The 112466-nt window shown below is 68.5% G+C and carries 100 protein-coding genes and 2 pseudogenes (2 of these 102 only partly in view); 53 read left to right on the forward strand and 49 right to left on the reverse strand.

Translation table 11 applies throughout. The features are described 5' to 3' along the window. From LXE91_RS27970 to LXE91_RS27980, 3 genes are all read left to right on the forward strand, one after another. Positions 1-58, forward strand: the 3' portion of a protein-coding gene (locus LXE91_RS27970) for a helix-turn-helix domain-containing protein (protein WP_039354339.1). It extends 164 nt beyond the left edge of the window; the window shows 58 of its 222 coding nt (coding positions 165-222); its start codon lies beyond the left edge, outside the window; it ends in the stop codon at positions 56-58. 138 nt (positions 59-196) lie between these two features. After that, complete coding sequence (locus tag LXE91_RS27975; protein ID WP_031398343.1) at positions 197-1129, forward strand: family 2A encapsulin nanocompartment shell protein; 933 nt, start codon at positions 197-199, stop codon at positions 1127-1129. After that, entirely contained in the window at positions 1104-3104 is a 2001-nt protein-coding gene (locus LXE91_RS27980; RefSeq protein WP_039354342.1) for a family 2A encapsulin nanocompartment cargo protein cysteine desulfurase, read from the forward strand. Before LXE91_RS27975 ends, LXE91_RS27980 begins: the two co-directional genes overlap by 26 nt. Before the next feature lie 56 nt (positions 3105-3160). On the opposite strand, the gene LXE91_RS27985 is transcribed toward LXE91_RS27980, so the two are convergent. The 7 genes from LXE91_RS27985 to LXE91_RS28015 form a co-directional block, all read right to left on the reverse strand. Then, positions 3161-4054, reverse strand: coding sequence for an amino acid kinase family protein (locus LXE91_RS27985; protein WP_039354344.1), 894 nt, complete (start codon positions 4052-4054; stop codon positions 3161-3163). A gap of 59 nt (positions 4055-4113) precedes the next feature. Next, the gene (locus LXE91_RS27990) at positions 4114-4635 is read right to left on the reverse strand and encodes a PTS sugar transporter subunit IIA (protein ID WP_052760170.1); all 522 of its coding nucleotides are present in this window, start codon (positions 4633-4635) and stop codon (positions 4114-4116) included. A 132-nt stretch (positions 4636-4767) separates the two neighbouring features. Beyond that, positions 4768-4986, reverse strand: a complete 219-nt coding sequence (locus tag LXE91_RS27995; protein WP_220497336.1) for a hypothetical protein — start codon at positions 4984-4986, stop codon at positions 4768-4770. A gap of 58 nt (positions 4987-5044) precedes the next feature. After that, complete coding sequence (locus LXE91_RS28000) at positions 5045-5416, reverse strand: DUF6697 family protein (RefSeq protein ID WP_039354345.1); 372 nt, start codon at positions 5414-5416, stop codon at positions 5045-5047. A 532-nt stretch (positions 5417-5948) separates the two neighbouring features. Continuing rightward, positions 5949-7589, reverse strand: a complete 1641-nt coding sequence (groL, locus tag LXE91_RS28005; RefSeq protein ID WP_039354347.1) for a chaperonin GroEL — start codon at positions 7587-7589, stop codon at positions 5949-5951. Positions 7590-7601: 12 nt separating this feature from the next. Beyond that, on the reverse strand, positions 7602-7892 hold the full coding sequence (locus LXE91_RS28010) for a co-chaperone GroES (protein ID WP_011694564.1): 291 nt from the start codon (positions 7890-7892) through the stop codon (positions 7602-7604). A gap of 143 nt (positions 7893-8035) precedes the next feature. After that, complete coding sequence (locus LXE91_RS28015; RefSeq protein ID WP_039354690.1) at positions 8036-9319, reverse strand: lipase family protein; 1284 nt, start codon at positions 9317-9319, stop codon at positions 8036-8038. 388 nt (positions 9320-9707) lie between these two features. Between LXE91_RS28015 and LXE91_RS28020 the strand changes: the two genes are divergently transcribed. Then, complete coding sequence (locus LXE91_RS28020; protein ID WP_039354350.1) at positions 9708-10388, forward strand: class II aldolase/adducin family protein; 681 nt, start codon at positions 9708-9710, stop codon at positions 10386-10388. Positions 10389-10508: 120 nt separating this feature from the next. After that, on the forward strand, positions 10509-11627 hold the full coding sequence (locus LXE91_RS28025) for a sigma-54 interaction domain-containing protein (protein ID WP_039354352.1): 1119 nt from the start codon (positions 10509-10511) through the stop codon (positions 11625-11627). Here LXE91_RS28025 and LXE91_RS28030 read toward each other — a convergent pair. Genes LXE91_RS28030 through LXE91_RS28045 form a run of 4 tightly spaced genes read right to left on the reverse strand, consistent with a single transcriptional unit; the run spans position 11618 to position 15452 of the window. Further along, positions 11618-12406: an ABC transporter permease gene (locus tag LXE91_RS28030; protein WP_039354354.1), complete on the reverse strand. Its 789-nt coding sequence runs from the start codon at positions 12404-12406 to the stop codon at positions 11618-11620. The genes LXE91_RS28025 and LXE91_RS28030 overlap by 10 nt on opposite strands. Positions 12407-12422: 16 nt before the next feature. Beyond that, positions 12423-13238 (reverse strand): ABC transporter permease, encoded by an 816-nt coding sequence (locus LXE91_RS28035; protein ID WP_039354356.1) that lies wholly within the window; start codon positions 13236-13238, stop codon positions 12423-12425. Beyond that, positions 13238-14344, reverse strand: coding sequence for a PhnD/SsuA/transferrin family substrate-binding protein (locus LXE91_RS28040; RefSeq protein ID WP_046196700.1), 1107 nt, complete (start codon positions 14342-14344; stop codon positions 13238-13240). Before LXE91_RS28040 ends, LXE91_RS28035 begins: the two co-directional genes overlap by 1 nt. A gap of 31 nt (positions 14345-14375) precedes the next feature. Continuing rightward, a complete protein-coding gene (locus tag LXE91_RS28045; RefSeq protein WP_039354357.1) occupies positions 14376-15452 on the reverse strand; it encodes an ABC transporter substrate-binding protein in 1077 nt (358 codons plus the stop codon). Between the two features lie 455 nt (positions 15453-15907). Here LXE91_RS28045 and LXE91_RS28050 point away from each other — a divergent pair, with 455 nt between their 5' ends. The 8 genes from LXE91_RS28050 to LXE91_RS28085 all read left to right on the forward strand — a co-directional run bounded on the left by LXE91_RS28050 (position 15908) and on the right by LXE91_RS28085 (position 25046). Further along, positions 15908-17080, forward strand: a complete 1173-nt coding sequence (locus LXE91_RS28050; protein ID WP_039354359.1) for an LLM class flavin-dependent oxidoreductase — start codon at positions 15908-15910, stop codon at positions 17078-17080. Positions 17081-17130: 50 nt separating this feature from the next. Next, on the forward strand, positions 17131-18177 hold the full coding sequence (locus tag LXE91_RS28055) for an ABC transporter substrate-binding protein (protein ID WP_039354360.1): 1047 nt from the start codon (positions 17131-17133) through the stop codon (positions 18175-18177). 562 nt (positions 18178-18739) lie between these two features. Beyond that, entirely contained in the window at positions 18740-19027 is a 288-nt protein-coding gene (locus LXE91_RS28060; RefSeq protein WP_083264193.1) for an energy transducer TonB, read from the forward strand. A gap of 41 nt (positions 19028-19068) precedes the next feature. After that, positions 19069-19785, forward strand: coding sequence for a MotA/TolQ/ExbB proton channel family protein (locus LXE91_RS28065; RefSeq protein ID WP_039354409.1), 717 nt, complete (start codon positions 19069-19071; stop codon positions 19783-19785). Further along, positions 19785-20195, forward strand: coding sequence for an ExbD/TolR family protein (locus LXE91_RS28070; protein ID WP_009694203.1), 411 nt, complete (start codon positions 19785-19787; stop codon positions 20193-20195). The genes LXE91_RS28065 and LXE91_RS28070 overlap by 1 nt, the downstream gene beginning before the upstream one ends. A gap of 34 nt (positions 20196-20229) precedes the next feature. After that, positions 20230-21306, forward strand: coding sequence for an ABC transporter substrate-binding protein (locus tag LXE91_RS28075; RefSeq protein WP_052760171.1), 1077 nt, complete (start codon positions 20230-20232; stop codon positions 21304-21306). Next, positions 21303-22520 carry an MFS transporter gene (locus LXE91_RS28080; protein WP_039354412.1) on the forward strand — a complete coding sequence of 406 codons (1218 nt, stop codon included), beginning with the start codon at positions 21303-21305 and terminating at the stop codon, positions 22518-22520. The genes LXE91_RS28075 and LXE91_RS28080 overlap by 4 nt, the downstream gene beginning before the upstream one ends. 213 nt (positions 22521-22733) lie before the next feature. Next, a complete protein-coding gene (locus LXE91_RS28085) occupies positions 22734-25046 on the forward strand; it encodes a TonB-dependent receptor (protein WP_039354414.1) in 2313 nt (770 codons plus the stop codon). 54 nt (positions 25047-25100) lie between these two features. Here the strand turns inward: LXE91_RS28085 and LXE91_RS28090 are convergent, their stop codons facing one another. Beyond that, positions 25101-26060, reverse strand: coding sequence for a LysR substrate-binding domain-containing protein (locus LXE91_RS28090; protein ID WP_039354416.1), 960 nt, complete (start codon positions 26058-26060; stop codon positions 25101-25103). A 183-nt stretch (positions 26061-26243) separates the two neighbouring features. Between LXE91_RS28090 and LXE91_RS28095 the strand changes: the two genes are divergently transcribed. The 3 genes from LXE91_RS28095 to LXE91_RS28105 are packed head-to-tail and all read left to right on the forward strand — an operon-like array spanning position 26244 to position 29446. Beyond that, positions 26244-27365: a M20 aminoacylase family protein gene (locus LXE91_RS28095; protein WP_095145854.1), complete on the forward strand. Its 1122-nt coding sequence runs from the start codon at positions 26244-26246 to the stop codon at positions 27363-27365. A 50-nt stretch (positions 27366-27415) separates the two neighbouring features. After that, a complete protein-coding gene (locus tag LXE91_RS28100; protein WP_039354420.1) occupies positions 27416-28204 on the forward strand; it encodes an ABC transporter substrate-binding protein in 789 nt (262 codons plus the stop codon). 51 nt (positions 28205-28255) lie between these two features. Beyond that, the gene (locus LXE91_RS28105; RefSeq protein WP_039354423.1) at positions 28256-29446 is read left to right on the forward strand and encodes a porin; all 1191 of its coding nucleotides are present in this window, start codon (positions 28256-28258) and stop codon (positions 29444-29446) included. 53 nt (positions 29447-29499) lie between these two features. Here the strand turns inward: LXE91_RS28105 and LXE91_RS28110 are convergent, their stop codons facing one another. Beyond that, the gene (locus LXE91_RS28110) at positions 29500-30519 is read right to left on the reverse strand and encodes a zinc-dependent alcohol dehydrogenase family protein (RefSeq protein ID WP_039354425.1); all 1020 of its coding nucleotides are present in this window, start codon (positions 30517-30519) and stop codon (positions 29500-29502) included. Between the two features lie 126 nt (positions 30520-30645). Between LXE91_RS28110 and LXE91_RS28115 the strand changes: the two genes are divergently transcribed. Beyond that, positions 30646-31557 carry a LysR family transcriptional regulator gene (locus LXE91_RS28115; RefSeq protein ID WP_039354427.1) on the forward strand — a complete coding sequence of 304 codons (912 nt, stop codon included), beginning with the start codon at positions 30646-30648 and terminating at the stop codon, positions 31555-31557. Between the two features lie 45 nt (positions 31558-31602). Here LXE91_RS28115 and csgH read toward each other — a convergent pair whose 3' ends face one another. The 6 genes from csgH to LXE91_RS28145 all read right to left on the reverse strand — a co-directional run bounded on the left by csgH (position 31603) and on the right by LXE91_RS28145 (position 36089). Further along, positions 31603-31923: a curli-like amyloid fiber formation chaperone CsgH gene (csgH, locus tag LXE91_RS28120; protein WP_039354428.1), complete on the reverse strand. Its 321-nt coding sequence runs from the start codon at positions 31921-31923 to the stop codon at positions 31603-31605. Between the two features lie 71 nt (positions 31924-31994). Beyond that, positions 31995-33374: a beta strand repeat-containing protein gene (locus LXE91_RS28125; RefSeq protein WP_039354430.1), complete on the reverse strand. Its 1380-nt coding sequence runs from the start codon at positions 33372-33374 to the stop codon at positions 31995-31997. 132 nt (positions 33375-33506) lie between these two features. Then, the gene (locus LXE91_RS28130; RefSeq protein WP_039354432.1) at positions 33507-34049 is read right to left on the reverse strand and encodes a hypothetical protein; all 543 of its coding nucleotides are present in this window, start codon (positions 34047-34049) and stop codon (positions 33507-33509) included. Positions 34050-34078: 29 nt separating this feature from the next. Further along, complete coding sequence (locus LXE91_RS28135) at positions 34079-35017, reverse strand: CsgG/HfaB family protein (protein WP_052760172.1); 939 nt, start codon at positions 35015-35017, stop codon at positions 34079-34081. 23 nt (positions 35018-35040) lie between these two features. Then, a complete protein-coding gene (locus tag LXE91_RS28140; protein WP_223274286.1) occupies positions 35041-35463 on the reverse strand; it encodes a curli assembly protein CsgF in 423 nt (140 codons plus the stop codon). A gap of 47 nt (positions 35464-35510) precedes the next feature. Then, complete coding sequence (locus tag LXE91_RS28145) at positions 35511-36089, reverse strand: CsgE family curli-type amyloid fiber assembly protein (protein WP_052760173.1); 579 nt, start codon at positions 36087-36089, stop codon at positions 35511-35513. A 485-nt stretch (positions 36090-36574) separates the two neighbouring features. Here LXE91_RS28145 and LXE91_RS28150 point away from each other — a divergent pair, with 485 nt between their 5' ends. The 7 genes from LXE91_RS28150 to LXE91_RS28180 all read left to right on the forward strand — a co-directional run bounded on the left by LXE91_RS28150 (position 36575) and on the right by LXE91_RS28180 (position 44617). Then, on the forward strand, positions 36575-37294 hold the full coding sequence (locus LXE91_RS28150; protein WP_039354436.1) for an SDR family oxidoreductase: 720 nt from the start codon (positions 36575-36577) through the stop codon (positions 37292-37294). 213 nt (positions 37295-37507) lie between these two features. Next, on the forward strand, positions 37508-39466 hold the full coding sequence (locus LXE91_RS28155) for an arylsulfatase (protein WP_039354437.1): 1959 nt from the start codon (positions 37508-37510) through the stop codon (positions 39464-39466). 16 nt (positions 39467-39482) lie between these two features. After that, positions 39483-40532 carry a formylglycine-generating enzyme family protein gene (locus LXE91_RS28160; RefSeq protein WP_039354440.1) on the forward strand — a complete coding sequence of 350 codons (1050 nt, stop codon included), beginning with the start codon at positions 39483-39485 and terminating at the stop codon, positions 40530-40532. Beyond that, the gene (locus LXE91_RS28165; RefSeq protein WP_039354442.1) at positions 40529-41347 is read left to right on the forward strand and encodes a MetQ/NlpA family lipoprotein; all 819 of its coding nucleotides are present in this window, start codon (positions 40529-40531) and stop codon (positions 41345-41347) included. Before LXE91_RS28160 ends, LXE91_RS28165 begins: the two co-directional genes overlap by 4 nt. Further along, positions 41341-42327: a YkgJ family cysteine cluster protein gene (locus LXE91_RS28170; protein ID WP_039354444.1), complete on the forward strand. Its 987-nt coding sequence runs from the start codon at positions 41341-41343 to the stop codon at positions 42325-42327. The genes LXE91_RS28165 and LXE91_RS28170 overlap by 7 nt, the downstream gene beginning before the upstream one ends. Positions 42328-42392: 65 nt before the next feature. Then, the gene (locus LXE91_RS28175; RefSeq protein WP_039354446.1) at positions 42393-42719 is read left to right on the forward strand and encodes an antibiotic biosynthesis monooxygenase family protein; all 327 of its coding nucleotides are present in this window, start codon (positions 42393-42395) and stop codon (positions 42717-42719) included. A 197-nt stretch (positions 42720-42916) separates the two neighbouring features. Further along, on the forward strand, positions 42917-44617 hold the full coding sequence (locus LXE91_RS28180) for a hypothetical protein (protein WP_039354448.1): 1701 nt from the start codon (positions 42917-42919) through the stop codon (positions 44615-44617). 180 nt (positions 44618-44797) lie between these two features. Here LXE91_RS28180 and LXE91_RS28185 read toward each other — a convergent pair whose 3' ends face one another. Beyond that, positions 44798-45730 (reverse strand): LysR family transcriptional regulator, encoded by a 933-nt coding sequence (locus LXE91_RS28185; protein ID WP_039354450.1) that lies wholly within the window; start codon positions 45728-45730, stop codon positions 44798-44800. Between the two features lie 205 nt (positions 45731-45935). Between LXE91_RS28185 and LXE91_RS28190 the strand changes: the two genes are divergently transcribed. The 4 genes from LXE91_RS28190 (at position 45936) to pdeR (ending at position 54451) form a co-directional block, all read left to right on the forward strand. Continuing rightward, complete coding sequence (locus LXE91_RS28190) at positions 45936-46709, forward strand: putative hydro-lyase (protein ID WP_039354452.1); 774 nt, start codon at positions 45936-45938, stop codon at positions 46707-46709. Positions 46710-46839: 130 nt separating this feature from the next. After that, complete coding sequence (locus LXE91_RS28195) at positions 46840-48138, forward strand: MFS transporter (RefSeq protein ID WP_039354454.1); 1299 nt, start codon at positions 46840-46842, stop codon at positions 48136-48138. Positions 48139-48258: 120 nt separating this feature from the next. Further along, positions 48259-51903: a hydantoinase B/oxoprolinase family protein gene (locus LXE91_RS28200; RefSeq protein ID WP_039354704.1), complete on the forward strand. Its 3645-nt coding sequence runs from the start codon at positions 48259-48261 to the stop codon at positions 51901-51903. 544 nt (positions 51904-52447) lie between these two features. Further along, a complete protein-coding gene (gene pdeR, locus LXE91_RS28205; RefSeq protein WP_039354456.1) occupies positions 52448-54451 on the forward strand; it encodes a cyclic di-GMP phosphodiesterase in 2004 nt (667 codons plus the stop codon). 48 nt (positions 54452-54499) lie between these two features. Here pdeR and LXE91_RS28210 read toward each other — a convergent pair whose 3' ends face one another. Continuing rightward, positions 54500-55363 (reverse strand): crotonase/enoyl-CoA hydratase family protein, encoded by an 864-nt coding sequence (locus LXE91_RS28210; protein ID WP_039354460.1) that lies wholly within the window; start codon positions 55361-55363, stop codon positions 54500-54502. Between the two features lie 478 nt (positions 55364-55841). Here LXE91_RS28210 and LXE91_RS28215 point away from each other — a divergent pair, with 478 nt between their 5' ends. Next, entirely contained in the window at positions 55842-57812 is a 1971-nt protein-coding gene (locus LXE91_RS28215) for an APC family permease (RefSeq protein WP_039354462.1), read from the forward strand. Between the two features lie 117 nt (positions 57813-57929). Here the strand turns inward: LXE91_RS28215 and LXE91_RS28220 are convergent, their stop codons facing one another. Beyond that, on the reverse strand, positions 57930-58088 hold the full coding sequence (locus LXE91_RS28220) for a hypothetical protein (protein ID WP_157644934.1): 159 nt from the start codon (positions 58086-58088) through the stop codon (positions 57930-57932). Between the two features lie 201 nt (positions 58089-58289). On the opposite strand from LXE91_RS28220, the gene LXE91_RS28225 reads away from it, so the two are divergent. Both LXE91_RS28225 and LXE91_RS28230 read left to right on the forward strand, forming a co-directional pair. Beyond that, a complete protein-coding gene (locus LXE91_RS28225; protein WP_321199981.1) occupies positions 58290-60206 on the forward strand; it encodes a DUF3857 domain-containing protein in 1917 nt (638 codons plus the stop codon). 56 nt (positions 60207-60262) lie between these two features. Further along, positions 60263-60430, forward strand: coding sequence for a hypothetical protein (locus LXE91_RS28230; RefSeq protein ID WP_172625573.1), 168 nt, complete (start codon positions 60263-60265; stop codon positions 60428-60430). 91 nt (positions 60431-60521) lie between these two features. On the opposite strand, the gene LXE91_RS28235 is transcribed toward LXE91_RS28230, so the two are convergent. After that, positions 60522-61571 carry an AraC family transcriptional regulator gene (locus LXE91_RS28235; protein ID WP_039354465.1) on the reverse strand — a complete coding sequence of 350 codons (1050 nt, stop codon included), beginning with the start codon at positions 61569-61571 and terminating at the stop codon, positions 60522-60524. Between the two features lie 70 nt (positions 61572-61641). On the opposite strand from LXE91_RS28235, the gene LXE91_RS28240 reads away from it, so the two are divergent. Further along, entirely contained in the window at positions 61642-62853 is a 1212-nt protein-coding gene (locus LXE91_RS28240) for an MFS transporter (RefSeq protein ID WP_039354466.1), read from the forward strand. Between the two features lie 31 nt (positions 62854-62884). On the opposite strand, the gene LXE91_RS28245 is transcribed toward LXE91_RS28240, so the two are convergent. The 4 genes from LXE91_RS28245 to LXE91_RS28260 all read right to left on the reverse strand — a co-directional run bounded on the left by LXE91_RS28245 (position 62885) and on the right by LXE91_RS28260 (position 66274). Then, complete coding sequence (locus tag LXE91_RS28245; RefSeq protein WP_039354467.1) at positions 62885-63730, reverse strand: helix-turn-helix domain-containing protein; 846 nt, start codon at positions 63728-63730, stop codon at positions 62885-62887. A gap of 48 nt (positions 63731-63778) precedes the next feature. Then, the gene (locus tag LXE91_RS28250) at positions 63779-64336 is read right to left on the reverse strand and encodes a carboxymuconolactone decarboxylase family protein (protein ID WP_039354468.1); all 558 of its coding nucleotides are present in this window, start codon (positions 64334-64336) and stop codon (positions 63779-63781) included. Positions 64337-64469: 133 nt separating this feature from the next. Next, positions 64470-65231 (reverse strand): isocitrate lyase/PEP mutase family protein, encoded by a 762-nt coding sequence (locus LXE91_RS28255; RefSeq protein ID WP_039354470.1) that lies wholly within the window; start codon positions 65229-65231, stop codon positions 64470-64472. Then, on the reverse strand, positions 65228-66274 hold the full coding sequence (locus LXE91_RS28260) for a saccharopine dehydrogenase family protein (RefSeq protein WP_039354472.1): 1047 nt from the start codon (positions 66272-66274) through the stop codon (positions 65228-65230). Before LXE91_RS28260 ends, LXE91_RS28255 begins: the two co-directional genes overlap by 4 nt. Positions 66275-66392: 118 nt before the next feature. Between LXE91_RS28260 and LXE91_RS28265 the strand changes: the two genes are divergently transcribed. Next, on the forward strand, positions 66393-66986 hold the full coding sequence (locus tag LXE91_RS28265) for a TetR/AcrR family transcriptional regulator (protein WP_039354474.1): 594 nt from the start codon (positions 66393-66395) through the stop codon (positions 66984-66986). A gap of 36 nt (positions 66987-67022) precedes the next feature. Here LXE91_RS28265 and LXE91_RS28270 read toward each other — a convergent pair whose 3' ends face one another. Further along, entirely contained in the window at positions 67023-67490 is a 468-nt protein-coding gene (locus LXE91_RS28270) for a MarR family winged helix-turn-helix transcriptional regulator (protein WP_039354476.1), read from the reverse strand. Between the two features lie 81 nt (positions 67491-67571). Between LXE91_RS28270 and LXE91_RS28275 the strand changes: the two genes are divergently transcribed. Next, complete coding sequence (locus LXE91_RS28275; protein WP_039354478.1) at positions 67572-67940, forward strand: hypothetical protein; 369 nt, start codon at positions 67572-67574, stop codon at positions 67938-67940. A gap of 88 nt (positions 67941-68028) precedes the next feature. Next, positions 68029-68646, forward strand: coding sequence for a glutathione S-transferase family protein (locus LXE91_RS28280; protein ID WP_039354480.1), 618 nt, complete (start codon positions 68029-68031; stop codon positions 68644-68646). Between the two features lie 128 nt (positions 68647-68774). Here LXE91_RS28280 and LXE91_RS28285 read toward each other — a convergent pair whose 3' ends face one another. The 4 genes from LXE91_RS28285 to LXE91_RS28300 form a co-directional block, all read right to left on the reverse strand. Then, positions 68775-69497, reverse strand: coding sequence for an HAD family hydrolase (locus LXE91_RS28285; RefSeq protein WP_039354482.1), 723 nt, complete (start codon positions 69495-69497; stop codon positions 68775-68777). 22 nt (positions 69498-69519) lie between these two features. Further along, positions 69520-70491 carry an ornithine cyclodeaminase family protein gene (locus LXE91_RS28290; RefSeq protein WP_039354484.1) on the reverse strand — a complete coding sequence of 324 codons (972 nt, stop codon included), beginning with the start codon at positions 70489-70491 and terminating at the stop codon, positions 69520-69522. Between the two features lie 109 nt (positions 70492-70600). Further along, complete coding sequence (locus LXE91_RS28295; protein ID WP_039354486.1) at positions 70601-71731, reverse strand: DSD1 family PLP-dependent enzyme; 1131 nt, start codon at positions 71729-71731, stop codon at positions 70601-70603. Positions 71732-71860: 129 nt separating this feature from the next. Then, on the reverse strand, positions 71861-72787 hold the full coding sequence (locus LXE91_RS28300; protein WP_217490280.1) for a LysR family transcriptional regulator: 927 nt from the start codon (positions 72785-72787) through the stop codon (positions 71861-71863). A gap of 656 nt (positions 72788-73443) precedes the next feature. Here LXE91_RS28300 and LXE91_RS28305 point away from each other — a divergent pair. The 3 genes and pseudogenes from LXE91_RS28305 to LXE91_RS28315 all read left to right on the forward strand — a co-directional run bounded on the left by LXE91_RS28305 (position 73444) and on the right by LXE91_RS28315 (position 78626). Beyond that, positions 73444-74037: a DUF2760 domain-containing protein gene (locus LXE91_RS28305; RefSeq protein ID WP_039354492.1), complete on the forward strand. Its 594-nt coding sequence runs from the start codon at positions 73444-73446 to the stop codon at positions 74035-74037. Then, positions 74034-75875 (forward strand): Hsp70 family protein, encoded by a 1842-nt coding sequence (locus LXE91_RS28310; protein WP_039354494.1) that lies wholly within the window; start codon positions 74034-74036, stop codon positions 75873-75875. Before LXE91_RS28305 ends, LXE91_RS28310 begins: the two co-directional genes overlap by 4 nt. A 5-nt stretch (positions 75876-75880) precedes the next feature. Continuing rightward, positions 75881-78626, forward strand: a pseudogene (locus LXE91_RS28315) (Hsp70 family protein). A gap of 89 nt (positions 78627-78715) precedes the next feature. On the opposite strand, the gene ctlX reads toward LXE91_RS28315, so the two are convergent. Together ctlX and LXE91_RS28325 are read right to left on the reverse strand one after the other, a co-directional pair. Next, the gene (ctlX, locus tag LXE91_RS28320; protein ID WP_039354498.1) at positions 78716-79720 is read right to left on the reverse strand and encodes a citrulline utilization hydrolase CtlX; all 1005 of its coding nucleotides are present in this window, start codon (positions 79718-79720) and stop codon (positions 78716-78718) included. 60 nt (positions 79721-79780) lie between these two features. Then, entirely contained in the window at positions 79781-80860 is a 1080-nt protein-coding gene (locus tag LXE91_RS28325) for an ornithine cyclodeaminase (RefSeq protein ID WP_039354501.1), read from the reverse strand. A 346-nt stretch (positions 80861-81206) separates the two neighbouring features. Here LXE91_RS28325 and LXE91_RS28330 point away from each other — a divergent pair, with 346 nt between their 5' ends. Together LXE91_RS28330 and LXE91_RS28335 are read left to right on the forward strand one after the other, a co-directional pair. After that, entirely contained in the window at positions 81207-81638 is a 432-nt protein-coding gene (locus LXE91_RS28330) for an Lrp/AsnC family transcriptional regulator (protein WP_039354504.1), read from the forward strand. A gap of 403 nt (positions 81639-82041) precedes the next feature. After that, the gene (locus LXE91_RS28335) at positions 82042-82743 is read left to right on the forward strand and encodes a methyltransferase family protein (protein WP_039354507.1); all 702 of its coding nucleotides are present in this window, start codon (positions 82042-82044) and stop codon (positions 82741-82743) included. Between the two features lie 107 nt (positions 82744-82850). Here LXE91_RS28335 and LXE91_RS28340 read toward each other — a convergent pair whose 3' ends face one another. The 4 genes from LXE91_RS28340 to LXE91_RS28355 are packed head-to-tail and all read right to left on the reverse strand — an operon-like array spanning position 82851 to position 86466. Beyond that, positions 82851-83444 (reverse strand): peroxidase-related enzyme, encoded by a 594-nt coding sequence (locus LXE91_RS28340; protein WP_039354510.1) that lies wholly within the window; start codon positions 83442-83444, stop codon positions 82851-82853. Beyond that, positions 83441-83971, reverse strand: coding sequence for a CMD domain-containing protein (locus tag LXE91_RS28345; protein ID WP_039354513.1), 531 nt, complete (start codon positions 83969-83971; stop codon positions 83441-83443). The genes LXE91_RS28340 and LXE91_RS28345 overlap by 4 nt, the downstream gene beginning before the upstream one ends. Positions 83972-84016: 45 nt before the next feature. Beyond that, positions 84017-85453, reverse strand: a complete 1437-nt coding sequence (locus LXE91_RS28350; protein WP_039354515.1) for a flavin-containing monooxygenase — start codon at positions 85451-85453, stop codon at positions 84017-84019. Continuing rightward, positions 85450-86466 (reverse strand): LysR family transcriptional regulator, encoded by a 1017-nt coding sequence (locus LXE91_RS28355; protein WP_039354708.1) that lies wholly within the window; start codon positions 86464-86466, stop codon positions 85450-85452. Before LXE91_RS28355 ends, LXE91_RS28350 begins: the two co-directional genes overlap by 4 nt. 354 nt (positions 86467-86820) lie before the next feature. Here LXE91_RS28355 and LXE91_RS28360 point away from each other — a divergent pair, with 354 nt between their 5' ends. The 4 genes and pseudogenes from LXE91_RS28360 (at position 86821) to LXE91_RS28375 (ending at position 91495) form a co-directional block, all read left to right on the forward strand. Further along, positions 86821-88014 carry an ABC transporter substrate-binding protein gene (locus tag LXE91_RS28360; RefSeq protein ID WP_039354517.1) on the forward strand — a complete coding sequence of 398 codons (1194 nt, stop codon included), beginning with the start codon at positions 86821-86823 and terminating at the stop codon, positions 88012-88014. 40 nt (positions 88015-88054) lie between these two features. Beyond that, on the forward strand, positions 88055-89866 hold the full coding sequence (locus LXE91_RS28365) for an ABC transporter permease (protein WP_039354520.1): 1812 nt from the start codon (positions 88055-88057) through the stop codon (positions 89864-89866). 11 nt (positions 89867-89877) lie between these two features. Continuing rightward, the gene (locus LXE91_RS28370) at positions 89878-90735 is read left to right on the forward strand and encodes an ABC transporter ATP-binding protein (RefSeq protein ID WP_039354523.1); all 858 of its coding nucleotides are present in this window, start codon (positions 89878-89880) and stop codon (positions 90733-90735) included. Beyond that, positions 90732-91495 (forward strand): annotated as a pseudogene (locus LXE91_RS28375) (ABC transporter ATP-binding protein). Before LXE91_RS28370 ends, LXE91_RS28375 begins: the two are co-directional and overlap by 4 nt. Positions 91496-91507: 12 nt before the next feature. On the opposite strand, the gene LXE91_RS28380 reads toward LXE91_RS28375, so the two are convergent. After that, the gene (locus LXE91_RS28380; protein ID WP_223274285.1) at positions 91508-92218 is read right to left on the reverse strand and encodes a DinB family protein; all 711 of its coding nucleotides are present in this window, start codon (positions 92216-92218) and stop codon (positions 91508-91510) included. Between the two features lie 22 nt (positions 92219-92240). On the opposite strand from LXE91_RS28380, the gene LXE91_RS28385 reads away from it, so the two are divergent. Together LXE91_RS28385 and LXE91_RS28390 are read left to right on the forward strand one after the other, a co-directional pair. Next, positions 92241-92774, forward strand: a complete 534-nt coding sequence (locus LXE91_RS28385; RefSeq protein ID WP_321199978.1) for a TetR/AcrR family transcriptional regulator — start codon at positions 92241-92243, stop codon at positions 92772-92774. Positions 92775-92852: 78 nt separating this feature from the next. Beyond that, positions 92853-93299: a hypothetical protein gene (locus LXE91_RS28390; protein ID WP_039354535.1), complete on the forward strand. Its 447-nt coding sequence runs from the start codon at positions 92853-92855 to the stop codon at positions 93297-93299. A 53-nt stretch (positions 93300-93352) separates the two neighbouring features. Here the strand turns inward: LXE91_RS28390 and LXE91_RS28395 are convergent, their stop codons facing one another. Continuing rightward, positions 93353-94762 (reverse strand): sensor histidine kinase, encoded by a 1410-nt coding sequence (locus LXE91_RS28395; protein WP_039354538.1) that lies wholly within the window; start codon positions 94760-94762, stop codon positions 93353-93355. Continuing rightward, positions 94749-95414: a response regulator transcription factor gene (locus tag LXE91_RS28400; protein WP_034188331.1), complete on the reverse strand. Its 666-nt coding sequence runs from the start codon at positions 95412-95414 to the stop codon at positions 94749-94751. Before LXE91_RS28400 ends, LXE91_RS28395 begins: the two co-directional genes overlap by 14 nt. A gap of 238 nt (positions 95415-95652) precedes the next feature. Between LXE91_RS28400 and LXE91_RS28405 the strand changes: the two genes are divergently transcribed. Together LXE91_RS28405 and LXE91_RS28410 are read left to right on the forward strand one after the other, a co-directional pair. After that, a complete protein-coding gene (locus LXE91_RS28405; RefSeq protein WP_039354543.1) occupies positions 95653-96669 on the forward strand; it encodes an ABC transporter substrate-binding protein in 1017 nt (338 codons plus the stop codon). Positions 96670-96779: 110 nt separating this feature from the next. Continuing rightward, positions 96780-98090: an MFS transporter gene (locus LXE91_RS28410; protein ID WP_039354546.1), complete on the forward strand. Its 1311-nt coding sequence runs from the start codon at positions 96780-96782 to the stop codon at positions 98088-98090. Between the two features lie 12 nt (positions 98091-98102). On the opposite strand, the gene LXE91_RS28415 is transcribed toward LXE91_RS28410, so the two are convergent. Next, positions 98103-98918 (reverse strand): hypothetical protein, encoded by an 816-nt coding sequence (locus LXE91_RS28415; RefSeq protein ID WP_135370726.1) that lies wholly within the window; start codon positions 98916-98918, stop codon positions 98103-98105. Here LXE91_RS28415 and LXE91_RS28420 point away from each other — a divergent pair. After that, positions 98917-99201 (forward strand): hypothetical protein, encoded by a 285-nt coding sequence (locus LXE91_RS28420; protein WP_076841389.1) that lies wholly within the window; start codon positions 98917-98919, stop codon positions 99199-99201. The two genes, LXE91_RS28415 and LXE91_RS28420, sit on opposite strands and share 2 nt — an antisense overlap. 86 nt (positions 99202-99287) lie before the next feature. Here the strand turns inward: LXE91_RS28420 and LXE91_RS28425 are convergent, their stop codons facing one another. Beyond that, a complete protein-coding gene (locus tag LXE91_RS28425) occupies positions 99288-101090 on the reverse strand; it encodes a sensor histidine kinase (RefSeq protein ID WP_039354553.1) in 1803 nt (600 codons plus the stop codon). Next, entirely contained in the window at positions 101087-101731 is a 645-nt protein-coding gene (locus tag LXE91_RS28430) for a response regulator (RefSeq protein ID WP_039354556.1), read from the reverse strand. The genes LXE91_RS28425 and LXE91_RS28430 overlap by 4 nt, the downstream gene beginning before the upstream one ends. 323 nt (positions 101732-102054) lie before the next feature. On the opposite strand from LXE91_RS28430, the gene LXE91_RS28435 reads away from it, so the two are divergent. Together LXE91_RS28435 and LXE91_RS28440 are read left to right on the forward strand one after the other, a co-directional pair. After that, positions 102055-102507 carry a hypothetical protein gene (locus LXE91_RS28435; protein ID WP_039354559.1) on the forward strand — a complete coding sequence of 151 codons (453 nt, stop codon included), beginning with the start codon at positions 102055-102057 and terminating at the stop codon, positions 102505-102507. A gap of 102 nt (positions 102508-102609) precedes the next feature. Further along, positions 102610-104628: a VTT domain-containing protein gene (locus LXE91_RS28440; RefSeq protein ID WP_039354562.1), complete on the forward strand. Its 2019-nt coding sequence runs from the start codon at positions 102610-102612 to the stop codon at positions 104626-104628. Positions 104629-104644: 16 nt separating this feature from the next. Here LXE91_RS28440 and LXE91_RS28445 read toward each other — a convergent pair whose 3' ends face one another. The 4 genes from LXE91_RS28445 to LXE91_RS28460 all read right to left on the reverse strand — a co-directional run bounded on the left by LXE91_RS28445 (position 104645) and on the right by LXE91_RS28460 (position 109823). Then, the gene (locus LXE91_RS28445; protein ID WP_039354565.1) at positions 104645-104974 is read right to left on the reverse strand and encodes a helix-turn-helix domain-containing transcriptional regulator; all 330 of its coding nucleotides are present in this window, start codon (positions 104972-104974) and stop codon (positions 104645-104647) included. Continuing rightward, positions 104971-105303, reverse strand: coding sequence for a type II toxin-antitoxin system RelE/ParE family toxin (locus tag LXE91_RS28450; protein ID WP_039354568.1), 333 nt, complete (start codon positions 105301-105303; stop codon positions 104971-104973). Before LXE91_RS28450 ends, LXE91_RS28445 begins: the two co-directional genes overlap by 4 nt. Positions 105304-105670: 367 nt before the next feature. Further along, entirely contained in the window at positions 105671-108121 is a 2451-nt protein-coding gene (locus LXE91_RS28455) for a flavin-containing monooxygenase (protein ID WP_039354571.1), read from the reverse strand. Then, positions 108108-109823, reverse strand: a complete 1716-nt coding sequence (locus LXE91_RS28460; RefSeq protein ID WP_039354575.1) for a GMC family oxidoreductase — start codon at positions 109821-109823, stop codon at positions 108108-108110. Before LXE91_RS28460 ends, LXE91_RS28455 begins: the two co-directional genes overlap by 14 nt. 327 nt (positions 109824-110150) lie before the next feature. Between LXE91_RS28460 and LXE91_RS28465 the strand changes: the two genes are divergently transcribed. Together LXE91_RS28465 and LXE91_RS28470 are read left to right on the forward strand one after the other, a co-directional pair. Further along, complete coding sequence (locus tag LXE91_RS28465) at positions 110151-111182, forward strand: AraC family transcriptional regulator (protein WP_039354578.1); 1032 nt, start codon at positions 110151-110153, stop codon at positions 111180-111182. Positions 111183-111237: 55 nt separating this feature from the next. Beyond that, entirely contained in the window at positions 111238-111747 is a 510-nt protein-coding gene (locus LXE91_RS28470; RefSeq protein WP_039354581.1) for a GNAT family N-acetyltransferase, read from the forward strand. 16 nt (positions 111748-111763) lie between these two features. Here LXE91_RS28470 and LXE91_RS28475 read toward each other — a convergent pair whose 3' ends face one another. After that, positions 111764-112466: the 3' portion of a M29 family metallopeptidase gene (locus LXE91_RS28475; RefSeq protein ID WP_039354583.1), read on the reverse strand. 251 nt of this gene lie beyond the right edge of the window; the window shows 703 of its 954 coding nt (coding positions 252-954); its start codon lies off the right edge, out of view — the gene reads right to left on this strand; the stop codon is at positions 111764-111766.

Genomic DNA, 112466 nt, shown 5'->3' on the forward strand with positions numbered 1-112466 from the left:
CGCCCGCGCATTCGACGTGTCGATCTCGACGCTGCTGCCGGGTGCGTACGTCACCTGACGCCTCCTCTTTTCGTTTCCCTTTCGGTTGCACGCGACCTGACGGCTATAGCATGTTGAGCCGGCAGGTGCGTGCTTCCGATAATCACTGAGCGTCATAAGCAATCCCGTTTTTCATCTAAAGAACCCGGAGCCACACATGTCGACCGTTGCAAGCGGCACGGCTGCGCTGAGCGATCACGCCGCCCGCCAACTAGCGAACGCTACCAAGACCGTCCCCCAGCTTTCCACGATCACGCCGCGCTGGCTGACCCACCTGCTGCAATGGGTGCCGGTCGAGGCCGGCATCTACCGGCTGAACCAGGTGAAGAACCCGGAAGCCGTGCGCGCCGCGTGCACACAGCTCGAGGACGAAAGCGTGCTGCCGCAGACCTTCGTGCCGTACGAGGAACAGCCGCGCGAGTATTTCCTGAACGCGGTGAGCACGGTGCTCGACGTGCATACGCGGATCTCCGATCTTTACAGCAGCCCGCACGACCAGATCAAGGAACAGCTGCGCCTGACGATCGAGACGATCAAGGAGTTGCAGGAAAGCCAGCTGATCAACAACCCCGACTACGGGCTGCTGGCCAACGTGACCGACGAGCAGCGGATCTTCCCGCTGACGGGCGCGCCGACGCCGGACGATCTCGACGAGCTGCTGACCAAGGTGTGGAAGGAACCCGCGTTCTTCCTCACGCACCCGCTCGCGATCGCCGCGTTCGGCCGCGAATGCACGCGGCGCGGCGTGCCGCCGCCGACGGTAAGCCTGTTCGGCTCGCAGTTCATCACGTGGCGCGGCATTCCGCTGATCCCGTCGGACAAGGTGCCGGTGGCGGACGGCAAGACCAAGATCCTGCTGCTGCGCGTCGGCGACAAGCGCCAGGGTGTGGTCGGCCTGTATCAGCCGGGCGTCGCGGGCGAACAGGGCCCGGGCCTGTCGGTGCGCTTCATGGGGATCAACAACCAGGCGATCGCGTCGTACCTGATCTCGTTGTATTGCTCGCTCGCGGTCCATTCGCCGGATGCGCTGGCTGTCCTCGATGACGTCGAAATCGCCAAGTACCATGACTATCCCGACACCTACCGTTAATCCCGGCCTGGCCGGCGGCGACGCGCATGCGTTGCCGCACGCGCCGCTGCCGGCCGGCTTGCCCGACCCGGCGACGCTTGCGCGGCTCGCGTCCGAGTTCTTCGCGACGCCGCCGGGGCAAGCCACCGCGCCCGATCTGTCGGCGGGCAGCGGGGCGGTCGGCGGCGTGCCGTCGGCGTTGCCGGCTGCCGCGCCGATCCTTGCGTCGGTCAGCAACCCGGTACCGGGCGGCTCGCCGCTCGCGGGGCCGGGCGGCGCGGGCACCGGCGTGCCGGGTCTCGCGCTCCCGCAAGGAAAGGTGCCCGGTGCGAATCTCGCGCCGTCCGCGCCGACGCACGTGCTGTCGCTCGGCAACCGCGCACCCGCGCTCGCGCCGCATGCGGCCGCGCAGAACGGGCTGCCCGACAACGTCGTGTCGATCGCGCCGGCGCTGGAGCCGCGCGTCGGCGGCGCGGCGCTCGGCGTGCCGCCCGTGAATGCGCCGGCACCGGAAGGCGCGGCGAAGGCGTCGCCGTACTACTTCACCGACGGCTCGCTGCAAGGCTGGCAGGGGACGCCGCAGGACATCGTCGTGCCGTCGAATGGCCTCGCGTCGCCGGAAGCGTTCGGGTTGCCGGGCGACGACGCGCTGCGCGCGCTGCTCGCCGTGCAGCGCGACGTGCCGGTGTCGCGTGCGTCGGGCGCCGACGTGCCGCGCTACTTCATCGACGACACGCACGCAGCCGAGCCGCAAGGCCAGCTGTATCGCGGTGCACACCCGCCGTTCGACGTGAACGCGATCCGCCGCGATTTCCCGATCCTGCAGGAGCGCGTGAACGGCAAGCAGCTCGTGTGGTTCGACAATGCAGCGACGACGCACAAGCCGCAGGCCGTGATCGATCGGCTCGCGTATTTCTACGCACACGAGAACTCGAACATTCACCGCGCGGCCCATGCGCTGGCCGGCCGCGCGACGGATGCGTACGAGCATGCGCGGGAAACGGTGCAGCGCTTCATCGGCGCATCGTCGCCCGACGAAATCGTGTTCGTGCGCGGCACGACCGAGGCGATCAATTTGATCGCGAAGTCGTGGGGCGTGCAGAACGTCGGCGAAGGCGACGAGATCATCGTATCGAATCTCGAGCACCACGCGAACATCGTGCCGTGGCAGCAGCTTGCCGCGCTCAAGGGCGCGAAGCTGCGCGTGATTCCGGTCGACGATTCGGGGCAGGTGCTGCTCGACGAATACCGGAAGCTGCTCAACGACCGCACGAAGATCGTGTCCGTCACGCAGGTGTCGAACGCGCTCGGCACGGTCGTGCCGGTGAAGGAGATCGTCGAGCTCGCGCATCGTGCCGGTGCGAAGGCGCTCGTCGACGGCGCGCAGTCGATCTCGCACATGCGTGTGGACGTGCAGGCCCTCGACGCGGATTTCTTCGTGTTCTCCGGGCACAAGATCTACGGGCCGACCGGGATCGGCGTCGTGTACGGCAAGCGCGCGATCCTCGACGACATGCCGCCGTGGCAGGGTGGCGGCAACATGATCGCGGACGTGACGTTCGAGCGCACGGTGTTCCAGCCGCCGCCGAACCGGTTCGAGGCCGGCACCGGCAACATCGCGGATGCGGTGGGGCTCGGCGCCGCGCTCGACTACGTGAACCGGGTCGGCATCGAGAACATCGCGCGCTACGAGCACGACCTGCTCGCGTATGCGACGAGCGTGCTCGCGCCGGTGCCGGGCGTGCGGCTCGTCGGCACGGCCCGCGACAAGGCGAGCGTGCTGTCGTTCGTGCTGAAGGGCTATGAGACCGAGGAAGTCGGGCAGGCGCTGAACGAAGAGGGCATCGCGGTGCGCTCGGGGCATCACTGCGCGCAGCCGATCCTGCGTCGCTTCGGGCTCGAGGCCACGGTGCGGCCGTCGCTCGCGTTCTACAACACGTGCGACGAAGTCGATGCGCTGGTGCGTGTCGTGCGGCGGCTTGCCGCGCGGCGCTGACGCCATTCGCTTGCGGCGGCCCGGGTGGGTCGCCGCAAGTGCTTACACTACAAAATTCAGAACCGCACGACCTGCTTCTGCTCGACGCTGAAGCCGTCGCGCAGCACACTCGCCGAATCCGCGAAGTAGCGGCGGGTTTCCGCCAGCAGGTCGGTGTTGCCGCGCCGACAGAACACGACCCCCGATCCTTCCTCCGTCAGCAGTTCGTCGATCAGCGATTCGGGTTGCCCGATATCGGCGAGATGAACGTTCTGCACGCCGTGTGCGAGCGCATCGAGCGCTTCCCGCACGCAAGGCGCTGCGGTTGCGGCCGGATGCTCGGCAAGCCATTGCTCGAGTTCCGTGATGCCATAGAGCCCGGCGAGCTCGCCGAGTTCGCGCAGCAGCGCGCTGTCGACCATCATCACCAGCGTGACGGCGCCGGCGCGCTGCGCGAAGAGGCTGCCGAGCCGTTCCGCACGCAGCAGGTGATCACGGCCTGCGTCGTCCGGGGCGATCGGCATCACGACGGGCACCAGCCCGTTCTCGAGAAGCGCGTTCAGCGCCGTGCCGTCGAAGCGGGCGACCGCGCGCGTGTCGGAGCGGTCGGAATCGGTGCTCGCCACCAGCAGGCCGCCGTCGTGGCCGTCGATGCCGATCGCCTTGGCGCCGTGACTGCCGATCAGGCGCACCAGTTCATGATTGATGCCCGCCATCGCCGCGTGAACGGCGTGGACCGATTGCGTGCCGGATGCGGCCGGTATGCCCTGCACGACGATCGGGCGAACGCCGGTGAGTGCGAGCAGCGCGACATCCTGCGCGAATGCGTGGCGGGTGCGTGCGTCGCTCGCGGCGCCGCCTTCGACGATGACGACGGTCTGCCCGTGCAGGGCCTGCATGAACGGCAGCGAGCGCGCGAGGCCGGCTACGCGGCGCGACGTCAGGGTGGGACTTTCAGGGTCTGGGAACATGGGAGTCCGAGTGGATGAATGGAGTGCGTGTTGCCGCACGACGCGGCATCAAGACGGCATCAATACGTGCGTTGCATCAGCTGGTGAATCTCGTCGGGCGTCAGCGCGTCGCGCGACGCCTGCCGGAACGGGCGTTCGCTGAAACAGCGCGCCGCGTCGGCGAGCAGTTCGAGGTGCGCGCGGTTGTCTTCCCGCGGCAGGGCCAGCACGATGAATTCGCGCACGGGCTTGCGATCCGGTGCATTGAAGGGGAACGGATACTGCGCGCGAACGAACAGCGCGATGGCCGAGCGGAGGCCGGCGACACGCGCATGCGGAATCGCGACGCCCTGGCCGAGGCCGGTCGAGCCGAGTTGCTCGCGCTTCGTCAGTTCGGTCCTGATCCGTTCCGCGGATACGCCGCTGCTGCGCTCGATATGTCGCGCGACGAGGTCGAACAACTGGATCGCGCTTTCGACCGGTACGTCGAGCAGGATGTTGTCCGGCGGGCAGGCGTCGGCCAGCCGGGTCGCGAGCGGTGCGCCGCCGCGTCGGTAGGGAAGGTCGGGTTGGCCGCCGGCGGCGGCCTGCTGCGTTTGCATGCGGATCTCTCCGTGTCGGGATGACAGGGAAATCCTAGACAAAACCGCGTAAAGACGGTGTTAGATACGCGCGGGCCCGGCATCAAAATTGTGTATCGATCGCCGATGGAACCGGGCCCGGCACCTTCCGCTTCAGGTACCCGACAGCACGAACGGCAGCGTCGTCAGCAGAAACACCGAAATGCCGACCACCGGCGCGCCGAACGCGATCGCCGTGAACGCAACCGCGGCACTCGTCAGCACGAGCGTTCTCGACACCCGTCGGTGCCGGTCGTGTGCAGCCGCCCTGTCAGTGCGGATTGCATCGGTCCGCGCACCGATCACGTGTTTCCAGAACGTCAGGCCAAGCATGATTGCTCCTGTATGAAAGTTGACCGGGGCTGGGCGCGCGAGGCGCCCGTCAAGCGGGTCAGCAGCGCTTGAGCTTGAGCACGCGCGAGATCTGCCCGGGCGTGAAGCTGCTGTTGCGCACATAAGGCGCGCAGTCGAGCGGTGCGGTGAGCGATTCGCTGACGACGTACTGGCCGACGAAGCGGTACGCGTCGGTTGCCATGCGGATGAACACCGGAATCGCGTCGCGTTGTGCGGCGAGCGTCCTCCCGGCTGCTCTTGCGGACGCGCTGCCGTCGCAGAGGATCACGTCGGGTGCGTGCGGGTTGAGGTCCGTGCGCAGGCAGGCGGCCACGACCTTGCCGTTCTTCGTCGGCAGGAACGCCTGTTTGCTGCCGCCGCACGCGGTGTGGATGAATTCGCGGGTGTACTGCTTGTCGATCTCGAACATGTTCGTGCTCCGGTATCGGAAACTTCCGTCGGCTAAATCAGGTATGCAAAGTAATGAGGCTGGATCGGCATGCGTGATGCGAGGCATTCCAGCCGAACGTTGCCGGGGCGGCGGATCGATGGCGTGTCGTGATACGGGAAATTCCGCGCGAACAAGCTGACCTGCGCGATGCGCGGCTAACGCATCGACGTCGTGTTCAAGCGTGCACGGGAAAGACTACGGCGCGCACCGTCCGCCTGCTGGCAGGACGGTGGCTCGGGAAAAGAGAGACGCAGGCGTCCTGCCTGTCAGGCAGAAAAGCAACTCGGAGGGCGAGGACTTCGGATGCGCATGTGCGTACTCGGTGATGGATCGATTGCGAACACATTCTAGTGAACGCATGCGCGGGCGCAAGTAAAAAGGTCGTAAAGGTGGCGTGGCCCGTGCGGACCGGCGCACAAAATAAAAAACGCGTGACGACTGTCGTCGCCACGCGCAATGGGAGTCTGCAAGCTGGCGCGCATGCCGGCGAACCGGCATGCGCGTCGGGTCATCAGAAATCGAACCCCGGCCCACCCGCACCCGGGCCGCCCGGCGCCGCCGCCGGCGCCGCATCCTTCGGCGCTTCGAACACGGTCGCATCGGTGGTCAGCAGCAGCCCCGCGACCGACGCCGCGTTCTGCAGCGCCGTGCGCGTGACCTTGGTCGGATCGAGCACGCCCGATTCGACGAGGTCGCCGTATTCGCCGGTCTGCGCGTTGTACCCGAAGTTGCCCGAGCCCTCGGCCACCTTCGCGACGACGACGCTCGCTTCCTCGCCCGCGTTCGTGACGATCTGGCGCAGCGGTTCCTCGAGCGCGCGCAGCACGATCTTGATGCCCGCGTTCTGATCGGCGTTCACGCCCTGCAACTCGCGGATCGCCTGCCGCACGCGGATCAGCGCGACGCCGCCGCCCGGCACGATGCCTTCCTCGACGGCCGCGCGCGTGGCGTGCAGCGCGTCGTCGACGCGGTCCTTCTTTTCCTTCACTTCGATTTCGGTGGCCCCGCCGACCTTGATCACCGCGACACCGCCCGCGAGTTTCGCGACGCGTTCCTGCAGCTTTTCACGGTCGTAGTCCGACGTCGCTTCGTCGATCTGCACGCGGATCTGCTTCACGCGTGCTTCGATGTTCTTCGCATCGCCCGCGCCGTCGATCACGGTCGTGTTTTCCTTGCCGACCTCGATGCGCTTGGCCTGGCCGAGTTCGGCGAGCGTCGCCTTCTCGAGCGTCAGGCCCGTTTCCTCGGCGATCACCTGCCCGCCGGTGAGGATCGCGATGTCCTCGAGCAGCGCCTTGCGGCGGTCGCCGAAGCCCGGCGCCTTCACGGCGACCGTCTTCAGGATCCCGCGGATGTTGTTCACGACCAGCGTCGCGAGCGCTTCGCCTTCGACATCTTCCGCGATGATCAGCAGCGGCCGGCCCGACTTCGCGACCTGTTCGAGCACCGGCAGCAGGTCGCGGATGTTCGAGATCTTCTTGTCGTGCAGCAGGATGTACGGGCTTTCGATCTCGGCGATCTGCTTGTCGGGATTGTTGATGAAGTACGGCGACAGGTAGCCGCGATCGAACTGCAGCCCTTCGACCACATCGAGCTCGTCCGCGAGCGACTTGCCGTCCTCGACGGTGATCACGCCTTCCTTGCCGACGCGGTCGATCGCTTCCGCGATGCGCTGGCCGATCGATTCCTCGCCGTTCGCGGAGATCGTCGCGACCTGTGCGATTTCCTTGCTCGTGGTGGTCGGGCGGCTGATCTTCTTCAGCTCGTCGACGGCCGCCGCGACGGCCTTGTCGATGCCGCGCTTCAGGTCGAGCGGGTTGAGCCCGGCCGCGACGTATTTCTGGCCTTCACGAACGATCGCCTGTGCGAGCACGGTGGCCGTCGTGGTGCCGTCGCCGGCCGCATCGCTGGTGCGGGATGCAACTTCCTTCACGAGCTGCGCGCCGATGTTCTGCAGCTTGTCCGCGAGTTCGATTTCCTTCGCGACCGACACGCCGTCCTTCGTGACGACGGGCGCGCCGAAGCTGCGTTCGAGCACGACGTTGCGGCCCTTCGGCCCGAGCGTGACCTTCACCGCGTTCGCGAGAATGTTCACGCCTTCCGTCAGCTTGGCCCGTGCGACGTCGCTGAAAATGATTTCCTTCGCTGCCATGATTTCGCTCCGTTATTGATTGACGACCGCGACGATGTCTTCCTCGCGCAGCACGAGAAACTCGTTGCCGTCCACCTTGACGGCTTGCCCCGCGTATTTGCCGAACAGCACGCGTTCGCCGACCTGCAGGTCGGGCACGATGCGCTGGCCGTCCGTATCCTTGCGGCCGGGGCCGACGGCGATCACTTCACCCTGGTCGGGCTTTTCCGCCGCGCTGTCGGGGATCACGATGCCCGATGCGGTGGTGGTTTCCTGGTCGAGTCGTTTCACGATCACGCGGTCGTGCAAGGGGCGTAGGCTCATTGGTTCGTCCTGTGCTGATCTGTTGAAATTGGCTGGCACTCTTTAACAGAGAGTGCTGACGAGTATAAAAATGCGCGGCGGCGCAATCCAATAACGGATTCCGAAATGCATTCGCGCCGTCGTGCAAAAGCGCGTCGCTCCCGCTATTGCGACACGGCCTGCTGGGCGGCGGGCGTGCAGACCGGGCGGATCGTCTCGCCGGCGAGCACGCGCTTCACGAACGGGATCGAATCGGCGAGCGACGCATTCACGGTGCCGTTGTGTTCGCGGCCCGCATACAGGTGCGCCTCGACCGTCGTGCCGGCCGCGCATGCGTCCTTCGCGAGCGCGAGTTCGAGCGGCGCGAGCCCGTCGTCGGCCCCCGCACCGATGAAGACGGGCGTGGCGATCTTCAGCGTCGGGTACTTGAGGTACGCGTCCCACCATGCCTTCAGCCGCGCGTCGCCGCCGGGCTTCACGGTGTTCGCGTGCGTGAGGTGCGCGAGCGCCGCGTCGTCCTCGAGCGATGCAAGGCAACTGATGCGCGACTGTTCGAGGATCGGCAATGCCTGCTCGGTCAGCACTTCGTCCGCACGCAGCGACGGGTCGAACTGCTGCGCGGAGAGCACCGAGTAGAACTGGTACGCGAGCGTCGGATCGACGCGCTCGGGATCGCGCCGGTACGCGCTCTCGAACTTCGGCAGCGACGCGAGCGTGGCGGGCGACGCGTTGTAGATCGTCCCGGTGGCAACGGTCGCGCGGATCGCGAGTTCGGGCGCATAGGCGGGCGCGTAGCCGGCCGCCGCGAACACGGCCGAGCCGCCTTGCGACTGGCCGACGAGCACGACCTCGTTCGCGAGGCCCGGCACGCCGCCGAGCACCGCGCGCACGCTGTCGAGCAGCGTGTAGCTGTTCGAGCGGTTGTTGAGCTGCGGATTCGGGCCGGGCGTGCCGAGCCCCTGGTAGTCGGTCGCGACGACCGCGAACCCTTGCTGCAGCCACGCGTTCAGGTAACGCACGTCGCGATACGAGCGGCCGAACCACGACGGCGCGCAGATGTCGGCCATCCCGAACGTGCCGTGCGCCCATGCGACGATCGGCCAGCCGCCCGCGGGCGGCGTGCCGCGCGGCACGAACAGCGCACCCGACACGGCGATCGGCGTGCGCCCGGCGACGCCGTCGGTCGATGCATAGAGGATGCGCAGCTGGCGCCCGGCGCTCGCGAGCCCGAGCGTTGCCGGAAGCGGCTCGGTGCGCAGTAGCACGCCGGGCGTCGCCGGAATGTCGCGGTCCCACGTGTAGAACGCGGACACGCGGCCGTCGCCCTGAAGCGGATCGGGGGCGGGGACGCGGCCCGGTGAAGCCGCATGCGAGAGGAGCGACGAGACGGCGAGCGCCGAAGCGAGCAGCGTGCGCGCGGCATGGCCGCGCAGGGGGAGAAGCGTCATGGTCGGATGGATGTCGGTGAAGTCGGATCGGACGTGCCGGGCGGTGCGCGGCGCGGGCCGATCACGACGCAAGTTTCGAACCAGCGCGCGCGTTGCAGCGGCGGCGCACGATGCGACGGGCCATCGCGTGGCGTGTCGGGCCGTCCGCGCATGGACCGGCTGCGTGCCGCGCAGCAATCCGGGCCGGCAGGCTGTTGCTCCCGCAACAGAGGCGCGTACGTGGATCGCAAGGCGCGCGTCGTGCAAGGCGCACGCGCCCCGTCGCGCGGGGCTTTGGCGCACGCATGGCCGGCTGGCACGATTGCTGCTGATCCGGTAGCCGTGCGTCGCGGCGTTCCGACATCGCGATGCGAGCCCATCCGTTCACCCGATCAAGGAAACCGTCCTCATGCCAGTCACCTCGACCATCGACAGCGGCGAACTCGTGGCATTCGTCGAGCGCGCCACGCGCGAATTCACGCAGGCCGAACGCGTGCTGAAGGACACGCGCACGCTGTCCGCGACCAACACGTTCCAGGCGTTCCAGCGCGTGCCGGGCACGGAACTTGTCGTCGCACTGTCGGCGCCGAGCCCGTGGGCCGCGTCGCAGGAGATCCAGCCCGTCGTCGTGACGTTCGACGGCGACGTGCTGCACGGCGACGCGCGCGCGGGCGGCAACGGGCCGCGCTATGCGGACGTGTTCCGTGAGGCGCCGGAAGTCGGCGTCGTGATCCACGTGCACGGCCCGTACCTCGGCGCCTGGGCGAGCGCGCATCGCCCGCTGCCGATCCGCTATGCGCCGGCCGCACGCTACACGCGCGCCCGCGAGATTCCGGTGTATGTCGATCGCCGCCCCGGCGAGCCGCGCTTCATCGTCGACACGATCCGCCGCGACCCCGAGGTGCCGGCGATCATCGAGGCGAACGGCGGCGCGACGTTCTGGGGCAAATCGATCCTCGACGTGTCGAAGTACATCCTGATCCTCGAGGAAGCCGCGTATTTCCAGGCGCTCGCGGAACCGCTCGGCGGCTCGCTCGAATTCGGGCCGGGCGCGCTCGAGCAGCAATGGAAGATGACCGGCCTCGCGTGATGCCGCGCGGCGGCCGGCGCATTCCGGCCGCCGTCATACCGATAGCTCGATGAATTGGTTCGTGGCCGGCGCGCGCCTTGCTATCGTCGAACCTTCCCCGTTCAATACGCCGGTCGTGCCATGGCCATCTTCAGCTTGCCGGACCCGACTTCGCATGCGATCACGATTCGTGCGAAGGCGCTGACGTTCGACGATCCCAAATCGCGGGTGCTGCTCGAGCGCATCCAGCTCGTCGCGCCAAGCGATGCGACCGTGCTCGTCACCGGCGAGAGCGGCACCGGCAAGGAGCTGATCGCGCGCCTCGTGCATTCCTTGAGCGAGCGTCGTGACGGCCCGTTCGTCGCGGTCAACTGCGGCGCATTCTCCGAGACGCTGATCGAGAGCGAGCTGTTCGGCCATGAACGCGGCGCATTTACCGGCGCGATCAACAGCCAGCCCGGCTGGTTCGAATCCGCGAATCGCGGCACGCTGTTTCTCGACGAGGTGGGCGACCTGCCGCTGTCCGCGCAGGTGAAGCTGTTGCGTGTGCTGCAGGAGCGCGAAGTGACGCCGGTCGGCTCGCGCAAGACCGTGAAGATCGACGTGCGGCTCGTCGCGGCGACCAACGTGAATCTCGAAGCCGCGGTGCGCGCGGGCAATTTCCGCGAGGATCTGTACTACCGGCTCAACGTCGTGAAGCTGAGCCTGCTGCCGCTGCGCGAGCGGCCCGGCGACATCGCGCCGCTGATCGAACACTTCATCGACACCTACGCGAAGCGGCTGCGCGTGGCTGCGCCGACGCTGACGGACGCCGCGCGCGCCAGGCTGCATGCGCATGCGTGGCCCGGCAACATCCGCGAACTCGAGAACGTGATCCACCACGCGGTGCTGATCTGCGCGGGCGGCGCGATCGATGTGAGCGACCTGCAGTTTTCCGCGCTGTCGCTTGCGCCCGATGCCGGCGACCCGCGCGCCGCTGCGGCGGCGCCGCCGCGCCGTGCGCGCGACGTGGCCGAGGCGACCGATGCGCTGCGCCACGCGGTGATCGAGCTGCTGGATCTCGGCACGCCGTCGCTGTGGCAGCACATCGAGGACACCGTCTACCGCAGCGTGTTCGACTACAGCGAGCACAACCAGCTGCGCATGTCGCGCCTGCTCGACCAGTCGCGCAACATCGTGCGTGCGCGGCTCGCGCAGCTCGGCATCCTGAAGCCGCGCGACGCGGGCGACGCCGACGCGCGGCTGCGCCGTCAGGCGTGATCGCGCCAGCGCAGCGCGCGCTGCGCGACACGCTCGCATAGCGCACTCATCCCGACGGCGAGCGCCGTCACGCCCAGCACGCAGACCAGCAGCACGTCGGCGCGTGCGCCCGCCTGCGCGTTCTGCATCAGGCTGCCGACCCCCGCGCCCGCGTTGAACAGCAGCTCGCTGCTGGTCGCGGTGATCCATGCGAACGGCACGGCCTGCAGCACGCCCGCGAACAGGTCAGGCAGCGCGCCCGGAATCAGCACGTCGCGCCACAGGCCGGCGCGCGTCAGGCGATACGACTGCGCGAGTTCGACATAGCGCGGATCGACGCGGCGCAGCCCGTCGAAGCTGGCGGTCGTCATCGGGTAGAACGCGGCGAGCGCGATGATGAACACCTTAGCGAATTCGCCGGTGCCGGCCCACAGGCTCAGCAGCGGAATCAGTCCGAGCACCGGCACGTAGCGCAGCGCCTGGAACGCCGGCTCGCCGAGCTTGCGCGCAAGCGTCGAGCGCGCCATCGCCGCGCCGAACACGAGCCCGACCGCGACACCGGCCACGAGGCCGAGCGTCGTGCGGCGCAGGCTCGCGCCGAGATCGGTTGCGAGTTCGCCGCTGCGTGCGAGTTCGACGAGCGCGGCGCCAACCTGCTGCAACGGTACGAATGCGTATTGATGCGCCGCGTCGCCTGACGAAGCGTATTGCCATGCGGCGACCAGCAGGGCCGGCACGACGAGGCCGCGCGCACGGCGGCGCAGCGCCGCGAACGTGAAGGGGGGCTTGGCGAGGATCATTCGGAAACCTGTTCGTTCAGCGCGCGGGCGTCTGCCAGCGCAATGCGTAGCGTTGCACGAGCGCGATCGACCGGTCGATCGCGAAGCCGATCAGCCCGATCACCGCGACGTCGATGAGCACGACGTCGAGGCGCAGCATCTGCCGCGCCAGTTCCATCATCTGGCCGATCCCGCTGTCGGCGCTGAGCAGTTCGACCGCGACGAGCGCGAGCCACGCGCGCGCGAGTGCGATCCGCACGCCGGTGAGCAGCGGCGGCAACGCGGCGGGCAGCAGCACGTCGCACAGCAGCGCGAAGCGGCCGAGCCCGTAGTGCCGCGCCATCTCGACGAGATCGCGCGGCGCGTCGTGCACGCCCGTGTACGCGGCCAGCGCGACCGGAAAGAACACGGCCTTGCCGACGACGACCAGCTTCAGCGGCTCGTCGACGCCGATCAACAGGATCAGCAGCGGAATCAGCGTGAGCGTCGGCACCTGCCGCAGCAGGTCGAACGTCGGCCGCAGGTAATCGGCGAACAGCCGGCTGCGCGCAAGCAGGATGCCGAATGCCGCACCGCCGGTCGCACCGATCACGAAGCCGAGCGCGAGGCGATGCAGCGTGATCAGCAGGTTGTCGCGCAATTCGCCCGTGTCGAGCAGCGTGCGCAGCGTTGCCGCGAGCCGATCCGGCGGCACGACGAGCTGAGGCGGGAACCAGCGCTGCGCGCTCGCAAGCCACCACAGCGCGACGAACGCGACGGGCGTGGCCCACCACAGCGCGATGCCGCCGAGCCGTGCGGGTCCGGGCAGGCGCAGCGCGCGTGTGCCGTTCGACGCGAGGGCATGCATTGGCATCAGCGGCTCGCGACGTGCGCCGCGTCCGCGCGCCAGTAGCCGTCGAGCCCGAGCTGCTTGAGCGCGGTCGACACGAACGTCGGCGCGAGCAGCGCGTTCACGTCGACCGGCGCGGACGTCAGGCCGGCCTGGCGGCTGTACGCGATGACGTCGCGGTAGTGGCCGGTCAGCGCGGGCGTGAAGAGCGGCGTCCATTGCTCCTTCCACGGTGTCGCCTCATCCGCGTATTCGCGGCGCACGACGCTTTCCGGCTGGCCGGACGCGCTCGGGATCTTCACGTACGCGTCGCGGTTCTGCGGCTGCGAGATCCAGTGCGCGGCGCGCACGTAGGCCGTCGCGACGAGCTGCGTGATGTCGGGGTAGCGCCGCACGAAATCGTCGGACGCCCACAGTTCCGCGCGCATCTTCCAGTCGTCGGGCGCGGTCTTGGTCGACCAGATGATCTTGCCGACGTTCTTGTCGACGAGCGAATACGCGTCGGACAGCGTGAAGAAGCCGTCGACGCGGCCGGCCGCGACGGCCGCCGCGCCGGCCTGCGGGTCGAGGTTGTAGATCCTGAAGTCGGACAGCTTCAGCCCGTTCTCGGCGAGCAGCTTGCTGAACGTGACTTCCCACGGCCGGCCGCGATTGAGCGCGATGCGCTTGCCCTTCAGATCGACGATCGACTTCGCAGTCGAGCCGGCCGGCACGACGAGATACGTGTTGCTGCCGACACCGCCCGGCACGATCAGGCGCGTATGCGTGCCCGATGCGTTGACGACGACCGACGGCAGGTCGCCGTAGCCGGCGAAATCGATGCTGCCGTTCGTGAACGCTTCGTTCACGAGCGTGCCGACCGCCGCGGTCGACACCGGCACCCATTGCAGCGTCACGTGTCGCGCGGCGAGCGCCTTCTCGAGCGACTTGTCGGCGTCGATCAACGCGGAGGCGCCCGCGTATTGCGTCTTGCCGCCGCTCGAATAGGCGACGACGGCGATCCGCACGACCTTGGGCGCGTCTTCAGCGTGAGCGGCGGGTGCTGTGAGCGACGCGACGGCCAACGGCAGCGCGGCGAGCAGCGCGCGCAGCGGGCGGCGCAGCGACGTGAGGGAGAGTATGGGTTTCATGATGGTTCCGAACAGTGAACGGAAAAGGGGCTCACGCACGTTTCTGCAGTGACGGCCGCAGCACGTCGGCGAGCGGCCGAGGATCGATCCAGTCGGCGACGTCGAAGTCGGCTTCCAGAAAGCCGTGGTCGTGCAGGAACGTCTTGAAGTCGTCGAGCGCGGCGATCGATTCGTCGTCGAGGTTGACGCCGAGATGCCGGTGCAGCTGGTTGCCGTACGCGGCGCGGACCCAGTCGATCGACGACGCGGTTTCGCCGGCCACGTAGTGCGCGGTTTCGTCGGGATGCGTGCCGGCCCATTCGCCGGCGGCGACCACGAGTTTCAGGAAGCCGGCGACGATGTCGGGATGGTTCGCGAGCACGTCCGCGTTGACGGTCAGCGGGCGCGGCGTGCCGTTGTTGTTGCGGATCGCGCGCTCCGGATGAAAGCCGATGTCGATCACCACGTGCGCGCCGATCAGTTGCGCGATCTCGAGGCCGGTCGACCCCTTCACGTAGATCGCGTCGACCTCGCCGCGCAGCAGCGCGCCGGCTTCGGCCGCGTACAGCGCGCGGCTCGAAAAGCCTTGCGGCGACGCGAACAGGTTCGCCGCGCGCGCCGGTCCGACGGCCTGAAGCGTGCGTGCGCGCACGTCGACGAGTTCGACGTCGCGCGTGGTCAGCCCGTCGAGGCTCAACGCGTTGACGAAGCCGCGCAGCGCCGACGCGCGAAAGATGTCGATGCGGTCGTCGGGGCGGCTCGGAATCGCGATGCGGCGCCCGCGCAATGCCTTCACCGAGCGGATGCCCGATTCGGGCCGCGCGAGGATCAACTGCGATTCGTCGACCCACGACAGCCCGATCACACGCGTATTCGCGCCGTTCGAGCGCGCCCACATCGCGGGGATGCTGCCGCCCTGGCGGAACGACTGCGCGAGCGTGTGATCGCTGATCGACGACACGTCGTGCCGCGTGTCGCCGCGCGGCGAGCGGATCGCGACGCCATCGGCCGACGTTTCGCCGTTGAGCCAGCCGAGATGCACGGCGATGCCGAGCGGCGTCGGCACGGGCGAGCGGGCGTACCAGAACGTCTGTTGCTTGTCCGATGACGAATCGGGCCTGTCTGTCATGGGTGAGATTCCCTCTCTGCGTAAGCATGGTTGAAGCCCGGTCGCGCACGGTGTCGGTGTCGCACGCGCGGGCCGGTCAACGTTGCAAGTTCCGGGCCAGTGAACGGAAACGGCGCGGCCGCACGCGGCGCGGGCATCGCGCGGGAGAGGTGGTGCGCGCGCCGACGCATGGCCTGTTGCGCCAGCAACAGTCGCGACGGCCGCTGTTGCGCGCGCAGCAGCGGTGCGGCCGGTGCAGCACGGCGGTACGGGCGTGTCGCCGCGGCATGGGCGAGCGCGGGCGGATGCGATCCGATTGCCGCTGATGGCCGGTGTGCAAGGCACCGGGCAGGTTCGCCGGCAGCCACGCACGCGCCGAGGCGAGCGCGTTGGCACACCGCGTGCTTTACAGCGCAGCACACGCGCGGCACGCCGATGCCGCACGCAATCCGAATGGCCCGACCAGGAGAACTCCGATGGCTGTTGAATTTTTGTGGCGCCTGCCGATGCACGGTGACGGCAGGCGCGCACACGACCTGCATACGCGCGGCGAATGGAACCGCCAGCGCGCATCGCGCGTCGCGCCGAAAGTCGATGACGACGATTTCGGCTACATCGACTATCTGTCGCAGGTCGCGCGCGCGGCCGATATCGCCGGCTTCCACGGCGCGCTGATTCCGATCTTTCGTTTTACCGAGGAACCGTGGGTCGTGGCGGCCGCACTGGCGCGCGAGACGCGCCGGTTGCGGCTGCTGATCGCGCTGCAGCCGCATTTCGTGCATCCGGTCTATGCGGCGCAGATGGCCGCGAGCCTGCAGCGGATCAGCCGCGGGCGTGTCGAGTGGAACGTCGTCACGGGCGGCGGCGGCCCCGACCAGCGTGCCTACGGCGACTTCATCGACCACGACAGCCGCTATGCGCGCACCGACGAATTCCTCGATGTCGTGAAGGGCGTCGCGGCCGGCGCGCCGTACACGTTCGACGGCCGCTTCTACCGCGTCGAAGCCGGCGGCCTGCTGCCGCCGCTGAGCGGCCAGAAGCCGCCGCGCATCTACCTGGCCGGCGCGAGCGACGCCGCGCTCGCGGTCGCCGCGAAGCACGGCGACGTGCACCTGAGCTGGGGCGAGCCGCTCGCGAAACAGAAGGAGGTGATCGATGCGGCGCGGCGCGCGCTCGATCGCCAGAACGCGGAGCGCGACCTGCGCTTCGGCATGCGCATCGACATCCTGGCGCGCGAGACCGAGGAGCAGGCGTGGGCCGAGTTGCGGCAGATGTTCGCGACGGTGAGCGACGCGACGCGCAACGGCTTCGGCGGGCGCGGCGAATCGTCGGAGTCGGTCGGCGCGAAACGCCAGTTCGCGCTGCACCAGGGCAACACGCAGCACTTCGACGACCTGATCGTCGGCCCGAACCTGTGGGCGGGGATGTCGCAGATTCGCGGCGGCCCCGGCTGCGTGATCGTCGGCAGCCACGAGCAGGTGGCCGAGCGGCTCGCGGAGTACGTCGACATCGGCGTGTCGACGTTCATTCTCGCCAGCAATCCGCATCTCGAGGAGGCGTACCGCGTGGGCGAGGAAGTGCTGCCGCTCGTCGACGGCGCGCTGAACGCGCGCGGCACGCAGGCCGCGCTGCGCGTGGCCGGCGCATGAGCGCGACGGCTTTCCCGCGGCACCCAACGACATCGACAAGGACATTCACCATGACGACACTCGCTGCGCAGGCCACGGCCTGCGACGCACTCTGGTACACGCGCTGCCCGGTGCCGACCGCGCTCGGCATCGCCGTGCACCGCGGCTGGTTCGACGAGGAGTTCGGGCCGGACGGCATCACGCTGAATTCGCTGCAGGAGACGGCGGACGCCGGCAAGCGCGAATCGCATTTCGATCACAGCCTGCCGCACTCGTTCCGGCAGGGCGGCAACATCCCCGCGCTGTGGGCACGGGCACGCGGCGCCGATACGCGCGTGATCGGCCTGTCGTGGACCAACGAATTCCAGGCGATCGTCACGCTGCCCGATCGCGGCATCCGCTCGGTGCGCGATCTGCGCGGCCGGCGGCTCGGGTTGCCGCGCCATCCGATCAGCATCGACTTCTGGCGGGCGGCCGCACTGAAAGGCTTCCTGAGCGCGCTCGAACTCGAAGGGCTCGGGCACGGCGACGCCGAGTGGGTCGACCTGCCCGACGAACGCGAACGTCGCACGGGGCCCGCATCGTTTACGCGCGGCCCGCACGAGTACGGGATCGAGATCGCGGCGCTCGTGCGCGGCGAGGTGGACGCGGTGTTCGTGAAAGGCGTCGAGGGGCTTGAAACCGTGCATCTGATCGACGCGCAGGTCGTCATCGATCTCGGCGCGCACCCCGATCCGCTCGTGCGGATCGGCAACGGCACGCCGCGCACGTTGACCGTCGACCGTGCGCTGATCGACGCGCGCCCCGATCTCGTGAGCCGCTTCCTGTCGGTGGTGGTGGGGGCGGGCGACTGGGCCGCGCGCCATCCGGCGGAGACGGTCGCCTATATCGGCCGCGAGACGCGCGCATCCGACGAATGGGTGCGCTATGCGTACGGCGCGGACGTGCACCGCCATCTGGAGACGGGGCTCGCGCAGACGTCGATCGACGGGCTGGTCGCGTTCAAGGACTTCCTCGTCGAATGGGGTTTTCTCGAACAGGATTTCGATGCGCGTGCGTGGATCGATCCGGCGCCGTTCACGCGCATCGACCGGCAACGCCATGCGTGGGTCGCGTAGCGCGCCGCGGCGCGTCATTGCAAGGAGTCGAGCATGACAGGTCTGACGATCGAATACGGCGTGCCGCCCGCACGTCGGCACGCGGCGCGTGCTGCGCCGCGTGCGGGTGCGAACGCGGTGGCGGCCGGGCGGCGGCCGTGACGCGTCCGCCGTCAGCGGCACCTTCGGCACGGCCGAACGAGACGAAGGCGAAGCCGGGCGCGTGGCGCGTCACGGGGGCGATTGCGCTCGCGGTCGCGGCGTTGCATGCGGGCGTCGCGCTGCTGGCCGCGCGCGCGCCTGCCGCGCCGCCCGTGCAGCCGCCGCGGCCGCTGCCGATGACGGTCGAGCTGACGCGGCCGCCCGAACCGTTGCCGCAGGCCGCGCATCCGCCACCACCGGCGGTGCCGCCGAAGCCGCTGAAGCAGGCGCCGACTCCGCCGAAGCCGCATGCGGCCGTCGCGCATCCGGCGCCGGTGCCGGTGCCGGCCGCCGCGCCGCAGGCCACCCGCGAGGCGGCCCCGCACCGGCGGCGCCCGCCGTCGCCACGCCGGCTCCCGCGCCGGCCGCGCCTGCCGCACCCGTGCGCGAAACCGCCCCGATCGGCGACGCGGCCTACCTGCGCAACCCGGCGCCCGACTATCCGGCGTTCGCGCAGGACCAGGGCTGGGAAGGGCGCGTCGTGCTGCGCGTGCACGTGCTCGCGAACGGCTCGCCCGATTCCGTCGAGGTCCGCACGAGCAGCGGCCGCCGCATGCTCGACACCGCGGCGGTGGCCGCCGTGAAGCGCTGGACGTTCGTGCCCGCGAAGCGCGGCGACGAAGCGGTCGACGGCTGGGTCAACGTGCCGATCGATTTCAAGCTGGGCTGACCCGCCGGGCGGCCCGCCACATTTTCAAAGGAACTCACATCATGAACGGTATCCCGACCACCTTCATCGTCCAGGGCGCGCTCTGGCTGCTCGTCGTCTTCTCCGTCGTCACGTGGACGCTGATCGTCGTGAAGGCGATCCAGAGCCTGCGGGCGAGTGCGCGCAACCGGCGTTACGTCAGCGCGTTCTGGGCGGCGAACAGCTTCCACGAGGCCGCCGCGCTCGACGGCGCGAACAGCCCGGTGGGCGAACTCGCCACGACGGGCTTCGACGCGCTGCGGCGCGCCGACGAGAGCAGCGCGCACGATCTCGAACACAGCTGGAGCCGCCACGACCTGCTCGAACGCCATCTGCGCCAGCAGATCCACAATGCGCGCCGGCGTGAGGAGGCGGGGCTGGCGGTGCTCGCGTCGATCGGCAGCACCGCGCCGTTCGTCGGCCTGTTCGGCACCGTGTTCGGCATCATCCATGCGCTGACCGCGATCACGCACAGCGCGTCGGCGAGCATCGACGTCGTGGCCGGGCCGATCGGCGAGGCGCTCGTCGCGACCGGGATCGGCATCGCGGTCGCCGTGCCGGCCGTGCTCGCGTACAACTTCTTCGTGCGTCGCGTGAAGGCCGCGTCGGCCGATCTCGATGCGTTCGCCACCGATTTCGTCACGCTCGCGCAGAAGGCCGGCTTCCGCGTGCCGGCCGCCGCCGCCGCGCCCGCGCCGGCACGCCGTGCCGACGACACCCGCCAGGAGGCGTTCGCATAATGGCCTTCTCCTCTTCCTCCGACAACGACGACGTGCTCAGCGAAATCAACATCACGCCGCTCGTCGACGTGATGCTCGTGCTGCTCGTCGCCTTCATCGTCACGGCGCCGCTGCTCAACAACGCGGTGCACGTGAATCTGCCGAACACCGTCGCCACGGCGCCGGCCGATCGCAAGCCGAACGTCACCGTGAGCGTCGACGACAAGGGCGTCGTGTATCTCGACAAGCGCGCGGTCGCACTGGCCGCCGTGCCGGCCGAGCTGGCCGCGCTGAAGGCCGGCCGGCCCGACGTCGCGCTCGACCTGCAGGCCGACGAGCACGTGCCGTACGGCACCGTCGCGAAGCTGATGGCCGCGATCGAGCATGCGGGCATCACGCGGCTGTCGGTGCTCACCGCGCCGCGCGGCTGACGCGCGGTTCACGACTCCCTCTACGAACGCATCCATGAGCATCACGGCTTCCTCCAACGTCCAGTCGATCTGGTACACGCGCTGTCCGGTGCCGACGCCGCTCGGCATCGCCGCGCATCTCGGCTGGCTCGACAGCGAATTCGCCGGCGACGGCATCACCGTGCGCGCGCTGCAGGAGACCCAGCACGCGGCGCTGCATCACGCGCACGTCGATCACTCGCTCGACAACGCATTCCGGCAGGGCGGCAGCATTCCCGCGCTGTGGGCGCGCGCGGCCGGCGCCGATACGCGCGTGGTCGCGCTGACCTGGGTCGACGAGGCGCAGGCGATCGTCGCGCTGCCGGAAAGCGGCCTGACGCGGCCGAAGGACCTGCGCGGGCGCCGCATCGGCCTGCCGCGCCGCGACGGCGAGCGTATCGACATCTTTCGTGCGGCGGCGCTGCGCGGCTTCGTCAGCGCGCTGTCGCTCGACGGGCTCGGCCCCGCCGACGTCGAATGGATCGACGTGCCCGCGTCGAACCTGCGCGCATCGGTGTCGACTCCGGCGACGCGCGACGCGGCATTCAGCCATCCCGCGAGCCTGTCGAGCCGCCGGCTCTATGCGGCCGAAGCGGCCGCGCTCGTGCGCGGCGACGTCGACGCGATCTACGTGAAGGGGTCGCTCGGGCTCGAAACCGCGCACCTGATCGGCGCGCAGCCGGTCGTCGACATCGGCTTTCATCCCGATCCGCAGATCCGTATCAACAACGGCTCGCCGCGGCCGCTGACCGTCAATGCGTCGACGCTCGAACGCCATCCCGACATCGTCAGCCGCTTCCTCGCGCGCGTGACCGACGTCGAAGGCTGGGCGCGCGATCACGAGCAGGAAGTGCTCGGCTATCTCGGCCGCGAGACGGGATCGGGCCATGACTGGCTGAGGCTCGCGTACGGCGCGGACGTGCACCGGCGGCTGCGCACGGATCTCGACGAAGCGTCGATCGCCGCGCTCGACGATTTCAAGCGCTTCCTCGTCGAGTGGCGATTCCTGCCGGCCGACTTCGACGTGCGTGCGTGGATCGACCGGCGCGCACTCGACGGCATCGCGACGCTGTCTCGCGGCGCCGCGCGGTGAGCGCGCCGGCACGCGTCGCCGACGCATGGCGGCGCGAGCGCTTCACCCGCGGCTTCATGCTGCTGGCGCTCGCGAGCGGCACGACGATCAGCATGGCGCAGCTCGCGACGACGCTGTACGCGCTCGCGCTCGGCGTCGACAGCGCGCGGCTCGGCATCATCGCGGCGATGGAGCCGCTCGGCATCGCGTTGATGACGCTGCCGGCCGGGCTGCTCGTCGCGCGCTACGGCGCGCGGCGCGTGTACTTCGTCGCGAGCATGGGGCCGATGCTGCTCAATCTCGTCGTGCCGTTTGCCGGCGCCTGGCCGCTGATCGCGCTCACGCAAGTGTTGATCGGGCTGTGCATCCCGTTCCGGATCGTGTCGATCAACGGCGTGTTCCTCGCGCGTCTCGCGCAGATCGGCCTCGCGCGCGCCGGCTGGTACCGTGCGGCGATGTCGGTCGGCACCGGCATGGTCGGGCCGTGGCTCGCGAGCGGGCTGATCGGCGCGCATGGCGCGGTCGCGACGTTCTGCGCGGCATCGGCGAGCTTCGCGGGCATGGCGCTGTTCAGCCGGACGCTGCTCGGCGACGCGCAGCCTCCGGCACCTCGTACACAACCGGAAACCGGCGGCCTGCGCGCATTGCTGGCGCTCGCGTGGAGTCACGACGTGCGCGAGCAGCTCGTGCTGGAAGCCGTGAACAGCGCGACACGTTCGCTCGCCGGCGCGTATACGGTGGTGCTGGCGATTCAGTCGCTCGGGCTGTCGCAAACCAAAGCCGTCGCGCTGCTGACGCTGCAGGGCGTCGTCGCGGTGGTCGCGCTGTTCGGGCTCGGGCATGTCGCGCAGCGGATGACCGCGCGCCGTTGCCAGGCGCTCAGTCTTGCCGGTGGCGTGGCCGGCTTGCTCGCGCTGGGTCTTGCGCGTGACGTATGGATCGTCGGCGCGGGACTCGCCGCGCTGTGCGCCGGGTCGTCGCTGCTGCATCTCGTCAACATGCAGCGCCTCGGCCGCCACCCGGCCGACAAGAGCCAGGTGTCGAGCCTCTACAACCTCGCGTCGATGACGGGCGCGTTCTGCGGCCCGCTGGCCGGCAGCGCGCTCGTGCCGGTCGTCGGGTTGCCGCGCGTGTTTTTGTGCTGGTTGCCGGTCGTCGTGCTGGTTGCGTTCGCGCTGCGCGTCTCGACGGCGCGGCGCGAGGCATCGCAGTCCGCGACTGCGAAGCTGTCCTGACGACCGTCGACCCGGGTGTTGCGGAATCCGCGCGGTGTTGCGTGACAAGCAGTTTGCTTCCCGTCACAGATGCGCATGCAGCAACACCGGCACCGCGCGCATGCCGGAAGCCCCGTGCGACGGGCTTCTCGATGCTGGCATCCGAATTGCAATAGGTAACCCGTGCGTCGCGCACGCACGTGCGTTCAACCGATCAAACAGGATGACTCATCGATGTTCAGGAAAAAACTAATCGTCACCGCGCTGGGGGGACTGCTGACGGGCGGCACCGTATCGTTGCCCGCATGGGCGGAAGATGGCGCGGTGACGGCGGCGCCGGACGCGAAGCCGGCGCAACCGGGCGCGGACGATGCAGCCGCGGCCGCACCGAAGGCAGCCCGCGTGAACCAAGGCAAGGCCGTACGCGAAACGAATCTCGGCACGGTGACGGTGACCGCGCGCCGGCGCAAGGAGAGCATCCAGGACGTGCCGGTCGCGGTGAGCGCGCTGAGCGGCGACACGATCAGGAACAACGAGTTGCGCGTGGTGAACGACGTCACGAAGTATGTGCCGAACTTCACCGGCCAGTCGACCGAAGGCCGCGAGCGGCCGCGCTGGTTCCTGCGCGGCGTCGGCAGCAACGATCCGTCGGACCTGTCGCTGAGCCCGATCGGCGTGTACTTCGACGACGTCTACATCAACAGCGTGTTCGGGCAGGGCTTCCCGCTGTTCGACCTCGACCGCATCGAAGTGCTGCGCGGCCCGCAGGGCACGCTGTGGGGCAAGAATACCGTCGGCGGCGCGCTCAGCATCACGTCGCAGAAGCCGATTTTCGACGTGAGCGGCTACGGCAAGATCGGGCTTGGCCAGTACAACAGCCGGCTCGCGGAAGCCGCGATCGGCGGGCCGATCGGCAAGAACGACGTGCTGGCCGCGCGCGTGTCGGTGTATCACGAGAACGCCGACAGTTTCTACACGAACACCGTGCAGCAAGGGCGCTTCGGCGGCTTCCACGACAATGCGGTGCGCTTTCAGGTGCTGGCCGTGCCGACTTCGGACACCGACTTCCTGTTCAACATCCACGGCCGCAACTACACGGGCGGCGGCAACGCGTGGCACGCGCAGGGCGCGGGGCCGGGCGGCGCGAACCAGTTCGGCTTCGTCGGGTCGAGCGATCCGTACACGGTGTCGCTCAATGCGCCGTCGAGCGATCACATCTCGACGTGGGGCACGTCGCTCACCGCGCACTGGCGCATCAACCCGGCGGTGACGCTGACGTCGATCACCGCGTTCGAAGGGCTGCACCGCTGGTACCAGGACGACGAGGACTATTCCGCGTTCGACGCCGCGCGTTCGCACGATCGCCTGTCGAGCCGCCAGTTCTCGCAGGAATTCCGCCTCGAATCGCCGCAGAACGACCGGTTCAGCTGGCTCGTCGGCACGCACCTGTTCACCGAGCAACTGGCCGAACAGGGCGCCGGCGGCGGCCTGCCGGGCTCGCCGTCGCCCGCGTTCTACCACCTGACCGACCTCACGCAGCACACGCAGAGCGCGGCGATTTTCGGCAGCGTGAAGTACCGGTTCACCGACCGCTTCAACGTGACGGGCGGGCTGCGTTACACGATCGAGCGCAAGAACATCAACCTGACCGGGCTGCAGGGCACCGGCAACGTGACGTTCAGCAATCCGGGCAGCTGGTGGGATCCGTCGTCGGTGTCGTCGCCGCTCGCGGTCAGCGCGCGACAGAACCAGACGAACACGTGGCGCGCGCCGACCTGGGACCTCACGCCCGAATATGCGCTCAGCAACAACGTGCGCGCGTATTTCCGCTATGCGCGCGGCTTCCGCTCGGGCGGCTACAACGGCAACGCGTATACGCAGAGCACGGTGTCGACCGTATCGCCGGAGTACCTGACCGACTACGAAGCCGGCATCAAGAGCGAGTGGTTCGACAAGCGGCTGATCGTCAACGCGAGCGTGTTCCACTACGACTATCGCGACATCCAGGTGTTCGCGCTGGCGCCGAACCCGTTCGGCGGCCCGCCGGTGTCGACGCTGTCGAACGCGGGGCAGGGGCGCGCGGACGGCTTCGAGCTGGAGCTGAAGGCGCAGCCGGTCAACAGCCTCTACCTGTTCGCGAACCTCGGGATGCTGAACACGCGCTACACGGAGTTCCGCTATGTGCCGACCGCCGTCGGCAATTCGTTCGCGCGCTCGCCGCATACGACGATCAATGCGGGCTTCGACTATCGCGTGCCGGTGTCGTTCGGCACGCTGACGGCCGGCGGCGACGTGAACTACCGCAGCCGCGAGTACTTCAGCGCGACGCGGCAGACGATGCCGCAGCTCTGGCAGGGCGGCTACACGGTGCTGAACGCGCACGTGTCCTACACGACACCGGACCAGAAGTACATCGTGACGGGCTACGTGACGAACCTGACCAACAAGGTCTACAAGAAGCTCGAGCTGCTGCCGTCGTATGGCGCGTATCCGGTGCTGTATGGCGATCCGCGCACGGTCGGGATCACGCTGACCGCGAAGATCTGACGGGCGGCACGAGACGTGTGCGGCGGCGCGGCAAAGGGCCGCGCTCGCCGTGCGTCAGATCAGCAGCGACAGCGTCCTGAACAGCGCGAGATCCGCCTTGCGTGCCGATCGCGCATGCCGGCGGATCACGTGCAGCAGGCAGTCGATGAAGCAGCGCGCCGCGTCGCCGAGCGTGCTGCTGCGCCGCGTGACGATCCCGAGGTCGCGCGGCTCGAAGGTCTCTTGCAACTTCAATGCGCGCATCCGTTCGCCGAACGACGGCACGGCCGCGAGGATCGTCGGACACCACGTGCACATGTCGGCCTGCTCGAGCATCGTCTGCAGCATCGCCACCGACTGCGCACGCACGATGCGCCGTTCGTCGATGTGGGCGCCGTGACGCGTGAACAGGTAATCGACGAGCGCAGCTTGCCCGTCGGCCGCGAAATTCAATACCCAGTCGTGGTCGACCAGGTCGTGGATCGACCGCGCGTGCTCGAGCGGGTGGCCGGCGCGCACCATCACCGCTGTCTCGTAGCGCAGCATCGGCTCGAACGCGAATTCCTGCGTGCCGCCCGGTTGCACGTGCCCGAGCGCGAAATCCATGCTGCCGTCGCGCAACAGCGGCTGCGCGACGGCCATCAGCGCTTCGTAGAGTTCGAGGCGCACCTCGGGCATTTGTGCGCGAAAACGCAGCACCGCTTCCGCGAGGAAGGTCATCGTCAGCCACGGTGTGACGCCGATGCTCAGCCGGCCCTCGACGCGGCCGCGCATGCGCTCGAGATCGCTCTGCGCGTGCTCGAGCTGCTTCAGCACGAGCTTCGCGTGCGTGAGCAGCGTCTTGCCGTATTCGGTGAAGCCAATTCCCTCCGGCGCGCGGACCAGCAGCGGCAGGCGTTCGCTCGCCTCCAGCTCGCGCAGCGCGCGCGTGACGGCCGCCTGCGACAGCCCGAGCGTGCGCGCCGCACCGCGGATGCTCCCGGCCTCCGCGCTCGCGACGAGCGCCTGCAGCTGATGCAGCTTGATCGTGCTCATGGTGCGATACCCGACAACGAAAGGTTGTCATCATAACGAAACCGCGGCTGTTCGCCGGGATTTTCGCTGCCTACGATGCGGCCACGATCGGTCATTCGGGCGATCGATAACCGGAACGCATCGAGGAGAATCGGGGTGGACCACAAACACATCCAGCCGGAAATGGCGGCCATCGAGGCGGAAATGATCGCGCTGCGCCGCCGGCTGCACGCACATCCGGAGCTTGGCTTCGAGGAGCACGCGACGAGCGACCTCGTGGCCGGCTTCCTGACAACGTGGGGTTATCGGGTGACGCTCGGGCTCGGCGGCACGGGCGTGGTCGGCACCTTGACGCGCGGCCCCGGAAAGCGGCTCGGGCTGCGAGCGGACATGGATGCGCTGCCGATCCGCGAGACGACCGGGCTGCCGCACGCGAGCCGGTGCGATGGCGTGATGCATGCGTGCGGCCACGACGGTCACACGGCGATGCTGCTCGCGGCGGCGCGCTGCCTGGCCGAGCGCGAACGCTTCACGGGCACACTGAACCTGATTTTCCAGCCGGCCGAGGAAGGGCTCGGCGGCGCGAAGCGGATGATCGACGACGGGCTGTTCGCGCAGTTTCCGTGCGATGCGGTGTTCGCGATGCACAACGTGCCGGGGCTGCCGGCCGGCGTGCTCGGTTTCTGCGACGGCCCGGCGATGGCCTCGGCCGACGAGGTGCGCGTGCGCGTGACCGGGCGCGGCGGGCATGGCGCGGCGCCGCATACGACGATCGATCCGGTGGTCGTGTGCGCGTCGATCGTGATGGCGCTGCAGACCGTCGTGTCGCGCAACGTGAACCCGCAGGAGCTGGCGATCGTGACGGCCGGTTCGATCCATGCGGGCACCGCGTCGAACGTGATTCCGTCGCACGCGGATCTGGCGCTCAGCGTGCGTGCGCTTTCGCCGGACGTGCGGGCGCTGCTCGAACGGCGAATTCGCGAGATCGTGCACGGGCAGGCCGCGAGCTATGGTGCGACCGCGGAGATCGACTACCGGCACGAGTACCCGGTGCTCGTCAATCACGCAGCGGAGACCGCGTTCGCACGCGACGTCGCCCGCGAATGGGGCGGCGATGGCGCGCTGATCCCGCATCTGCGTCCGATCGCGGCCAGCGAGGACTTCGCGTTCATGCTGAACGCGTGCCCCGGCAGCTACCTGTCGATCGGCAACGGCGACGGCGCCGCCGGATGCGGGCTGCACCACCCCGGCTACGACTTCAACGACGCGTGCCTCGCCACCGGCGCGAGCTACTGGATTGCACTGGCGGAGCGCTACCTCGCGTGATGGGCCCGCACGATTTTGACTGACGATTCACACAAGGAGGGAGACTGGCAATGAAGCAGTGGAAACGGATGGCGGCGCTCGCGGTGGCGCTGGCGGCAGGGGCGGCGCATGCGGGCGACTGGGCCGGCAAGGAGATCCGCCTCGCGGTCGATCCGACTTACCCGCCGCTCGAATACAAGCTGCCCGACGGCACGCTGGCGGGTTTCGGGATCGACATCACGAACGCGTTGTGCGCGGAGCTGCATGCGCGCTGCGTGTGGGTCGAGTCGAGCTTCGACGGGATGATTCCGGGGCTGCTCGCGCGCAAGTTCGACGTGATTGCGTCGTCGATGACGATCACGCCGAAGCGGCAGCAGCAGATCGCATTCACGAACCGGATCTCGAATGCGCCGGCGCGCCTCGTCGCGCGCAAGGGCTCGCCGCTGCTGCCGACGGCCGACGCGCTGAAGGGCAAGCGCGTGGGCGTCGAGCAGGGTTCCGCGCAGGCTGACTATGCGATCGCGAACTGGCAGCGGGCCGGCGTGCAGATCGTGTCGTACCCGAACCAGGATCAGGTGTATGCCGATCTCGTGACGGGCCGGCTCGATGCGGCGTTCCAGGCGTCGATCGCGGCGAGCGACGGGTTCCTGAAGAAACCGCAGGGCAAGGATTTCGCGTTCGTCGGTGCGGCAATCGACGACGTGAAGTATTTCGGGCAGGGCGACGGGCTCGGGCTGCGCAAGCAGGACAACGACCTGCGTGACGCCTTCAACCGCGCGCTTGCGGCGATCCTCGCGAACGGCACGTACCAGCGCATCAACAACAAGTATTTCGACTTCGACATCTACGGCGCGAAGTAAGCGGCGACGCCCGGAAGGCGGCATTCACGACACGATAAATAAGGAAAACGAATGAACTGGAGATTGGCTTTCGTCGCGGCCCCGGCGCTGTGTGCAGCGCCCGCGTTCGCGTTCGCGCAAGGCAGCGTCACGTTGTACGGCCTCGTCGATGCCGGCATCGACTACACGAACAACGTCGGCGGCCACGGTGCGTGGCAGATGGCAAGCGGCTTCGCGCAAGGCAGCCGCTGGGGGCTGAAGGGCACCGAGGACCTGGGCGGCGGCTACAGCGCGCTGTTCCAGCTCGAGAGCGGCTTCAACGTGAACAGCGGCACGCTCGCGCAGGGCAGCCGCATGTTCGGGCGGCACGCGTACGTCGGGCTCGGCAGCGCGCGGTTCGGCACGCTGACGCTCGGCCGGCAATACGATGCGGTGGTCGACTATCTCGCGCCGACGACCGCGAACGGCAGCTGGGGCGTCTATCCGTTCTCGCATCCGCTCGACAACGACAACACCGGCAACACGTTTCGCGTGAACAACACGGTGAAGTACGCGAGCCCGGATTTCGCCGGCTTCTCGTTCGGCGGCACGTACAGTTTCAGCAACGACACGGGCTTTGCGAACAACCGGCAGTGGAGCGTCGGCGCGCAGTACGAGCAGGGCGGCTTGCTGATCGGCGCGGCCTTCCTGAATGCGGACAACCCGGGCGCGACGTCGGGCGGCGCGATCGCGGGCTCGGGGCCGGTCGGTGCCGATGCGAACTTTGCGTCGGCGCGGCTGCGGATCTTCGGTGCGGGCATCAACTATACGGCGGGGCCCGCGACGGTCGGGCTCGCGTACACGAACAGCAACGTCACGCGGCCGACCGCGAACGTCGGCTACCTGTTCGGCGACGAAACGATCCAGCCGGTGACCGGCCCGCTCGCGGGGGGCGCGGTGTCGTCGATCAGGTACCAGAACGTCGAGGTGAACGGCAAATACCAGCTCACGCCGGCGCTGTTCGTCGGTGCGCAGTACGTGTACACGACGGTGCGCTACGACGCGACGACGGGCAGCGCGAAGCCGAAGATCCATTCGCTCGGGCTGATGGCCGATTACAGCCTGTCGAAGCGCACGGACGTGTACCTGATGGGCGCGTACCAGCGGATCGCGGGCGATGCGACGGGCTCGTCGCTCGACCAGGCTTACATTCCCGGCGCGGCGGACCTGTCGTCGACCTCGAAGCAGCTGATGGTTCACGCGGGGATCCGTCACAAGTTCTGAGTGCGCGATGACGGAAGAGGCGGCGGGCCGAGCGACCCGCCGCCTCGACGCGCTTACTGCGCGACGCGGATCACGACCTTGCCGAAGTGTTGACCCGACTGCAGGTACGCAAACGCCTGCGGTGCTTCGTCGAAGCCGAACACGCGATCGACCACCGGCCTGATCTGCTTCGCGTCGACGAGCCGCACGACATCGTCGAGCATCGCGCGGCTGCCGACCATGATCCCGTGCAGCTGCCGGATTCCGCCGATCAGCGACAGCAGCCCGAGTTCGGGGCCGGCGAAGCTGCTGAGGCCGCCGATCACCGACACGATGCCGCCCATCTTCGTCGCGGCGACCGAGCGCGGCAGCGTATCCTTGCCGCCCACTTCCACGACCAGGTCCGCCCCCGCGCCGCCGGTGAGCCGCAGCACCTCGTCTTGCCATTCGGGCGTCGCGCGATAGTTGATGGTTGCGTCCGCACCGAGCGCGCGGGCGCGCTCGAGCTTCGCATCGCTCGATGACGTGACGATGGTCCGCAGCCCCGCCGCATGCGCGAGCTGCAGCGCGATGATCGACACGCCGCCGGTGCCGAGCAGCACGACGGTCGCGCCGGGCTCGAGGCCACCGTCGGCGAACAGCGCGTTCCACGCGGTGGTGCCCGCGCACGACAGCGTCGCCGCCTCGTCGTAGTTCAGATGCGCGGGAATCGCGACCAGCGCGGCTTCATCGGAGACGAAATGCTCGGCCAGCACGCCGTCGAATTGCGCGCCGGGCGACCCCGAGACCTTCTGCGGCGTGGGCGGCCCGTCGATCCAGTGCGGAAAGTACGTGTTGATCACGCGATCGCCCGGCTTGAAGCGCGTGACGTCGCGGCCGGTTTCGATGACTTCGCCGGCGCCGTCGGCCACCGGGATCAACGCATCCGTGCCGATGCCGAGATAGTCGCCGCGCGCGAACATCAGGTCGCGGTAGTTCAGGCCGGCCGAGTGGATTTTCACGACGACGTCGGTCGGCCCGACCGCGCGGCGTGTCGCGTCGATGCGCTGAAGCCCGGCCACGCCGTCGCCCGGTTTCACTTGCCATGCGTTCATGTCGACTCCTTTTCGAGATAGAGCGGACTATCATAGTGTTGCGCACGGGGACGCATTGGCGAGAATTCGGCCGATGACTGTCGCCTGTGTGGACACAACCCTGTGACCCAACCGGAGTGGAATGGCATGGACGAGCGGCTGAGAGGCGTGGCCGAATTTGTCGACGTGGTGGAGTCGGGCAGCTTCGCGGCGGCGGCGCTGCGGCTCGGCGTCACGCGCTCGGCCGTCGCGAAGGTCGTCGCGCGGCTGGAACGCCGCCTCGGCGCGCGGCTCCTGCAGCGCACGACCCGCCAGCTCGGCCTGACAGATGAGGGGCTCGTCTACTACGAGCAATGCCGGCGGCTGCTGGCCGAACTCGGCGAGACGGAGGCCGCGCTCGACGCGGGGCAGCGCGAGCCGGCAGGGCGGCTGCGCGTCAGCGTGCCCGTGCTGTTCGGGCGGCAATGCGTGGCGCCCGTCATGCGGCGCCTCGTCGAGCGCCATCCGCGGCTCGAGATCGACGTGTCGTTCAGCGACCGCGTGGCCGACCTGGTCAACGACGGCTTCGACATCGCGGTGCGTATCGGCGAGCTGGCCGATACGAGTGCGCTGGTCGGCCGCAAGCTCGGCGTGCAACGCATGGGCATCTGTGCGTCGCCCGCGTATCTCGACCGTCATGGCCGGCCGGCGGGGCTCGACGCACTCGCGTCGCACGTCGGCATCGCGTATTCGCGCGGCGGGCAACCGACGCCGTGGCGGGTCGTCGGCGCGGACGGCGCGGTGCACGACCATCGCCCGGCCGGCCGCCTGCGGCTCGACGACCTGCAGGCGATCGCCGATGCGGCCGCCGCCGGCGCGGGCCTCGCGTGGCTGCCGTGCTGGCTGATGGCGCCTTACCTGCGCGACGGCCGCCTCGCGCTCGTGATGGACAGCAACAGTGTGTCGGGCGCCGAAGTGTTCGCGGTGCGGCCGGCCTCGCGCCAGGTGCCGTCGAAGGTGCGTGTCGTCATCGATGCGCTCGTCGACGAGATACCGCGCATGCTGGCATCGGACGATTGACGCGGGGGCGATGTGGCGATCGCGCCGGGCCCGCGCCGCACCGGCTCAATTGGCGGCCCGATGCGGATTGCAGTCCACCGAATATTCCGCGTGCTCGCCATTGACGCGCAGTACCAGCGTCGCCTGGCAGATGTCGCTCGAATCGACGCTCAGCCGCAGCGTCGCGAGCGGCCGATCCTCGCCGCCGGCGAGTCGCGATTCGCCGGAGCGTGTCAGCGAGGCCGAGCCGGCGCCGCCGGTCTTGGTGATGCGCAGGCTGTACGACACGTCGACCGGCGCGGCCGCCCGCACGTGCGGCACGATGTTCACGCCGCCGGCACTGGCGGCGATGTCGAAATAGGCGTTGAGATCGTGAATGCCAACCATGATCGTCCCCTGTCGAATGAAAAAAAGGCCGAACGGGCAACCGTCCGGCCTTTTCGTTACACCGGCGGTGCTCAGTGCTGCTTGATCGATGCGGTGTTGTTGTAGCCGATCTGGTTGATGCTCGCGTAGTTCGCGTTGCCTTGCTGGACCAGCGTGGCGTTGTTGCTGTAGCCGATCTGCGTCACGAAGCCCTGGTTGCCCGTGCCGGACACCTGCGATGCGTTGATGATGTTGAAGCCGCCGACTTGCGTGAGGCTCAGCGCGTCATCCGCACCCGTCTGCGATGCATTGGCGTAGTTGCCGATGTCACCCGACTGGCTCACCGTGGCCGACGAGCCCGACGTTGCCGATTGCGTCACGATCGCCTGGTTGTCCGCCGAAGCCTGCGTAATGGACGCCGTCGAACCCGCCGAGTTGCTTTGCGAGATCGACGCCGTGTTGAACGCGGCGGATTGCGAGATCGACGCGTTGTTGCCGTAGCCGAACTGCTGCGAGATCGACGCGTTGTTCAGGACGGCCGTCTGGCTGATCGTCGCGTTGTCGCCGAACTCGAACGCCTGGGTGACCGATGCGTTGTTGCCGTCCGCCGTCTGCGTGATCGACGTCGTGTTGCCGGCCGCGACGAACTGGTGCACCGTCGCGTTGTTGCCGATCACTCCGCCCGATTGCGAAATCGTCGTCGTGTTGGCGCCGCCGAACGACGAATTCACGGTGGCGGTTTCGGTGCCGCTCTGGGTCGTCGTGACCTGGTCGCCGCCTTCGAAGAGCTGCGTCACGCTGGCGTTGGTCACGCCGCCCGTTTGCGTGATCGACGTCGTGTTGGCCGTGGCCGACGTCGTCTGGACGGTCGCGGTACCGTTGTTGCCGGTCTGCGTGATGCCGATGGTGTTGCCGTTCGAATCCGCTTGCGTGACCGTTGCGTTGTTGAACGATGCGCTCTGGCTCGCCGTGCCCTGGTTGATCGTCACGACGTTCCCGCCGCCGCCTTGCTGCGAGATCGACGCGCTGTCGATGGCGCTGTACTGGTTGATGGTGTTGACGTCGTTTTTCGCACCGAGCCCCGTGTTGGCCGAGATCGTCTGCGTGATGCTCGCCGAGAAGTCGCCGCCGCCGAACTGGTTCACGTAGTTCTGCTCGTTCGACGTGCCCGTCTGCGTCACGTTCACGCTCGAATACGGCTGCGCCCACCCGGAGTATTGCTGGATCACGGTCGTATCGCCGCTGCCGCTCTGGGTCGTCACGTTGGCGACGAACCCGTAGCGGGGATCGTTGCCGGACGCCGATTGGGTAATCGCCACCGAATCCCCGCTCGTCGCGGTCTGTTCGACGGTTGCTGCGTTGAAGCCGCCGTATTGCTGGACGTTCACCGTGTTGTTCGACGAATCGGCCTGTGCGGCAGCCGATGCGAGCATCAGCACTGCGATTGCGATTGCAGACTTGGTCACCTTCATTTCTTGCTCCTGATTCGAAAGAAAATTCGCCGGAAAAGTCGATCTTTTGCCGGCACCCCCGCCAATTGAGGACGCTCTCACGTCCCACACGTCACACCACTTGAAGCCAAGCACTTGCACACTGCATAACCGTTACCGCGTCAGCACCGTGGCGTGCGCACCGTTGCCGCTCTGGATCACCTGGATGCCGGTGTTCGATCCGCCCTGCACGATGTTCACCGCGTTGTTGCTGCCGTTCTGCGTGACGCGCGCCGACAGCGACGTGCCGACCTGCGTCGACTCGACCGAGTTGCCGACGCCGTTCTGTTGCACCTGCAACGTGTTGCCGTTGCCGCGCTGCGTCGCATTCAACGTATTGCCGACGCCGACCTGCGACGCCGCGATCCAGTTCTGCGCACCGGTCTGCCGCGCGACGATCGCGTTGCCGTCGCCGGCCTGCCAGACCAGCGCACCGTTGTGGCCCGCCTGGTCGAGCGACGTGGCATTGCCGATACCGGCCTGCCGGACCGCGACGATGTTGCCGCTGTAGTCGAACGCCGGTTCGGGCGGGCCGAGATCGTTGAGCGGCACGGGTGCTGCCGCCGCAGCCTGCATCGTTGCCGCTGCCCACACGGTTGCGAGCACCCGCCGCGCCGCGCGGGCGCGCCCGTTCCGGTCACGCTGTCGATTCATCATGTTTTCTCCGCTGGCCGGCCTGCTGCCGGTTAATGAGTGGACGCGCCCTGGCGATCGATCTTCTGCGGGTCGTACGCGGTGTTCGCGTCCTCCATGTCCTGCGCGTATTTCCGGTCTTCCTGCAGATACCGCTGCATCGTCGGGTCGTACCAGTCCTGGTCGTTCTTCAGCGCCCAGGTCTGGTTCGCGACCCCCTGGACGATCAGGTGCGTGAGCGCCGATTCGATCGCTTCGTTCACGCAGATCTGCGCGGGTTCGTTGCGCGTCAGCCCGGCTTCCGCCTGCAGCAGGTCCTTGAAGCCGACGAAGCGATAGATGCCCGTGTCGACCTGATAGGAGTAGACGGTCTTGGTCGTCGACACGCTGTTGAGCACCTGGCCCGTGCGGATGTCGATCGCGCGCAGGTTGACGGTGACCTGGTCGATCCGGTATTGCGTCGACCCGCTGATCCCGAGGTAAGCGACGCCGGCCCCGCCGGTCCGGACGTTCGTGTCGTAGCCGACGATGCCGCCCTCGAGCACGATGTTCGCGGGCATCAGCGGCGCCATCGCATCGTTCTGCGCCTTCTTCGCATCCGCGCCGTCGGTGGCGCGCATGATCTTGCGTTCGGTCAGCAGGTCCTGCAGGTTCTCGCGTTCCACCGGCGTGAACCAGCCGGAGTCGCGCATCGCCTTGACGAGGAACGACGCGCCGCCCTGCGTGACCTGCGACGAGAACGAGCTGTCCGGCGATGCCTTGTACTGCCCCGTCAGGTCGCGAAAGCCGTACACGGCCGCGACGATCTTGCCCTTCGGCGGCGGCAGGTGCGTGAGGTCGCGCGTGGTGCGCGTCGGCGGCGTCAGCGTCGCGTTGCTCAATGCCGGCATCGGCCGCGTGACGCAGCCGGCCAGCGACAGCAGCAACACCGCGCCCATGGCGACCCGTGTCATCCCCGTGTTGAAGCGTGTGCGTTCAGCATTGTTTTTCATGATTCGCTCAGTCGTTTTTTGATTTATTGGCCGTTGCTGACGATGAACGTCGAGGTCGCACCCGTCGTCTTGTCGGTGGTCGTCACCTGCAGGTTGCCGTTGCCGGCCGCACTCACGACGATCGTGAAATTGCCCGTGCTGATCGTCCCCGGCTTGAGCTCGCCGTTGGTACCGACGATCGAGTTCGTCACCGAGCCGGCAACGCGCGACAGGATCGCCTGCTGCAGCTGCGCATTGAACTGGTCGAGCGACGACGTGGACGTCGGCGACGAAAAGGCCGACAGCGACGGATCGGTGTGCTTGTTCTGCGCGTTGGCCTCGTTGAGCAGGTTGGGGCCGTTTGCCGGGTTGCCGCCGAAGTTCGGGTTGTTCGGCTGATAAACCAGCGTCGACGACCACGCATAAGGCGACACCGCGGTCATCGCGACCAGGGCGATCAAGCTCAATCTGATTCGATTCATTTTCTCCCACCCCTGTTTTTTTGATTAATCGACTAAATCTCGTCTTTGGCCAGATCCGAATCGGGAAACAGCAAATTCGACAGATCGTCCTGAATGACGGTTTGAAAGGAGATACCGGCGGCGCTTTCGGCCACGGCTTTGACGTTTGCCCGCGCAATCGGCAGGAAGGTCTGGAATACGCGCTTTTGCTGGAACTCGACCCAGATCAGGCTGCCGTAACGCCCGGACGGGCGTTCGTGAATGGCGACCATGTAGCGCTCGCTCAGCGGGATTTCCGACCACGTTTGCGAGAAGTAGGTATAGAAATCGCGGCCGGCGAGCGTCACGGCATCGGTCGTGACCGTGCCGCCCAGCTGGTCTTCCGGAAGGGCATGGCGGGCGTCGGCCCGGGCACCGGCCGGCGCGGCGCCGGTGGCCGGCCTCGCCGCGGCCGGGCCCGCGCCGGGCGCGGGCTTCGGTGCTTCGAGCACGCGTTCGGCGTTCAGCAGCGTCGAGGGCGGCGCAATCGGACCGCCGTTCGCCGCAGCGGAAGGCGGCGCGTCGACGGTATCCTGGGCCTGCGCGCGTGCCGTCGCGAATAGCGACAGGCACGTCACGGCCGCCCAGGCCAATCGCCTGCTTGCGCTCGAAACCATTTCCCCGACCCCCGGATCAACTTTTACGAAATATGGCGCCGCCCGTTTTTCGGGTTATTCGTTCCTGGTCGAACGCGGCACATGGTGGGGGGAGTGAGCAAGAGGCATGCCTGCCGTTGTTTTAAACGGTTTACTTTTTTAAGTCGTAATTCGTCTAATTTTTCGGATGCATATTTCCGTCACGTAAAACGTTTGCGAGTTGGATATTCATTAACAGTCTTTCTTTTATAAATAGAGCATTACAATTTAATCAGACGATATTTTCGGAAAATCGTGATTTGGAAATTCCTGGCGATGCTGATGCGGAGAAAACGTAACGTGTTGCTACGGGTTCGCTCGTAACGACACGACGTAACGTCCCGTTACGCACGTAGAATCGTCCGACGAAAGCGCGGGTTCCGGGCTTGTGCGCCGGCAACCTCTCTCCACGCTACTCACGTGAACGGACTTCGGGAGCACACATGTCATCTCGCACCTATCTCGTCACCGGCGCATCGCGCGGCATCGGCCTCGCGATCAGCACGTTGCTCGCACGGCGCGGCCATCGCGTCATCGGCCTTGCGCGTCACGCGCAGGGCATCGACTTCCCCGGCGAGTTGCGCGCATGCGATCTCGCCGACCTCGAACAGACGGCGGCCGTTCTTGCACGCATCAGCGAGCAGCACGATGTCGACGGCATCGTGAACAACGCGGGCATCGTGTTGCCGCAACCGCTCGGGCAGATCGATTTCCAGTCGCTGCAGACCGTGTTCGATCTCAACGTGCGGGCCGCTGTCCAGGTGACGCAACACTTTGCGGAGGCGATGAAGGCACGCGGCCACGGGCGCATCGTCAACATCTGCAGCCGCGCGATTTTCGGCAGCCTCGATCGCACCGCGTATTCCGCCGCGAAGAGCGCGCTCGTCGGCTGCACGCACACGTGGGCGCTCGAACTCGCCGAACATGGCGTGACCGTCAACGCGGTGGCGCCGGGTCCGATCGAGACGGAACTGTTCCGGCAGACGCGGCCCGTCGGCAGCGAAGCCGAACGCAAGGTGCTCGCGACGATTCCCGCACGCCGGCTCGGCACGCCCGACGACGTGGCCGCGGCGATTGCATTCTTCCTGTCGGACGAGGCCGGCTTCGTCACCGGGCAGGTGCTGGCCGTGGACGGCGGCGGCAGTCTCGGCGGGCGTAGTTGACGCCAACGCCGACGCATCGGGCGCCATGGGCGCGGCGCCCGGCGGCGGCGCGTTTCGGCGCGCATCGCGGGCGCGCACATGTGTGCGCGCTGATGCCCGGTATTCTGCTTGCGCGCATATTCCGCCACCCCGTTAGCATGTGACGAATCGGACTTTGGGTGCCGCGCACGCGACGCTAAGATCGCCGATCCCGTAGATCGAGCGTTCAGAACAATGAAAAAGTCAGCGTCGCCGTTACATGCCTTTCGTTTCCGTGTCGTCTGCGCCGCGATTGCCGGCGCGATGTCGCTCGCATCGTGCGGCGGCGTCGACAGCGATACGCCGTCGCCGCCGACGAACACCACGCCGCCGCTGGCCGCGAAACGCCCGAACATCCTGTACATCATGGCCGACGATCTCGGCTATTCCGACATCCATGCATTCGGCGGCGAGATCAACACGCCGAACCTCGACGCGCTCGTCGCGTCGGGCCGCATCCTGTCGAACCATCACACGGGCACCGTCTGTGCGATCACGCGCGCGATGCTGGTGTCCGGCACCGACCACCATCTCGTCGGCGAAGGCACGATGGGCGTACCGACTGACGAGCGGCGCGGGCTGCCCGGCTACGAGGGCTACCTGAACGACCGTGCATTGTCGTTCGCACAACTATTGAAGGACGCCGGCTACCACACGTACATCGCGGGCAAGTGGCACATCGGCTCGGGGATCGTCGGCAGCGCGACGGGCAGCGGGCAGACGCCCGACCAGTGGGGCTTCGAGCGCAGCTACGTACTGCTCGGCGGCGCGGCGACGAACCACTTCGCGCACGAGCCGGCCGGCTCGTCGAACTACACGGAAGACGGCCGCTACGTGCAGCCTGGCCAGCCCGGGCAGCCGGGCGGCACGGGCGGCAGCCCGGCCGTGTTCTATTCGACCGATTTCTATACGCAGAAGCTGATCTCGTACATCGATGCGAACAAGCAGGACGGCAAGCCGTTCTTCGCGTACGCGGCCTACACGTCGCCGCACTGGCCGCTGCAGGTGCCCGATCCGTGGCTGCACAAGTACGCGGGCGTGTACGACGCCGGCTACGACGCGATCCGCAACGCGCGGATCGCGCGGCAGAAGGCGCTCGGCCTGATCCCCGCCGATTTCAAGCCGTTCGACGGCTTGCCTGAAACCACGGCCGCGTCGCCCGCGACCGCGAACAACGGCGCGGCCGGCGCGAAATACATCAGCGCGGTGCACACGGCCGCGGACGGCTACAGCGACTACGGCCCCGGCAAGGTCGACAAGCTGTGGTCGAGCCTGTCGCCGGCCGAGCGCAAGGCTCAGGCGCGCTACATGGAGATCTATGCGGGGATGGTCGAGAACCTCGACTACAACATCGGCCTGCTGATCCAGCACCTGAAGGACATCGGCGAATACGACAACACGTTCATCATGTTCCAGTCGGACAACGGCGCGGAAGGCTGGCCGATCGATTCAGGCGCCGACCCGACGGCGACCGATACCGCGAACGGGCAGGACCCGATCTATTCGACGCTCGGCACCGACAACGGCAAGCAGAACGCGCAGCGCCTGCAGTACGGGTTGCGCTGGGCCGAAGTGAGCGCGTCGCCGTTCCGGCTCACGAAGGGCTATTCGGCCGAAGGCGGCGTATCGACGCCGACGATCGTGCGCTTGCCGGGCCAGACGCAGCAGCTGCCGACGCTGCGCGCCTTCACGCACGTGACCGACAACACGGCGACGTTCCTCGCGGTCGCGGGCGTCACGCCGCCGTCGCAGCCGGCGCCGCCGCTCGTCAACACGCTGACGGGCGTCGACCAGAACAAGGGCAAGGTGATTTACAACAACCGCTACGTGTATCCGGTCACGGGCCAGTCGCTGCTGCCGGTGCTGACGGGCACGGCGACGGGCGAGGTGCATACCGCGCCGTTCGGCGACGAAGCGTACGGCCGCGCGTACCTGCGCAGCGCCGACGGCCGCTGGAAGGCGTTGTGGACCGAGCCGCCGCTCGGGCCGCTCGACGGCCACTGGCAGCTGTACGACCTCGCGGCGGATCGCGGCGAGACGACCGACGTGTCCGCGCAGAACCCGTCGGTGATCAGCACGCTCGTCGACCAGTGGAAGACCTACATGAGCAACGTCGGCGGTGTCGAGCCGCTGCGTCCGCGCGGCTACTACTGAACCCGGGAGCGACACGATGCGGGTCCGGTTCTGGACGATCGGCGCGGCGCTGGCCGCCACGCTGTTCGCCGCCGCGTTCGCGGCCGGCTATGCGAACCCCGTCGCACCGGCGGGCGGCGCGTTCGACGACGCGAATCGCGGCCGCGCGCTCGCGCCGCTCGGCTCGGAGCAACAGTGCGCGCGCTATTCGGGGCTGCCGGCCGGATGGCGCGACGACCCGAAGGCCGGGATGGTGCACCTGCGCGGCGGCGCGTTCGTGTTCGGCAGCACGCGCGGCTACGCGGACGAACGCCCGGCCGGCGACGGCCGCACGCGTGTCGGCGGGTTCTGGATCGACCAGACCGACGTGACGATCGCGCAGTTCGCCGCGTTCGTGCAGGCGACCGGCTACGTGACCGAGGCCGAGCAGCAGGATGGGGCGGCCGTGTTTCATGTGCCGACGCGCGACGAGATGAACGCGCGCGACCTGGCATGGTGGTCGTGGGTGAAGGGCGCCTCGTGGCGTCATCCGCGCGGGCCGGGCAGCCATGTCGACGGGCTCGGCAACCTGCCCGTCACGCTCGTCACGCAGCGCGATGCGCTCGCGTATGCGCGCTGGCTCGGCCGCGACTTGCCGACCGAAGCCGAGTGGGAATACGCGGGCAAGGCCGGCCGCGACGACGCATCGCTCGACGCGGCGCCGCGCGATGCGCGGGGCAAGCCGGCCGCGAACTACTGGCAGGGCGTGTTCCCGGTGCTCGACACGGCCGAGGACGGCCATGCGGGGCTCGCGCCGGTCGGCTGCTATGCGGCGAACGGGTTCCGGCTCTACGACATGATCGGCAATGCATGGGAATGGACCAAGGACGCGTACACGGGCCCGCACCAGTCGCATACGAACGGCGACACGGCGGCCGTCGCGCCGCCGACGCGCCGGCACGATACGCCGATGGTCATCAAGGGCGGCTCGTTCCTGTGCTCGCGAGACTACTGCGTGCGCTATCGCGCGTCGTCGCGCGAACAGCAGGAAGCCGATCTCGGCGCGTCGCACATCGGGTTTCGCACGATTCTGAGGGATGCGTCATGAAGCGCGTCGTGGTTTGCGTGGGCGCGTGGCTGATGGCGGCGTGCGCGGTCGTTCATTCGGGTTTGACCGTGGCCGCCGAATCGACCGCACCGGCCGCACCGGCGGTGCGTGTCGGCGTGACGCGCGGCGTGCATGCGCAGATCCTGGACGAAGTGAAGCGGGTCGCCGCATCGCGAGGATTCGGCATCGACGTCGTCGAATTCGACGATGCATCGCGCATCGACGCGGCGCTGGCCGACGGCCGCATCGACGCTGCCAGCTTCGAGGATGCACATCAGCTTGCCGCGACGCGCGCGCAGAAACGCTACGCGCTGACCGAAGTCGCGCCGACCGTCACGCTGCCGATGGCGCTCTACTCGCGCAAACTGAAGAACCTGAACGAACTGCAGCCCGGTGCGACGGTCGCGATTCCCGCCGATCCGCGCGGGATGGCACGCGCGCTCGTGCTGCTGCAGAACGACACGCTGGTGACGCTGCGCGAGCGGGCCGGCCTGCATGCAACGCTGCGCGACGTGACCGGCAACCGGCTCGGGCTGAAGCTCGTCGCGCTGCGGCGCGATCGTCTTCATGCCGCGCTCGACACGGCCGCGTTCGTCGCGATCGACAGCGACGATGCCGCGCGCGTCGGGCTGCAACCCGCACGCGACAGCATCAGCATCGAGGATGCGCGCTCGCCGTATGCGAACGTGCTGACGGTGCGCGATGCCGATCGCACGAAGCCGTGGGTCGCGCAACTCGTCGCCGCGTATCACTCGGACGATGTCGCGCGCTTCATCCTCACGCGCTACCAGGATTCGGTGCGGCGGCCGTGGTAGATACCTGGCTGCTCGCGTGCAACGCTTGCGGACGCTGCTGCAACAGCGCACCGACGCTGTCGTTGCGCGAACTGTTCCGGCATCGGCATCGCTTCGTCGGTGCGCTGACGATCGGCCGCGTGCCGAAGCGGCGAACGGGTGAGCGCTGGCGCGCGGGCGGCCGCGAGTACGCGCTCGACGCGGAAGACGTCGCGGCTTCCGATGCGCTGTCGGCGCGGTTGTTTCATCGCACCGGCGGTGCGGGGAGCGAATGGATCGCGCTGACGCTGCAGGGCTACGACTATCCGTCGCTCGGCCGTTGCGCGGCGCTGGCCGACGACGGGCGCTGCAGCGTGCATGCGGACAAGCCGTCGATCTGCAGCGCAGTGCCGCTCGATCCGATGCTGCCCGACCGCTTGCAGTCGCGCGTGCTGGCCGCGCGGCGCGACGATGCGGGATGGCTCGGCGCGAACTGCATCGTCGAAGCAGGGGCACCACACGCTGCCGTCGAGTCCTCATTTCCCATTCCGCTGGTGGCGGCCGGGCAGGTCGCGGACCGCGCGGCGCTCGACGCACATCGCGATGCGCTGGTATTCGAGCGCGCGGTGTGGCGGGATGCCGTGTTCGCCTCGTTGACCGATGGCGGGCAGGACGTGCGCCACGCACTGTCGCGGCTTGCGCCCGCCGGCTACCTGACCGTGTCGATCGTGCCGGTGCTGCTGGCCGTCGCACAGGTGTCCGCGTATTGCCGTACAAGCTGCATCGAGTTCATCGACGCGCAACTCGCGTTGATCGGTATGAACATTGAAACGGCACTCACGCGCCGGCATGCCGACGACCGGCCCGCGACACGCGAGTTGCGCGGTTTCGCGCAGGCGCTCGAACGGGCACGGCACGCACTGGCGGCGATGCCGGCGCCCGCGGCCGGCATTCGTGAGGACGCAGCGCGCATCGACGCGTGGCTCGCCGACCGGCCCGACGTCGATACGCTCGCCGCGTGACGACGGCGGCCTGCCGTACCTGCCTTACAATCGGCGCTCTCTCAATCGCTTTCGATGGAGCGGGCATGTACGCGTCGACCTTCATTTTCCGGGCCGGGCAATACGACGACGAATTCCACCGGCTCGACCGGCAGATCGCCGACATGGCGCGCGCAACGCCCGGCTACCTGGGCGAGGAGACGTGGGAGAACGCCGAATCGGGGCTGATCCAGAACGTCTATTACTGGGAATCGGAGGCGGCGCTGCAGCAACTGATGCAGCACCCGGCGCATCTCGAGGCAAAGACGAAACAGGCGCGCTGGCTGGACGGCTATCGGGTCGTGATTTCGAAAGTGTTGCGCGAGTATGGCGACGGCAAGCTCACGCAGCCGCATGCGGGCCAATCCGCCTGAATGGCTGTCTGATCCATTTCTTTCGCATTACGGATCAATAACAAGGCGCTGCACCGGGAAACCCGCATGCGTACGCGGGTTTCCGCGACATCGCGTGCAATCAATTCTTCATCAAGCATGGCTAAGGTGGCTGGGCTTCACGTCGTCAGTCCGTCCACCAACAACGTCCTCACTCGATGTCGTACGGAGCCTTGTCCATGCCGAATTTCGCCTTGTCCGCGAAGCGCCGCCGCGCGCTGCGCGATCGTGCCGTTCCCGTCTTCGCACTCACGCTGATCGCCGCGAGCATCGGCGCACACGCTGCCCCGCATGACAACGACGGTGACAGCCGTTTTGCGCCGGGTTTCGTGCCGGGTTTCCTGGTCCTCAGCCGCAGCGTGTACGACAACGTGTCGGGCAACGTCCAGCCCGGCGCGATCCTGCCGCCGAACTGCGCGAAGACCACCGGCGGTTGCGGCGCGGCATCCGGCGCGCCGAACGACGGCACCTATCCGTACGTGTGGAACAACGACCGCTACGACGGCAGCTTCGGCATCACGTCGCGCATCTTCCTCGACCAGATCACGCCGGCCGGCGGTGTCGTCAGCACGCTCGAAGTGCCGAACAGCCTGCAGAAGGGCTTCGCGCACGACCAGATGGTGACGAGCTTCAGCTCGAAGTCGGAGCTCGGCCTGCACCTGTCGCTCGACGGCAGCTACCTGACGTTCATGGGCTACGTCGCGCCGGTTAACGCGATCGACGTGTCGAACTCGAACACGCCGCTCGCGGTCGATACGACGAACCCGGACGGGCAGAACGTCTATCGCGCGATCGCGCGCGTCGATCGCCACGGGCACTTCCGCTTCACCGAGACGAATGCGTACAGCGGCAACAACGGCCGCGCGGCGATCCTGAACGATCGCGACGGCCGCGAGATCTACTACACGTCGGGCAACGCCGGCAACGGCGCGAACCCACAGCCGGACAACGTGATTCTCGGCGCGGGCGCGCAGCTCATCGACGGTGCGAAGCATCATGAAGCGCAGCAGGATCCGGGCGTGCCGACGCCGCTCGCGAGCTTCTCGGTCACGGAACTCGGCGCGAAGGCCGACAAGATCGGCAAGGACGACAACTTCCGCGGCATCGCGGTGCACGACAACGTCGTGTACTACACGAAGGGCAGCGGCGGCAACGGCGTGAACACCGTGTACTTCGTCGATACGACCGGCACCGCGTGCCCGTCGGGCGTCGGCGTGCCGTCGCCGAAGGCCGTGCTGCCGACGGCGCCGCTCGCGTACAACGCGGCCACGCTGCAGACGGCCGGCCTGCCGAGCAACATGTGCGTGCTGGCCGGCTTCCCGAGCACGCCGAACAAGACCGCGACGACGCTCTCCTATCCGTTCGGGATCTGGTTCGCCGACGCGAACACGCTGTATGTCGCGGACGAAGGCGACGGTTACACGGGCGGTGCGGACCTGTACACGCATGCTGCCGCGCAGAAGACGGCGGGGCTGCAGAAGTGGGTTTACGACGCGGGTGCGAAGCAGTGGAAGCTCGCGTACACGCTGCAGAACGGGTTGAACCTCGGCCAGCCGTATTCGGTCGCCGGTTATCCGGCGGGCAACAATTCGGCGACGGGCCTGCCGTGGGCACCGGCGACGGCCGGCCTGCGCAACCTGACGGGCCGCGTCGAGCGCGACGGCACGGTGACGATCTGGGCGATTACGTCGACCGTCAGCGGCAACGGCGACGTCGGTGCGGATCCGAACCGGCTGGTTGCGGTGCGTGACGTGTTGAAGAACACGAGCGCGACGACGGCGGCGCATGAGCAATTCACGGTGCTGCGGACTGCGAAGTTTGCGGAAGTGCTGCGGGGGATCGAGTTCGCGCCGGGGACGGATACGGGGCGGTGGCACTAAAGAAGATGAGCGCCCGGCTGGCTGATGCCGGGTGACACAGGCACGGCCACGCGTTTCCGTGGCCGTGCCTTTCAACGTGGTGGTGACACGCACGCGTCGCCGGCGATGGTGGGCGATGTACGCGGCGATGTCGAATGCGTGCCGGATGCCAGGCCTCGCCCCCCGCCGGCCCACACCGCATCACAGCGCCTCAACCAGCAACCGCTTGCTCTTCTCGCAATACTCGTGACAAGCCGCCCGCGCCGCGATCGATGCGCCGTGCACGAACCGCGGCGCATCGGCCCGCCGCGACATCGACACGACGATCGACGGCGGCGACGGCTGCAGCGGCAACTCCACGACTTCACCGCTTTCGATCAACGCATCGACGAACAGCACCGGAATCGCCGCCACGCCAAACCCGTCGCGCACGAGCTGCACGATCACCGAGATCGACGGCGACCCGGTGATGCGCGTGTCCGACAGCGGCACGCCGTGCGCATGCGCGAGCGTGCGGACGATGTCCTCCAGCGCACGATGCGGCGCCGTACCGCGCCCGTAGGTGAGAATCGGCTGCCGCAGCACCTGCCTGGCGAGCCCTGCGCGCGTGTTCGGCAACAGCCCCGCGCGCGCGATCCAGCGCACCGGGTAGTTCGCGAGCGCATCGCACACGACCGACGCTTCGTCGCTGCCTTCCACGCGGATGATCAGGTCGAGTTCGCCGGCCATCAGCCGGCGCTGCAGCACGACGCTGACGTCGACGGTCAGGTCGATCTCGAGCTGCGGATAGTCGGCCGCCAGCCGCCGCATATAGTGCGGCAGCCAGCTGTGCACGACGGTCTCGATCACGCCGAGCCGCAGCTTGCCGCGCAGCGCGCTCTCGCCGGATGCCGCGGCTTGCAGCTCCTGGGTCGCCTCGACCACGGCCTTCGCATAGCCGAGCAGGTATTCGCCGTTCGGCGTGAGCCGGAATTCGCGGCCGTCGCGGTCGACGAGTACCGTCTGCAGTTCGTCCTCGAGCGCCTTCAGGCGCTGCGAGATCGCGGCCGGCGTCGCATGCAGCGCGGCGGCCGTCGTGCGGAAATTGCGCAGCTTCGCGAGCGTGACGAAGGTTTCGAGAAAACGCGTGTTCATGGCGGTCGGACGGAGGGTGAGCGCGCACTTTGCCGGTGAGGAAAAGTGAACGGAGCCGGGGAAAACCCCGAGATCCGTTAAGAAATTCTATACACGAAGCGCAGAAAAACTCGTTGGCGACAAAATTTTTTCTTTTCTATTCTTCGCCGTATCCGATGACACGGCACCGTCATCCCGACGACATACCGATCTGCGACACGACCTCATGACGCCTTCCGAATTCCGCCAGTCCGTGCGCCACGGCGCGTTCCGCGGCCCGACCGCCGGCCACTGCGGCCCGTACGCGCAAGCGAACCTCGCGATCCTGCCCGAGGCGGTCGCGCACGATTTCCTGCGCTTCTGCCAGGCGAACCCGAAAGCCTGCCCGCTGCTGGGCGTCGGCGAACCGGGCGCGTTCCGGGTCGATGCGCTCGGCGAGGATCTCGACATCCGCACCGACGTGCCGAGCTACAACGTGTACCGCGACGGCCGCCTGACCGAAAGCGTCGAGTCGCTCGAAGCGCTGTGGCGCGACGATTTCGTCGTATTCGCGATCGGCTGCTCGTTCTCGTTCGAGGACATGCTGGCCCGCGAAGGAATCGGCCTGCGCCACGTCGAGGAGGGGCGCAACGTGCCGATGTACCGCACGTCGATTCCGAATCGCCGTGCGGGGATCTTCGGCGGCCAGCTCGTCGTGTCGATGCGGCCGATGCGCGGCGCCGACGCGATCCGCGCGGTGCAGATCACGAGCCGGTTTCCGGGCGTGCACGGCGCGCCGATCCATCTCGGCGATCCGCGCGAGCTGGGCATCGCCGACCTGAACGCCCCCGAATTCGGCGACGCGGTGACGATCCGCGACGGCGAGCTGCCGGTGTTCTGGGCGTGCGGCGTGACGCCGCAAACCGCGCTGATGGACGCGAAGCTGCCGATCGCGATCGCGCACACGCCCGGCCACATGCTGATGACCGACATCACGAACGCGTCGCTGGCCGTGTTCTGACGCGCGGCGACGACACGCACGACACACACGCACGACACACACGCACGACACACACGCACGACACACACGCACGACACCCCCCCGCACGCACGATCGCCATTTGACGGCGCACAACGACAGGAGCACCACCATGGAAAGCAAGACCCTCGCGGCGAACACCGCGGAGCCCGCGAGCCCCGAGAGCGGCGGCCTGTTCTCGTGGTACGGGGACGCGCAGCCGCGCGAGCGCCGCGCGTTCTGGAGCTGCAAGGTCGGCTACATGCTCGACGGGATGGACACGCAGATGCTGTCGTTCGTGATCCCGACGCTCGTCGCGACCTGGGGCATTTCGCTCGCGGATGCGGGCTTCATCGGCACGATCACGCTGCTCGCGTCGGCGGCCGGCGGCTGGATCGCCGGCATCCTGTCCGACCGGATCGGCCGCGTGCGCACGCTGCAGCTCACCGTGCTGTGGTTTGCCGTGTTCACCGCGCTGTGCGGGCTCGCGCAGAACTACCACCAGCTGCTCGCGGCGCGCGCGCTGATGGGCTTCGGCTTCGGCGGCGAATGGACGGCCGGTGCGGTGCTGATCGGCGAGGTGATCCGTGCGCGCGACCGCGGCAAGGCGGTCGGCCTCGTGCAGTCGGGCTGGGCGATCGGCTGGGGGCTCTGCGCGCTGCTGTATGCGCTGCTGTTCTCGGTGCTGCCGGCCGATGAGGCGTGGCGCGCGCTGTTCCTCGTCGGCCTCGCGCCCGCGCTGCTGGTCGTCGCGATTCGCCGCTACGTGAAGGAGCCGGACGTCTACGAGAAGGAGAAGGCCGCGCAGGCGAAAGTGGCCGATGCGCCGCGCCTCACCGAGATCTTCGCGCCGAAGCTGATCACGACGACGCTGCGCGCGGCGCTGCTGACGACGGGCGCGCAGGGCGGCTACTACGCGATCACGACGTGGCTGCCGACCTTCCTGAAGACCGAGCGGCACCTCACGGTGATGGGCACCGGCGGCTATCTCGCGATGATCATCTTCGGCTCGTGGGTCGGCTACCTGACGAGCGCGTACCTGACTGACCGCCTGGGCCGCAAGCCGAACTTCATCCTGTTCGCGGTCGGCTCGATGGTGATCGCGTTCGCGTACACGTCGCTGCACCTGACCAACGCGTCGATGCTGTGGCTCGGCTTCCCGCTCGGTTTCTTCGCGTCGGGCATCTTCTCGGGGATGGGCGCGTTCCTCACCGAGCTGTTCCCGACCCGTGTGCGCGGCTCCGGCCAGGGCTTCTGCTACAACGTGGGCCGCGCGATCGGTGCGCTGTTCCCGTTCCTGATCGGCGCGCTGTCCAAACAATACGGGCTCGGCACGAGCATCGGCATCTTCGCGGTCGCCGCGTACGGCGTGGTGATCGTCGCCGCGCTGACGCTGCCCGAGACCCGCGGCCGCGAACTCGACGCCGCGTAAGCGGCAAGGGCGGCCGGCCCTTCGTTTTCATTCCCCTTGATCGACTCCGTGACACGGCGCGCGCCGCGCGCCGTGCGGCGGCGCTCGTCCCTCGATTCCACGACGCATCGACCCGACATCATGACTGACCGACACCTTTCCCCCGTTCCCTCCGACGCCGCGCGCTGGCAATTCTGGATCGACCGCGGCGGCACGTTCACCGACATCGTCGCGCGCCGGCCCGACGGCACGCTCGTCACGCACAAGCTGCTGTCGGAGAACCCGGAGCAATACCGCGACGCGGCCGTGGCCGGCATCCGCCACCTGCTCGGCCTCGCGGCCGGCGAGCCGATCACGCCCGAGCGCGTCGACATGGTGAAGATGGGCACGACGGTCGCGACCAACGCGCTGCTCGAACGCAAGGGCGAACGCACCGCGCTCGCGACGACGCGCGGCTTTCGCGACGTGCTGCGCATCGCGTACCAGAACCGGCCGCGCCTGTTCGACCTCGACATCGTGCTGCCCGATGCGCTGTACGAGACCGTCGTCGAGATCGACGAGCGCGTCGGCGCGCACGGCGAGGTGGTCGTGCCGCTCGACGTTCAGGGTGCCGAAGCGTCGTTGCGCCGCGTGTTCGACTCGGGCGTGCGTGCGCTCGCGATCGTGCTGATCCACGGCTATCGCTACACCGCACACGAACGCATGCTGGCCGAACTCGCGCGCCGGATCGGCTTCACGCAGGTGTCGGTGTCGCACGAGGTGTCGCCGCTGATGAAGATGGTGTCGCGTGGCGATACGACCGTGGTCGATGCGTACCTGTCGCCGATCCTGCGCCGCTATGTCGAGCAGGTCGCGCACGAGATGCCCGGCGTGAACCTGCAGTTCATGCAGAGCAGCGGCGGGCTGACGCGCGCCGATGCGTTCCAGGGCAAGGACGCGATCCTGTCGGGCCCGGCCGGCGGCATCGTCGGGATGGTGCGCGCCGCGCAGGCGGCCGGCTTCGAGCGCGTGATCGGCTTCGACATGGGCGGCACGTCGACCGACGTGTCGCACTACCACGGCGAGTTCGAGCGCGTGTTCGAGACGCAGGTGGCCGGCGTGCGGATGCGTGCGCCGATGATGAGCATCCATACGGTGGCCGCGGGCGGCGGCTCGGTGCTCGGCTTCGACGGCGCGCGGCTGCGCGTCGGGCCCGAGTCGGCCGGCGCGAACCCGGGGCCGGCCGCCTACCGGCGTGGCGGCCCGCTGACGGTGACCGACTGCAACGTGATGCTCGGCAAGATCCAGCCCGATCATTTCCCGCGCGTGTTCGGCCCGCACGCGGACGAACCGCTCGACCGCGACGGCGTGGTCGCGAAGTTCGCGGCGCTCGCCGACGAGATCCACGCGGCCACCGGGCGGCGCGAGACGCCCGAGGCGCTCGCCGAAGGCTTCCTGGAAATCGCGATCGGCAGCATGGCGAACGCGATCAAGAAGATTTCCGTGCAGCGCGGCCACGACGTGTCGCGCTACGTGCTGACGACGTTCGGCGGCGCGGGCGGCCAGCACGCGTGCGGCGTGGCCGATGCGCTCGGCATGACGCAGGTGTTCGCGCATCCGCTGGCGGGCGTGCTGTCGGCATACGGGATGGGCCTCGCCGACCAGACCGCGATGCGCGAGCGCGCGGTCGAGGCCGTGTTGTCCGACGATTCATTGCCGGTGCTGAATGCCGCGCTCGACCGGCTGGCCGACGAGGCCGCCGGCGCGCTGCTCGAACAGGGCGTGCCGCCGGAGCGGATCGCGACCGAGCGGCGCGTGCACCTGCGCTACCAGGGCACCGATTCGACGCTCGACGTGCCGGCCGGCAGCGTCGAGGCGATGCAGCAGGCGTTCGAAGCCGCCTACCGGCAGCGCTACGCGTTCCTGATGCCGGGCACGCCGCTCGTCGCCGAACTCGCGTCGGTCGAGGCGATCGGCCGCTCCGACGCGCCGGTGGAGATTGCACCGCTCGCGCCGCGCAACGAGGGCGACGAGGCCGCGCTGCGCGCCCATTCCGCGGTGCGCTTCTACTCCGGCGGCCGATGGCACGACGCGGCGCTCTACGTGCGCGACACGCTGCTGGCCGGCGACGCGATCGACGGCCCGGCGATCGTCGCGGAGCAGAACGGCACGACCGTCGTCGAGCCCGGCTGGCGTGCGCAGATGACCGCGCAGGGCAACCTCGTGCTGACGCGCACCACGCCGCTGCCGACGCGCCGCTCGCTCGGCACGGACGCCGACCCGGTGCGGCTCGAGATCTTCAACAACCTGTTCATGTCGATCGCCGAGCAGATGGGGCTGCGGCTGCAGAACACCGCGTACTCGGTGAACATCAAGGAGCGGCTCGACTTCTCGTGTGCGATCTTCGACGGCGACGGCAACCTGATCGCGAACGCGCCGCACATGCCCGTGCACCTCGGCTCGATGGGCGAGAGCATCCGCACGGTGATCGAGCGCAACCGCGGCCGCATGCGCGACGGCGACGTGTTCATGCTGAACGACCCGTATCACGGCGGCACGCACCTGCCGGACGTGACGGTCATCACGCCGGTGTTCGCGGACGGTTCGGACGCGCCGCTGTTCTACGTCGGCTCGCGCGGCCACCACGCGGACATCGGCGGCACGACGCCGGGCTCGATGCCGCCCGATTCGACCCACATCGACGAGGAGGGCGTGCTGATCGACAACTGGCAGCTCGTGTCGGCCGGCACGCTGCGCGATGCGCAAACCCGCGCGCTGCTCGCGTCGGGCCGCTACCCGGCGCGCAACGTCGAGCAGAACATGGCCGACCTGCGCGCGCAGGTCGCCGCGAACCAGAAGGGCGTCGACGAGCTGCGCCGGATGGTCGCGCAGTTCGGCCGCGACGTCGTGCTCGCGTTCATGGGGCACGTGCAGGACAACGCGGAAGAAGCCGTGCGGCGCGTGATCGGCGCGCTGCAGGACGGCGCGTACCGCTATCCGCTCGACAACGGCGCGGAGATCCGCGTCGCGATTCGCGTCGACCGCGCGGCGCGGCGCGCGGAAATCGATTTCACGGGCACGTCCGCGCAGCTCGACAACAACTTCAACGCGCCGAAGGCCGTCTGCATGGCCGCCGTGCTGTACGTGTTCCGCACGCTGGTCGGCGACGACATCCCGCTGAACGCCGGCTGCCTGAAGCCGCTCACGGTGATCGTGCCCGCGCGCTCGATGCTGAACCCCGAGTATCCGGCGGCGGTCGTGTCGGGCAACGTCGAGACGTCGTCGGCCATCACCAATGCGCTGTACGGCGCGCTCGGCTGCGTCGCGTCGAGCCAGGGAACGATGAATAACTTCACATTCGGCAACGATCAGTACCAGTACTACGAGACGATCGCGGGCGGCAGCGGTGCCGGCGACGGTTTCGCCGGCGTCGGCGCGGTGCAGACGCACATGACGAACTCGCGGCTCACCGATCCGGAGGTGCTCGAATGGCGCTACCCGGTGCGGCTCGATTCGCACCGGATCCGCGCCGGGTCGGGCGGCGGCGGGCGCTGGCGCGGCGGCGACGGTGCGGTGCGGCGGATCCGCTTCCTGGCGCCGATGACCGCGTCGATCCTGTCTAACAACCGGATTCATGCGCCGTTCGGTGCGGCGGGCGGCGAGGCCGGCGCGCTCGGCCGCAACACGATCGAGCGCGCGGACGGCACGGTCGAGGCGCTCGACCATATCGGCCGCGCGCAGATGGCGCCGGGCGATGTCTTCGTCGTCGAAACGCCGGGCGGCGGCGGATACGGCGCGGCGGGCTGAGCCGTGCCGCCGGTGCGCGAACGACATTGCAACGGACTGTGGAATAAATCCGCGCATTAACGCACAAAAGGAATCAAAATCGACGAAAAATCGGGTCGCCGAACGGCGATCCGACCCTGTCGACGCGGTCGCGTCACCGCACGCTCGCTGACCGCTGGAACCAGCCGCAAACGCCCGCCTGGCGGGGCGCTCAGCCCATTCGCCGAACCCGTTGCGCAGCGCCGCAACTCCGATTGATCCGGCTGCCCATCATGAAAAGTCCGGCTTGCCAATCGAGTCCCAATTCCTTGACACTCTGCTCTAAATGTGAGTGCCAATCCTGATCGTCATTTGATAAGATTGGTCTCATCATTCGTTAGGCAGCACCTGCGCGCATGACGCGCGAACGCCGGGTCGCATTAGCGGGAAACAAGTACGGGACGAGGCCCATCATCACGGCAATCACGGCCGCCTTTCCGGGCGCGCATCACGCGCGGCCCGGCAGGGCGGTCGGCCGGCTCGCCTCCGTCTACACTGTGCGTTTTTTCTGGATCGGGGCGTCTCCATGGATGACGAAAACGATAGCGCGGTGCTCGAGGCGCACGTCGGTACGCGCAGCCCCTGCTGGCGTCTCGGCAGCGACAGCAATGCACTCGAACTGGCGGCCGTTCGCGGCCTGACCAACGTCGCCGTCGCGCTGACGGGCGAACAGGCCGAGCGCATCCGCGCGCTGACCGGTGTCACGTCGCACCTCGTGCTCGACATCACGCTGTTCGGCGAGCCGGTTCGCCTCCATCTCGTCGGCCGCAAGGTCGACACGACCAACTGGGCCGGCACGGCGTCCGCCTATTCCGATGCCGAATCCGTCGCGTGCGATCTCGCGCACGGGCTCGCGTTCGCCGAGCAGGTCGTGTCCGAAGTGAATTCGCTCGTCGTGATCCTCGATCGCAACGGGATGGTGCAGCGCTTCAACCGCCTGTGCGAGGAAGTGACGGGCAAGCGCGAGGTCGACGTGATCGGCCGCAGCGCGTTCGAGCTGTTCATGAGCCCGGAGCAGGGCGCGCAGTCGCGCAGCAACATCACGGGCTTTTTCGCGAGCAACCATTCGTTCGCGGTCGAGCGCTACATCAACACGGTCAACGGGCCGCGCCTGTTCCAGTTCCGCAACAAGTTCGTGCAGAGCGGCAGCGGCGTCGACGAGCAGTTCCTGATCTGCTCGGGCATCGACATCACCGAGGAGCGCAGCGCGCAGCAGCGGCTCATCGAACTCGCGAACACCGACGTGCTGACCGGCCTGCCGAACCGCCACGCGATCAGCGAGCGCATCCACGCGGCGATCGCCGCCGAGACCGCCGCGACGCGCGGGCAGGTCGGCATCCTGTTCCTCGATCTCGACAACTTCAAGCGCGTCAACGATCACTACGGGCACATCACCGGCGACCGGCTGCTGCAGGACGTGTCGGCGATCATCAGCGGCTGCCTGCCGTCCGGCGCGACGCTCGCGCGGCTCGGCGGCGACGAATTCCTCGTGCTGTTCGAGCACGGCACGCGGCCGCTGCTCGAAGCGACCGCGCAGATCATTCTCGAACGGCTGCGCACGCCGATCCATCTCGGGCTGATGGAGGTCTACACGAGCTGCTCGATCGGCATCGCGATGCATCCGCAGCACGGCGACTCGCTCGAGACGCTGATCCGCAGCGCGGATACCGCGATGTACGTCGCGAAGGAAGAGGGCAAGCATACGTACCGCGTGTTCTCGTTGGAGATGAACCAGAAGGTCGCGAAGTACATGTGGCTCGACACGAACCTGCGCAAGGCGCTCGAAGACGAGCAGTTCGTGCTGCACTACCAGCCGGTCGTCGATATCGCGACCGGCGACGTGCACGGCGTCGAGGCGCTGATCCGCTGGCAGTCGCCCGATCGCGGGCTCGTCGCGCCGGTCGAGTTCATCCGGTTCGCGGAGGAGTCGGGCCTGATCGCGCCGCTCGGGCGCTGGGTGATGCGTACCGCGGCCGCGCAGGCCGCTGCGTGGAAGGCGAAGGGGCTCGGCATCCGGATCGCGGTGAACGTGTCCGCGCGGCAATTGCAGGACATGAACATCGTGCACCAGATGGCGTCGATCCTCGACGCCGCGGGGCTCAAGCCCGGCCTGCTCGACATCGAGCTGACCGAGAGCTGCTTCATCGAGGACGAGGATGCGGCCAACGGGCTGATGCGGCAGTTCCGCCAGCTCGGCGCGCAGATCCATCTCGACGATTTCGGCACCGGCTATTCGTCGCTGTCGCAGTTGTCGCGCCTGCCGCTCGATGCGATCAAGCTCGACCGCAGCTTCATCACGGGCATCGACCGCAATCCGCGCTCGCAGGCGCTGGTGCGCTCGGTCGTGTCGCTCGCGAAGGCGCTGAATTTCGCGGTGGTCGCCGAAGGCGTCGAAACGCGTGCGGAAGCCGAATTCCTCAAGCAGCTCGACGTCGATCACGCGCAGGGCTACTACTACGCGCGCCCGATGCCGGCCCAGGCATTCGAGGCATGGCTCGCGGAGACGAGAAAGCTCAGGCTGATCGCCTGAGCTTCGTTCACGAACGGGCGCCGCCGGCGAGCGGCGGCGCCCGTCGCATTACACCGTGCGCAGCTTCGACACGCGCCGGTTCTGCAGCATCACGAGGCGTTCCATGTACGCGAGATCCTTCGGCTCGATCGTGAACGCCGCATGCACCCACGCTTCCGTGATGTCCATCAGCTCGGAGCGCGTCAGCTGGAACACCCGCTCGCGCGCACGCAGCATCGCACGCACGCCGTTCAGCTTCGGCTTCGTCACGTCGATGAAGGTGCGTGTCGCGAGATACGCGTCACCCGCGTCGAACGTCTGGTCGACCAGCCCGCGATCCTCGTACCACTCGGAGGCGTGCGCTTCGCCCGTCGAGATCAGTTGCTCCGCAACGCCCCGATCGGCCTTGCGCGCGACGAGCGAATAGCCGCCCATGCCCGGGAACAGGTTGAACGCGATCTCGGGAAACCCGAGCTTCACGCCCTTCTGCGCGAGCACGTAGTGATGCGCGAGCGCGGCCTCGAAACCACCGCCGAGCGCGCTGCCCTCGACCATCGCGATCGAGATCGCCCCGGTGCCGAAGCCCGTGTAGATCTCGTACACGCCGTCGATGCACGAGCGCGCATAGGCCATCAGCAGGTCACGCTTGCCGCTGCGGATCGCGTCGACGAAAAAGCTCAGGTCGCCGCCGACGTTGAACAGCTCGGGGACGAGCGAGCCCGTCACCCAGAAGTCGAACGGCAGGCCCGAATCGCGTGCGACGCGCGCGAGATGGATGATGTCGGTAACGAGTTGCTGGTTGAAGCACGGCCGCGGCTCCGATCGCAGCATCATCCACATGACATTACGTCCCTCTTCATAAAAGGCAGTCAGTTGCGTGAGTTCGCCGGCTTCATAAAACGGGCGGCACGCGGGATGGGATTGGAGTTGCATGGTATGTCCTCGTGAGATGTGGTTTTCGAAGACCGTCGCGCCCGGTGCCGAGCGGGAGGCGAGTGTCCCGCAAGGCGCCGGGCGCGAGGCACCGCCATTGTTGCGCGCGCACAAAAGTCGAATTGCGAGGAACCACGCACGACCGGGACGCGGGTGGCGGCCGCATCGGTGCGCGCGGGAAAGGTGGCGGCGCGCGGGGCGGGGCCGGTATCGGGAGAAGGTGGGCGGCGCGTCGGACGGGGCCGCCACGCGTGTGACGGCGGCCGGAAAGGTAGCCGGGCAGGTTCGCCGTGTTGCGCGAATGCGTGTAAACGGCCGATCCGGCGCGTGGCCGCCGGCGGCGTCCGCTTACATGCTGAAAGCGCTGCCGGGCCGCCGTGCGGCCCCTATGGAAGATGCGGACTGGCGCTGCGCCCGTGCGTCGATTAGCTTTAAAGGATCACGCAGCGCGTGCCATCGGGCGCGCCGGGAGGGGACCATGACCACGTTCCAGAAAGTGTGGCAGTTGCTCGTCGGAAAGCCGCTCGACCCGCTCGATCCGCGCACGCGGCATGCGATCGCCGTGACGCCGCTGCTCGCCTGGGTCGGGCTCGGCGCCGACGGGCTGTCGTCGTCGTGCTACGGCCCGGAAGAAGCGTTTCTCGCGCTCGGCCAGCACCATGCGCTCGCGCTGTTCCTCGCACTCGCGACGGCGGCGACCGTGTTCATCATCGCGCTCGGCTACAACCAGGTGATCGAGCTGTTCCCGACGGGCGGCGGCGGGTACCGCGTCGCGACGTCTCTGCTCGGCTCGAAGCCGGGGCTGGTATCCGGCGCCGCGCTGCTGGTCGACTACGTGCTGACCGTCGCGACGTCGCTCGCGAGCGGCGTCGACGCGTTCTTCAGCCTGCTGCCGGTGAGCGCGCAGGCGTTCAAGCTCACGACCGAGATCGTGCTGATCCTGCTGATGACGGGGCTCAATTTCCGCGGGATGCGCGAATCGATCATGGTGCTGCTGCCGATCTTCATCGGCTTCGTGGTCCTGCACTTCGCGCTGATCGTGTATGGCGTCGCCGTGCACGGCAGCAGCCTCGCGATGGTGGTGCCCGACGCCGTGCACGAAGCGCACGGCATGTCGCAGTCGCTCGGCCTGTTCGTGCTGCTCGCGCTGCTGATGCGCGCGTTCTCGCTCGGCGGCGGCACCTACACGGGCCTCGAGGCCGTGTCGAACAACGTGAACATGCTCGCCGACCCGCGCGTGCCGAACGGCAAGGTGACGATGTGGTACATGTCGACGTCGCTCGCGTTCACGGCCGGCGGCATCATCCTGCTGTACATGCTGTGGCATGCGCGGCCCGTCGAAGGCCAGACGCTCAACGCGGTGGTGTTCGGCAGCGTGATCGATCATCTCGGGCTCGGCTCGGCATTCGCGCGCCACGCATTGCTCGCGGCCGTGCTCGCGTTCGAGGCCGGGCTGCTGATGGTCGGCGCGCAGACGGGCTTCCTCGACGGCCCGGCCGTGCTGTCGAACATGGCGTCCGATTCATGGGTGCCGCGCCATTTCCGCGACCTGTCGGGGCGCCTCGTGCGGCAGAACGGCATCATCGTCGTCGGGCTGTCGAGCCTGCTGATCCTCCTGTGGACGCACGGCAGCGTCGACGTGCTCGTCGTGCTGTACAGCATCAACGTGTTCCTCACGTTCAGCCTGTCGCTGCTCGGGCTGTGCACGTACTGGTGGCGTCATCGCAGCCAGCAGGGCTGGGCCAAGCACTTCTTCCTGTCGGCGCTCGGGCTGAGCGTGACGGCGACCGTGCTCGTCATCACGCTGATCGAGAAGTTCACGGCGGGCGGCTGGCTCACGGTGCTCGTGACGAGCGCGGTGATCGCGCTGTGCTTCATGATCAACCGGCACTACGCCTATACGCGTGCGCAGCTCGCGAAGGAAGACGCGCTGTTCTCGGGGAAGGCCCCCGAAGTCGACGAGGCGAGCGCGCCGGGCAAGCCCGACCCGTCGCAGCCGACGGCCGTGCTGCTGGTCGGCAAGCATCGCGGCGCGAGCATGCACGCGCTGCTGTGGGTCAACCGGCTGTTTCCCGGGCACTTTCGCAACGTGATCTTCCTCGCGGTCGGCGAAGTCGACGCGAAGGCGTACGACGGTCACGAGCATCTCGAACGGCTGCGCCACGCGATCACCGAATCGCTCGACTACTATGTCGCGCACTGCCGCCGCAACGGCATCGCGGCCGATTACCGGATCGCGTTCGGCACGAATCCCGTCGTCGAATTCATGAACCTTGCTTCGTCGACGCTCGACGAATACCCGAACGCCGTGTGCTTCGCGAGCAAGCTGATCTTCCGGCGCGTGAATTTCCTCACGGCCTGGCTGCACAACCAGACGCCCGTCGAGCTGCAGGCGCGGCTGCACGTCGAGGGCAAGCAGATGGTGCTGCTGCCGATGAACGTCGGCTAGCGGCGGGCGAAACGGCTCACCCGGCTGATGAAAACGATCGCGGCAAGCGCACGGGCGACTGCAAATGACGCGCTGACACGGGCGAGCCCATCGTGCCGGCGACCGTCGGCCGGGCCGTCACGGATGGTCGCGCTTGCGCGCGCGATGCGGCCGCCGCACGTGCGCGTGGCGATACGTTGCCCGCAGCCGCTCGCGCCGCCGCCGCGCGTAGAAGAACAGCCCCAGCAGCGCAGCGAACGCCAGCAGCATGACGAGTTGCACGATTCCGTTTGCCATATCGCCTCCGGCCGCATGGGCGGCCGCTGCGTCGCACGCCAGCCGTCGCCCGTGAAGACGTTTTCATTGTAGAAGCCGCCGCGCAGACCGTCGCTTGACGCTCGCGCACGGGGCGCACAAACTGGCCGGCACGCGTGCGTGCCGCGCCGGTCCGGGTTGCGCGGCCGCGTTTTCAAGCATGGCGCGACGAGGTGCGATGTGGTGCCCTTTTATCCCCGAGTGTTCGGCTGGACGCTTGCCGGCGCGCTCGCGCTCGGCCTGCCGGACGCGCATGCCGCACCGCCCGGCGCATCGCAGCGCGCGGACATTCCCGTCGACACGGGCGGCGGCGCGCCCGTCACGATCGTCAGCGACGTCCACGAATTCGTGATCCAGCACGACGGCTCGCTCGACGAGCACGACGATTCGACGCTGCGCGCGAACGACGCGAACGGCATCGATGCCATCGCGCAGCGCTATGTGTGGTTCGACAGGAATCTCGAGAAGGTGGAACTGGTCGCGGCCGAGACGATCGACCGCGACGGGGTCGCGCATCCGGTCGGCGCGGACGGTATCCGCGACGTGCAGGAACCGCGCTCGGCCGGCGCGCCGACGTTCCAGGACGGGCTGCTGCGCACGGTCGTGTTTCCCGGCGTCGAAGCCGGATCGAGCACGCGCGTGGCGTTCCGCAAGACCCGCACGAAGCCGGTCAACCGCGGCTACTTCGGCTATACCGTGGAGCCGTCGCGGGAGCCGGTCGACAGCCAGCGGCTGATCTTCGACGTGCCGGCCGACATGCCGCTGTACGCGGATGCGCGCGGCTACGTCGCGCTGCCGCCGGTCACTGCGAACGGCCGCACGCGCTACGAATTCGACTACCGGCACGGCCCGTACGACCGCATCGAAAGCGGCGCGGTCGGCTACGCGACCTACGGCGACCGGCTCGTCGTGTCGACGCTGCCCGACTACGCGGCGTTCGCCGCGCGCTATCGCAACGCGGCCGTCGATCCGGGCGCCGACGATCCGGCCGTGGCACAGCTGGCGCGCACGCTCACCGCGGGCGCCGCCGATCCGCGCGACAAGGCGCGCATCCTGTACGACTGGGTGCAGGCGAACATCCGCTACGTCGGGCTGTTTCTCGGCGAAACGGCCGCCGCGCCGCATCGCGTGACGGACATCCTGCGCAACCGCTACGGCGACTGCAAGGATCATGTCGCGCTGTTCGGCGCGCTGCTCGCGGCGGTCGGCATCCGCAGCGAGCCGGTGCTGCTCAATCTCGGGTCCGTCTACGCGCTGCCGTCGGTGCCCGGCTACGGCGGCGGCGCGATCAACCACGCGATCACGTGGCTGCCCGATCTCGCGCGTTATGCGGACACGACGACGGCCGGCATCGCATTCGGCTATCTGCCGCCGATCGTGATGGACCGTCCCGCGCTGCTGGTCGACACCGGCGTGCTGTCGCGCACGCCGGCCACGCAGCCGCGCGGCCGCCTTGCGCGGGTCGAGATCGATGCGGCCGGGGCGGGCGCGACGCGTTTTCATGCGTACGTCGAGGACGACGGCTGGACGGCCGAGCTCGAGCGCAACCTGTTTCGCCGCGCGACGCCCGACTCCGTCGCCCAGCTCGCGAACAACCGGCTGCGGCAAAGCGGCCTGCGCGGCCGCGCGCAACTGTCGACCAGCGACCGGCGCGTGACCGACGGACCGTTCGACGTGACGATGTCGGGCACGCTCGATCATTTCGTGTGGCCTGACGGCACGACCGCGGTGCCCGCGCTGTCGAGCCTCACGGGCGGCATCGCGACGCAGGTCGAGAACTGGCTCGCCGAGCCCGCGCGCACGCAGCCGTGGGGCTGCATCGGCGGCACGTTCGACGAGACCGGCCAGATCGCGCTGCCGGCGGACGTCGCGGTGACCGACCTGCCGGCCGATACGACCGTGCACGACCGCTTCGTCGACTTCACGTCGCATTACGTATTCGACGCGGCCGCGCGCGTCGTGCAGGTCACGCGGCGAATGACCGCGGATTTCGGCCGTCAGGTGTGTTCGGCGGACGAATTCACGGCGCTGCGCGCGTCGCTCGAACGCATCGAACGCGACACGCAGGCGCAGATCGTCGTGCGGGCGAAAGGGCGTTGAACGGGCAGGGAACGTGAGCGCATCGAGGCGATCGCTCGACGCGCAGGAGGGACATCATGACGGAACGGGATCACGAGATCGCCGATCTCTCGAAGGAATTGCTGGGCCGGATCGTGCAAGGCACCGTGACGAGCGGCGTGGTCGTCGATGCTGAGCAGTGCGCGGCGCTTGCCGTGCAGTGCGCGACGGCGCTGGTCGACAGGCTGGACGCGCGCAGCGACTGAGCGCTGCCGTCACGCGTGACGGCAATCGGGGCGACGCGTGGCGGCCGCGGCCGGCATCACGCATGAAGCGTGACGCGCGCCACGTCACGCATTACGCTTCGACCCGCACGTCGCCGTCCGCGCGCACGGCGCCCGGCGGCTTGCCCACCACGCGCTTGAACGCGCGGCTGAACGCGGCGAGCGAGCCGTAGCCGAGCCGGTACGCGACGGCCTCGATCGTCTCGTGGTCGCGCGTGATCCACTGCGCGGCGAGCCGCATCCGCAGCTCGGTCAGGTAGCGCACCGGCGTCATCCCGGTGGCCGCGAGAAAGCGTTCGGCGAATACCGAACGCGACACGCCCGCTTCGGTCGCGAGTTCCGCCACGCTCCAGTTGCGGCCCGGGTCGCGATGCAGCGCGACGATCGCGCGGCCGAGCTTCGGCTCGCGCAGCGCCTGCACCCAGCCCGTCGCATCGCCGCATCCGCATTCGACCCAGCCGCGCACGATGAACGCCGCGACCACATCGGCGAGCCGCGCGAGGATGCCCGCGAAACCCGCGCGCGCCGAGCACGCTTCGCGCTCCATCGCGTCGAGCATCGGGCGGATTTCCGGGTAGCGCGCGAGCAGCGTGCCGACGTGCATGAACTCGGGCATCGTGCCGACGAGCGGCTGCATGCCGCCGAGATCGAGCTCCATGCACGCGCTGAAGATCAGCGCATCGCCGGCGCCCGGCTCGGCCGTCGCGCAACGGGCGGGCGACACGCCGGCCGACGCCACCGACGCGACCGTATCGCAGATCTTCGCGACCTCGAAGCCGTTGATCTCGCGGCACGGTGCATCGGGGTCCGACAGCAGCGCGTGCATGCCGCCGCGCGGCAGCAGGATCGCGTCGCCGGCTTCGAGCCGCATCGTGGCGCCCGACGCGTCGCGCAGCAACACGGGCCCGCGCCCGACGAAATGGAACTGCGCGCGCCCCGTCCCGTGGCCAAAATTCAGCCCGAACGGCCGCGCGACCTGGATGCGGCGGTACTGCACGCCGCTCAGGCGCATCCCCAGCAGCAGCTCGCTGACGAGGTCGTGCGCATCGGGGATGGGCGGAAGCAGGGGCTCGGACATATCGAGATTCGGACGAACGATCAACAAGAACGGATTGTATGTCATAGACCGTCCTGACGTGGTTCCTTACGATACGCCCTCATCAGTACTTTCCCTAACCGACACGGAACCACGCATGAATCCCGGAACCTCCACGGCCGCCTCGACGGCGGCCCCCCGCGAACCGGCCTGGGGCGCGGTATTCGCGATGACGCTCGGCGTGTTCGGGCTCGTCACGGCCGAATTCCTGCCGGCCAGCCTGCTGACGCCGATGGCCGACAGCCTCGGCGTGACCGAAGGCGTGGCCGGGCAGGCCGTCACGGCCACCGCGACGGTCGCGCTGGTCACGAGCCTGCTGATCTCGGCGCTGACGCGCACGATCGACCGGCGGCGCGTGCTGCTCGTGTTCTCGGTGCTGCTCGTTGTGTCGAACCTGGCGGTCGCGTTCGCGCCGAACCTGGCAATGCTGCTGATCGGCCGCGTCGTGCTCGGCATCGCGCTCGGCGGCTTCTGGACGATGGCGACGGCCACCGCGATGCGGCTCGTGCCGACCGCGATGGTGCCGCGTGCGCTGTCGATCATCTTCAGCGGCGTGGCGGTCGCGACGATCGCGTCCGCGCCGATGGGCAGCTACTTCGGTCACCTGATCGGCTGGCGCAACGTGTTCCTGATCGCGGCCGCGCTCGGCGGCATCGCGTTCGTGTCGCAGATCCTCACGCTGCCGTCGATGCCGCCGAGCGGCACGACGCGGCTGCGCACGCTGATCGACGTGCTGCGCCGGCCGACCGTCGGCCTCGGCATGTTCGCGACGATCCTCGTGTTCACCGGACACTTCGCGTTCTTCACGTACCTGCGGCCGTTCCTCGAGCAGGTCGCGGGCGTCGGCGTGAACGGGCTGTCGGCGATCCTGCTCGGCTACGGCATCGCGAACTTCGTCGGCACGTCGCTTGCCGGCCGTGTGCTCGAACACCGGTTGCGGCCGATGCTGATCGGGATGCCCGCGCTGATGGTCGTGCTCGGCGTGGCGCTCGTCGCGCTCGGCCGCGCGCCGATGATCGACGCGGTACTCGTCGCGTTGTGGGGGATGGCGTTCGGCGGCGTGCCCGTCGCGTGGTCGACGTGGGTCACGCGCACCGTGCCCGATGAGGCCGAGAGCGCGGGCGGGCTGATCGTCGCGGCGATCCAGCTTGCAATCGCGACGGGCGCGGCAGCCGGCGGCGTCGTGTTCGACGCGAACGGGGCAGCCGGCGTCTTCGTCGCGGCAGCCGTTGTGCTGGCCGTTGCGGTCGCGACGATCGTGACCGGCGTGCCGAAGCGCGTCGGCGTGGTGTCCGCGCTGGCGGAATGACGTAGTACCGGCGGGCCGCCCGGCCCGCCGCTCAGCGCACCGGTGCGTGCGCGTCGAGCAACTGCCGGTGGCGCGTTTCGGTCGCATCGTCGGCGGGGAACATGCATTCCATGCGCAACTCCTGCGCGGCGGCGCTTTGCGGCGTCCCGACCGTCGTGACCAGCGAGAAGTAACGCAGCACGACACCTTCGTGCACGAAGCCGATCGGGATGACCGGCAGCGACGGGGCGGCGGCCGGCACCGGCGGCGTTTTCCAGTCGTGCGGCGCATCGGGGCTCGCGAGCAGGTCGTCGAGCAACTGCCGTGTGTCGTCATCGATCACGCGGCCGACCGCTTCGCGATGCACGCGTTGCAGCAGGCTGCGCGACACCGTCTCCCAGTCGGCCACGAACGGCCGCATGCCGTGCGGATCGAACATCAGGCGCAGCAGGTTGCGCGGGCCGTCGCGCGCGGCCATGTCGATGAAGCAGCTGAAGAAGCGCGGCGCCGCGTCGTTGGTCATCAGCACGTTCCAGTGGCGATCCATCACGATCGCCGGAAACGGATCGTGCTGGCGCACGACCCGTTCGAGCGCGCCGATCACGCCCTGCATCTCCTGCGCATCCCACGACGCTTCCGAATACACCGGCGCATAGCCGGCCGCGAGCAACAGCGCGTTGCGCTCGCGCAGCGGCACGTCCAGCGTTTGCGCGAGCGTCAGCAGCGTGTCGCGGCCCGGCACGCTGCGTCCGCTTTCGATGAAGCTGATCTGGCGCTGCGAGATACCCGCGTCGAGCGACAGGTCGAGCTGGCTCACGCCGCGCACGTCGCGCCAGTAGCGCAGCAACTGGCCGAGTTCGTGCGGCGGCGCGTGCGGTTCGCGGCGGCTGGCGTTCATCGTGCCTCCCAGGGCGTTCCGTGAAGGACGCGATCGACTATATCGGACTCACGCGGCGTTCGCATGCCACGCGAAGGCGTCGAACGGCGCTTCGAGCGCGGGCTTCGTCACGCTGCCGACGTAGTTCGTGATCGTCGATGCGGCGACCACCGCGATCACTTCCAGCAACTGTTCGTCGCTGAAGCCGGCGTCGAGGAACGACTGCCGGTCGGCGTCGGTCAGGCGGCCGCGGGTGTCGATCAGCTTGCGTGCCGTGGCCGACAGCGCGGCCAGTGTCGCGTCGCCGGGCAGGGCGCCGCGGCGGGTCGCGTCGACGTCGGCGTGGGTCACACCCTGTTTCAGCGCAAGCGCGGTATGGAAGGCGACCGGCCATTCGCTCGCGTTCGTGACCGCGTTGGTGAGCAGGAGCGTCTGGATCTGCGGCTCGGTGAGGCTGCTGGCGTGCACGCGCTCGAACAGGCCGATGAAGCCGTTGATCAGCACCGGGGAAGCGGCCATGGCCGCTGCGATGTTCGGGACGATGCCGAAGGTTTGCTGGAGCTGCTGGAGGACGGGCCGGGATGCGGCCGGCGCCGAGTCGATCGTATGAAGCGGATAGGCGGACATGATGTCTCCGGGGGATGAGCGCCGCCGGAATGGCGGCGCGACACCCGAAGCGTAGGAGCGGCCGTGTCGTGCGCCAATTACATGGGATGTAATCGTCCGGTGCGCGCGTGACGCCGTCCGTCCTGCAAATCTCTCAGCCGCCTTGCCTGACCATCTCCGCCAGCGTCTTCATCGCCTGCAGGTACGGATACGGCCCGTGGCTGATGCGGGCCACGCCGTATTCCGCGAAGTCGGCGAGCGTCGGCGTCTCCGTGACGCGCATCACGTTCACCGGCAGCGGCGACGCGGCTGTCAACGCGCGAATGAGTGCCGGCGAGCTCAGGCCCGGCACGAACAGCCCGTCGGCACCGGCCGCGGCATACGCGCGTGCGCGGGCCAGCGTGGCGTCGAGCAGGCGCTCGTCGTGCGTGTCGGCCGGCGCGTTGAAGAACACGTCGGTACGCGCGTTGATGAAGTAGTCGGCGCCCGCGCGATCGGCGGCCTGCCGTGCTGCCGCGAGACGGGCCGCCGCTGCGTCGACGTCACGCAATTCACCGGTCGCCGGGAAGCTGTCTTCGAGATTGCAGCCGATCGCGCCGGCCTTGATGCTGAGCGCGATCGTTTCGGCGACATCTTCCGGCCGCTCGCCGTACCCGCTTTCGAGATCGACGGTGACGGGCAGGTCCGTCGCTCGCGTGATCCGCTCGAGCACCTCCATCATCAGCGCGCGCGGCATCTGCTCGCCATCGCCGAAACCGTTGGCCGCCGCGACCGACCAGCTGCCGGTCGCCAGTGCGACGGCGCCCGCGTCGGCCGCCGTGCGCGCGCTGCCGGCGTCCCACACGTTGAACAGCGCCAGCGGGTGGCCCGCGCGGTGAAGCGAACGGAAATACGCGCCCTTCTCATTGCTGCTCATGCTTGCGTCTCCTTGTGGAAAACCGGATCGGTTGTCGTGTCGAACGATACTGCCACCGTATCGAGCGCCGCGAGAAAATCGCGCGCATCGAACAGCTCGCCGAGACTGCGCACACCGCCCGGCGCCACGGTGTGGCCGGATATCAGGCGTACGGCTGCCTCGACGATGATCGGTGCGCTGACCGCGTAGATGTCGCGCCCGAGCGCCGTCGCGCGGTGCGTCGTGCCGCCCTGCACGGCGATCGCGTCCATCGCGAACTGCTGCGCCGAGCGGCCCATTTCGTCGGTCGGCTCGGGCGGCGGCGTGGCGGCATCGCGCACGTCGCGCAGCACGACGGTGGCGAGCCACGATTCGATCGTATCGATGCGCAGGTGACGCGACAATGTCATCACTTCCGAAAACGGCAGCAGCGTCACGCCGACGCGGCCGATCGGCGGCGGGAACGGCCATGCGCGTTCGCGTGCGGGCGACGGCACCGGTGCCGGCTTGCCGTCCTTCTGCACGAGCCGCACCGCGCGATTGCGTTCGCCCGTCACGCGCGTGCCGTGCGTCGGGTGCCAGCTGTCGAGCCCGGTCGCGATATCGACGCGCTCGATCGGCCGGTTCGGGGCGACGACGGCCGTGACGAGCAGGTCTGCCAGGCCGCCGTAGAACGCCGCGGCCGGCACGAGCGTCACGCCCGCGGCGCGCGCCCGCGCATCGCAGTGTTCGGCCAGCGCCAGCACCGACGGTTGCTCGGCCGTCAGGTCGAGATAGGGGATGCCGGCCCGCAGCGCGGCATCGGCCAGCGGCAACGCGGTATCGAGGTACGGGCCCGCGCAGTTGATCACCGCCGCCGCGCCGCGCAACGCGGCGTCGAGCGCGGCCGGATCGTCGATCGCGGCGACGCGCGCGAGCGTCGCGTCGCTGCCGTCCTTCGCGAGCCGCGCGGCATCGCGCCCGATGCGGATCGCCTGCAGGCCCCGCCGCGCCAGCTCCGCGACGACGAATCGCCCGGTATGGCCCGTGGCGCCATAGACTGCAACCGTCATTCGATCATCCATGATCCACTCCGCTACAGAACGGTCTGTTTTATAGTACAGACCTGTAGCGTCGTCAAGCACGCGGTGCTATGATCGCTTCACTGTTGCGGGAGTGGGCGGCCGGCAAGGCCGGGTCGGGATGAAAAAGGAAACAGGGTCACCAGGGAGCGCGCCCGATACGCGCGAACGCATTCTGCAAACGGCCAGCGAGCTGTTCTATCGGGAGGGTACGCGCGCGGTCGGCGTGGACCTGATCGTCGCGCAGGCCGGCGTGGCGAAGACGAGCCTCTATCGTCACTTCGCGACGAAGGACGACCTGATCGAAGCGTTCCTGCTGCGCGAGGACGCCGATTTCTGGGCGCATTGGGATGCGGTGGCCGCGCAGTACCGGCGCACGCCGCGCGAGGAACTGGATGCGCAGCTGCAATGGATCGGCGAGCGCATTGCGCGCCCCGGCTATCGCGGCTGCCCGCAGATCAACATCGCCGCCGAATACGCGGACGGCAACCATCCGGCCCGCAAGGTGGCCGTCGCGCACAAGCAGGAACTCCGGCGCCGGCTGGCCGAGCTGGCGGGGGCGGTCGGCGTCGACGAGCCGGAGACCTTCGCACTGCGGCTCGCGACCGTGATCGACGGCGCGCTGAGCAGCGGGCAGGCGCTGCATGCGCATGGGCCCGTGGCCTTCCTGCAGGAATTCGCGCAACTGCTGTTGCCGAAGAAGGGCCGGAAGTAAGCCGCCTGGCCGCAGCGATCCGCGCGCCGGCCCGGTTCAATCGCGGGCGGCCGGATCGACCGACAGCGCGCGCAACTGGCCGCGCAACTGATCGACTTCCCCCGGCGCGAACGGCCGTTCGATCTCGGCATGCGTCTGCTGCCACAGCGGAAACGCTTCGGCCAGCAGGTCGTGGCCGGCCTGCGTGAGTTCGAGCAGGCGGCTGCGCCGGTCGTCCGGATCCTGGACGATCGTGACCAGGCCGCGCCGCTCGAGCGGCTTGAGCGCGGCCGTGAGCGTCGTGCGGTCCATCGCGAGCAGCGACGCGACCGATTTCATCGGCGCCGGCCGGGGCCGGTTCAGCGACATCAGCAGCGAAAACTGGCCGTTGGTGAGATCCAGCGGGCGCAGCACATCGTCGAAGATCCGCGCAAGGTTACGCGCCGCGCGCTGCATGTGCAGGCACAGGCAGCAATCGCGCACCATCAGCGTCGTTTCGAAAGGGAGCTTTTCTTTTCGTGCCATGTTGCAATTGTGTTGATATCAACCTATCGTGTCAAGGTCGAGGCACGGCAGCCCGTCGCGCCCGTCACCGGAGGAGACAGCATGAGTGCTCAACAGCAGTTGTATCTCGCGGTATTTCTCGGGACCAAGGACAGCCCGGCCATGAAAGCGTGGATCGCGCTGCCGGACGAGGAGCGGCGCACGCGCGAGCGCGACGGCATCGCCGCATGGCATGCGTGGGTCGACCGGCATCGCGACGCGATCGTCGAGATGGGCGGGCCGCTCGGCAAGACGAAGACCATCGATGCCGCCGGCATCAAGGACACGGCGAACGCGATGAGCGGCTTTACCGTCGTGCGGGCAGCCTCGCACGAAGCCGCGGCCGCGCTGTTCGAAGGTCATCCGCATTTCACGCTGTTCCCGGGGGTGGCGGTCGACGTGATGCCGGTGCTGGCGATTCCCGGCGCGTGAGCGACGGGCGCGGCCACGCGTCGTGTATCGGCGATGCGCCGTGGCCTGCAGGCGGAAGCTTTCCCGACATTCTGGATGGAGACTGGCGATGAAGCTTTACGGATTTGCCGGCACCCGCTCGCAACGCGCGCTGTGGGGGCTGAAGGAACTGGATGCCGATTTCGAGTTCATCTCGGTGAACCTGCTCCAGGGCGAACACAAGCGGCCCGAATTCCTGCGCCTCAATCCGGCCGGCAAGGTGCCCGTGCTGGTGGACGGCGACCTCGTGATTCCCGAGTCGGCCGCGATCGTGCTGTATCTCGCGGACAAGTACCCGCAGAAGGCGCTGCTGCCGGTCGATCCGGCGCTGCGGGCGGAGGCTTACCGGTGGGTCATGTTCGCGGTGACGGAGCTCGAGCAGCCGCTGTGGCGGATCACGCGACACTCGTTCATCTATCCGCCGGAGAAGCGCTCGCCGGCCGATATCGAGCTGGCGCGCGAGGATTTCAGGACGATGGCCGCGATCCTCGACAAGCATCTCGAAGGCCGCGAATTCATCGTCGGCGACACGCTGACGGTGGCCGATTGCGTGACGGCTTACCTGATCGACTGGGCCGGCGAGTGCAACCTGATCGAATCGTTTCCGCAGTTGCGTGCGTATCTCGAACGGCTGTATGCGCGGCCGAAGGCGCCGCAGCGGATCGCGGACGCGCGCAAGGCGGCGTGAACGGGCGGCGGCCGGTCATGCGTTGCATCGGCATGGCAGACCGTTACGGTGGTGCGCTCGGCGAGCAGCAGTCGGGCCGCGCTTCAGGATGGTGAAGCGTGCGTCGCGAGCGCGGCGCACGCAAGTGCTCACGCCACGCCGTCAGGCCCGCCGAGCATGCGGCACAGCATCGACAGGTCGCTGAGCGTGACGTGCGGTGTCGCGGCCTGCTGCTGCACGCGCTCCGCTTCCGGATGCGTATCGCGCACCACCCACGCCGCCTGAAGCCCCGCATTCAATGCGCCGACGATATCGAGGTGGTAATCGTCGCCGACATGTAGCAGTTCCGCCGGCTGCACGTCGAGCGCCTGCGCCGCCGCATGGAAGATGCCGGGCTCCGGCTTCGCGACGCCGAACGCCTGCGCGCTGAGCGTCGCACGAAAGAATTCGCCGCCGCCGGTCAGCCGCAGATCCGCGTTGCCGTTGGTCACCGCGATCAACGGAAACCGCGCGCTCAACCACGCAAGCGCCGGCAACGCATCGTCATAGAATTCGACCCGGTTGCGTGCGGCATAGAAGGCCGCGTACGCCCGGTCGGTGAGCGCGACATCTTCGTTCGCCCGCTCCAGCGCAAGCCGGATCGAGCCGATTCTCATCGCACGGAAGTCGCCGGCGAGGTCGGGGCACAATCGTTCGTATTCCTCACGCAAGTCGCTGAGCGCCTGCTGCGTGGGCAGCACGTGCTCGGTCCCGGGCGCGTGCTCGATCAGCCACGTGCGCAGCTCCCCTTCGGCCCGTACGACGGACGGTCCGAACGGCCACAGGGTGTCGTCCAGGTCGAACGAGAGCGCGGAAACTTGGGTGAGACGCATGGAGGTTGACGGGGAATTTCGTTTACCAGGGCCACGGAATGGAGATTCCGGTGCCGTTTTCGAGGGCCTGCCGATACAGGAAGCGTGCGACGGTCAGGTCCTGCAGCGCGAGCCCGGTCATGTCGAAGACGGTGATCTCGTGCGGCGCGCGGTCGACCGTCGCGGTTCCCGCGAGGATGTCACCGATTTCCGTGCGTGGCAAATCCGGCGCCCACTGGCACTCGCCGATGCTGCGCGCCTGGTCGTGATCGTCCACGACGATGCGCGCGCGCTCCAGCACGCCTGCCGGCAGCTCGCGCTTGCCGGCGGTATCGGTGCCCACGCAGGTCAGGTGGGTGCCCGGCCTGACCGCATCCGCATCGAACAGCGGGCCGCCGCCGGGCGTTGCCGTGATGACCACGTCGCTGTTGGCCACCGCGTCGTTCCGGTCGCGCGCCACGCCGATCGTGCATCGTTCCCGGAAGGCGGGTTCGAACAGCGGGTCGGGCTCGCCGCTGACGGTCACGTACTGCACGGTGCACCGTTGCGGCAGCAGCCCGAGCGCGTAGTCGAGCTGGACGCGCGCCTGCACGCCGGTGCCGAACACGCAGATTCGCGCGCTGTCGCGACGCGCGAGCAGTTGCAGCCCGAGGCCCCCGGCGGCGCCGGTTCGCGCGGTGGTGATCGCATTGCCGTCCATGATGCACAGCGGCCGGCCCGTGGCCGGGTCGAACAGCGCGACGGTGGCCTGATGCGGTTCGCCGCCGAGCCCGCGGTTGCCGGGCCAGAATCCGGCCGCCTTGAAACCGAGCAGGTCCTGATTCGCGACATCGCCCGACTTGATGCCGAACACGCCGCCGGTGTGCAGCTTCTCGCGCACCACCGGGAACACGCGTCCGGCCCGTTGGCTATGCAGCACGAAGGCTTCGCGAACGGCCGCCGTCACTTGCGCGGCCTGGAGGGCGGGCGCGACGGCATCGCGGTCGAGAAGCAGGAGTCGGTCGTCTGTCGGCATGTTCGGGCAAGCGCGCTCGGCGCCAGGCAAATCGGGGTGATTTAAATTTTGTCCAGATTTGGACAAATAGTCAATGAATCGACGGGGCGGCGCGGGGGCGCGGTTTTGCTCACCACCCGTAGAAGCGCGGCCACGTCTGCGCGCCGCCGTCTTCGCCGATCGCCTGATACTCGGGATGCTGCGCCCCGGTGGCGCACGCGTGATTCGGCAGGATGCGCAGGCGGGTGCCGATCGGAAACTGCTGCGCGATGCCGGCGTCGGGCGTGCCCGCGCGCGATACGATCCCGTGCTCCTGGTTGGCGGCGCTCATCAGGTAGTCGCCGAGCACGTCGCCGTGTTCGGTGCAAACCTGCCCGTAGCCGAAGTCGTGCGCCTGGCGCTGCGTGCCGCGGTCGCGGCTCATCGCCATCCAGCCTGCGTCGACGATCGCCCAGCCTTTCTCTTCCTGGTGCCCGATGACGGTGGTCAGCACCGACAGCGCGATGTCGGACAGGTCGCACACGCCGATGTTGTGCATCACGAGGTCGAACATCACGTACACGCCGGCGCGCACTTCGGTGACGCCCTCGAGATGTTCCGCCGCGAGGGCAGTGGGTGTCGAACCGATGCTCACGACCGGGCAGGGCAGCCCGGCCGCCCGAAGGCGCTCCGCCGCCCGCACGGTGCGGCTGCGTTCCTGTTCTGCGATCGCCGCCAGCGCGTCGGGCGTGCTGTATTCGTAGCTGGAGCCCGCGTGCGCGAGCACTCCGCCGAGCACCATCCCGCCGTCGGCCAGCGCGCGGCCCACGTCGATCAGCAGGTCGGCGTCGGGCGGAATCCCCGAGCGGTGGCCGTCGACGTCGACCTCGATCCACACTTCGAAGCGCTCGCCGTGTGCGCGCCCGAATTCGGCGATCGCGTGCGCGGCCGGCAGGCTGTCGGCGACGAGTTTCAGGTCGCAACCCTGCCGGCGCAGCGCGAGCGCCTGGCCCAGCTTTGAGGGCACCATGCCGACGGCGTAGACGATGTCGCGGATACCGTGCGCGAAAAACTGTTCGGCTTCCTTGAGCGTCGACACCGTGATGCCCTGCGCGCCTGCCGCGATCTGGGCATCGACGACTTGCGTGCTTTTGGTGGTCTTGACGTGCGGCCGGAACCTGACGCCGAGCGCGTCCAGATGCGCCTGCATGCGGCCGATGTTGTGCTGCATGCGGCCGACGTCGATCAGGGCGGCCGGGGTGTTGAGAGTGTGAAGGTCCACGATGCGTTGCCTCGGAAGGTTGCCGATGTGAGCATCGTAGAGGCGTCGATGGACTACATGTTTAACGCGTGGCTAATCCGGCATTAAATGCAGTTTAATCGACTGGATCGCGGGGATGCGCAGTGCGGCTCATGCGTTGCCGCGCCATGGCGGCGGGCTGAGAAAGCGCGTCGCGGCTTCGAGAAACACCCGTTGCCGCGCGGAACGGCCGGTGCGCGACTGCAGCAGCGCCGTCACCGGCGCGGGCGGCAGGTGCCAGTCGGGCAGCAACCGCACGAGCTTGCCGTTCGCCAGCAGCGGTGCGACGTCCCACTCGGAGCGCTCGACGATCCCGAGCCCGTCCAGCGCCCATTCCGTGATGACGGTGCCGTCGTTCGACGACAGCGCGCCGCTCACGCGGATCACGGCGGAGCGGCGCGGTTCGCCCTTGACGTCGCCGCCTTGCGAGAAGCGCCAGCGCGGGATGTCCTCGTCGTTCTCGCGCAGGCACAGGCAGTCGTAGCGGGCCAGGTCGGACGGATGGTTCAGTTCCTTGATTCGGCGTGCGTAGGCGGGGCTTGCGCACAGGAAGCGTTCGTTGGGCGCGAGCGGATACCCGATCCACGACGACGACTTGAGGCTGCCGACATGAACGACCACGTCGGCGCCCGACGCGCTGGTCAACGGGCTCTCCGACAGATGGAGCGATATTTCCAGTTTCGGATGCGCGCATTGCAGGTCGCGCACGATCCGGGCGACGTACTTTCTGCCGAAGCCGAGCGGGGCGACGACGCGCAGCGTGCCCTGCACGTCGCCGTGGTCGCCTGCAATGCTGACCGGCAGCGCCTCCACGCGCTCGAGGATGTCGACGGCTTCCTGGTACAGCCGCTGCCCTTCGTCGGTCAACGCGATTCCTTTCGACTGCCGCACGGCGAGCCGTGCGTTCAAGCGCGCTTCCATCCGCTGCAGGCGAATCGTGACGGCGGGCGGCGTGAGATCGAGCAGCCGCGCGGCCGAGGCCAGCGAGCGCGACGTGCCGATCGCGCGGACGATTCGAAGGTCGTCGAGGTCGAGCATTTCATGTCTCTTAATGCTGGATGTGCCGAGCATTAAACCGCACATTGCGCGGAGAAGCCATCGACGTGGCACCGACAGCGGATGCATGGCGAGCACGCCGAGCCGCTGGACGCTCACTTCATACCCGTGGCAGTACGGCAATGCAGTACGCTGACGCCCCAGCGTGCGCCGAGCCGCAGGTTCTCGATGAATGTGATTTCTATCTCATATTGAAAAAGAAATCGCGCTGATCGGTGGACACGATTTCTTCTTGCCCATGCTGAAACATTTCGTGCGCGAGCATCCGGAGATTTGAACGGGATGCGTTGCCGATCACGTCGACAAAAGCGCGCTGTTTGACGAGCCCGCAGCCGCGCTCGGCATGCTGTCGCGCGAGTTCGAAGCGAAGGCGGCGCGGCTGCGCAAGCCGCGCTGACGCAGCGCAGCACGGCCGCAGTACGCGCGCGCCGACGCGGCCGAAACCGTCGCGCCGCGATGGTCTGTCCCCCACTTCTGCCCGGTTCGCCCGCCACAGGGCAAAATACGGGTTTTCCGCACCCGCGAGGGCGCGACCGAATCACGCGCCGGGCGGCGGCAGTGCGCAGTCCGCACGCCGCCGCCCGGCGCCCAGGCAAGAAACGCTCGCCATGTCGCGAGCCCACAGGAGTCCAGACCCCATGCCCGAATCCAACCTGTCCTTCTTCGGCCGGCTGTCGCTGGCCGTCGGCACGTTCTTCTCCGTGCTCGGCAACCGCGAGTTCGCGGCCGGCGTGCTGCGCGTGCGCGATGGCGCCCCGGCAGCGGTCGCGCCGGTGCCTGCCGCAGCCCCGGCTCCGGCCCCGGCACCCGCCGCCGCGCCCGTGAAGGCGCCGGCGCCCGAGCTGCGCGAAGCGAGCCCGCAGGCCGCCCTGCAACTGCTCGGCCTGCTGCAGCGCGATGCGCGCTTCATCGACTTCGTCGAGGAAGACATCGCCGGCTACGCGGACGCCGACATCGGCGCGGCCGCGCGCCTCGTGCACGACGGCTGCCGTGCCGCGCTGCGCGAACACTTCACGATCATGCCGGTGCGCGACGAAGCCGAAGGCAGCCGCGTGACGCTGCCGGCCGGCTTCGACGCGACGGCCGTGCGCGTGACGGGCAACGTGGTCGGCGCCGCGCCGTTCACGGGCACCGTCAGCCATCGCGGCTGGCGGGTCACCGACGTGCGCCTGCCGAAGCTGACGGGCAGCCACGACGCCTCGGTCGTCGCACCGGCGGAGGTGGAACTGTGAGCGATCCGCGCTATTCGATCGGTATCGATCTCGGGACGACCCATTGCGCGCTGTCGTACGTCGACAGCGCCGCGAGCGACGGCGAAACCATCACGCAGCAGGTGCTGCCGATCGCGCAGCTCACCGCGCCCGGCGCGCTGGAGTCGCGCGACCTGCTGCCGTCGTTCCTTTACCTGCCGCATGAAAGCGAACTCACGCAGGGCGACCTGACGCTGCCGTGGACGGCCTCGCGCGGCTTCGCGGTCGGCGAAATGGCCCGCACGCGCGGCGCCGGCACGCCGATCCGCCTCGTGTCGAGCGCGAAGAGCTGGCTGTGCCACCCGGGCGTCGATCGCCGCGCGGCGATCCTGCCGAGCGATGCGCCGCCGGAAGTGTCGCGCGTGTCGCCGCTGGAAAGCTCGATCCGCTACCTGACGCACCTGCGCGAAGCGTGGGACCACACGCATCCCGACGCGCCGTTCGCCGACCAGGACGTGACGGTCACGATCCCTGCATCGTTCGACCCGGCCGCGCGCGAACTGACGGCCGAGGCCGCCCGCGCCGCCGGCTACTCGCGCATGACGCTGCTCGAAGAGCCGCAGGCGGCGCTGTACAGCTGGATCCAGAAGAGCCAGGGCGGCTGGCGCAAGCAGGTGCAGGTCGGCGACCTGATCCTGTGCGTCGACGTCGGCGGCGGCACGACCGACCTGTCGCTGATCGCGGTGGTCGAGCGTGAAGGCAATCTCGAACTGCATCGCGTGGCGGTCGGCGAGCACATCCTGCTCGGCGGCGACAACATGGACCTCGCGCTTGCGCATATCGTCGCGCGCAAGCTCGCGCAGCAGGGCACGCAGGCCGATCCGTGGCAACTGCGCGCGCTCACGTACGCATGCCGTTCCGCGAAGGAAACGCTGCTGTCCGACCCGACGACCGACGCGGTGCCGCTCGTCGTGCCGAGCCGCGGCTCGAAGCTGATCGGCGGCTCGATCCGCACCGAGCTGACGCGCGCCGAACTCACGCAGACAATCCTCGAAGGCTTCTTCCCGCAAGTCGATGCAGCCGCGCGCCCGGTGAGCCGCGCGCGCGTCGGCCTGACGCAGCTCGGCCTGCCGTATGCGCAGGACGCGGGCATCACGCGCCATCTCGCGGCGTTCCTCGGCCGCCAGGTCGCGGCGCTCGACTCGCTCGAAGGCGTGCAGCGCACGCTGCCGCAGGGCGCGACGTTCCTGCATCCGACCGCCGTGCTGTTCAACGGCGGCGTGTTCAAGTCGGCGCTGCTCACGCAGCGCGTGCTCGATACGCTCAACAGCTGGCTCGCCGCCGAAGGCGCGCCGCCCGCGCGCCTGCTCGAAGGCGCGGATCTCGATCTGGCGGTCGCGCGCGGCGCGGCTTATTACGGCTACGTGAAGCGCGGCCGAGGCGTGCGCATTCGCGGCGGCACGGCGCGTGCGTACTACGTCGCGATCGAATCGGCGATGCCCGCGGTGCCGGGGCTGGAGCCGCCGGTGCAGGCGCTGTGCGTCGCGCCGTTCGGGATGGAGGAAGGCTCGGACGCGGCGCTGCCGCCGCAGGAGTTCGGCCTTGTCGTCGGCGAACCGGTGCAGTTCCGCTTCTTCGGTTCGTCGGTGCGCCGCCAGGACCAGGTCGGCACGCTGCTCGACTACTGGTCGCCGGAAGAGTTGCAGGAACTGGAAGAGATCCAGGCGACGCTGCCCGCCGAAGGGCGCACGGTCGGTGAAGTCGTGCCCGTGAAGCTGCATGCGCGCGTGACCGAAGCCGGCACGCTCGAACTCGAGGCGATCCCGAGCGGCACGAACGAGCGCTGGAAGGTCGAGTTCGACGTGCGCGGCGCCGCCTGAGCGCGATGAAGCGCTATACGGTCGGGATCGACCTCGGCACCAGCAATACGGTCGTCGCCTACGTCGAGGCCGGTTCCGACGCGATCCGCGTGTTCGACGTCGAGCAACTGGTCGGCCCCGGCGCGGTGGCCGCGCAGCCGCTGCTGCCGTCGGTGCGCTATCACCCGGCGGCGGGCGAGCTGCCGCCGGATACGCTGCGGCTGCCGTGGGCGGCCCACGCGAAAGCGAGCGCGGCTCTGTGCGGCGCCGGCCGTGATCGGCCGCTACGCGCGCACGCTCGGCGCGCAGGTGCCGGGCCGGCTCGTGACGAGCGCGAAGAGCTGGCTGTCGCACGCGTCGGTCGACCGGCTCGCGGCGATCCTGCCGTGGGGCGCGGCCGACGGCGTCGACAAGGTGTCGCCGGTCGATGCGAGCGCGAGCTATCTCGCGCATGTGCGCGACGCGTGGGACGCGCGTTTTCCCGATGCACCGCTTGCGAAACAGGACGTGATCCTGACGGTGCCCGCGTCGTTCGACGACGGCGCGCGCGCATTGACGGTCGAGGCCGCGAAGCGCGCGAAGCTGCCGGCGCTGCGGCTGCTCGAAGAGCCGCAGGCCGCGTTCTACGACTGGCTGTACGGCCAGCGCGACACGCTGCGCGAGTCGTTCGCCGCCGCTCGCCGCGTGCTGATCTGCGACGTCGGCGGCGGTACGACCGACCTCACGCTCGTCGATGTCGCGCCGGGCGACGACGGCGAGCCGACGTTCACGCGCGTCGGCGTCGGCAATCACCTGATGCTCGGCGGCGACAACATGGACCTCGCGCTCGCGCGCCTGGTCGAGTCGCGGCTGACCGAGCCCGGCACGCGGCTGTCCGCCGCGAGCCTGTCGCAGCTCGTCGAGCGTTGCCGGGCCGCGAAGGAGCGGCTGCTCGGCGACGATGCGCCTGACTCCGTCAACGTCACGCTGCTCGGCGCGGGCAGCAAGCTCGTCGGCGGCGCGCGCTCTGCCGAGCTGACGCGGCAGGAAGTCGAGCAGATCGTCGTCGACGGGTTCTTTCCGCAGGTCGAAGCCGGCGAACTGCCGCGCCGTGCGCGCGCCGCGATCGTCGAATTCGGGCTGCCCTATGCGAGCGACGCGGCCGTCACGCGGCACGTTGCCGCGTTCCTGAACCGGCATGCGGAAGGTCCGCTGCCCGACACGCTGCTGCTCAACGGTGGCGTGTTCCGTGCGGGCGCGCTCGCCGGCCGTCTCGCGCAGACGCTCGGCGCGTGGCGCGGCGCGCCGCTCGACGTGCTGCACAACGCGCATCCGGACGTGGCGGTTGCGCGCGGCGCGGTGGCCTACGGGCTCGCGCGCGCCGGGCATGCGCCGCGTATCGGCGGCGGTTCCGCGCGCAGCTATTTCCTCGTGCTAGACGATGGCGCCGAAGGCGCGGCCGCGCGCGGCGTGTGCCTGCTGCCGCGCGGCGCGGAGGAGGGCCACGAGATCCGGCTCGACGATCGCACGTTCGCGCTGCAGCTCGGGCAGCCGGTGCGTTTCCACCTCGTGTCGACGGTGGCTGACACCGCTTACCGGCCCGGCGATCTCGTCGATCTCGACAGCGGCGATTTCGTGCGGCTGCCGCCGATCGCGACGGTCGTCGACGCGAAGGCAGGCGGTGACGCGCGCGAAACGCCGGTGAAGCTCACCGCGTCGCTGACCGAGGTCGGCACGCTCGAAATGCACTGCATCGCGACCGACGATGCGTCGCGCCGCTGGCGGCTCGAATTCCAGCTCCGCGGCGATGCGCCCGCGCAGGGCGACGACGCTGCGCCCGCGCGGCATCCGCGGCTCGACCAGGCGCTCGAACTGATCGAGCGCTCGTTCGGCAGCAAGGCCGCCGGCGTCACGCCGAAAGACACGCGCCGGTTGCGCGCGCAGCTCGAACAGGTGCTCGGCGCTCGGGAAGAGTGGGACGTCGCGCTCGCGCGTGAATTGTTCGATGCGTTGCTCGCGCGTGCACGCCGCCGCCGGCGCTCGGCCGATCACGAGCGTGCGTGGCTGAATCTCGCCGGCTATTGTCTGCGCCCGGGGTTCGGGCATCCGCTCGATGCATGGCGCATCGAGCAGCTGTGGCCGCTGTTCGACGACGGCATCCAGTATGTGACCGACGCTCAGGTGTGGTCCGAGTGGTGGACGTTGTGGCGGCGCGTGGCCGGCGGCCTCGACGACGATGCGCAGACGCAGGTGCGTGACGCGATCGCATTCCTCGAACCGACCGACGACAAGCGGCGCAAGCTGCCGTTCGATCCGGGCAAGGTCGGGCCGGCGGATATGACGCGGCTGTCCGCGTCGCTCGAGCGACTGCCCGTCGAACGCAAGGTCGAGCTGGCGGAGCGGCTGATTGCGCAATTGCAGAAGCCGGGCGAGCGGGCACTGTGTGCGTGGGCGCTTGGGCGCATCGGCGCGCGTCGGCCGTTCTACGGCAGCGCGCACAGCGTCGTGCCAGCGGAAATCGCCAACGGCTGGCTCGACGCGCTGTTCGCGCTCGACTGGAAACAGGTCGAACCGGCGGCGTTCGCGGCTGCCCAGATTGCCCGGATGACCGGAGACCGTTCGCGCGATCTGCCGGACGATACACGCGAGGCCGTGATCAAGCGCCTGTCGGCTGCGAATGCATCGGCCGCGTGGATCGACATGGTGCGCGAGGCGATTGCGTTCGACGAAGCCGACACGGTGCGCGTGTTCGGCGAAACGCTGCCGGCGGGGTTGAAGCTGCTCGCCGGGTGACGGAAGTCACGCAACGGATGCTTCTGCCTCGTTCGCAGGACGAAGCATCCGGTTGTGTCGGTCAATGCGCGGCGTGACCGCCGTTTCCTTCAGGCAGGCGAAACCGCTTCGCGCTGCCGCTCCATCGATTCGATTTCCGATACATCGCGCGCGGCCGCCCGCCGCGCGAGATGAATCCCCGCGAGCATGCAGCGCACCGAGCCGCCGGCCAGTTCGATCGTCGGCACGTCGAGCGGCAGCAGCCGTGCCGATCGCTCGATCGTCGCGCGCTGCACCGGCGTGAGACAGTCGTACGCGCGCCGCGACAGCGCGAGCACACGCCCTGCCTTGCCTGACAATTCCAGCGTGTTGCCCGCAAAATTCGCAATCTGCGATGCATCGAGCGCGATCACGGTGCGACCCGTTTCGGCGAGCCGTTGCGCGATTTCTTCACGACGGCGGCTGTCGGCAATGAGTTCGAGGCCGACCATCGCGAACTCGGTCGCGACGCTCATCATCACGTTCGTGTGATAGATCGGCCGCCCGTCGGTGTCGGCCGTATCGAAGCAGATCGGCTCGAAATTGAAGTTCGTGCAGAAGCGTTCGAGCGCGACCGGATCGGCACGGCGCGAACGCGCGGTGTACGCGATCCGCGCGACGTGGTCGAGCACCATCGCGCCGGTGCCTTCGAGGAACACGTCGTCGTATTCGAGGCCCGAGTAGTCGATCACGTCCTGCACGCGATATTCGGCCTTCAGCATCTCGACGATGTCGGCGCGCCGCTCGCGACGCCGGTTCGCGCTGAACATCGGATACAGCGCGACGTGGCCGCCCGGGTGCGTCGAGAACCAGTTGTTCGGGAACACGGAGTCGGGCGTGTCACGCTCGCCGTGGTCGTCGAACACGTGCACGCGCACGCCTGCATCGGCGAGCGCCTGCGCGGCGGCCGTGACTTCGTCGCGCGCGGCCGCGGACACGGATGCCGCGCCGTGCGCGCCTTCAGCGGCGGACGTGCGCTGGAACGCGTTGTCGGCCGCGGTCTGCGGGTTCGGCAGGAAGCGGTGCGGCCGGATCATCACGACGGAGGCCGGCGCCTGGATCGATACGAGATTCATGGAAGGCAGGAGCGAAAGGCAACGGGGCCGGGCGGCACACGGGCCGCCCGGGGATGACGGTCAGCGTGCGAGCGCGGCGACGGCTTCGGTCGCGTACGCCGCGTGACCCAGCGCGATCGCGGCCGGGTCGTCGATCAGCGCGAACAGGTTCTTCGGGTCGACGGCCGGCGGAATCAGCGCGATCTCGACGCCCGCGTTGTGCTGCTGCGCGAGCGCATACAGGTAGCGCAGCGCCGAGTAATCCTCGAGCGCGAAGCCGACCGAGTCGAACACCGTGACTTCGTCCGCGCGTTCGCGGCCGGTCGTCTCGCCCTGCAGCACGCGCCACAGCTCGGTGACGGGGAAGTCGGCCGGCATCTGCTGGATCTCGCCCTCGATGCGCGATTGCGGCTCGAATTCGACGAACACGCGGCCCGCCTGCAGCACGCCCGCCTCGAGTTCGGTCTTGCCCGGGCAATCGCCGCCCACGGCGTTCAGGTGCATGCCGGGTTCGATCATGTCGGCCGTGACGATCGTCGCGTACGCCTTGTCGGCGGTGACGGTCGTCACGATGTCGGCGCCGCGCACGGCGTCGGCGGTCGACGCGGCGCGCACCACGCGCAACGTGGGGTACGCGGCGAGGTTCTGCACGAGCTTGTCGGTCGCGCGCGGATCGACGTCGAACACGCGGATTTCGTCGATGCCGAGCAGCGTGTGGAACGCGATCGCCTGGAATTCGCTCTGCGCGCCGTTGCCGATCAGCGCCATCGTGCGCGAATCGGGGCGGGCGAGGGCTTGCGCGGCGAGCACCGACGTGGCGGCCGTGCGCAGCGCGGTGGTCAGCGTGAGTTCGGCGAGCAGCAGCGGGTAGCCGGTATCGACTTCGGCGAGCGCGCCGAACGCCATCACCGTGTGCATCCCGCGCGCGGCGTTGACGGGGTGGCCGTTCACGTACTTGAACGCGAACAGCGACGCGTTCGCGACGGGCATCAGTTCGATCACGCCGTCGCGCGAGTGGCACGCGACGCGCGGCGACTTGTCGAAATCGGCCCACTGCAGGTAATCGGCGCGCAGCGTGTCGACGAGCTCGCTGAGGAAGGTCGTGACGCCGGTTTTGGCGATCAGTCGGGCGGTGGCGGGAACGTCGAGGAAGCGGGTCATGCGTCTGTCTCCTGTCGACCCGAGTTAGCGCTTTAGCGCTTACTCGGGTCCCATGCTTTGCAAATTCTCAGTGCCGGTACGGGTGTCCCTGGCGTTCTGGTCGACCGGGCGGTGCCTGGGCGCGCGTCCTGGCTTCCTGGAAAGCGGCCGCTCGGCCTGTCGCGCCGGTCGATAGAGTCATTATTTCCGCGAGTCGAGCCAACAAAAAGGCGGCAAAAGTGGCAGATTTATCGATAGACTTGGCAAATTGCTGGACAGATTTGGCAATTTGACCAGGTTGCATGCATCGGAATGCAAAGGTTCCGGCACGCTGCGGCCGGTTCACGTTCAACAGGAAGGCTCGTTCATGATCACGCTCGACGACGTCGACCGGCAGCTCATCGCGCTGCTGCGCGACAACGCGCGACTGCCCGTCGTCGCGCTGGCGAAGGAATTGCGCGTCGCGCGCGCGACCGTGCAGAACCGGCTGACGCGGCTGGAGAAGCACGGCGTGATCGTCGGCTATACGGTGCGGCTCAAGCCGGCGGCCGAACGGCACCGGATCCGCGCGCTGATGTCGATCGCCGTGCAGGGCAATCGCGGCGCGGAAGTGGTGAAAGTGCTGCGCGGGCATCCGAACGTCGCGTCGATCCACAGCACCAACGGGCGCTGGGATCTCGTCGCCGAGCTGCATGCCGATTCGCTCGAGCACTTCGATCGCGTGCTCGGCGCGATTCGTCTGATCGACGGGATCGCGAATACCGAGACGAGTATTTTGCTGTCGACGCACAAGGCGTGACGCGGGCGCGGGGCGACCTGACTGCGTGGCTGCCAAAGCGCCCGGCCGCGGATGGATTGGCCACGCAGCGGTTGCGAATCAAGGCGGTCGGCACGAAATGCGCCGCGTCGCGCCGTTGTCCGATATCCATTTCGATCGCGCCATGGCGAATTGAAGGCGGGCCGGCTTCACCTGGCGTACCAGCAATCGTTTGCCGCGCGACGCACTACAGGAGCCGTGAACCGCCGGGCAGGCAGCGCGCTGTCCGGCTTCGGCATACGGGTCTGACCAATCGCTCGGGAATTACGCTAATTAATGTCAGAAAGTCAAAACTTCGCCACTCTGTAGTCGATCGGGCGTGCTAGTCTGAAACGGCAATACGATGTAATGCAAAAAGTTCTTTATAAAACTACAGATCAATAACATGGCACAGGCGATACAGGATGCAAGTGGTCGGGGAACGCGCACGCCAGGTACGCCGGCGGTGCACGCTACGGCTACAGGCGAGGAATCGGAGCCGATCAGTCTGATCGAGCTCGGCGCTCGAGTGTGTTCGGTGACGGTGCTGGGCCTGTTTGCCTATTCGATCTATCTGCAGTGGCGAATGAATCCGGGCCGGATCACGCTGATCCTGCTGCTGGTTTCAGCCGTACTGACCGTCGGATTCTCGGCTTTTGCAAAATTGCCGAGGCGACGCGACTGGCATCCCGTCGCGGTGTGCTTTTCTATCGGCGGCACGTTCTATTACCTCGCCTACCAACTGACCGCCAGTACCCACCTGATTCCGGAGTGGGCCGGGGGCGGCATTCAAATCGTCGGGATTGCGTGGCACTTGTTCGCAAAGCTGTCGCTGGGCCGCTCGTTCGGTCTGCTGCCGGCCAACCGCGGGGTCGTGTCGTCCGGTGCGTACCGCTTCATGCGCCACCCGATCTATGCCGGTTACCTGCTGTCTGAAATCGGTTTCCTGCTCACCAACTTCAGTACCCGAAACCTGGTCATGATCGGCACCTGGATGCTGTTGCAGATCGGGAGAATCGTGCTGGAGGAACGTGTGCTGTCGGACGACGAAGATTATCGTGCGTACAAGTCGCAGGTTCGATATCGACTGATTCCGGGCGTGTTCTGACGGGCATGCCGAAAGCTCCCCACTCCCGACCCTAGGTGACGCGCCCGAGCGTGAGACCCGGCGCAGCCTTGCACGCCGGTTCACGTCAGGCCAACTGCCCGGAATGGTCAGGCGCCGGCCGCCGGCTCCGGAAACACCGGTTCGCCCAGCGTCAGCATCAACCGGTTCGCCCACGCGAAGATCGCGACCGCGTGCGACAGGTCGAGAATCTCCTCATGCGTCAGCCCTTCGGCTTCCAGTGCGGCGATATCGCTTGCATCGACCGCATCGGGCCGCTCCGTCAGCGCAATCGCATAGCGAATGATCGCCCGTTCGCGCGCCGTCGTGCCGGCCGTCGCCGGATCGTCGAACACCTGCTCGATCGCGTCGGTGCGCTTCGCGAGCTGGGTAAAGCGCTGCGCATGCACGGACGCGCAGTACACGCAGCCGTTCACGCGCGACACGGCCGTGCTCGCCAGTTCGCGCTCCGCGCGCGACAGTCCGCCGGAGCCGTACATGATTGCGTTGAATACGCCCGAGCGCTGCCGCAGGATCTCGGGAAGATGGACGAGCAGCAGGTAATAGTCGGACGTCTTTGCTTGCGGGTGGCTCGCTTCGAGCACGGCCAGCTGATCGGGCGTCGCGGCATCGAGCGACACGGTGTCGAGCCATGCACGCCAGCCGAGCGTGTCGGACGTGAAGCCGTGCGTGGTCGTCGTCATGCGGCCTCCGTTGCAGCACGTGCCTGAAGCGCCTGCGCGGCCACCGCGACGCGCAACTGATACGTAACGAACGCCACGAGCTGCGACAGCGCAACGATCGCGGGCGTCGTGAGTCCGGCCGACTTCAGCGCGTCGAGATCGGACGGGCGTGCATCGACCGGGGAGCGCGTCAGCAGGCGTGCATGCGTCAGGATCGCGCCGATGCGGCGGGGCAACGTGTCGAATGCATCGGCGTCCGCGCGGGCGATATCGTCGAGCGTGCCGCCAGCGTCGACCAGTCGTGCGCGATAGGTGTCTGCCAGCACGCGAGCGTTCGATTTTTCTGCAACATACCGCGCCGCGTGCAGTCGTTCGATCAACGAAAGGTCGGGCAACGCGGGATCGAACAGCGCCGCTTCGCTCAGCCGCGTATGGAGCAGCACCTTGTCGCGTGCGCGACGCAGCGCGGCGACGGCGTCGCCTTCGCGCAGGCCGGCCACCGCGTCGATCGTGTCCGGCGCAGCGGCCGGCGTGATGGATTCAGTCATCGTTTCGGGTTCCCTTCGTCGTCAATGTGATCGATGGACGCGCGCTCATGCGTCGGCGTCGTGCCATTCGTCGCCCTGCAGTTCGGCGTTCGCGTACGCGACGAGTGCGTCGTAGTGGCGATCGCGGTCCGCGTCGAACAGCCGGCTCGCAATCCCGCGCGCGAGCCGCTTGGCGCCCGCGCTGATGGCCGGGATATCGCCGGACAGCTTGCCGTGGCTCAGGCTCGCGGCATGGTTGAAGCAGTGGATCCGCGTGATGGCCGCGCACGCGCCGGGCTCGCGTTCCTGGAACGCGAACGCGGGGCCGAGATCGGGCGACTCGGCGAGCTCGTCGATCCACGCGCCCGGCTCCGGTCGGTAGCGATCCTTCCAGCGCCGCACCTGCGCGCCGAACGACGCGAATTCCGCGCGCGTCGTCCAGTCCGAATGAAAGCCGGTCGCGAAGATCAGGAAGTCGACGGTGTAGCGCCCGCGCGGCGTCGTCACATCGAGTCCGTCCGCGTGCCCGGCGAGCGTCTCGATCGGGCTGTTCGCGTGGAAATGCGCATGCGCGTGGCGCGACACACGCAGCACGCTGTCGCGCGGCGGCGGCGTTTGCGACGTCAGCGCGTAATGCATGAAGCGCCATTTCGTCGCGTCGTCGAGATCGGCGTACCCGTGCACGAGGCCCGGGCTGCCGATGCCCGTCAGCTTGTTGATGCGCGGAATGTCCGCGCGGCGGAAGAACAGGTCGACGCGTGCGGCGCCCGCTTCGAGCGCGGTGCCCGCGTTGTCGAACGCGGATGCGCCCGCGCCGACCACGCCGACACGCTTGCCCGCGAGTGCCGCGAAATCGATCGGCTCGGACGAATGGGCCCAGCGGGTGCGCGGCGCGCGTTGCGCGACGGGCGGTACGTACGGGCCGCCGAGCCCGTCGCGGCCGGTGGCGAGCACCACGTGCCGTGCGAGCAGGGTCTGCGCTTCGCCGTTGCCGCGCACGTCGAGTGCGAGCAGGCCGTCGTCGCGCGGGCGCAGCGCGACGAGCGTGGTGTCGTTGCGCACCTGCAGGTCGAGCACGCGCCGGTACCAGCGCAGGTAGTCCATCCATTGGGTGCGCGGAATCTTGTAGAGCGCGTCCCAGGCATCGCGGCCGTATTGTGCTTCGAACCACGCGCGGAACGTCAGCGCAGGCAATCCGAGCGCGGGCCCCGCGAGCTGCTTCGGCGAGCGCAGCGTGTCCATTCGCGCGAACGTGACCCACGGCCCTTCGTAGCCGGCCGGCGCGCGGTCGATCACGCACTGGTTGTCGATGCCGAGCAGGCGCAGTTCGGCGGCCGCCGCAAGCCCGGCCATGCCGCCGCCGACGATCGCGACGTCGAGCACGCGTGTGCCGTCGGCCTCGCGCGGCGGCACCCACGATGGAGCCGGCAGGTCGAGCCAGCGCAGGTCTTGCGCGAGCCGGGCTTCGAGTGCCTGCAATTTATCGGGCGTCGTCGTTGTCATGCGGCCTCCGGGCGTGTACGGCGTGCACGCGTCGTGCCGGCTGCGCCGCGCGGTGCGCGCCCGGCGCGCAGCCGGTCGCCGCGCAGCAGCGCGTCGTGTGCGGCGGCGTCGTGAAAGATCACGTCGTCGAGCAGCGCGTGCGTCGTACGGTGCAGCGCGTCGAGCAGCGCATCGATGGCGGACGTGCGTGCCTTGCCGGCCGGCGTCGCGACGCCGAACGCGAACGGAATGTCGACATCGAGCGGGCGGGAGACGACACCCTCCACCGGCAGCGCCGCGCCCGTCGCCGGATCGACGATGCCGATCCCGATACCCGCACGCGCGGCCATCACCGCATTCAGCGACGCATTGGTTTCGATGAACACGCGTGCATCGACCCGCGCGGCCGCGAATGCCGCATCGATCCGCTGGCGCAGCCGGTGGCGGTTCGCGACCGTCACGATGCGGCGGCGTGCGAGATCGCGCAGCGCGATGCGCGGCTGCGCCGCGAGCGGGTCGCCGGCAGGCAGCACGGCGACGCACGGCGTCTGCGCGATCCAGTGCACGTCGAGCCCCGCGTGCGCCATCGGCAACGTGACGACGCCGATATCGGCCGTGCCGGCCAGCACCTCGTGCACGACATGCTCGGCCGATTCGCTGCGTATCTGGTAGTGGGGCGCCTGCATGCCGTCGGGCAGCGCGGCGAGCGCGGCCGGCACGAGCGTGGCCGCGAGCGAAGGGGTGGCCGCGATGCGCACGGGCTCGGCGGTTTCATCGCCGAGCGCCCGGGCGCGCGCCTCGATCGCGCGCAGGCCGACCAGCGAGCGTTCGACTTCCTCGTAGAGCAGAAACGCGCGCCGCGTCGGCGTGACGCGCGGGCCGTGCCGGTCGAACAGCGCGTAGCCGAGATCGGCTTCGAGCTCCTGGATCTGCCGCGTGACGGCCGGCTGCGAGCGGCCGAGCAGTTCGCCCGCGCCGGTCACGCTGCCGGCCGACATGACCGCGGAAAAGGCTTCGAGTTGATGCAGCTCCATGACACCTTCCGATGATGCGATTTGCGCATTGTAGAAGTGTGAGCATGCGTGATTCATATAATGATTTTTGCTATCGACAGCGCGAAAGCTGCGAAGGGCCCGACCGTTGCGATGGCCGGTGGTGCGTGCGTGAGCGCAGGTTGCGATCGGCGCCGTGAGCGAAACGTCAATCGAATCAACGTGCTGCGGTGCCTGCCGATGCATCGCGCGCGGCAGGGTGTGCGGATGGCCGCTCGCGAGCATCGCCGCTTCGCGCCGCGCACGATATCGATATGCGCAAAACTTCGTTGGATCGTCCTGAACCGGGTGGTTACATGCCCTCACTCTTTTCGACTGACTGAAGCTGGGGGACGCATGAACGTTTCGGGGAACGACGCACGCGGGGCATGGCGACGCGTGCTGGGCACGGTGGCGGCGCTCGCTGCCGCATGGGGCTTGTCGACGGGCAGCGCGCTCGCGGCGGGCGTGTCGGGCGAGCCGGTGGTGATCGGCGTGAGCGGTCCGCTCACGGGCCAGGACGCGCAGTACGGCGAACAATGGAAGCGCGGCTTCGATCTCGCGCTCGACGAGATCAACGGCAGCGGCGGCATTCACGGCCGGCCGCTCGCGGTCGACTTCCAGGACAGCCGCAGCGATCCGCGCCAGGCGGTGGCGATCGCGCAGAAGTTCGTCGCCGATCCGCGCATCGCGATCGAGCTGGGCGACTTCTCCAGCGCGACGTCGATGGCCGCATCGCCGATCTACCAGCGCGGGCAACTGATCCAGTTCGGCTTCACGAACTCGCATCCGGATTTCACGAAGGGCGGCGACTATCTGTGGAGCACCGCGCTGAGTCAGGCCGAGGAGCAGCCGCTGCTCGCGCGCTACGCGGTGAAGGAACTCGGCTTCAAGCGGATCGCGGTGCTGTACCTGAACACCGACTGGGGCCGCACCAGCAAGGACATCTTCGCGAAGGCGGTGACGGGGCTCGGCGCCCAGGTCGTCGCGGCCGAAGGCTATCAGCCGGCGGAGAAGGATTTCCGCTCGACGCTCGTGCGCATCGGCGAATCGAAGCCCGATTCGATCGTGCTGATCTCGTATTACGCGGACGGTGCGCAGATCGTGCGTCAGGCGCGTACATCGGGGCTCACGCTGCCGATCGCGGCGGTCGGTTCGGTGTACTCGCCGAAGTTCCTCGAACTGGGCGGCACGGCCGTCGAAGGCGTCTATACGGAATCGAACTTCTTCCCGGCCGAACCGCGCCCCGAGGTGCAAGCGTTCGTGCAGCGCTATCGCGCGAAATTCCACGCCGATCCCGATTCGTTCGTCGCGCGTGCATACGACGCGCTGATCCTGTCGGCGGAAGTGCTGCGCCGCTACGGCACGACGCGCCAGGCCGCGCACGACGGCTTCGCAAAGATCAGCGACGTGCCGAGCGTGATCTTCGGCAAGGTGCGCTTCGATCCGCAGACGCGTCGCGTTGCCGGCGCGCGCACCGTGTACCTGGTCGTGAAGCAGGGGCAGTGGGCGCTGTGGGACGGCGCGAAACCGCAGCTCGCCGCGCGTTGAGCCTGGCGCTGAACAGCATGCATGTAACGGACGCATCGTGATGGCTTCCTGGCTCGACTACACGCTCAACGGCCTCATCGTCGGCAACATCTACGCGCTGCTCGCGGTCGGGCTCGCGCTGATCTTCGGCGTGTCGCACCTGATCAACTTCGCGCACGGCTCGGTCTACATGGTCGGCGCGTTCATCGGCTGGCTGTGCCTGACGCGCTTCGGGCTGCCGCTGCCGGCGGCGCTTGCGGCGGTCGTCGTCGGCTGCGGCGCGCTCGGCATCGCGATCGAGCGGATCGGGCTGCGGCCGCTGCGCCATGCGGCACGCATCGCGCCGCTGCTCGCGACGATCGGCATCAGCTTCATCCTCGACCAGCTCGCACAGCTCGCGTTCGGGGCCGACCCGCGCGCGGTGCCGACGCCGCTGCCCGACTGGCACGTACGGATCGCCGGCGCGACGCTCGGCTCGCTCGACCTGTTGATCGCGGGCATCGGCATCGCGGCGGCCGCGCTGCTGTACGGCTTCCTGCGCTTCACGCGGCTCGGCTGGGCCGTGCGCGCGACCGCGCAGGATCGCGACGCGGCGCTGCAGATGGGGGTCGACGTCGACCGCGTGAACCAGACCGTGTTCGCGATCGCGTGCGCGCTCGGCGGCGTGAGCGGGCTGCTGGTCGGCATGTACTACAACAGCATCGATCCGGCGATGGGCTTCCAGGCCACGCTGAAGGGCGTGGTCGCGCTGCTGATCGGCGGGCTCGGCAACGTGCCGGGCGCGATCGCGGGCAGCCTGCTGCTCGGTCTCGTCGAAAGCTACGGCGTCGCGCTGTTCGGCACCAGCTACCGTGACCTGTTCGCGTTCGGGCTGCTGATCGTGTTCCTCGTGTGGCGGCCGAACGGGCTCTTCAGCGCGAACCGCGCGCTGCCGCCCGAGCCGATGACGGGCACTTTCCTCGCGGCCGCGAAGGCCGTGCGCGTGCCGCGTCCGGTGCTCGTCGTGCTGATCGTGGCGGCGGCCGTGCTGCCGTGGCTCGGCGCATCGCCGTACGTGCTGCAGACGCTGACCAACGCGTGGCTGTACGGGCTGCTCGCGCTGAGCCTCACGCTGGTGGCGGGCACGGTCGGGCAGATCTCGCTCGGCCACGCGGCGCTGCTCGTGATCGGCGCATATGCGTCGGCGCTGCTGTCGTCGGATCTCGGCTGGTCGCCGGCCGTGACGATCCCGTGCGCGGGCGTGATCACCGCCGTGCTCGGCACGCTGCTCGTCTATCCGGCGTTCCGGCTGCGCGGGCATTACGTATCGATCGCGACGCTCGGTATCGGCGAAGTGGTGAGCCTCGTGATCCTGAACTGGGACGGCCTCACGCGCGGCCCGCTCGGCATCACGGGCATCGCGCCGCTGCCTTGGGCGACGACCGCGCGCGCCGCGTACTGGTTCACGTTCGCGGTGCTCGTCGTGTTCGCGCTCGTGCAGGTGCGGCTGCTGCGCTCGCATCTCGGCCGCACGCTGCGCGCGGTGCGCGAGGACGACGTCGCCGCGCGTGCGCACGGCATCGCACCGAACCGCTACAAGGCGATCGCGTTCGCGGTCGGCGGCGTCGCGGCCGGCGTGAGCGGCGGGATCGCCGCGCATCTGTACAGCTACATCAATCACCAGACCTTCGATTCGCAGGTGTCGATCCTCGCATTGACGATGGTGATCCTCGGCGGCTTGGGCAACGTGCTCGGCGGCATCGTCGGCGCGATCGCGCTGATCGGGCTGCCCGAGCTGTTCCGCTGGGCGGCCGACTACCGGATGCTGATCTACGGCCTCGTGCTGTTGCTGCTCGTCCGGTTCCGGCCGCAGGGCCTGCTCGGCACGGTGTGAGGAGGAACGCGATGACCACCAACCGACCCTTGCTCGACGTGCAGGGCCTGACGCGCCGCTTCGACGGCGTGACCGCGCTCGACGGCGCGAGCCTGTCCCTTGCCGATGGCGAACTGCTGAGCGTGATCGGGCCGAACGGCGCGGGCAAATCGACGCTGTTCAACCTGATCGCGGGCGCCGACCGGCCCGATGCCGGCCGCGTGACGTTCGACGGCCGCGACATCACGGGCACCGCGCCCGAGCGCCTCGCGACGCTCGGCATCGCGCGCACGTTCCAGCACGGCCGTGTGTTCGGCAACCTGAGCGTGCTCGACAACGTGCTGATCGGCGCACATGCGCGGCTGCGCGCGGCCCGGCCGGGCTGGCCCGCGCTGGGTGCCGCGGCCGAGGTGCTGCGCGCGCTCGTGCGGCCCGCGGCGGTGCGGCGCGAGGAAGCCGCGCTGCGCGACGAGGCGCGCGCGATCGTCGCCGGGTTCGGCGAGCGGCTCACGCCGCGCATCGATCATCCGGCGCACAGCCTGTCGTATGCGAACCGGCGTCGCGTGGAGATCGGCCGCGCGCTCGCGCTGCATCCGCGGCTGCTGCTGCTCGACGAACCGACGGCCGGGATGAACGAGACGGAGACCGCCGAGATGCTGCAACTGATCCAGTCGCTGAAGGCGCGCGGCCTGACGATCCTGCTGATCGAACACAAGCTCGAACTCGTGATGCGCGTGTCCGACCGCGTGATGGTGCTCGACAACGGCGTGAAGATCGCCGAAGGCGCGCCGCGCGACGTGCGGCACGACCCGCGCGTGATCGAGGCGTACCTCGGCCGCCGGCATGCGGGTGGCGCGCCGGCCGACCGCACGGCACAGGCGGCCGCATGACCGCACTCTCTTCCGGACCCGACACGACCATGACCGACGCGCTGCTGAAACTCGAACACCTCGACACGTTCTACGGGCCGGTGCAGGTGCATTTCGACGTGAACTTCGAAGTCGGCCGCGGGCAGATCGTCAGCCTGCTCGGCGGCAACGCGAGCGGCAAGTCGACGACGATGAAGCTGATCCTCGGCTGATGCGGCCGCGCCGCGGCGTCGTGCGCTTCGACGGCGACGACGTGACGGCGCTCGCGACGCCGCAGCGCGTGCGGCGCGGGATCGCCGCCGTGCCCGAGGCGCGGCGGCTGTTCGGCGACATGAGCGTGCGCGAGAACCTGCTGATGGGCGCGTACACGCGTGGCGACCGCGCGGCAGTGGCGGAAGACTACGAGCGCGTGCTCGACCTGTTTCCGCGCGTGCGCGAGCGGCTGACGCAGCGCGCGGGCACGCTGTCGGGCGGCGAGCAGCAGATGCTCGCGATGGCCCGGGCGCTGATGGCGCGGCCGAAGCTGATCTGCATGGACGAGCCGACGATGGGGTTGTCGCCGCTCTATGTCGACAAGGTGCTCGAGCTGATCGACGCGATCAACCGGCAGGGCGTGACCGTGTTCATGGTCGAGCAGAACGCGAGCCTCGCGCTGGAAATCGCGCACTACGGGTACGTGCTGCAGACGGGGCGCGTCGTGCTCGAAGGGCCCGCGAAGGCGCTGCTCGACGACGAGCGCGTACGCGATGCGTATCTCGGCGGGGAGGCGGTGGCGGCGTAGCGGGGGCGTTTCTTATCGTGTCGCGTTCGCTGCTTCGGTCTTGCCCTGAAGCCTGCGCGCGGGTTCCGTCCGGTGCAGGTGGACGGCATAGGTGTCCCACGGCAGCCTGATGTTCTTCCCCGAACGCGCGACTGCCTGGGTCATCAGCCTTCCGGCCTCGCCGCGATGGTAGCCGCCGTGCGTGACCACATGGGTCAGCATCTCTTCGCGTGTCATATAGCCGTTGTCGCCGTCGGTGAACGCAAACGGAATCGATTCGGCCAGCATCGCGGGCGTGGCGGCTTCGACATGGTCGAGATACCAGCGATCGAGCGCGGCGAAGGCCGCACGCAGCGCGTCGGGTTCCGGCGTGTCGGGCGTGTTGTCGGATGCGAAGCCATGACGTTCGCCGGTCAGGTGGGCGGCGAAAATCCTGTTCACGACGAGGCAATGGTTCATCAGCCGCAGCGCGAGATGGCGCTCGTCGGCATGTTCCACTGCATCGAGCCCCGCGATGGCCGTCAGCATTTCGTCATTCGCCCAGGCCTGGTAGCGCAGCATGCGGGACAGGAGTGCGTTCTCGCTCATGGTCGTGTCCTTGTGGGTTTCACCTAAAATGTGAGCCTCGCCACCATTATTTTCGGTCGGAGCCCGCATGTCCACTCGCGTTTCCGAAGCTGCCGCCGCGATGCGCAAAGCCCCGCGCCAGGCGCGTTCGCGCGCGACCGTCGACGTGATCGTCACGGCCGGGGCTCGCGTTCTGGATATGCACGGGTGGGCCGGATTCACGACCAACGAGGTCGCGGAAGTTGCCGGTGTCAGCATCGGTTCCGTGTATCAGTATTTCCCGAACAAGCTCGCGTTGGTCGATGCGATCCGGCGCCGGCATTTCGACGACGTGCTGGCCGTGCTGCAGCGCGCGCACGACCGTCAGGCAAGCCCGAGGCGTCTCGTCGAACGCTTGATCGCCGACCTGATCGCCGTGCATCGCGATTACCCGTCGCTGCACCGGGCACTGCTCGATCTTCCCGATCCGGGTGGCGTGAAGGCCGTATACGACGCGTTCCAGAAGGAATATTTGCACCGCTATGCGCTGATCGTTGCTGCCTGTCGCGGGCGGCCATCGGTCAAGGCCGATGCGATGACGGCGCAGGTGCTGTCATCCGCGCTCGAAGGCATCGTGCACAACGCGGCCCGACGCGGGCTGCTGGACGATCCGAAACTGAAGCGCGAACTCGTCAGGCTGGCGTGCGGCTACCTCGAAGATCCCCGCGACGGCGCGACGAGGGCGCGCGAGTGAGCCGACGCAAAAATCATGACGGACACCGAAATTCAGGTAGATTGACGCTTTTCTGATCTCGTACGCCACGGGCGCACCATGTTGACCTATTCCGTTCAGAAAGTCGGCTACGCATTCGAGCAACTGGATCCGCAGGGCGCGACGGACTACCCGTCGTTCACGCAGGCGTTCGACGCATTCCCGTGGGCAGCGCAGCATGCCGAATGGAACGACACGCGGGACGGCCCGTTGCCGGCCCTCGTGCTGCAGCATGCCGACGATCAGCGGGAGCTGTGGGTGACCGCGCTGAGCGATGCGCATGCGGACGGCTTCCAGCTGAATGCGGTCTCGATGCGGATGAAGAAGGGGCTGTTCGGGATCGGCAAGGGCAAGCTGGAGCAGCACGTCGAGACGATCGACGTCAGGAAGCGCACCGACGTCGACACGTTGTGCCGGCTGTTCTGCGATCGTCAGTACGACGAGCTGGACCGGGCGGTGGCGCAGCACGTGGAGCGCAATCACTTCGAAGACGGCAGCGACGATTGAGCGCCCACTGCGCACGCGCCTGAACCGGCGCGATCCGTCGACTCATGCCTGCGCTATGACGCTCCCATCGCGCGCGGAAACGTCAACACCACCGCAAACCCGGCCGCCTCGGGAAACGCAAACCCGACGCGCCCGCCGTGCGCCTTCATCACTTCCTGCACGATCGCGAGCCCGAGTCCCGACCCCGTGCGCCGCTCGCTGCCGTCCGGCGCGATCCGCACGAACGGCTGCAGCGCGGCATCCCAGTGCTCGCGTGGAATCCCGCGGCCGTTGTCGGTGACGGTCAGCGTCACGGCATCGCCCGCGTTGCCCTGCGTCGCGACCGACACGACGATGTCGTCCGCATGCCCGTGCAGCAGCGCGTTGTGCAGCACGTTCGACAGCGCTTCCTGCAGGCTGATCGCATCGCCGTCGATCCACGCGAGCGGCGCGTCGCTCGCGAACGCAACGGCCACGTCGCGCTCGCCGGCGAGCGGTATCGTGCGGCCCAGGACCTCTTTCGCGAGCGCGACGAGGTCGACCGGTTGCAGCGGCACGGCCTCGGTGCGATGGATCACCATCGCATGATTGAGCAACTGGCCGGTGAGCCGCCCGACGTCCGAAGAGGTCGCACGCAACGCGTCGAGCCGGGCCGCGTGACGCGCCGGGTCTGCCTCGCCGTCGAGCAGCTCGATCTGCGCGTCGAGCCGCGCGAGCGGCGTGCGCATCTGGTGCGCGGCATCGGCGATGAAGCGCTGCATCGCGTTGATCCGCTCGGCGAGGCGGTGCATCAGCCCGTTGATCGACCCGATGATCGCGTCGATCTCGCTCGGCGTGTCGACGGCCACCGGCCGCAGGTCGGCCGGGTCGCGCGCGGCGATGATCGTGCCGATCTGCGCGAGCGGGCGCAGCCCGCGCCGGATCGCGAGGCCGCTCGCGCCGATCGCGAGCACGCTCATCAGCAGGATCAGCGTCCACACCTTGAAACTCATTTCGTTCGTCAGTTGCTGGCGCGCGTTGGTGGTCTGCGCGACCGTCACGAGCGCCCAGCCCGGCGTGCTTTCCTCGGGCATGTAGCGCGCGATCGTCGCGGTGCGCACCCGGTGCCCCTGGTAGACGGCATTCGCGAACGCGGGGCCCTGTTTCGCGGCGGCGAGCGTCGCGGGGCTCGCGAGGTCGTTGTAGCCGGCCACGACGATGCCGCGCGAATCGACCACCTTGTAGTAGACGAGGTCGTAGCGCGACAGCGTCGACAGCGCGGCCACCGGCGGATTCAGCGCGAGCACGCCGCCTTGCACGTAGAGGTTTTCGGCGACCTGGATCGATGCGCCCGCAAGCAACTGGTCGTACGCGCGTTCGGCCGCGACGCCCGCGTAGTAGCGCGCGATCGCCGCGAGCGCGAGCGCGCCGGTCGCGACGACGAGCGCGATGAAGAGCAGCGTGCGTCCGAACAGCGTCCTCGGGAACCAGTCAGTGCGCCGCAATCTGGTACCCCATCCCGCGCGCGGTACGGATTTCGACCGAGCTGCCCTGCAGCTTCTTGCGCACGCGCGTCACGTACTGCTCGACCGCGTTCGTGGTCGGCTCGTTGCCGAAGCTGAACAGCTGGTTCAGCAGTTCGTCCTTCGAGAAGATCCGCTGCGGGCGGCTCGCGAGGATTTCGAGCAGCGCGAATTCCTGGCGCGACAGCGACAGCGGCTGGCCGTCGAGTTCCGCGAGGCGGCTGCTGCGGTCGATCACGAGGCCGCCGAGCGTCAGCACGTCGTTCGCGTGGCCGCTGTTGCGGCGCAGCAGTGCCTGCACGCGCGCATCGAGCTCGCGGTAGTCGAACGGCTTCACCAGGTAGTCGTCGGCGCCGAGGCCGAGGCCGCTCACGCGGTCGTCGATCGCCGAGCGCGCGGTGACGAGCAGCACGGGCGTCGTGCTGCCCGACGCGCGCAGGTGGCGCAGCACCGTGAAGCCGTCCATGCCGGGCAGGTTCGCGTCGAGCACGACGAGGTCGAAGCGCTCGACGCGCAGCAGCCCGTGCGCGGTCGCGCCGTCGGTTTCGAGATCGACGGCATGGCCGAGCCGCGCCAGGCGGTTGCGGATCGCCGCGCCGATTTCGGCATCGTCCTCCACGACGAGAATGCGCATGGTGCCGTTTCGCAGGTGGGTGGGTTAGGGGTTTTCCCGGGGCCGGGATGTCAGCATTTTCTCAGACTCGGTCGATAACCTGTGTCGAGCCGGATGCAGCACGCAAGGACGGCATTAATACCAGAAATATTCAAGGAGACGGCAACATGCAGCATGTCACGGGCACGACGACCGCGCGGCATGGCGCGACGCGGGCCTTCGCACGGCCGTTTGCCGTCCGTCGCACGGCGGCACGTGCATGACGACGTCGCCGCGCCGCCGCGCATTGATCGCTGCCGGCCTCGGCGTGCTCGCCGCGCCCGCGCTCGTGCGCGCGAAGCCGCGCGCGGTGCGGATTTCCAAAGGCTATGGCGTGCTGTATCTGCCGCTGCTCGTGATGGAGAAGCAGCGGCTGTTCGAGCGGCACGCGGCGCGCCACGGCGTGCGCGACGTTGCGGTCGACTGGGTGCTGCTCGACGGCGGCAATTCCGTCAACGACGCGATGATGGCCGGCACGCTCGATTTCGCGGGCGCCGGCGCACCGGGTTTCATCGAGCTGTGGGCGCGGGCGCGCGGCATTCCGAACGTTGAGGTGATCGGCATCAGCGGCTTGTCGACCACGTCGCTGTCGCTGAACGCGAACCGGCCGGGGCTCGTGTCGCTGCGCGACTTCACGCCGGCCGACCGGATCGCGGTGCCGGGCATCCGCACGTCGCTGTCGGCGGTGGTGCTGCAGATGGTCGCGAGCCGGCAACTCGGCCCGAAGCATTTCGCGCAGCTCGATTCGATCACCGTGAACCTGCCGCATCCGCAGGCGATGCAGGCGCTGATCCGCCGCGAGAACGGCGTCACCGCGCACTTCACGTCGCCGCCGTTCTCGACCCTCGAGCTGCGGCAGCCGGGCATCCACCGCGTCGTGAATTCGGTCGACGTGCTCGGCCCGATGACGCTCGACGTCGTGTTCGCGCCGAAGCGGCTCGTCGATACGGAGCCCGCGCTGGCCGTGGCGTTTCTCGGCGCGCTCGACGAAGCGACCCGGCTGATCGCGCAGGACCCGCGCGCGGCGGCTGCACTCTATGCGGCGTCGTCGGGCGTCGGCGTGTCGCACGACGACGTGATGCGGATGCTTGCCGCACCGGACACGCGCTTCTCGGTGCTGCCGAACCAGCTGATGGACTACGTCGAATTCCTGTACCTCGCCGGCACGATCAAGGCGAAGCCGCGTGCGTGGCACGAGATGTTCGCGCCGATGCTCGACGACTACCGGTCGCGCTGACGCCGCCGCGCACTTTCATCGAAACACCACGCGCCCGTGCGTTCGCCGCGCACGGAGCTGATTCAACTGACAAGCAACCCCATGCAACCGTTTCACGCAAGGAGCCTCAAGTGAACGCCACTGAAACCCTGGACCCCGCGTCCGCCGAAGAGCAGCGCATCATGTCGAAGATGGCGCGGCGCCTGATGCCCATCCTCGTCGTGATGTTCCTGATCGCGTTCATCGACCGGCAGAACGTCGGCTTCGCGAAGCTGCAGATGGTGCACAGCCTCGGGATGACGGAAGCCGCGTTCGGGCTCGCGTCGTCGCTGTTCTTCATCGGCTACCTGCTGTTCGAGGTGCCGAGCACGCTCGCGCTGCATCGCTACGGCGCGCGCGTATGGCTCGCGCGGATCATGCTGACGTGGGGGCTCATCACGGTGCTGATGGGCTTCACGACGTCGATGCCCGCGTTCTGCGCGCTGCGCTTCGTGCTCGGCATCGCCGAAGCCGGCTTCTATCCGGGCGTGATCTACTACCTGACGCTGTGGTTTCCGCAGAGCTATCGCGCGAAGGTGCTCGGCATCTTCACGCTCGGCAGCGCGCTCGCGAACATGCTCGGCTCGCTGGTCGGCGGCGTGCTGCTGAGCCTGAACGGCGTGTGGGGGCTCGCGGGCTGGCAGTGGGTGTTCGTGGCGACGGGCATCCCGGCGGTGATCGTAGCGATCGTCGTGTTCCGCGTGCTGCCCGCGTCGGTGCGCGACGCACGTTTCCTCGACGACCGCGAGAAGCAGATCGTCGAGGCCGCGCTCGAACGCGAGAAGCCCGCGCAGGCCGAGCATGGGCAGCCGTGGAAGGCGCTGCTCGATCCGCGCGTGATGCTGTTCGCGGCGACCTACATGCTGATGTCGACGTCGCTGTACGGCGTGACGTACTGGCTGCCGACGCTCGTGAAGTCGTTCGGCGTGTCGAGCAGCACGAACGGATTCCTGAGCATGCTGCCGTGGGCGCTCGCGGTGGTGCTGCTGGTGTGGCTGCCGGCGAAACTGCGCCGCGCGAAGAGCATCCTGCGCACGATCGCGATCGTCGCGGCGCTCGGCGCGCTCGGCTTCCTGCTGAGCCTCGTGCTGCCGTCGACGCCGCTGCGCTTCATCGCACTGGTGCTCGGCGGCGCATGCATTCCGCTGCTGTATCCGTGCTTCTGGTCGATGCCGCCGCGCTACTTCACCGGTGCGCGCGCGGCGGCGAGCGTCGCGGCGATCAACTCGATCGGCAACCTCGGCGGCTTCTTCAGCCAGAACCTGATGCCGTTTGCCGGCAAGGTGACGGGCACCGCGTTCGGGCCGATGATCGTGCCGATCGTGTGTCTCGCGCTGCTCGGGATCGGCGCGCTGGTCGCGTGGACGCGGTCGGAACGGGGGATGGTGGCGGCGCGGGCGTGAGGGGGCGCGGCGTTACCGCTTCATCGACTGGTTCCCGACGACCGTGAAGTTGGCTGAAGCGTGCGTATTCGACAGCAGGTATTCGAGCGCGTGGATGTCGGGGGCGGTCGTCGTGAAATGCCTGTCGCCGTCGAAGATGAAGTTCCATGTGATGATGCTGCGGCTGGTGCCGGGATCGTCGACGTGAATCTCCTTCAGCGATGCGAGGGGATACGCGCGTTCGTGCCAGTCGAACAGGTGCCGGACGTAGAGGTGGTCCGGCGTGACGATCTCGTAGCGCCTGAGGAACGGTATCGCGATGAGGAGGAGCACCGTCGTGAGGATCAGCCACGAGCGGGCTGCGCGCCACAGGACGGCCCGTGCCGACGGGCGGCCGCGCACCATGACGCGGTAGCGCGCGGAGGTGGGTTGCACGATGAGCGCGGTGCCGAACCACCACGCGATCGCGACGAACCCGAGCGGCACGTTCATGAACGGCACCGAAAACGCGCCGACGAAGCTCGTTGGAAAATCCAGGAGCCGCGCGGTCGATACGAACCCGAGACCGATATAGCTGCCGGCCGGATGCGGGATGAACACGGCCGTTGTCAGGGCCTGCAGTGCGAGCAGGACGGGCCAGCATAGGAGTGATACGGCGAGCCAGCCGGCCATGGCGGCGAGAAAGAAGAGTGGATAGCTCAGGATGGATTTCATCGTGGCGACAGTGGGACCATCGGCAGGCGTATTGACGTGAGAGCGAGGCGGGACGGTGACAAATTGTAGCGTTGTGCCGAAGCGGATCATGCGGGCAATGTCGCCTTGTGCTGGCCGGCGGCCGAGCACCACCATGAAACGCATCCGTCATGGTCGGCGGGCTGGCATTTTGTGCATTCTGCCGATGCGATACGATGCGTCGCATATGTTGCGGATGGAGTGTGCGATGAAAACGACGACGATGGATCGGCCGGGTGATGGCATTTCGCGCCGACGCATGCAGCGCGAGTTTGTCGCGCGAGGCGTAGCAGCGCGCGACGAGGCGCGACGGTCCGGTGAATACATCGATGCCGCGCACGTCCTTGCGGAACTCGAGCGCATGCTGGAAGCGGCGCGCGCGACGAAGGCCGTCAATTGAGCCGGCGGATCAGGGGTGGACTTTACCGGGCGGACAGCGATCGTCGCTGTTCGGCACCCACCCGCGCCACCGCCTTCGCCGGGTACCTACCCGCGCGACCCCCCATCCCCGCCATGCGCGACCGTCACCGGCGCAGGCGACAGCGGAATCTCCACCTCGACCGTCGTCCCTTCGCCGAGCGTCGTCGCGATCCGCAGCGTGCCGCCGACGAGATACGCGCGCTCGCGTAATCCGACCAGCCCGAACGATCCCGACTTGCGCGGCACGCCGGGATCGAATCCCGTGCCGTCGTCGCGAATCGTCAGTTCGATCGCATTGCTCGCATGCACGAGTTCGACGCTCGCATGCGACGCGGCCGCGTGCCGCGCGACATTCGCGAGCGCTTCCTGCGCGATGCGGAACACCGCCGTCGCGTAAGGCTCGGCGAGCTGCAGCTCCGGCGGGTCGACATGCAACGTGCAGTCGATGCCGTGACGGTGCCGGAAATCCTCCACGAGCCACTGCATTGCCGCGGCGAAGCCGAGATCGTCGAGCATCAGCGGGCGCAGGTCCGACGCGATGCGGCGCGTCGCGGCCACGGCGCCGCGCGCCAGCGCATGCATCGCCGCGATCTTGCGCGCCAGCAGCGCATCGTCCGGCGGCACGCGGTCGATCAGCCATTCGAGATCGTTTTTCAGCGTCGCGAGCGTCTGCGCGAGTTCGTCATGCAGCTCGCGTGCAATGCGGCGCTGCTCCGCTTCGCGTGCGCTCGCGCTGATCGCGGCGATCTCGCGCAACTCCTCGCGCGACGCCTGCAACGCCCGCTCGGCCCGCACGCGGTCCTCGACTTCGCGCCGCAGGTCGCGGTTCGACGCGCTCAGTTGCGCGGTGCGCGCGGCGACGCGCTGTTCGAGCCGTTCGTTCGCGTCGTTCAACTGCGCGCTCTTCTGCACGACGAGCAGATGCTGGTAGCGTGCACCGGCCAGCGCGCGCACCGTCTGCGCATGCAGCCGGCCGTTCTCGAACAGCATCGCGAACAGCACGACGCCGGACGCGACGAGACCGTACGCGCGTCCCGCGTAGAAGCCGAGGTCGTAGCGCCCGTGATTCAGCATCGACGACAGCGCGATGTCGAACAGCCACGCGACGAGCACCGTCATGACCCACAGGTCGAGCACGGAATGGCGCCGCCGCCGCTGCCACATCAGCATCAGTGCGATCAGATTCAGCCCCCAGACGACCGTGATCGCGTTCGTCATCGTCGCGGCCATCCGGTTGCCGTTCATGATGCGCGGCAGCAGGTCGTGGCCGGCCGTGGCAAGCAGCGCGAGCGCGACCGTCGCGCCGACCGCGGCCACGATGCACAGCCCGATGGGAATCGCCGCGCGGCGCTGCGGGCCCGGGATCGGGCCCGGCGCACGCGACTTCGCGCGCAGCAGCGCATACGCGGCGACTGCCAGCGGAAAGCCGCTGTGCCAGAACACGTACAACCAGGCGGTGGTCTGGTCGCCGGCGCCGAGCAGGCCGGTCGGCGCGAACAGCCCGGGAAAGGTCAGCATGTGGGTGCCGGCCATGAAGCCCGTGAACAGGTAGCCGCCCGCGAGCACGAGCAGCGGCCGCTGGCGCAGGATCGCGTACTGGCCGAGCAGCAGGCCGGCGGTCACCATGTCGTTGACGACGATCGCCGACTGGTACACGGGGATGAATGCCCATCCCGGCGCAAGCGGCCTGCCCGCGAACGGCGCCAGCGCGGCGAAGATCACGGCGGAGATGAGCACGGTCGCGAGCGCGAGCCGCCGTTCGCGCCGGCCCGGCGGCAGCGACGACATGAACAGGCGCGACGCGTCCGTGTCGTCGTCGTCCGGGGGCGAGGGCGGGGATGAGGGCGGGACGCGGAAGGCGGCGGTCATGCGTCGCCGCCGGGGTCGAGTTCGTGGCGCACCGCGTAGCGCACCAGCGCGGCTTCGTGCGGCAGTTCCATCTTCTCGAGGATCCGTGTCTTGTACGTGCTGACCGTCTTCGCGCTGAGCGCGAGTTCGGTCGCGATCTGCGTGACGGTCTGGCCCGCGACGATGCGGCGCATCACGTCGAACTCGCGCGCGGACAGCCGCTCGTGCGGCAGCGTCGCGGCCGGTGTGCGCAACGTGAGCGCGAGGCTCTCGGCCGCCGACGGGCTCACGTAGACGCCGCCCGCAGCCACCTTGCCGACCGCCTCGACGAGCTCGGCGGTTGCGCTGTCCTTCGTCAGGTAGCCGGTCGCGCCGGCCTTGAACGCGCGCGCCGCGTACTGCGCCTCCGCATGCATCGTCAGCACGAGCGTGCGCAGCGACGGCGCGTGGCGTTTCACCAGCCGGATCAGCTCGATGCCGGTCGGCGCGGGCATCGACAGGTCGAGCAGCAGCACGTCGGCGGCGCCGCGCTCGACCAGCGCAAGCGTGGCCGAGCCATCGCTCGCCTCGCCGACGATTTCGAAACCGCCGGCCGTTTCCAGGATGTGACGCAGTCCGTCCCGCATGACTGCGTGATCGTCAGCCAGAATTACCCTGATCATCTAGCGATCCTCTTCGGGATGACGCCGCGCACTGCTGTCCGGTGTTCGCCACGGCCGTTCTTCTGACCAATATATTCCGCCGAATCCGAAAACGGTACACATTCGGGAAATTTTCGAGATAGCCGATCAGGGAATGTGTACTGAAACGAAATAATTCCCGGGAAAAAGTACGTGGCAGAGCAGGCGGGAATCAGGGTATTCCCTGAATATTTTCGAGCCTTGGAAAGGGCGGCGCGTCGCGTCGCGAGCCGCCCCGCGAACCTCCACGTTTCGGGACTAAACTGGTGCCCGATGCCACACCAACCGTCCCCGGGAGCCCCGTGATGATCGATCTTGCCGATATCCTGCCGTCCGCACTGCCCGCAGCCGTCGCGTGGGCCGAAGCCGAGGCGGCGCGCGGGATCGCGCAGGGTGCGCCGCTGACGCCCGGGCAAGCCGACGATGCGCGCACGGTGGGCGTCGCGCAGCCGGAGCGGATCCGCGTGGTGATCGTCGACCGCATGCCGTTCCCCGAGGTGCCGTCGCTCGCCGCGATCGCCCGCGACACGGGGCTTCTGGCGCCGGGGACGATCGGGCTCACGCTCGGCCATGCGGTGTATGTGCTGCGCGGGCAGGACACGCGCCGCCTGCTGACCCACGAATTCCGCCACGTGCATCAGTACGAGGCCGCCGGCTCGATCGGCGCGTTTCTCGCGCGCTATCTGCAGGAGATCGCGACGGTCGGCTACCACGACGCGCCGCTCGAGGCCGACGCGCGGCAGCACGAGTTCGATTGATCCGCCCCGCCGGCGCGACCGCGCGCACCGCCCGATGAACATTCACGATGCCGCCGCCGACCTGGTGTACGCACACCGGGGCGCTCCGCCGAGGCGCGTGCGATGAGCGACACGATCCACGCGTGGATCGGCGCGATCGGCGCACATCCGCTGCTCGTGCTTGCGATCGTGTTCGTGGCGGCCTGCGCGGAGGCGATCGCGCTGATCGGCACGGTCGTGCCGGCCGGCGCCGTGATGTTCGCGGCCGGTGCGCTGATCGGCGCGGGCGCGCTCGACGGCTGGACGACCATCGGTGTCGCGGCGGTCGGCGCCGTGATCGGCGACGGGATCAGCTACGAACTCGGGCGGCACTATCGCGGCGTGATCCGCAACGCATGGGCGCGCTTAGGCTACGCGGCCGCCTTCGCGCGCGGCGAGGAATTCGTGCTGCGCCATGGCATGAAGAGCATCGTGCTCGCGCGTTTTCTTGCGCCGGTGCGCGCGGTCGTGCCGGTCGTCGTTGGCTGCGCGACGCTGCCGCGGCGGTCGTTCTATCCGGTCAACGTCGTCTCGGCGCTCATCTGGGCGCCCGTGCACGTCGCGCCGGGCATCCTGTTCGGGGCGTCGGCCGCGCTGGCCGCGGCGATCAGCGTGCGGGTCGCCGTGATCCTGCTGGTCGTCGCGGCGCTGGTCGCGCTCGTGTGGATCGGCGTGCGCGTCGCATTGCGGCGCGGCTGGCCGCTGCTGCGCCGTGCGCTCGTCGAAGGCGTGCACGCCTGCGCGCGCCGCTGGCCGCGGTTCGGCGCGCGGCTGCACGACGCGATCGCCTACGTGCGCGGCCTGCCGGGCGCGGTGCCGGTGCTTGCGCTGCTGTTCATCGGCTGCGTGTGGCTGTTCGCGGGCCTCGTGCAGGATGTCGTCGCGAACGATCCGCTGATGCACGCGGACATCGCGCTGTATGCGTTCCTGCAGAACCTGCGCACGCCACCGGTGGATGCCACGATGCGCGCGCTTGCCGTGCTGCACGGGCACGATACGGGGCTGATCGTCGCGGCCGCGTTTCTCGTCTGGCTGTTGATCCATCGCTGCTGGCTGACGGCTGCGTGGTGGCTCGTGACGGTCGGCGTCGCCGTCGTGCTCGTGCCGGTGTTCGGCGCGGGCCCACCCGGTGCGACGCCCGCGAGCCTGCCGCCCGGTGCGCTGCACGTGCCGCTGCCCGATGCCGAAGCGGCGTTCGCGATTCTCGCGAGCAGCGGCCTCGGCTGGGTGCTCGCGCGCGACCGGCCCGCGCGGTGGCGGATCCCGGTCGTGACGGCGGTGGTGTTGTGGATCGTGCTCGGCGGCTTTGCGCGGCTGTATGTGGGCGACACGTGGCTGTCGGGCCTGCTGGGCGGCTGGAGCCTCGGGCTCGCCTGGTTTGCGCTGCTGGCCGGCGCTTTTGCGTACTGGCGCGTGCGCGAGCACGTGCAGCCGAGGGGCGCGCTCGTCGCGGTGATGGTGGTGCTCGCGACGGCCGGCGTGTGGACGGTGCCCGCGCAATGGCAGCTCGACCGCGCGGCGCGCCCGCATGTCGGCGACGTGGTCGCGATGACCGTCGACCAGTGGCTGCGCGGTGGGTGGCAGCGCGTGCCGGTGAGGCGCACCGAGATCGGCGGCGACCGCGAGGAATATCTGCCGCTGCAATGGAGCGCGACGTCGGACACGCTCGACCGGCATCTCGCACAGGCCGGCTGGCAGCGCGCGACGCCGTGGTCGCCGGCCACCGCGCTGCGCTGGCTGCTGCCGCAGGCGCCGGCCGATGCGCTGCCGGTGCTGCCGCGCTATACGCACGGCGAAAGCACGCGCCGCGTGTTCGTCCGCTTCGATCCGGCGCAGCCGGAAAGCCGCCTCGTGCTGCGGCTGTGGCGTTATCCGTACGTGCTGCAGGATGCGCTCGGCATGCGGCCGTTGTGGTACGGCGCGCTGTATCGCGAAACGCTGCACCGCCCGGCACGGCTGATGACTACCGTACGCACGACGACGGTCGACGATGCGGCGACGATTGCGAAGGCGCTGGCGGTCGAGCCGGCGATCGAGCATCCGCCGGCTGGGATGACGAACGCGCCGGCGGAGATGCTGCTGGTGTGGATGGTTCGGCCGTGAGTGGGCGGTGTGCCGCTTAGGCGTGCACCGGCTGCGCGGGGACGACGGACAGGCGCAGGCCGACGGTCTTGAGCACCGCGAGCAGGGTTTTCAGTGTCGGGTTGCCGTTCGGGGAAAGGGTGCGATACAGCGATTCGCGGCTGATGCCGGCTTCGGCCGCGACGGCGCCGAGCCCGCCGTACGCTTCCGCGACGGTACGCAGCGCGAGCAGGCCGGCCGCGCGGTTGTCGGGATCGTCGAGCGACTCCATCGCGACGCGCAGATAGGCCACCGCGAGTTCGCGGTCGGCGCCGAGTTCGGCGACTTCCGCGTCGTGGTGCGATACCGCACCTTTGAGCTTGGTCATGTTTGCCTCCGTTTCCAGTTCGACCAGTGTTCCTTGGCGCGCCTGATGTCGTCGGGCTGACTGCTTTTGTCGCCACCTGACAGCAACAGCACCAGTGCGCCGCCGTACCGCCCGAAATACACGCGATAGCCGGCGCCGACGTGGACGCGCAGTTCGATCACGCCTTCGCCGACAGACTCGCAATCGCCGAAGTTGCCTGTCTGCACGCGGCGCAGGCGTTCGCGAATCCGTGCCTGCGCAAGCTTGTCGCGCACAGCGTTCAACCATTCGGTGAAAGGCTCGCGACCATCGTCGCGCTGGTAGCGAAGAAGTTCGAACTTGGAGAGCATTGTAACTTATAAGCTACAAAAAGGAAGCGTGGTAAATGGCGTGGCCGTGCGAGCTGCCGGGTGGTGTGCGCGGGGCGTGCGCGCATTGTCGAGGCGGGGCAACACGCAACACCGCATGCGCGTTGCTGCGCATACGGTGCCTTCGGAGTGCGGGATTTCAGGCCGCGAAGCCGGCTTCCCGGACGAAGGTCATTCTTTCATCCGGGGCGCGGGGAGACGATTCGGCCGGATGGCCAAGGTCAATGGCGCGGTGACGGGCACGCGCGGCGGGTGGGGTGCATGGGGAACAGCATGAACAACAAGCCTGTCGGTGCCGGCGCGTCGCGCCTGGCGAGCCGACAGGCCTCCTGACGTTACTGCTTCATCGTTACGCCGTCGCCGCCACCCGCTGCGCCGCAAACCCCGCCAGCGTCCGCAACGCATCGCGCGCCGACCGCAGGTAAAACGCCTGCAGATGAAACACATGCCAGCGCGCCGCATGAATCTCCAGCCGGCACGGCACGCCGCAGGCCTGCGCATGACGGGCCAGCCGCTGCGCATCCGACAGCAGGACCTCCTGGTCGCCGGCCTGGACGAGCATCGGCGGCAGGCCCCGCAGGTCGGTGTCGAGCGGGCCGCGGGCCGCTACCGTACAGGCGCCGTGATACCAGCGCAGCCCCTGTTCGAGCCAGCCGCGGCGGATCATCGGATCGTCGTGACGGCGCGTAGCCAGCGTCGCGCCGCCGAGCGCGGGATCGGTCACGGGCGAGATCAGCAGCAGCGCGGCGGCAGCCGGCTCGCCGCGCTCGCGCAGCGCGATGGCCAGTGCCAGCGCCAGCGCACCGCCGGCCGAATCGCCGGCGATCACGATCCGGTGCGGCGCATGGCCCTGCGCGCGCATGGCATCGTAGACGGCCAGTGCATCGTCGAGCGCGGCCGGGCGCGGATGCTCGGGGGCCAGCCGGTAATCGGGCACCCACACCGGCAGGCCGGCCTCGTTCGCGAGCCGCGTCGTCACGCCGCGATGCGTGTGCGGGCCGCCGAGACAGAATGCGCCGCCGTGCAGATAGAGGATCGCGCCGCCCGTGTCGCCGCGTTTCGGCGCCACGACTTCGACCGGCACGCGGTGCGCGGACGTGCGGTAGCGCAGCGAGCCGCTCGTGCCCGGCATCAGCGGCGACAGCAGCGCAACGACGCGGCGCTGCATGCGCGCGCCGAACGGCGGCCCGATCAGCGGCCGGAAGGCCACCCGCAGGAAGCCGCGCAGCGAGGCGGCCGTGAGGGCCTCCAGCCGGCCGGCGGGCGGCGCGATCACCACGTCGCGCGCCGGTGCGACCGACCCGGGCAGCGGATGCGTGAAGCGGTAGGCGGACATCCCGGTGAAGCGCGTGATCCACCGGTAGGTCAGCGTGAAGCCCGGCCAGTTCGTGCTGTTGTGACCCGACGCATCGACATACCAGCTCTTGCAGCTGTTCCACACCGAACCTTCGAGCCGTTGCTGCACATGCACGTTGAAGCGCCGGTAGCGGCGCGCGTCGACGTCGATCTCGCGCGCACCGTCGCGCCGCATTGCACGCAGGCAGCGCATCACGTGCGCGATCTGGCTTTCGAGCATGTACACGATCGAGTTGTGGCCGAGGTTGGTGTTCGGGCCGTACAGCATGAAGAAGTTCGGAAAGCCGGGCACCGTGAGCCCGAGATACGCCTGCGCACCGCGCCGCCACGCGTCGTTCAGGTCGAGCCCGTCGCGGCCCGTGATGCGCATCGGCGACAGGAACTCGGTCGCCGCGAAACCCGTGCCGTACACGATCGCGTCGACCGGATGGTGCACGCCGTCGGCGGTCTCGATGCCGTCCGCCGTCACGCGCCGGATCGGCTGCGTGACGAGTTCGACGTTGTCGCGGCTCATCGCGGTAAGGTAGTCGCTCGACAGCAGGATGCGCTTGCAGCCGATCGGGTAGTCGGGGGTGAGTCGCGCGCGCAACGCGGGGTCCGGCACGTCGCGTGCGAGCAGCGCGTGGAACGGCCGGCCGACCGCGACCTTCATCAACGTGTGCAGTCGCGTGAACGCGATCGCGCGCGATTCGTAGCGCAGGTAGATCGAGGCGCGATGCAGCTTCATCGCCCACGGCAACCGGCGGAACAGCGCTTTCTCCCACGGGCGGTACGCGCGGTCGGGGCGCGGCATCACATAGGCCGGCGAACGCTGGAATACGACCAGCTGCTTCACGTCGCCCGCGATCGCCGGGACGAACTGGATCGCCGACGCACCGGTGCCCACGACCGCCACGCGCTTGGCCGTAAGCGAATAGTCGTGATCCCAGTGCGCGGAGTGGAACGCGCGGCCGCGAAACGTGTCGATGCCGGGCAGGTCGGGCATCGCGGGGCGGCTCAACTGCCCGGTGCCGCTGACGAGCAAGGCGGCGCTGAGCGTCGTGCCGTCGGCGAGCGTGACGCGCCACAGCGCAGCGGCTTCGTCGTAGTGGGCGTGTGCGACCTCGGCGCCGAAACGCAGGTAGCGTGCGAGCCCGTACTTGCGCGCGCAATGCTGCAGGTACGCATGGATTTCGGGCTGCGGCGCGAACACGCGCGACCACGCCGGATTGGGCTCGAACGAAAACGAGTACAGGTGCGAGGGCACGTCGCAGGTGGCGCCCGGGTAGCGGTTGTCGCGCCATACGCCGCCGACATCGTGCGAGCGTTCGACGATCGTGAAGTCGTGGATGCCGGCGCGTTGCAGCGCGATCGCCATGCCGATGCCGGCGAAGCCGGCACCGATGATGATCGCCGCGAGCGGGGCGGCGGAGTCGGCGGCGCAAGCGGTATCAGGCGACAACATGGCGGGTTTCCTCGTGCTGGATGGCATCGTGCGCGGCACGCACGGCAGGAGCGGTGTCGCGATCCGTCGCTGTCCTGACGGTTTCGTCTTGCGGCTGTACCGACGTGCGGCACACGCCGCGGATCAGGTCGACGGCCTTCTCGGCGATCATGATCGTCGGCGCATTGGTGTTGCCGCCGATGAGTGTCGGCATCACCGACGCATCGACGATGCGCAGCCCCTGCAGGCCGTGCACGCGCAGTTGCGGATCGACGACGGCGAGCGCGTCGTGCCCCATCCGGCACGTGCCGACCGGGTGATACACGGTGTCGGTACGCTGCCGCAGCACGTCGCGGATTTCGTCGTCGGTGTCGACGTTCGCGGTGAACAGGTCGCGCGTGGTCCAGCCGGCGAGTGCCGGCGCTTCCATCAGCCGGCGTGTGAGGCGGAAGCCCGCGACCATGTCGTCGAGGTCGCGCGGGTCGTCGAAGAACGCGGGATCGATGCGCGGCGGCGCGAGCGGATCGGCGCTGCTCAGCGTGACCGAGCCGCGGCTGCGCGGGCGCAGCAGGCACACGTGGCACGACAGCCCGTGGCCGGCGTGCAGCTTGCGCGCGTGATCGTCGACGAGCGCGACGACGAAGTGCAGCTGGATGTCCGGCGCGTCGAGTTCGGCGCGCGTCTTCAGGAAGCCGCCGCCTTCCGCGAAATTCGACGTCAGCATCCCGCGCCGTTCGCGGCGAAAACGCACCAGCTCGCGCAGCATGCGCAGGCCGCCGCCCGCGGACACGCCCATCGTGTCGACGCTGCGCGTGCGGTAGCCGAAGATGAAATCCGGATGATCCTGCAGGTTGCGTCCGACGCCGGGCAGGTCGGCGTGCACGGCGATGCCCTGTTGCTGGAGCGCGCGGCCCGGGCCGACACCCGACAGCATCAGCAACTGCGGTGTTTGCAGGGCGCCGGCCGCGAGCACGACTTCACGCCGCGCGCGCAGCGTGCGGACCTCGCCGCGCTGCCGCACCTCGACGCCGATCGCACGCGTGCCGTCGAACAGGATGCGCAGCACCTGCGCGTGCGTCTCGACCGTCAGGTTGTCGCGGCGGCCGACGTGCGGCAGCAGGTACGCGCGCGCCGCGCTCCACCGTTCGCCGTGCTTCTGCGTGACCTGGTAGATGCCGATGCCTTCCTGCTGCGCGCCGTTGAAATCGTCGGTGAGCGGCAGGCCGGCCTGCTGCGCGGCTTCGAGGTAGCGTGCATGGAACGGGTTGCCGGTGCGCAGGTCGCTCACCCACAGCGGGCCGTCGCGGCCGTGCCACGCATCGTCGAAGCGCTCGTTGTGCTCGCTCAGGCGGAAGTACGGCAGGACGTCGTCGTAGCGCCAGCCTTCGTTGCCGAGCGCGGCCCAGCCGTCGTAGTCGACGCGATGGCCGCGGATATAGACCATCGCGTTGATGGCCGACGAACCGCCCAGCACCTTGCCGCGCGGCTGGTAGCCGATGCGCCCGCCGAGGCCAGGCTGCGGCACCGTGTCGAAGGCCCAGTTGTTGATGCGGGTCGGCATCATCGCGACCGCGCCGGTCGGCACGTTGACGAGCGTGCCGTCGCCGCGGCCGCCGGCCTCGAGCACGCAGACGGTCACGGCCGGGTCCTCGGTCAGCCGCCCGGCGACGACGCTGCCGCCCGAACCGCCGCCCACGACGATGTAGTCGAAAGTCTTGCTCATGGATTCGTCCTCCGAGGGTCGATGGATCAAGCGGGGCGCGGCAGCGTGCACGGGCGGCCGGTGTGCGCCGGGCGGGGCGTGCGTGGCGGCGCGGGGGCGCGGGCGGACGCGGCGAACGTGGTGAATTCGGCGCGCCGGCATGTGAAGCGGGCTGCGTGATCGGTCGGGCGACTCGGTCGCATGGTGTCTCCTCCGGAGGGCGATGGCGTCGTTCGGGCGACGACTGGATGACGCCGATGGTGCTGGCCGCATGGGAAAACACCAATGCTGCTTCGGGACAATTGTTTTAGTATTTGGGCCAAATCGGCGCTTCGAGGGTTTCTCCGCATGAGCTTCTGGGATTTCACCCGGAGTCCGGCCAGTGCCCGGCTGCTGGTCGATTTCGGCGACGAACGTGGCGTGCCGCACACGACGCTGCTGGCCGGCACCGGGCTCGCCGACGCGCAGCTCGACGATCCGAAAGTCGAGGTGACGGCCGCGCAGGAATTGCGGCTGACCGGCAACCTGCTGCGCGCGCTCGGGCGCGCGCCGGGCCTCGGGTTCGAGGTCGGCCGGCGCTATCACTTCTCCGCGTACGGGGTGTGGGGCTACGGGCTGATCGCCAGCGCGACCGCACGCGACGCGCTCGCGCTGGCGCTGCGCTTCCTGCCGCTTACCTATGCGTTCACGGTGATCACCTACCGCGAGGAAGACGGCACGTGCGAGCTCGGTTTCGGCGCGCCGGAACTCGATGGCCCGCTGAGCCGGTTCCTCGTCGAGCGCGACATGGCGGCCGCGGCCGTGCTGCTGCAGGAAATCGGCGACGACACATTCGCGTTGTCGCGCTTCACGGTGCAGGCGGCGCGCACGCCCGCCATGGCGGTGCCGCGCATCGCCGGCGTCGAGCCGGTCTTTTCGGCGCGCGCGAACAGCCTCGCTTTCGACCGCGTGTTTCTCGACCGGCTGCTGCCGCACGCGAATCCGCTGACGGTGTCGATGTGCGAACAGATGTGCGGCCAGTTGCTCGAAGCACGGCGTGCGCGCGTGGGCACGTCGGAGATGGTGCGCCAGTACCTGAGCGCGACGCCCGGCCCCGCGCCGTTCTCGCTCGAGGACATGGCGCGGCTGATGAACACGAGCCCGCGCACGCTCAAGCGCCGGCTGCACGAGGAGGGCACGACGTTCCGGGCGTTGCTCGCGCAAGCGCGCGGCGCGATGGCCGAGACGTTGCTCGGCGACGCGCGCCTGTCGCTCGCCGAAGTGGCGGAGCGGCTCGGCTTCAGCGACCTGTCGAGCTTCTCGCAGGCGTTCAAGCGCTGGTACGGCGTGCCGCCGGGCGCATATCGCAGCGCGGCGCAACGGGAAGGCGGCCGTTCCTGAATCACGGTACGATCGCTGGCATTCCTGCCGACAGTCCAATCACGAGAGAGCCCGCATGATCACGATTCGCCCGATGACCGACGACGACTTTCCGCGCTTCTGGCCGACCTATCGCGCCATCGTCGCTGCTCAGGAAACCTACGCATTCGATCCTGCGCCCACACAGGAAGCGGCGCGCGCATTGTGGCTCGATGCGCCGCTCTGCACGTGGATCGCCGAAGAGGACGGCGTGGTCCTGGGTTCGTACTACCTGAAGGCGAACGCAGGCGGCCCCGGCAATCACGTGAGCAACTGCGGCTACATGGTGAGCGAGGCCGCGCGCGGCCGTGGCGTCGCGCGCCTGATGTGCGAGCACTCGCAGCAGGTCGCGCGCGAGCGCGGCTTCCTCGCGATGCAGTTCAACTCGGTGGTGTCGACGAACGAGGTGGCGGTCGCGCTGTGGCAGAAGCTGGGATTTGAAATCGTCGGACGCCTGCCGCGTGCGTATCGTCACGCGCGGCTCGGCTTCGTCGACAGCCTGGTCATGTACAAGTGGCTCGGCGACCCGCAGGCCGCCGAAGCCTGAGCGCGCAGCCGTTTCGTCAGACGGCGAACGCGCCGTCGAACACGATCCGCTCGTCGAGCGCGAGCGTGCCGCGCGCGAAGATCAGGTCGAGATGATGGCTGCCGTTTTCGCCGCCGCCGAGCCCGAGGTGCAGGCCCGGATGGCGTTCCTCGAACCCCGCGTTGCGGCCGTACAGCCCGCGAATCCCGAGGTTCGTGCCGATGCCGAATTCCTCGATCCGCCGGTGATTCGGATGCCGGTCGAGATAAGTCGAGAAGTCGCGCCGGAAGCCTTCGTTGCCGGTGTCGAACCCGACGATCGTACTGTTCTCGACCCGCAGCGTGGCGAGCTGCTCGGCCACCTTGTACTTGATCGCGAACGGCACGGTGCCGAGAAACGTGCCGCTGAAGACGACCGAGCCGTTGAGGTCGGTGACGTGCGTCGCGATCTCGCCGGGCACGACGTCGAGGTTGCCCATTCCGTCCACGCTCGTCCATTTCTGGTCCGGCGCAAGCGAGCCCGTCAGCGTGTTGCCGGCTTCGTCGATGAAGCGGATCTGCGACGCGTGCGCGGCCGCGTCGATCAGCCGGCCGTTGCGCGCCGCGATGTCGTCGAGCGATTCGGCGAACGCCTCGTCGAGATGCGGTCCGTAATCCTTGAACAGCACCGACTTGCTCCAGTGCTCGACGATCGCAGGACGGATCGCGGCGAGGAACGGCGGCCCGCTCGGCGACGGCGTG

It is taken from the genome of Burkholderia contaminans, assembly GCF_029633825.1.
Classification (GTDB): Bacteria; Pseudomonadota; Gammaproteobacteria; order Burkholderiales; family Burkholderiaceae; genus Burkholderia; species Burkholderia contaminans.

Excerpts from the sequence above, each read along its gene's own strand:
- LXE91_RS27975 (WP_031398343.1), top strand. The coding sequence starts at position 197 with ATGTCGACCGTTGCAAGCGGCACGGCTGCGCTGAGCGATCACGCCGCC.
- LXE91_RS27980 (WP_039354342.1), top strand. The coding sequence starts at position 1,104 with ATGACTATCCCGACACCTACCGTTAATCCCGGCCTGGCCGGCGGCGAC.
- LXE91_RS27985 (WP_039354344.1), bottom strand. The coding sequence starts at position 4,054 with ATGTTCCCAGACCCTGAAAGTCCCACCCTGACGTCGCGCCGCGTAGCC.
- LXE91_RS27990 (WP_052760170.1), bottom strand. The coding sequence starts at position 4,635 with ATGCAAACGCAGCAGGCCGCCGCCGGCGGCCAACCCGACCTTCCCTAC.
- LXE91_RS27995 (WP_220497336.1), bottom strand. The coding sequence starts at position 4,986 with ATGCTTGGCCTGACGTTCTGGAAACACGTGATCGGTGCGCGGACCGAT.
- LXE91_RS28000 (WP_039354345.1), bottom strand. The coding sequence starts at position 5,416 with ATGTTCGAGATCGACAAGCAGTACACCCGCGAATTCATCCACACCGCG.
- groL (WP_039354347.1), bottom strand. The coding sequence starts at position 7,589 with ATGGCAGCGAAGGAAATCATTTTCAGCGACGTCGCACGGGCCAAGCTG.
- LXE91_RS28010 (WP_011694564.1), bottom strand. The coding sequence starts at position 7,892 with ATGAGCCTACGCCCCTTGCACGACCGCGTGATCGTGAAACGACTCGAC.
- LXE91_RS28015 (WP_039354690.1), bottom strand. The coding sequence starts at position 9,319 with ATGACGCTTCTCCCCCTGCGCGGCCATGCCGCGCGCACGCTGCTCGCT.
- LXE91_RS28020 (WP_039354350.1), top strand. The coding sequence starts at position 9,708 with ATGCCAGTCACCTCGACCATCGACAGCGGCGAACTCGTGGCATTCGTC.
- LXE91_RS28025 (WP_039354352.1), top strand. The coding sequence starts at position 10,509 with ATGGCCATCTTCAGCTTGCCGGACCCGACTTCGCATGCGATCACGATT.
- LXE91_RS28030 (WP_039354354.1), bottom strand. The coding sequence starts at position 12,406 with ATGATCCTCGCCAAGCCCCCCTTCACGTTCGCGGCGCTGCGCCGCCGT.
- LXE91_RS28035 (WP_039354356.1), bottom strand. The coding sequence starts at position 13,238 with ATGCCAATGCATGCCCTCGCGTCGAACGGCACACGCGCGCTGCGCCTG.
- LXE91_RS28040 (WP_046196700.1), bottom strand. The coding sequence starts at position 14,344 with ATGAAACCCATACTCTCCCTCACGTCGCTGCGCCGCCCGCTGCGCGCG.
- LXE91_RS28045 (WP_039354357.1), bottom strand. The coding sequence starts at position 15,452 with ATGACAGACAGGCCCGATTCGTCATCGGACAAGCAACAGACGTTCTGG.
- LXE91_RS28050 (WP_039354359.1), top strand. The coding sequence starts at position 15,908 with ATGGCTGTTGAATTTTTGTGGCGCCTGCCGATGCACGGTGACGGCAGG.
- LXE91_RS28055 (WP_039354360.1), top strand. The coding sequence starts at position 17,131 with ATGACGACACTCGCTGCGCAGGCCACGGCCTGCGACGCACTCTGGTAC.
- LXE91_RS28065 (WP_039354409.1), top strand. The coding sequence starts at position 19,069 with ATGAACGGTATCCCGACCACCTTCATCGTCCAGGGCGCGCTCTGGCTG.
- LXE91_RS28070 (WP_009694203.1), top strand. The coding sequence starts at position 19,785 with ATGGCCTTCTCCTCTTCCTCCGACAACGACGACGTGCTCAGCGAAATC.
- LXE91_RS28075 (WP_052760171.1), top strand. The coding sequence starts at position 20,230 with ATGAGCATCACGGCTTCCTCCAACGTCCAGTCGATCTGGTACACGCGC.
- LXE91_RS28085 (WP_039354414.1), top strand. The coding sequence starts at position 22,734 with ATGTTCAGGAAAAAACTAATCGTCACCGCGCTGGGGGGACTGCTGACG.
- LXE91_RS28090 (WP_039354416.1), bottom strand. The coding sequence starts at position 26,060 with ATGAGCACGATCAAGCTGCATCAGCTGCAGGCGCTCGTCGCGAGCGCG.
- LXE91_RS28095 (WP_095145854.1), top strand. The coding sequence starts at position 26,244 with ATGATCGCGCTGCGCCGCCGGCTGCACGCACATCCGGAGCTTGGCTTC.
- LXE91_RS28100 (WP_039354420.1), top strand. The coding sequence starts at position 27,416 with ATGAAGCAGTGGAAACGGATGGCGGCGCTCGCGGTGGCGCTGGCGGCA.
- LXE91_RS28105 (WP_039354423.1), top strand. The coding sequence starts at position 28,256 with ATGAACTGGAGATTGGCTTTCGTCGCGGCCCCGGCGCTGTGTGCAGCG.
- LXE91_RS28110 (WP_039354425.1), bottom strand. The coding sequence starts at position 30,519 with ATGAACGCATGGCAAGTGAAACCGGGCGACGGCGTGGCCGGGCTTCAG.
- LXE91_RS28115 (WP_039354427.1), top strand. The coding sequence starts at position 30,646 with ATGGACGAGCGGCTGAGAGGCGTGGCCGAATTTGTCGACGTGGTGGAG.
- csgH (WP_039354428.1), bottom strand. The coding sequence starts at position 31,923 with ATGGTTGGCATTCACGATCTCAACGCCTATTTCGACATCGCCGCCAGT.
- LXE91_RS28125 (WP_039354430.1), bottom strand. The coding sequence starts at position 33,374 with ATGAAGGTGACCAAGTCTGCAATCGCAATCGCAGTGCTGATGCTCGCA.
- LXE91_RS28130 (WP_039354432.1), bottom strand. The coding sequence starts at position 34,049 with ATGATGAATCGACAGCGTGACCGGAACGGGCGCGCCCGCGCGGCGCGG.
- LXE91_RS28135 (WP_052760172.1), bottom strand. The coding sequence starts at position 35,017 with ATGAAAAACAATGCTGAACGCACACGCTTCAACACGGGGATGACACGG.
- LXE91_RS28150 (WP_039354436.1), top strand. The coding sequence starts at position 36,575 with ATGTCATCTCGCACCTATCTCGTCACCGGCGCATCGCGCGGCATCGGC.
- LXE91_RS28155 (WP_039354437.1), top strand. The coding sequence starts at position 37,508 with ATGAAAAAGTCAGCGTCGCCGTTACATGCCTTTCGTTTCCGTGTCGTC.
- LXE91_RS28160 (WP_039354440.1), top strand. The coding sequence starts at position 39,483 with ATGCGGGTCCGGTTCTGGACGATCGGCGCGGCGCTGGCCGCCACGCTG.
- LXE91_RS28165 (WP_039354442.1), top strand. The coding sequence starts at position 40,529 with ATGAAGCGCGTCGTGGTTTGCGTGGGCGCGTGGCTGATGGCGGCGTGC.
- LXE91_RS28175 (WP_039354446.1), top strand. The coding sequence starts at position 42,393 with ATGTACGCGTCGACCTTCATTTTCCGGGCCGGGCAATACGACGACGAA.
- LXE91_RS28180 (WP_039354448.1), top strand. The coding sequence starts at position 42,917 with ATGCCGAATTTCGCCTTGTCCGCGAAGCGCCGCCGCGCGCTGCGCGAT.
- LXE91_RS28185 (WP_039354450.1), bottom strand. The coding sequence starts at position 45,730 with ATGAACACGCGTTTTCTCGAAACCTTCGTCACGCTCGCGAAGCTGCGC.
- LXE91_RS28190 (WP_039354452.1), top strand. The coding sequence starts at position 45,936 with ATGACGCCTTCCGAATTCCGCCAGTCCGTGCGCCACGGCGCGTTCCGC.
- LXE91_RS28195 (WP_039354454.1), top strand. The coding sequence starts at position 46,840 with ATGGAAAGCAAGACCCTCGCGGCGAACACCGCGGAGCCCGCGAGCCCC.
- LXE91_RS28200 (WP_039354704.1), top strand. The coding sequence starts at position 48,259 with ATGACTGACCGACACCTTTCCCCCGTTCCCTCCGACGCCGCGCGCTGG.
- pdeR (WP_039354456.1), top strand. The coding sequence starts at position 52,448 with ATGGATGACGAAAACGATAGCGCGGTGCTCGAGGCGCACGTCGGTACG.
- LXE91_RS28210 (WP_039354460.1), bottom strand. The coding sequence starts at position 55,363 with ATGCAACTCCAATCCCATCCCGCGTGCCGCCCGTTTTATGAAGCCGGC.
- LXE91_RS28215 (WP_039354462.1), top strand. The coding sequence starts at position 55,842 with ATGACCACGTTCCAGAAAGTGTGGCAGTTGCTCGTCGGAAAGCCGCTC.
- LXE91_RS28220 (WP_157644934.1), bottom strand. The coding sequence starts at position 58,088 with ATGGCAAACGGAATCGTGCAACTCGTCATGCTGCTGGCGTTCGCTGCG.
- LXE91_RS28230 (WP_172625573.1), top strand. The coding sequence starts at position 60,263 with ATGACGGAACGGGATCACGAGATCGCCGATCTCTCGAAGGAATTGCTG.
- LXE91_RS28235 (WP_039354465.1), bottom strand. The coding sequence starts at position 61,571 with ATGACATACAATCCGTTCTTGTTGATCGTTCGTCCGAATCTCGATATG.
- LXE91_RS28240 (WP_039354466.1), top strand. The coding sequence starts at position 61,642 with ATGAATCCCGGAACCTCCACGGCCGCCTCGACGGCGGCCCCCCGCGAA.
- LXE91_RS28245 (WP_039354467.1), bottom strand. The coding sequence starts at position 63,730 with ATGAACGCCAGCCGCCGCGAACCGCACGCGCCGCCGCACGAACTCGGC.
- LXE91_RS28250 (WP_039354468.1), bottom strand. The coding sequence starts at position 64,336 with ATGTCCGCCTATCCGCTTCATACGATCGACTCGGCGCCGGCCGCATCC.
- LXE91_RS28255 (WP_039354470.1), bottom strand. The coding sequence starts at position 65,231 with ATGAGCAGCAATGAGAAGGGCGCGTATTTCCGTTCGCTTCACCGCGCG.
- LXE91_RS28260 (WP_039354472.1), bottom strand. The coding sequence starts at position 66,274 with ATGGATGATCGAATGACGGTTGCAGTCTATGGCGCCACGGGCCATACC.
- LXE91_RS28265 (WP_039354474.1), top strand. The coding sequence starts at position 66,393 with ATGAAAAAGGAAACAGGGTCACCAGGGAGCGCGCCCGATACGCGCGAA.
- LXE91_RS28270 (WP_039354476.1), bottom strand. The coding sequence starts at position 67,490 with ATGGCACGAAAAGAAAAGCTCCCTTTCGAAACGACGCTGATGGTGCGC.
- LXE91_RS28275 (WP_039354478.1), top strand. The coding sequence starts at position 67,572 with ATGAGTGCTCAACAGCAGTTGTATCTCGCGGTATTTCTCGGGACCAAG.
- LXE91_RS28280 (WP_039354480.1), top strand. The coding sequence starts at position 68,029 with ATGAAGCTTTACGGATTTGCCGGCACCCGCTCGCAACGCGCGCTGTGG.
- LXE91_RS28285 (WP_039354482.1), bottom strand. The coding sequence starts at position 69,497 with ATGCGTCTCACCCAAGTTTCCGCGCTCTCGTTCGACCTGGACGACACC.
- LXE91_RS28290 (WP_039354484.1), bottom strand. The coding sequence starts at position 70,491 with ATGCCGACAGACGACCGACTCCTGCTTCTCGACCGCGATGCCGTCGCG.
- LXE91_RS28300 (WP_217490280.1), bottom strand. The coding sequence starts at position 72,787 with ATGCTCGACCTCGACGACCTTCGAATCGTCCGCGCGATCGGCACGTCG.
- LXE91_RS28305 (WP_039354492.1), top strand. The coding sequence starts at position 73,444 with ATGCCCGAATCCAACCTGTCCTTCTTCGGCCGGCTGTCGCTGGCCGTC.
- ctlX (WP_039354498.1), bottom strand. The coding sequence starts at position 79,720 with ATGAATCTCGTATCGATCCAGGCGCCGGCCTCCGTCGTGATGATCCGG.
- LXE91_RS28325 (WP_039354501.1), bottom strand. The coding sequence starts at position 80,860 with ATGACCCGCTTCCTCGACGTTCCCGCCACCGCCCGACTGATCGCCAAA.
- LXE91_RS28330 (WP_039354504.1), top strand. The coding sequence starts at position 81,207 with ATGATCACGCTCGACGACGTCGACCGGCAGCTCATCGCGCTGCTGCGC.
- LXE91_RS28335 (WP_039354507.1), top strand. The coding sequence starts at position 82,042 with ATGGCACAGGCGATACAGGATGCAAGTGGTCGGGGAACGCGCACGCCA.
- LXE91_RS28340 (WP_039354510.1), bottom strand. The coding sequence starts at position 83,444 with ATGACGACGACCACGCACGGCTTCACGTCCGACACGCTCGGCTGGCGT.
- LXE91_RS28345 (WP_039354513.1), bottom strand. The coding sequence starts at position 83,971 with ATGACTGAATCCATCACGCCGGCCGCTGCGCCGGACACGATCGACGCG.
- LXE91_RS28350 (WP_039354515.1), bottom strand. The coding sequence starts at position 85,453 with ATGACAACGACGACGCCCGATAAATTGCAGGCACTCGAAGCCCGGCTC.
- LXE91_RS28355 (WP_039354708.1), bottom strand. The coding sequence starts at position 86,466 with ATGGAGCTGCATCAACTCGAAGCCTTTTCCGCGGTCATGTCGGCCGGC.
- LXE91_RS28360 (WP_039354517.1), top strand. The coding sequence starts at position 86,821 with ATGAACGTTTCGGGGAACGACGCACGCGGGGCATGGCGACGCGTGCTG.
- LXE91_RS28365 (WP_039354520.1), top strand. The coding sequence starts at position 88,055 with ATGGCTTCCTGGCTCGACTACACGCTCAACGGCCTCATCGTCGGCAAC.
- LXE91_RS28370 (WP_039354523.1), top strand. The coding sequence starts at position 89,878 with ATGACCACCAACCGACCCTTGCTCGACGTGCAGGGCCTGACGCGCCGC.
- LXE91_RS28385 (WP_321199978.1), top strand. The coding sequence starts at position 92,241 with ATGCACGGGTGGGCCGGATTCACGACCAACGAGGTCGCGGAAGTTGCC.
- LXE91_RS28390 (WP_039354535.1), top strand. The coding sequence starts at position 92,853 with ATGTTGACCTATTCCGTTCAGAAAGTCGGCTACGCATTCGAGCAACTG.
- LXE91_RS28400 (WP_034188331.1), bottom strand. The coding sequence starts at position 95,414 with ATGCGCATTCTCGTCGTGGAGGACGATGCCGAAATCGGCGCGGCGATC.
- LXE91_RS28405 (WP_039354543.1), top strand. The coding sequence starts at position 95,653 with ATGACGACGTCGCCGCGCCGCCGCGCATTGATCGCTGCCGGCCTCGGC.
- LXE91_RS28420 (WP_076841389.1), top strand. The coding sequence starts at position 98,917 with ATGAAACGCATCCGTCATGGTCGGCGGGCTGGCATTTTGTGCATTCTG.
- LXE91_RS28415 (WP_135370726.1), bottom strand. The coding sequence starts at position 98,918 with ATGGTGGTGCTCGGCCGCCGGCCAGCACAAGGCGACATTGCCCGCATG.
- LXE91_RS28425 (WP_039354553.1), bottom strand. The coding sequence starts at position 101,090 with ATGACCGCCGCCTTCCGCGTCCCGCCCTCATCCCCGCCCTCGCCCCCG.
- LXE91_RS28430 (WP_039354556.1), bottom strand. The coding sequence starts at position 101,731 with ATGATCAGGGTAATTCTGGCTGACGATCACGCAGTCATGCGGGACGGA.
- LXE91_RS28435 (WP_039354559.1), top strand. The coding sequence starts at position 102,055 with ATGATCGATCTTGCCGATATCCTGCCGTCCGCACTGCCCGCAGCCGTC.
- LXE91_RS28440 (WP_039354562.1), top strand. The coding sequence starts at position 102,610 with ATGAGCGACACGATCCACGCGTGGATCGGCGCGATCGGCGCACATCCG.
- LXE91_RS28445 (WP_039354565.1), bottom strand. The coding sequence starts at position 104,974 with ATGACCAAGCTCAAAGGTGCGGTATCGCACCACGACGCGGAAGTCGCC.
- LXE91_RS28450 (WP_039354568.1), bottom strand. The coding sequence starts at position 105,303 with ATGCTCTCCAAGTTCGAACTTCTTCGCTACCAGCGCGACGATGGTCGC.
- LXE91_RS28455 (WP_039354571.1), bottom strand. The coding sequence starts at position 108,121 with ATGTTGTCGCCTGATACCGCTTGCGCCGCCGACTCCGCCGCCCCGCTC.
- LXE91_RS28460 (WP_039354575.1), bottom strand. The coding sequence starts at position 109,823 with ATGAGCAAGACTTTCGACTACATCGTCGTGGGCGGCGGTTCGGGCGGC.
- LXE91_RS28465 (WP_039354578.1), top strand. The coding sequence starts at position 110,151 with ATGAGCTTCTGGGATTTCACCCGGAGTCCGGCCAGTGCCCGGCTGCTG.
- LXE91_RS28470 (WP_039354581.1), top strand. The coding sequence starts at position 111,238 with ATGATCACGATTCGCCCGATGACCGACGACGACTTTCCGCGCTTCTGG.